Below are 112,537 nucleotides of genomic sequence, written 5' to 3'. Positions count from 1 at the left end.
ATTGTTCGGCACCCGCCTCGCCCAGCCGAAGGCTGAGCTTTCCGATCGCCTCTACCGGGCCAGCGCGCCCTTCCCGCTCCGCCTGCACCAGCAGTTCGGCGAGGGTGGCGCGGGCAAGCACGCCTTCTTCGCGCGCCTCCATCGGGCGAAAGCCGGGCACCAGTCCCGCCTCGGTCGGGAAGGCGGCAAGCAGGCTCTGGCAGAAACCGTGGATCGTCTGGATACGCAGTCCACCGCCCGGCGCATCGAGCACCTTGGCGAACAACGTGCGGGCGCGGTCGCGCTGAGCCGGATCGGCTGCCTCGCCAAGCGCCTGGAGATCGGCGAACAGGTCACGGTCCTTCATCCGGACCCAAGCGGCCAATCGCTGGCTGACGCGCGCTGCCATCTCGGCCGCGCCGGCCTTGGTAAAGGTCAGGCACAGGATGGCGGCAGGATCAACGCCCCGGAGCAGCAGCCGGAAGACGCGGGCGGACAACACCTGCGTCTTGCCCGTGCCGGCGGAGGCCGACAGCCACACGTGCGCATCGGGTGCGCTCGCCCGGCGCTGCTCACCGCGCAACGGCGGGAGCGGACGGATGCCCGAGGCGCTACTGGTCACGGCCGTACCATTCGTCGCGACGCATCAGCTGATCATATTCCGTATAGGGCGCATATTCGGGGTGGAGCTTTGCCTTGAACGGCTCGTCGCCCAACAGCCAGAGTTTCGCCGCCTCGGTGAATTCGTCCCGTGCCCGGCCGACGAATTCCGATGTGACGACACGATCGCCCTTTCCGACGGGATCGACCGGGCTCGTCACGCTGCCGAAGCTGTCGCGGTAGCGGGCCAGCGACCAATATTCGAAGGCGCCCGCCGTGCCGCTGATCCCCGGGAAGCCGCCGTCCTCGGCGATCGCGCCGAGTAATCCGAGTTGCATCGAAAATCCCGCGCGAACCGCGGAGGCCGACGGCGCCTTGCCTGTCTTGTAGTCGACGATCGCGAGCGTGCCGTCACCGAGACGGTCAATGCGATCGAAGCGGCCGGAAAGCTCGATCCCGGCGATGGTGGTCCCGCCCTTCCCCTCCGCGGCCAGCACCGTTCGACCACTCGCCTGCTCGGCCGCCATGCGCTGCGCGATCCATTCGACCGCAGCGAGGAGGCGCGGCTGCCACAAGGCGCGTAGCAACGGGTGCGTCGTCGGATCGGCCAGCATCTCGATCGCGCGCGGCGCCAGAAGGTCGACGTGGCAGGCGTCGTCACGCGCCCACGCCTCCAGAATGGCGTGAACCGCAGTCCCGCGCCAGGCGGCGGTGGGATCGGCATCGACCGGGTCCAGCATACGCAGGCGGAGGATCTGCTGCGCGTAGAAGGCGAAAGGATCGGCCTTCAGACGGTCCACTTGCGTGACGGACATGGCGGTGGGCCGGAGCCGCCGCGGCGGGCAAGGCGCAGGCCGCTCCGCCGGCTGCGGCGTGCCGCCGTCATCGATCGCCCGTGTCCATTGTTCCAGCGCGACATCGCGCGCTCGATCAAATTCGTCGCCCGCCATTGCGGCGAGGCGAAGCCACAAGCGCGAGGGGATCGCAGGAGAACGCGCGTCACGACGAGCGCGGGTGATCAGCACCTCGCGGGCGCCCAGCGCCTGGCCGAAATCGTGCGCCGCGACGCCGATCGCCCGTTCCAGACCGGGAAGCCCAAGCATCGCGCGAATGCGGGGCGCCAGCCAGGGATCGGGTGCCGCTGCCCCTGGCCAAACGCCCTCGTTAAGGCCGCCGAGGATCATGAGGTCGGCCGATTGCAGTCGCGCCTCGATGAGGCCGTAGATCGCAACGCGGGCATGCCCCCCCTGCGGACGCACAGCGACCTGGTCCATGAGGAGGCGCAGCAAGGGGCCGAGACCGGTTGCCGCCACGTTGGATGGGCCGCGATCCGCTTCCGCCTCAAGTTCCGCCAGAAGATCGGCGGCGGCGCGCCCGGCGGGGCCACGCCACGCTTCGTCACCAGCGAGTGCCGTTGCCGCATCGCGCAGCGCCGCGATCAGCGTGCCAAGCGAAAGCCGGCTGTTATCGAACGCCTCGGCGAGCGGCCCGAGCAGGCCGCGTAGCTCGTGCCACCACGCATCGGCAGTCTCGCCGAGATGCCCCTCCATGCCGGCGAGCCCCGGTGCTGGCCGTGGTCCGCGCAAGCGGCGGTCGAGCCGGCGCACGCTCTCCAGCCAACGGCCACGCTGCTCACCCGCACGGACCAGCGGGTGCTTCAGCAGGGTCAGCAGGGCGAGTGGCGCGAACCCTTCGGCGGCGGCCTCCACGATGGCGATCAGCAAGGTGCCGGGCGGGAGGATCGACAGGGGGCGACCGGCGCTGTCGTCGACCGCGATATTCCAGCGGGCGCAGTGTGCCGACACCCGGCGCGCGAGGGCGCGGTCGGGGGTGACGAGTGCGGCGGTACGTTCCGGAACCTCAAGCGCCTGACGCAGGGCGAGCGCGATCGCCTGCGCCTCCTCTGCCGGCGTGGCGAGTTCGGCGATGCGGACGCCGGCGAGCTGGCGTTGCTGGGGCCTGAGCTCCGTCCAGCGGGCGGTATATTCGGCCGGCGCGAGGGCGGTCGCGATCGTCCGGCCGCGTGCCGCCGAGGCGTCGTGATCGCTGCCATCGGCCCACAGGGCAACATCGTCGCGCGCCATGCCCATGCGGGCGAGCAGCTGCTTCAGATGGAATTGGGGGTGCACCTCTATGGCGCGTTCGGACCGTTTCGTGATCGGATCGGCCTCATGCGGGCCCAAGGCGGCCCATTCGTCGTCGGGCATGGCCCGATCCAGTCCAGCGAGCACGACGAGGCCGCGATCCATCACCGCGACGCGCCCCATCATCGCCGCAACGGAGGGGGCCGCATCGGTAATGCCGGCGGCGCAGACGAACCCGTCGGGCGGTGTGGTGCGCCAGCGATCGGCCAGGCGCCGCAACAGGATCACGCGGCGCGCACTCGCGTCGATGCGGCCGAGACGTTCCAACTCGCGCGGCCAGCGTTCGATCACGACGCGGAAGAGGTCGAGTGCCGCGCGCCAATGGTCGGTGAGCTCGCCGAGATCGAGCGTGGCGAGCCGGGCCGGATCGACTTCCTCGACGATCAACTGGTCGAGCGTTCGGGCAAGTTCTCCGGCGAGGCGGACCGCTTCGGAGGCCTCCAGCGACGGGCGCTCCTCTTGCACCAGCCGCGCCAGGATCATCTGGCGCGCCAGCGGAGTGATCGCCGGGGGCGGCGGATCGGCATCGGCGGGATCGAGCGCAGCGCCGATCGATTCGCCAATGTCGTCCGCCCCGATCGCGACCAGCCGCGGCAGGATCAACGCGCCCCCGCGGGCGCGCACGAAGGCATTGTTGACCGCGAGCTTCGCGCGGTTGTTGGGCAGGAGGATCAGGCCGCGGGCAAGGCCAAGCGGATCATCGCCAAAGCGCCGGACCAGCCCGGCGACCAGCGCATCGGCGAAGGCCCGGTGCGCGGGGATGGTGTAGAGCCGCGGCCGGCGCCGCTCAGCCATTCTCGAGCAATTCCTCCGCCCGGGCGACGGCCCTTGGCGTCCCCACGTCGACCCACAACCCCTGGTGCACCACGCCATAGGCGCGGCCCGCCGCCATCGCGCGTTCCCAGAACACCATGGTGGAGAACGGCGCCTCAGGCGCGACGACGAGGATCGCCGGGTTCAGGATCTGGACGCCGATGAAGACATAAGGCGCGACCCGCCCGGGCTTGCGCCGCGAGATGATCTTGCCCGCGGCATCGATATGGAAATCGCCCTGCCCGCCATGGCAATGCGCACGGGCGAGTGGCACCAGCAGCAGGAGGACATCCATGATCGCCGGGTCCCAGCGATCGGCCATCAGCGACAAGGCGTCGATCGGGCCATCGAGCCAGAAATTGTCGCTGTTGACGACGAAGATCGGATCGTCGCCAAGCAGCGGGCGTGCCTTCATCAGCCCGCCGCCAGTTTCGAGCAGCTGGCCACGCTCATCCGACACTTCGATGTCCAGCCCCTCGATCGTCTCGAGATGCGCCTCCAGCGTGTCGGCCAGATAATGGACGTTGACGACAGCGCGCTTGACCCCGGCGGCGCGTAGATGGTCGAGCGCATGGTCGAGCAGCGGCTTGCCCGCGACGTGGATCAGCGGCTTGGGCCGGGTGGCCGTGAGCGGGCGCATCCGCTTGCCGAGGCCGGCCGCCATGACCATCGCGGTGGTCGGCACCTTGCCGGGAAGACGGGGACGGATGGCGCGCGGCTTGGTCATCGTGCGCTCAGCTGCAGCGGATCGCCGCGGAGCGACGCGGGGATGTTGGCATCGAACCAGGCAGCGACCGGAGCAAGCGCAGGCTGCGCCAGATCACGCTCCAGATAGGTCCAGACGCGCGGGCAGAGCCCCGGATAGCGGGGCTTCCCATCGCGCTTCCACAGGCGGGTGAAGATGCCGATGATCTTCGCATTCCGCTGCGCGCCGAGCACGTGATAGGCGCGCATGAACGCCTCCCCCTCACCGGTCACGTTGCAATAGCGCTCGATCATCGCGTTTTCGAGTTCGGGCGCCACGTCGCGGCGGGCATCCTGCAACAGCGATACAAGATCATAGGCAGGGTGACCGGCCAGCGCGTCCTGGAAGTCGAGCAGGCCGAGCCGGTGCGGATCGCCCACCAGCATCAGGTTTTCGACATGATAGTCGCGCAGCACCGTGACCGGCCGGTCGAAGATCGCATGATCGAACACCGCGTCCCAGGCGGCGGTATAGCCCGCCAGATCGACGTCGAGGCCGAGCGCCGGGCAATACCATTCGACCAGCAGCGCGGCCTCACGATGCAGTTCCGCACGGTCATAAGGACGCCAGTCACCCGCCGGACAACCACGCAGCGCGATGAGCACGTCAACGGCATTCTGGTAGAGGCCCTCGGTCGCGGCGGGATCGCGATCAATCGCCTCGCGCATGCGATTGTCACCGAAATCCTCGAGCAGGACGAGGCCGCGATCATCATCGGAGGCATAGATGGCAGGCGCGCCAAAGCCGTGATCGGTCAACCAGTTAGCCACCGCCAGGAACGGACGCGGATCCTCCTGCGGCGGCGGCGCGTCCATCAGCACGGCGCGGCGCGTGCCGTCCACCACGCGGAAATAGCGGCGAAAGGATGCATCGCCGGCAAGCGGGAGAATTTCCGCGTCTCCCCATCCATTGGCCGCCAGAAACGGGCGGGCATGCGGGGGCGGAATCATATCGAGGGCCATCGCCGCTCCCATGCCGCCGGCGCTTCCCAAGTCAAGCGCCGCGCGCCATCCGGTTCGATGGAAAGCGCGAGGCGAAGCGCGTCGGGCCATGCCGACGGGCCAGCGCGATCGGGCCATTCGACGACCAGCGCACTGTCGTACAGGGCGTCGTCCAGTCCCAATTCTGGCAGTTCCGACGCATCGTCGAGCCGATAGAGGTCGACATGGAGCACCGGCAGCCGCACCTCGGGCACGTCATAGGGCTGAACGATCGCGAAGCTGGGACTGGGGGCCTCACCAGCGAGGCCGAGCGCCGCAAGCAGCCCGCGCGCGATGCTGGTCTTGCCCGCACCGAGCGGCCCGTCGAGCAGCACCACGTCGCCGGGGCGAAGCGCGCTGGCGATCTCTGCGCCGACCGCCTCGCTGTCGGCGGCAGTCGCCAGCCGGCGTTCGCCCTTTGTCATCGTGGAAGCGCCACCGTTACCAGCGAGCCCATGCCCGGTTCGCTCACCAGGGTGATCGTTCCGCCATGCGCCTCGACGAACTGCTTGGCCAAGGGAAGGCCGAGGTCGGGGGTGCGGCCGTTTTCCGTGTTGGCGGCCTGCGCGAAACGGTCAAAGGCGCGGCTGACCGCATCGGCATCGAGCCCGGCGCCATCGTCTGACACGATGATCCGGGCGGTATTCGGGTCGCCCTCCGCATGCAGCAGCACGCGCCCGCCGCTGGTGGTGGCGTTCAGCGCGTGGCGCAGGAGGTGATCCATCGCCTCGCGCAGGCGGCCGGGATCGCCGGTCACCTGTCCGACGCTGGCATCGAGCGCGGTGACGAGTTCGATGGCGCGCAGATCCGCATCGCTGCGCCGCGCCTCCGCCGCGCCGGCCAGCAACGCTGGAAGGTCAACCGCCTCGCGCACCAGCGGTGCCTCTCCCTCCGCCTGCGTCAGGTTCAGCACATCATCGATCAGCAGGCCGAGCCGCTCGACCGACTCCAGGATTGCGCCGACATATTGGGTGCCCTGTTCCGACAGGTCGCCCGCATAGCCCGCATGCAGCATCTCGGCGAAGCCGCTGATCGAGGTAAGCGGGGTGCGCAGCTCGTAACTCATGTTCGCGACAAAGGCTGTTTTAACCTTGTCGGCCGCCTCCAGCGCGGCGGCGCGGTCGCGCAGCGCCTGCTCCGCACGGCGACTGTCGGTGATGTCGAGCATGGTGAACAGTGCATTGCCATCCGGCAGCGGCACCGCCGCAAATTCGTAATGGCGGCCATCCGCAAGGGCAACGCGGCCACCACGCTGCTGGCGATCGGTGGTCGCGGACCGCACCAGATCGGTGACGAGCTTGGCGCGGTTGGGCGTGCGCAGCTTTGGCGCGATCTTTTCCGCCACCGCGTCCACGCGGGGATGGCCGTTGAGGAATTCCTCCTCCAGCTCCCAGAGGGCGCGGAAGCGATTGTTCCACAATTGTAGCCGGCCGTCCGCGGCAAAAACGCCCAGCGCCTCGAAGAGATTGTCGAACGTGGCGGTGCGGACGCGCAGCAAAGTGTCACGCGCGGAGGCGAGCTGCACCTCCTCGGTCCGGTCCTCGAAGATCAGCAACAGCCCGCCGTCGGGCAGCAGCTGCGCGACGACGCGGATGTAGACGCCGTTCGGCAGGTGCCACGTTTCCTCCACGGCGGCGTCGGTGCGGGTGAACCATTCGCGACGCTCAGCCTTCCAGCCCGGAAAGTCACGGACCTCGGGCAGCCTGTTCGCCTCGCGCATCCGCTCGATCACGCGATCGAACTCCGGCCGGTCGGACAGCCATTCGCTGCGCATTGCGAACATGCGGCGGAACGGCTGGTTGCAGAAGACAAGCGAACGATCGCGGCCGAACTGCGCCACGCCGGCGGACAGGCGATCGAGCATCGCGCGCTGCGCATCGGCGAAGCGGCGCTCGCGTGCGCGGGCCTGCTCAAGATCCTCGATGTCGATCGCAAAGCCTGCGACGCCGCCATTGGGCAAGGGCACGTCGTGGAGAAGCATCGACCGGCGCGCGCCGCCGATCGTGGCGGGCAGGACCCGCACCTCCGGCCGCCCGGTCTCGCGCGCGGCGATCGCGCCGGCGAGCGGGCCGCCATGCCCAGAACCCTCGATCAATTCCACGCCGCGCGCGACCACGTCGGCGGCCGCGTTGCCCTCCACACCCTGGACATAAGCGGTGTTGACCATCGCCAGCCGCAGGTCGGGCCCACGATACCACATGGGCATGGGCGCGGCCTCGATCAGGCCGGTCAGCGCCTCGAACGCCTCACGCACCTGCGCCTGCTCATTGGCGAGCCGCTCTACCTCCGCCTGCGCCTCGCTTGCGTCATGGACCCAGAGGACCATGTCCGTGCCCTGGCCATGGGTGGGCGAACGTTCGCCATGCAGGGTGAGCGTGCGGGCGGCGCCGCGGGGGCGAACCTGACGCACGAAGGGGCGCCCCGAGCGTTGCAGGGCGAGCAGATCGGCCATGATCCGTTCGACATCCAGCGGATCAAGGCCACCGCCAGCGGAGCTCAGCCCGTCAAGGTCGGTCGCCGGCTGGACGAGGCCGAACAGGTCGGCGACGCGGGGCGGCATGTCGAGGCGCAGGTCCGACCGCACCAGGATCGGCTGCATCGGCGCATGGGCCAGCAGCGCTCGGGCGGCCAGCCACTGTTCACGCTCCCGCGAGGCGGCACCGCTCAGCCGAAGCCCATGGTAGAGCGCTGCGGAAGCGCCGGCGACCAGCAGCAGCAGGATCAGGCCCGCAACGATCAGCATGGGAGTGGTCAAGGAAATCGGCGTGTCCGTTCGGTCGTTCCTCTTTCTACGCGCGGAACGACTAATGTGAACAGCTTACATCTCACCCCGTGCGCGGCGGATGGCATACCATTTGGCGACATTGGCATTGTGCTGCTGCAGCGTGTCGGCGAACACATGCCCGCCGGTGCCGTCCGCCACGAAATAAAGCGCTGAGCTCGTCTCCGGATCGAGCACCGCATCGATCGATTCGCGGCCGGGGTTGGCGATCGGCCCGACCGGCAGGCCGGCGCTGGCGTAGGTGTTGTAGCCGTTCTTCGCCTGAAGCTCCGACCGCAGGATGCGGCGGCCGAGCGGCTTGCCCTTGGTGATCGGGTAGATGACTGTGGGGTCGGCCTGCAGCGGCATGCCGCGCTTCAGCCGGTTCGTATAGACCGCGGCGACCATCCGCCGCTCGGACGGCTTGCCAGTTTCCTTTTCCACGATCGAGGCGAGGATCACCGCCTCCTCCGGGGTGGAAACAGCGATGCCGGGCTTGCGCTTCTTCCAGGCGGCGGCGAGGTAATCGGCCATCGCCTTCTGCATGCGGGCGACGACCGCGGCACGGGTGTCGTTCAGCTGATAGGCGTAGCTGTCGGGCAGAATCGACCCTTCGGCGGGGACCGGCACCTCTCCCTCCAGCCCTTCGGCACGCATCAGCGCCTCATGAACGAGGATCGAGGGATAGCCTTCGGGTACTGGCACAAGGCGCTGGCGGACCTTGCCTTCCTCAAGCAGGGTCAGGATGTCGGCTGCGCTGGCGCCCTTCGAAATCGCATATTCGCCGGCCTTGATCGGACGGCCCGTGCCGAACACACGCGCATAGCCGCGGAAGCGCCAGGCGGAACGGAGTGCGCCCTCCTTCTCCAGCTGCGCGGCGGCCCGGGCGAGGCTGGCGCCTTCGGGTACGACGACCGCCAGCGGCTTGGTCGCGGGGCCAGGACCGGACCAGTCGCGCGCGATCCAGAACAGGCCGGCGATCAACGCCAGCCCGATCAGCAGTCCGAAACACCCCGTCTTGCGCATGCCTATACCCTGGTGAGGACGCGCGGCGGAGGCGGGCGGCGTTCTGCCGTCCGCTCACCCCGCCTGCGCGCGGTCGGTCAGATCGCCTTCATCACCAGCGATGCGTTGGTGCCGCCAAAGCCGAAGCTGTTGTTGAGCACGGCACGAACCTGACGCTTCTTCGCGACATGCGGCACGAGGTCCACGCCCGCGCAATTGTCGCTGGGGTTGTCGAGGTTGAGCGTCGGCGGCACGATCTGGTCGCGCATGGCGAGGATGCAGAAGATGCTCTCCACCGCGCCGGCACCGCCGAGCAGGTGGCCGATCGCCGACTTGGTCGAGGACATGGACAGCGAGCCAATATGGTCGCCGAACAGCCGGCGAACCGCGCCAAGCTCCAGCTCGTCGCCCAGCGGGGTCGAGGTGCCGTGAGCGTTGATATAGTCGATGTCCTCAAGCCGGAGCCCCGACTTGCGCATCGCCATCTCCATCGAGCGGAACGCGCCCGACCCTTCCGGATGCGGCGCCGTGACGTGATAGGCGTCACCCGAAAGGCCATAGCCGATCACTTCGGCATAGATCTTCGCGCCGCGTGCCTTGGCGCGCTCATATTCCTCGAGCACGACGACGCCGGCACCCTCGCCCATCACGAAGCCGTCGCGGTCCTTGTCGTAGGGGCGGCTGGCCTTTTCAGGATTGTCGTTGAAGTTGGTGCTGAGCGCGCGCGCCTGGGCGAAGCCGGCGATGCCGAGCGGGCAGATCGCGCCCTCCGAACCACCGGCGAGCATCACGTCCGCATCGTCCATCGCGATCATCCGCGCGGCGTCGCCGATCGAATGCGCGCCGGTCGAACAGGCGGTCACGACCGCATGGTTCGGGCCCATCAGGCCGTATTTGATGCTGACCTGACCCGAGATCAGGTTGATCAGACGACCGTGGACGAAGTGCGGGCTGACGCGGCTGGGGCCCTTTTCATGGCGAACGATCGATTCGCTTTCGATCCCCGGCAGCCCGCCGATCCCGGCACCGATCGAACAGCCGGCGCGATAGCGCTCCTGCTCCGACATCTCGGTGAGGCCGGCGTCCTCGAGCGCCTGGCCAGCCGCATCGATGCCGTAGACGATGAACGGATCGACCTGGCGCTGGATCTTGTGATCGACCCGCTTGCCGGCGTCGAAGCCGTAGGGGTGATCGGCCGGCTTCACCTCGCAGGCGATGCGGCACTTCTGGTCCGAGGCATCAAATCGCGTGATCGGGCCTGCGCCCGACTTGCCAGCGATGATATTGGCCCATGCTGTTTCCACGTCTGCCCCAAGCGGGGTGACGAGACCAAGACCTGTGACAACGACGCGGCGCATTGCGCAACTCCATGAACATTACAACGAAACGGCCCCCCGCCCTCTAGCCGGGGACGGGGGGCCGCTCAAATCCGGTGCGAAGCAGGAGCGAACGTCATGCCGCCCCACCCCGCGGGCGATCAGCCCTTGTGCTCGTCGATATAGGTAATCGCATCGCGCACGGTGGTGATCTTCTCGGCAGCGTCATCGGGAATTTCCACCCCGAACTCTTCCTCGAACGCCATCACCAGCTCGACAATGTCGAGGCTGTCCGCGCCGAGATCGTCGATGAAGCTCGCGTCCTCGGTCACCTTGTCGGCCTCGACGCCGAGATGCTCGACGACGATCTTCTTCACGCGGTCGGCGGTCTCGCTCATAATAATTCCCTTTGTTTCGTCGGGGGGTTGTAGAATCCTGAACGCAGGTAGAACGGGCCTCGCTGCGATACAAGTCTGCTTTAAATCATCGCCATGCCGCCGTTGACGTGCAACGTCTGCCCGGTGACATAACCTGCCTCGCGCGATGCAAGGTAGACGACGGCGGCGCCAATATCCTCGCCAGTACCAAGATCACCAGCCGGAATCTTCGTCAGCAGCGCAGTCTTTTGCGCGTCCGGCAGCACATCGGTCATGGCAGAGCGGATGAAGCCTGGCGCGACACAATTGACCGTGACGCCGCGGCTGGCGAGTTCCTGCGCCACCGCCTTCGACATGCCGACAAGCCCGGCCTTCGACGCGGCATAGTTCGCCTGGCCGGGGTTGCCGGTCTGGCCGACCACCGAGGTGATCGACACGATGCGGCCGAAACGCTGCTTCATCATCGGCTTGGCCGCCGCGCGGATGAGGCGGAACGCGGCCTCGAGGTTGACGCGGATCACCTGATCCCATTCGTCATCCTTCATCCGCATGGTGAGGTTGTCGCGCGTGACGCCGGCATTGTTGACGAGGATGTCGAGCCGGCCGCCAAGTGCCTCGACCGCGGCCGGCACAAGCGCGTCGACGGCGGCCGCATCGGAGAGATTGGCCGGCACCGCGACGTGATCCGCGCCGAGGCTGGCGCGGAACGCTTCCAGCTTCTCGACATTGGATCCCGATACCGCCAGTCGTGCGCCCTGCGCGGCGAGCGCCTGTGCGACGGCCGATCCGATCCCGCCCGACGCGCCGGTGACCAGCGCCGTCATGCCCGTGAGGTCGAACATCAGATTTCCTCCTTCACAGCGCCTTCAGCAGCGCTTCGATATCATCCATGGACACGATGCTGATCGCATTCGCATCCGGCGAAATGCGCTTCACCATCGGGCCGAGCACCTTGCCGCCGAACTCGACGAAGTCGGTCACCCCTGCCTCGGTCATCGCCAGCACCGATTCGCGCCAGCGGACCATGCCGGTGACCTGTTCCACGAGCAGCCGGCGGATCGTGTCGGGATCGCTGACCGGTGCAGCAAGGACGTTGGCGTACACCGGGACGAGCGGCGCGGCGATTGCAGCGTCCGCGAGCGCGGCGGCCATCGCGTCGGCCGCGGGCTGCATCAGCGAGCAATGAAACGGTGCGGAAACCGGGAGCGCAATGCCGCGCTTCGCACCATGATCCTTGGCAATCGCGATGGCGCGATCGATCGCGGCCTTCGTTCCCGAGATCACGACCTGCGAGGGGTCATTGTCGTTGGCGACGGTGCACACATCGCCTTCCGCCGCGGCGGCAGCGATCGCCTGTGCCTTGGCCAGATCCGCGCCGAGAAGCGCAGCCATGCCGCCCTCACCCACCGGCACCGCTGCCTGCATCGCCTGGCCGCGCAGCTTCAACAGGCGCGCGGTTGTCGCAAGATCGAAAGCGCCGGCAGCGCACAGCGCGGTATATTCGCCCAGGCTGTGGCCAGCGACGAAATCGGCCTTGTCGGCCAAGCGCACGCCGCCTTCCTTCTCCAGCACACGCAGCGTCGCGATGGCATTGGCCATGATCGCGGGCTGCGCATTCTCGGTCAGCGTCAATTCGTCAGCAGGCCCTTCGGCCATGAGGCGCGAGAGATTCTGGCCCAGCGCATCGTCAACCTCGCCAAAAACCTCGCGCGCGGCGGGGCTGGCGGCTGCCAGTGCCTGGCCCATGCCGACGGCCTGGCTGCCCTGGCCCGGAAAGATGAACGCTCGCATCGGTCGCTCCTGAATTGGAAGAGGGGCGCGGTAGGCGTGGCAGGGCGCAGCGGTCAACCGCCGGTGGTACGGACCAGTACCATTTCGGTGCCCGGTGCGAACATCCTGCGGGCGATCGACGCGGGTACCAGCGGCTCCAACCCAAGGGTGCGGAGCAATGATCCGAGCCGTGTCGGCGGCGGCGGATAGCGGTCGATCACCTGACCGGACGGTGCCTGATCGACCGGCGCTACCACGAGGTGCGGCAGGGCCTTGTCAGAAAGATCGAGCGGCAGCGCGCGCACGTTGCTCTGCCCGATGAAGGCCATCGATATGTCGGCGCGGCGCACGATGTCGGCATCAGCGGCGATCACCTCTCGGGGATGTGCCTGCGCGGCACGTACCAGCGCCTCCATCGGCCAGCGGGGATGCGCGTTGCCGACGCTCATCAGCAACAGGTTCGTCGACACGAGCAGCGCGATGATCAGCGCGCCGAGGCGGCGATCGAGTCGATCGAGCCAGATCGCCAGTACGATGACCGCGACGATCGCGGCGAGCATGAAGTAGCGCGGGTTCAGGACCAGTTTGGTGTACAAGGCCGCGACGAGAAGGAAGCTCACCCCCGCCATCGCCGCGAGCAGCGTCAGCGGAGCGCGGCGCTGAGGCGGGGTGAGCGACCATGCGCCGCGCCATAATGCGGCGCCGGCGAGCCAGAAGAGCAAGCCGAAGTCATCGTTGATTAGAAGGACAAGCACGGGGTCGATCGGCGGCCAGAGAAGGAAATTGCCCTCCCGGTTTGCGGCGCGGTTGATGTGCTCGTCGTGGTGAAAGGCGATGGTGTAGCGGCGCAGCGGATCGCCCGTCAGGGACCATTGAAACAGCGCCTCGCCCGCCAGCACCGCTGCTGCACCGAGGCCGCAGGCGATCAGGAGCCGGCGCGACACGGGTCGGCCGAGAAGAAGCGCAGGGCCGAGGGCGGCGAGCGCGAGCACGCTCGTTTCGCGGCACAGCACTGCCGTGCCGAACAGCGCGCCGCCGAGCGCCGCACGGGTCAAGCCCCGGCGATCGTCGTTGGCGCTGCCGACCAGCCACGCGCCACCGATCAGCGCCGCCACCTCGATAAGATCGACACTGACTGTGGTGGCGTCCGTGACCACTACCGCGAGCGTGGCGGTGAGCAGGGCCGCGATCCAGCCGCTCCGCTCGCCTGCAAGCTGCGCCGTGAAGCGACCGACGACTGCCACCAGCAGAAGGTAAAACAGGACCGCGGTGACCCCGAACGCCGCATAGTTGCGGCCGACCGCTGCGAGCACCGCGGCAAAGCTCACCGTCAGCGGAAAGCGGGTGGACCAGTGATCGCTGCCGGCAAAGGGCGGGTCGGTGAGCCAGCGAACGGCGCCGGCATAATAGAGCGAATCGTCGGACGCCATGAAGCCCACCCAGCCGACGAACAATGCCGCAGTGATGCCGGCCAGCAGGAGCAGCGCCCAGCGCAGCCGCGCGCGGACATCGACCAACGGCATTGCCGACGCCGGTGCACGGGCCGCCCTGCCCCTTCCTTCACGCGCAAGAAGAATCGCCATCGCGGCGCTTCTAGGCCGATCCGGTATAGAAATGCTTGTATTCTGAACGTCGATTCAGCTTCGCAACGATCCTGCGACAAATCGCGACCATTTCGCCCGCTCACTGTGACAGGTCGGATACATCCCTGCCCCAGATAGGTCTCCGACGCCGCGGTATCGGCGCCTGCAAGAGAGTGAAGAGGAGCAGTCAGATGTTCAAGAAGCTGATCAAGGCGACGGTTGCAGCCTCGCTGGTCGCCACGCCGGTGATCGCCAGCACCGCATCGGCGCAGCATCGCGAGACGACCACCCGCACGGTTCAGCATCGCGGCAACGGCACGGTCGTGAAGCACACCACCGTCACCCGTCAGCCGACCTATCGCGACTGGCGCAAAGGCGAGCGGTTCGACCGTCGATATGCCCGCAACTATCGCGTGGTCGACTATCGCCAGTTCCGCGGCAAGCGCCTTTATGCGCCGCAGCGTGGACAGCAGTGGGTCCGGTCGGGTCATGACGCCCTGCTCCTGGGCCGCAACGGCCAGATCGTGACGATCGTTAGGGGCGCCTTCCGCTAAGGCTTGCAATTTGACCCGCTCCCGGTACAGGAGCGCAGAGCATGGGCGGGGAGCGTCGACTCCTCGCCTTTTGCTGTTGTGGACGACAGCCGGAGGGGCATGGCATGGGGCCATGTCAGCGATCGGCCAACGAAGGAAAGCACATGGCTCTTTACGAGCACGTGTTCCTTGCGCGCCAAGATTTGGCACAGGCGCAGGTGGACGCGATGGCGGAAGCCGTCACCAAGATTGTCGAAGATCATCAGGGCAAGGTCGTCAAGACCGAGACCTGGGGCCTGCGTTCGATGGCATATCGCATGTCGAAGAACCGCAAGGCTCACTATGTCATGCTCGAGATCGACGCGCCCGGTGACACCGTCGCCGAGATCGAGCGCCAGCATTCCATCAACGAGGACGTGATCCGCTACATGACCGTCAAGGTTGACGCGCATGAGCAGGGCCCGTCGGTGATGATGCGTAAGCAGGAACGCGACCGCGAGCGCGGCCGTCGTCGTGAAGAGGAGAACGCATAATGGCACGCCCCTTCTTCCGTCGTCGCAAGAGCTGCCCCTTCTCCGCGAAGGACGCTCCCCGGATCGACTATAAGGACGTGCGTCTGCTGCAGGGCTTCGTGTCCGAGCGTGGCAAGATCGTTCCGTCGCGCATCACGTCGGTGAGCGCCAAGAAGCAGCGCGAGCTCGCCCAGGCGATCAAGCGCGCCCGTCACCTGGGCCTGCTGCCCTACGTCGTTAAGTAAGGAGAAGAGCAGATGGACGTCATTCTGCTTGAGCGCGTCGAGAAGCTCGGCGCCATCGGCGACGTGGTGAAGGTGAAGGATGGCTTCGCCCGCAACTACCTCCTGCCGAACAAGAAGGCGCTGCGCGCCAACGAAGCGAACCGCAAGGTCTTCGAAGCCAACCGTGCTCGCATCGAGTCGGAAAACGCCAACCGTCGTGGCGAGGCCGAGAAGGAAGCGAAGAGCTTCAAGGACGCACAGGTCACCATCATCCGCCAGGCGTCGAACGTCGGCCAGCTGTACGGCTCGGTCGCGGTTCGCGATCTGGTCGAGGCGCTGAACGAGGCTGGCCACAAGGTCGCCAAGTCGGCCGTCGTGCTCGACCGTCCGATCAAGTCGATCGGCGTGTACGACGTGAAGGTCGCGCTGCACCCGGAAGTGTCCGTGACGGTCAAGGTCAACGTCGCACGCTCGCCTGAAGAGGCAGAGATGCAGGCGGCTGGCGTGGACGTCATGGCACAGGTCTTCGAAGAAGGCCGTGACCAGGGTGGCTTCCTGGAGAAGTTCGACCCTAACGCAGAGCCTGGCGCCACCGCCGAGGCCCGCGACGAGGCCGAGGAGCCGGCGCAGGGCTGATCGGCCCTTGGCTGTGCGATGCTTGAAAACCCGTCCGGCATCACGCCGGGCGGGTTTTTTCTTGTCTGACGCCCCCCGATTGGCGGCTAATCTCAGGTGCGGAGGAACCGGACCATGTTGATGCTGCTCGTCCTGCTGCTGTTCGTCGCGACAAGCAGTTGCGTCGCCCTCCGCGCGAACAAGCGCTTCCACAGTGCGGACCGCCTTCCGATGCAATGGAGCCTGACGGACGAGGTAAACTGGTCCGCGCCGCGACCGGTAGCGCTGGCCTTCATGCCCGTGCTCACCGTTCTCCTGCTCGGCTTCGCGACCGGGTTGTCGCTGTCGGTCGCACCGCGCCCAGGACAGGAGCATTTCGCACTGCCCGTGCTGGTACTGATGGGCGCGGCGCTACTCGCCGGTCAGCAACTGCATCTCTGGCTGGCTTGGAGGGCGCTGAACCGCGGTAAGGAGCAGCGGCTCTGAAATCAAAACCTGCCCTGGCGGCTGCCGACACCAATCATTCCCGCACGTCAGCTTTGCCCAGCCAAGCCTTGCCATCCGCAGCGACGGGAGCGCACAGCCCCTGCCCTTAGGGCCGTTCGGTTACCCCATGCCAGGCGCTGCGCATCATGCGCTGGACTCGGGCGCGGCTGCGTTCGGACAGGGCGCGCAGCCGCTCGCCAGCCGCCGAGATGCCCGACGATCGATCCAGCCCCTCGACCTGCATCACCCACAAGGCGCGGAAGGCGCCATCCGGGCGGCGCAGCAATTGCTGCGGTGGGCCATCCTCGATCACCCGTCCCTCCGATACGACCACCACGCGGTCGAAGTTGACGATCGTAGAGAGGCGGTGCGCGACGGCGATCACGGTGCGGTTCTGGATCAGAGCCTCCAGCCCATTCTGCACCTCAAGCTCGGATTCGGAATCGAGCGCCGAGGTCGCCTCATCGAGAAGGACGATCCGGGCATTCTTCAGGAAGGCACGCGCGATGCCGATTCGTTGCCGCTGACCACCGGACAGATTGGTGCCGCGTTCACCCACGATGCTGTCATAGCCATGCGGCAAGCGGCGGATGAAATCATCGCATCCCGCCGCCTCCGCCGCGCGGAACACCTCCTCATCATCCGCGTCGGGGCGGGCGAAGCGGATGTTCTCCATCACCGAGCGGTGGAACAGCAATACCTCCTGCGGGACCACGGCGACCGCATCGCGCAAGCTTTCCTGCGTGACGCTGTCGACGCGTTGCCCATCGATCAGCACGTGCCCGGCCTGTGGATCGTGGAAGCGCTGAACCAGCTGCAACATCGATGACTTGCCGGCCCCGGACGGACCGACGATCCCGACCTTTTGGCCGGCGGGGATCTCCAGCGACAGATCGTGCAGGATCGGGTGGCGCGGATCATAGCCGAAGGTGACGTGGTTGAATTCCACCCTGCCCTCACCCACGCGAAGCCGCGTCGCGCCCGGTGCATCGCTCAGCGTCTGCGGCACGCCAATGATATCGAGCGTCTCACGCAGATAGCTGAACTGCTGGCTCACATCGATCAGCGCCATGGCAAGATCGCGCGAGCCGTGGAGGATACGGAAGGTAAGCGTGCTGATGACGACGACGTCGCCGGTCGTGATGTTGCCATCAGACCAGCGCCCGATTGCCCAGATCAATGTCCCGCCGACGAAGATCGCCAGCGACAGATCGTGCAGCCCGCGCATCCGCTCGACAAAGAACCAGCCGCGGCGTTGGGCGATCGCCTCGTCATCGAGGAAGCCGCGCAAACGGGACATCTCACGCTCGCCGGCAGCAAAGGCCTTCACCACCCAGATGTTGCCGATGAAGTCGACGAGCTCACCGCCCACCGTGCCGGCGTGTTCGGCAAACGCCTTGTGATGGACATGGCCGCGCAGCCCGAGCAGCACGAGGCCGAGTGTCACCACCACGAAGATCCCGCCGAGGACGATCGCCATGCCCACGTCGATCGTGATGAAGATCAGCATCGCCCCGGCGAACACGATCAGCGGCGGCGTTACCTCCTGCAGCAGGCGGTGGATGATGGCGCCGAAGATGCCTGCCAGCCCGGAGATCCGATGCCCCAACGAACCGGCACGTTGGTTCTGGAAAAACGGCATCTGATGACCGGTGAGGTAGTTCACCATGTCGAGCCGGATCGCGACGCCGGACACGACGGTCGCCTGGCCGAGCGTCAGCGCGGCGAGCCGTTGCAGCAGGCTTTCGATAATGACGAGGCCGAGGAACGCTGCCAGCGCGGCATAGACCGCAGACCGGATGCGATCGTCGCCGGTCATGGTGTCGATCAACACCTTCATCGCATATTGGACGCCGATCGAACTGACCGACGCGCCAGCGACCAGAAGGCCCAGCAGCAGGAATATCCAGGGTCGGGCCGCCACATAATGCAGCAGGAATCGCGTGGGATTAACCAGAAAGGGCATTGCTGGATCGTAACTGTTCATCAACGGTAAAGCCCGAGCGAGACGACCGATGCCAAGACGCGAAAGAAATGTTGCGCTTGATCATCAAGGCAACACAACTTCGCTTTATTTCATTGGTTTCGCGCATGCAGGGCAGCATCGCGCCGCCCGCTGCCCCAGGTCGCGCGAAAAGACCAACAATTTGTGCTGAATTGCCGCCACGCCGTGCGTCCGTTGCGACGAGTCAGCGGCGCGGTTGGGGAAGCGGGTAAAACGGACGCGCTTGATCGGACGGTGATAAGGGACGGCTCTGCCGACGGGCAGAGCCGTCCTTTTGTCAGCGCGTCGATACGTTGAGCGCCACGTCAACATTGCCCCGCACCGCGTTGGAATAGGGGCAAACTGCGTGCGCGGCCTGAACAATCTCTTGGGCCTGCGCTTGGTCCACACCAGCGATGGTGACGTCAAGCGCCACGGTAAGCGCGAAGCCCCCGCCGGCCGCGGGCTGAAGCCCCACATCAGCGATCACCTCGATATCGTCGTCGCGGACCTTCACGGCCTTTCCGCGGGTCACATGGATCACGGCGTTTTCGAAATATGCGGCGTAGCCGGCAGCGAACAATTGCTCCGGATTGGTCGCTCCACCCTTTCCACCGAGTTCCTTTGGCATCGCGAGCGAAAGATCGAGGATGCCGTCCTCGCTTCGCACGGTGCCACTGCGGCCCCCGACAGCCGTTACCTTCGTCGTGTACAATGCGCTCATCTCGTTCCTCCAAAGCTTCCGAGAGGCTATATTCGGTTGCGCGCAATGTAATTGCAAGGGTGACCATAAGAACAACGCCCGCCCTTGAGGATCAAGGACGGGCGTCGCTCCATGTCGATGTAATGGCGGATCAAGGAACCGTGACGCACGCTCCCACCACGGCAGCAAGCGGGATCAGGGCGAGCACGATCGGAACGATCTGTTTCATCGAAGCAACCTTGAGTAACGTTTCCGCTACAATGCGGCACTGCCGCAAAGGTTGCGCCAAGCTTAACGACACCATGCCGGCCGCGGGTGGTGCCGACGCCCCGAAGGGCGCCGGCGGGAGCCGTCAGGCGGCTTTTGCGGCCTCCTCCTGGCGCTTCATCAGAACGCCTGCGCGCCAGTAGTGGAAGATGCCCCACGGCGTCAGCATCGCCACCGAGAACATCGCCCAGCGGAGCGATTCACCACCATAGGTGGGCCGCAGGAGATCGCTGATCTGACCGACCGCGAACGGCCCGAGGCCGAGGCCAAGCAGGCTGGTCGCCAGCAGCGTCAACGCCGCCCAGGTGGCACGCAGCCGCAGCGGCGCGAGGTGCTGGATCATGGCGTAGGTCGGGCCGATGTACGCGCCGGCGAAGATCGCCGCGACGAAGTACGAGCTGAGCGCGAGCCACAGGTGATCGACGAAGTAGAAGCCCAGCGCGAACGGAAAGGCGATGATCTTCAGGACAACGACGACATAGCTTTGGGCATAGATGCCCTTGCTCTTTGCCACGCGGTCACACAGCCAGCCGCCCAGCATGGCCGAGAAGCCCGCAATCAGCGCCGCGGGCAGTGCGACATATTTGGACACGTCGAGGATCGACATGCCGAGCGAGCGCTGCATGTAGCTGGGTCCCCAACCGGTCACGGCATAGCCGACCAGCGAGGTGATGGTGATCGCCGCGACGAGGTGGAACGCCGCCCGATTACGCCACATCGAAGCGATGCCCTGCCACATGCCGATGACTGGCGCGTCGGCGGGCGCCGCGGGTACCTTTCCGTCGGCGAGGCCACGGCGCGGCTCGACCACGAACAGCTTCATGATGATGGCCAGCACGATCCCGGGAAGGCCAACGACCATCAGCGCGACGCGCCAGCCGTAGGAGTGCGCCACAAACCCGCCGATCACCATGCCGAGCCCACCGCCAAGCAGCACGCCGAGCGAGTAGATCGCCATAGCGCTTGCGCGCTTCTCGGGGGGATAGAGATCGGCGATGATCGACTGGCTGGGCGGGCCAAACCCGGCCTCCCCGATGCCGACGCCAATACGGGCGAACATCAGATGCACGAAATTCTGCGCGAAGCCGCACAGCGCCGTCATGGCGCTCCAGAAGGCAATGCTGATTGCGATGATGTTGCTGCGGCTTGATCGATCCGCGAGGCGCGCGATCGGCAGGCCGAGGGTGGCGTAGAAAATGGCGAACACGAGGCCGGACAATAGCCCAAGCTGGGTGTCCGAGAGGTGCAGGTCCGCCTTGATCGCCTCCAGCAGGATCGCGAGGATCTGCCGGTCCATGAAGCTGAAGAAATAGGCCGTGGTCAGCAGTGCCAGCGTCCATCCGCGACGGCTGAGTGCCTTCCTGTCACGGTCATCATGCACCCATGTGGTGCTGGCATCCATATCGCTCTCCTACGCTTGTATACGCCCTTCGATCTTTAACGAGGCGAAAGGAATACACCAGTGGCATTGGTACGGGCAGCAATGTTTCGCAACAATGCTGCCCGCCGAAGGTCAAAAGGCCTGTGAAACCGCCGCTTTCAGGGTGAACCCGAGCGGCGACGCAGTGAAGCTGTCGTAATTGGGGTCAAGGCGCGCAAACGGCGGGTCGCGGTTGAAGATGTTGACCGCCGCAAGCGTGAAGTTCGTGCCGGTGTCAAGCGCCAGACGGTACGTCGCATCGAACGTCCGCCAAGATCCGATTTCCTTGCCGCGGGTTACCGACGCTCCAGCCAGTGCACCCGCGTTGGGCCCGAAAATGGCGGGACCGCGCTGATCGGTATAGCCGTCGACATAGTTGAACTGGAGCCGCAGCGAATGTGGCCCGGTGTCCCCCTGCACGTACCAGTTCCCGCGCCATTGCGGGATCGGGTATGCGGTGGTCTGGAAATTCAGCTTTCCGACCGCATCGAAGGCCGGCTGCACCAGAATGCCTTCGACGAACAGATCCTTGATATCATAATCGATGACATAGGTCGCAGCGCCGCCCACGGTGAGTTCGACGGGGCCGAGTTCACCGCGATAGCTGGCGGTGAAATCAAGGCCGGACGTCTTCACGTCTGCGCTGTTGAACACCTGCGTACGCAGGCGGCTGACATTGTTGATGCCGCAACCCGCTGCGTTGAAGGTGAAGCGTGACTGGAGTGCGGCAAAAGCCGGATTGCCGCAATTGGCGGTGCCACTCGCGCCGAACAAAGCATTGGCCAGCCCGGACACCGGCTCCGATTCGATCGGCCCCTTCAGGTCGTAGCGCCAATAGTCGAGGCTGGCGTTGAACGGCCCGCGATCGATCAGGATGCCGCCATTATAGGTGGTTGCGCTTTCCGGGCGCAGGTTTGGATTGCCGAAGATCTCCACCGCGCGGAAACCGGTGCCGATCACCTGCAGCGACACGCCGGAGCCCGACAGGTTCTGAGGCGGCGGCCCACGGAAACTGGTGCCGACGCCGCCGCGGATGCCGAGCCAGTCGGTCAGCTCGATCTTCAGGCGCGCCTGCGGATCAAAGGTGGAGCCCACGTTGCCGCGGTAATCCTCATACCGCGCCGACAATTGCAGGTTGATCGCGTCGATGATCGGGATCTGCAGCTCGGCGAACAAGGCGTACACATCGGCATCCGCCGTGCGTTCGGGATTGGTGCCGAGGAAGCCGAGCGCCCCGGTTTGCGGGTTACAGGTCGCATTCGGGTTGAGCGGCGTTCCCGGGCACGGCGTCACAGCGATATTGGCGTCGTTGTTGAGCAGCGTCTGGAACGTGTTCTTGCGATACTGCCCGCCCACCGCAAACCCGATATCCCTGTCGGCCCACAGCCGGATGCCGGTACGCCCCGAAAGCGCGACGTCGCCGACATATTGCTGGGTACGAACCTGCGTGTTGGGCGTGCGGAAGAACAGGTCGATCGTCGCCAGGTCGTTGATGAGGCCAGCGCCGGGCGAGAGATTGAAGCCGGCAGGATTGCGCGTGCCCGCAAAGTTAGGGTTGAGGATGCCGGTGACCGCGTTAGCCGGTATCGCGGTGGAGAACGGGTTGAAGAACGTACAGCCGTTGGTGCCCGCGAGGCCCGCCAGCTGCGCCGGGGTCAGGCCAGCGCGCGAGGCGGTCGACGCATAGGCGCAATTGGGGCCGCCGAAGCCCGCCATCGCATTCTGCAGCAGATCGCCGAAGGTGTCGGTGCCGTCATAGTCGCGATGATATTCGCTGAAGGTGAAGCCCGTCGTGAAATCGATGTTGCTGCTGACTTCTATATGAAGGTCGGCGGTGAAGCGCATCGCCTCCGTCTCGCGCTTCGAGACGGCGGAGCCGCGATCGTTGCTGCGGCTCTCGAACAAGGGATTGCCGCCCAGCAGGAAGGGCCGGAACAGCACCGGCAACGCGACCGCGCTGTCGAGTGCGCCGGACGCAGAGCGCGAGCACCCCGCCTGCGCGCCGTACAATGCGCAATAGTCACGCAGCGCCGGTGCATAGCCGGGGATGACGAACAGCGAGCCATTGCCGAACGCCGCGTTTGTCGATGGCGGAAGCGTCGGCAGGTAGCTGGGCGAGCTCGTCACCCGGGTGTTGGTGAACGAATACAGTCCCGTCAGGCGAAGCGACGCATTGTCAGCCACGTCGAACTCAGTGTCGAGGAAGGCCTGGAAGCGCTCCTCCGGCTCGATCAGATTATCGAACTGGCCGAATTGCGTGAAGCAACGGTCGGTGTTGGAGCCGGGCGCGCTGCGGAAGCCGCCGAGCCCTTCGCAGCCGAGATCAGTCGTGAGATTGATGCCGCCGACCGTACCGTTGAAATCGAAGTTGCCGGGGCTGCCGCCCCCGGTCCACGCACCTTGTGGGTTGGTGGGATAGGGCTGCACCGCGAAATCACGATCGGTGAAGCGAAGCTCGGAGCGCCGCTGATAGCCGATCGAGGCAAAGACACGGAAATTGTCCTGTTTGTGCCCGTACGACGCCGCCGCACCGTAATCGCCGTTCGACCCCTTGATCCAGCGATAGTCACCGGAAACGAGGAAGCCTTGCTGATCGGTGCGCGTGATGAAGTTCACCACGCCCGCGATGGCGTCCGACCCATAGGTCGCCGCGGCGCCATCTTTCAGGATTTCGACCCGGCCGATCGCGGAGGTCGGGAACATGTTGACGTCGACGATCGGGATGCCGAGCCCGGATGGCACCATGCGCTTGCCGTTGAGGAGCACCAGGGTACGCTGCGGCCCCAGACCACGCAAGTTGACCGAGGCAACACCTTCGGAGCCTTGCGCGCGCGTGTCGAACTGATTGGCGTCACCCACCGTGCCGTTCGCCACGGTCAGGTTCTTGAGCAGATCGACCGCCGTCGGTGCGCCCTGCTTCGCCAGTTCCTCGCTGGAGATGACATCCACCGGCACGGCCAAGTTCTCCGGCGTGCCGCGGATCAGCGTGCCGGTGACGACGATGTCGGGTGCCGACGTATCGTTGGTGGCCGGTGCCGACTGGATGGCCGTGGGGTCGCCGCCGATCTGTGCGTGCGCCGTTCCGGCGGTGAGAAGGGCCCACGCGAGCGCCGAACATGCGGTGCCGCGGACGAAAAGCGCTTTCGCCATCATCTCTCTCCCGATGCGGTCAGCCTCTATTCGGGCCGTACCGTATCATCGAATAGACGACGCGCTTTCCGTAAGGTCAAGCGGCAATGCGGCTCATGACCTTTCGGCAGAATAAAAATGGCGGGTGTTGCAGAGAACACCCGCCGCCATACCGAAATTACTGTAACGTGTTTTAATATCCGTTGAGCCGCGCAAAACGGTCACGATGGTAGCTGGCATTGCCCCACATCGTCTCCAGCACGGCGGAGCGCTTCAGATACAGGCCGGCATCATATTCGTCGGTCATGCCGACGCCGCCGTGCAGCTGCACCATCTCACGGCTGACGAGACGCAGCGTGTCATTCGCCACTGCCTTTGCCAGGCTGACAGCCTGATCGACGTCCGAACGGTTTGCGTCGATTGCTTCCAACGCGCCCTCAACGGCGGACCGCATCAGCTCGATCTCGGTCTTCATCTTTGCCATGCGGTGCTGCAGCGCCTGGAAGGTCGACAGGACCTGGCCGAACTGCACGCGCTGCTTGAGGTAGTCGAGCGTCTGGCTGAACGCGTTCTCCGCCATGCCGAGCATTTCCGCTGTGGTGACGGCAGTGGCGCGATCGACAATGGCGCGGCTGAGCTCCGGCCCGCCGAGCTTCTCAGCCGGCGCATTGGTGAAGGTGACGTCGGCATGGCTGCGGCTGTCGGCCATGCGCCGCGTGTGGACGGTGACCCCCTCACCCTTCGCCACGGCATAGAGGCCATCAGCAGCGGCGACGACGAACACGTCAGCGCCGTCACCCTCGGCGACGAACTTCTTGGTGCCGCTCAGCAAACCGCCCGACACGGTGGTTTCGAGATTATCGACACCGGTGTGCAGCGGGCATTCATCGATCGCGAGCGTGGCAACCGCCTCGCCGCTGGCGAGCTTGCCCAGCCAGTCGGACTTTGCCGCGTCGGACGTACCCGTCGCGATCGCGCTTGCCGCGACTGCGGTCGAAGACAGCGGGCTCACAGCCAGATTGCGGCCGAGCTGCTCGACCACCAGTCCGAGCGATAGATAACCGAAGGCAGAGCCACCGAATTCCTCGGGGATGAGAATGCCCGCCCACCCCATCTGGCCAATCGTATTCCATGCCTCGGGATCAAACCCCTTGGCCGGTGCTGCGTCGCGCAGCTTGCGGAACGCGGTGGTCGGCGACTCATTGTCGGCCCACTCGCGCGCCATGTCGCGCAACATCACCTGTTCGTCGTTCAGCAACGCCATTTCTCAAACCCTTTAACGAAGGACCTGCCGGGGAGGGCGGACGTCTGTGCGCCCGCTCCTCGACCCGGCCCTCTCCGACGCGTTCGCCCGCGCCTAACCGAATAACAAACCAGCGATTACTGGTGGTCGAGCATCCCCAGGATGCGCTTCGCGATGACGTTGTTCTGGATCTCGGTCGAACCGCCGTAGATCGACACCGCCTTCCCCCACAGCCAAGTGCGGGTTGCCGCCAGTTCCTCGTTGCTGAAGCCCTCGCCTTCCCAGCCAAGGCCCTGCATGCCCATGATCTCGATCGCCAGCTCGGCGCGATCCTGAGTGATGCGGGCGCCGACGTTCTTCATCACGCTGGTGGCGGCGGACGGACCGGCATTGCCCTTGGCCTCGAGTGCCGCACGGCGCAGCGTGAGCGCGAAGGCGCGCTGGTCCATCTCATGCTTGATGATGCGGGTGCGCAGGTCGCTGTCAGCGAGCTTCCCTTCGGCATCGACCCCGCGATACTTCTTCGCGATCGACGGGATCTGCTCGCCCTGGTTCATGCGGCCCTGCGAGCCGCCGCCGCCGGAAAGCGAATTACGCTCGTGCTGCAGCAGGCGGGTGCCGATGGTCCAGCCCTGCCCTTCCTGGCCGACCAAATTCTCCTTGGGCACCTTCACGTTGGTGAAGAAGGTCTCGCAGAAGGGCGAGGCGCCAGAGATCAGCTTGATCGGGCGGGTTTCGACGCCCTCGGCATTCATGTCGATCAGCAGGAAGCTGATGCCGGCATGCTTCTGCGTCTTGTCGGTGCGCACCAGCGCGAAGCACTTGTCCGCCCACTGGCCGCCGCTCGTCCAGGTCTTCTGGCCGTTGACGATGTAATGATCGCCCTTGTCCTCGGCGAAGGTCTGCAAGGACGCGAGGTCCGAACCTGCGCCCGGCTCCGAATAGCCCTGGCACCAGCGCACTTCACCGCGGACGATGCCGGGGATGTGCTTCTGCTTCTGCTCCTCGCTGCCATATTCCAGCAGCGTCGGCCCGAACATCATCACGCCCATGCCGCCGATCGGGTTCCAGGCGCCGATGCGCGCCATCTCCTCACCCAGCACGCGCGCCTGTTCGCGGGTCAGCCCGCCGCCGCCATATTCCTTCGGCCAAGTGGGCGTGCCCCAACCCTTGGCGCCCATCGCCTCGCGCCACGCCTTCTGCTCGGCGGTTTCCTCCGTCGGACCGTCGACGGCCGACATGGCGTTATCCTTGCCACGCAGGCTTTGCGGGAAGTTCGCTTCGAGCCAGGCGCGCGCCTCAGCGCGGAAAGCATCAATCGTGTCTGCGGAACGGTCCAGTTCGGCGGCGCTTGCCATCAATCATTTCTCCGAAGCCGATTCTGAATATCGGGTATGGCGCACTCATGCCACGTTTCCGATGGCAAGCAAAGCGACAACTGTTACCTGTTCGTCTATGCGGTTTCGCCAGAAGGTGAGCTGATGCGATTCGATCATCCAGCCGTGCCCGTCGCGATCGCAGCGATGCTGATCGATTCCATCGGTTTCGGGATCGTGCTTCCCGTTCTGCCGGCGCTGATCGTAGAGCTCGGACGCGTCGATCTTGCCGAGGCGACGCGGATCGGCGGCTATCTGCTGGCGGTCTACGCCGTCACCCATTTCTTTGCTGGTCCGGTAATCGGCAGCCTTTCAGACAGATACGGCCGACGGCGCGTATTGCTGATCAGCGTGTGCTGCTTCGGGATCGACTACGCCTTCATGGCCTTTGCGCCGTCGCTCGGCTGGCTGTTTGCAGGCCGCGCCATCGCCGGAATCGCGGGCGCGACCTATGGCCCGGCCAATGCCGTCATCGCGGACGTCACGCCGCCCGAGCAACGCGGGCGGATGTTCGGCCTGCTGGGGGCGGCGTTCGGTGGCGGGTTCATCCTGGGGCCGGCGATCGGCGGCTTGTTGGGTGACCTGGGACCGCGCGCGCCCTTTGTCGCCGCGGCGGCGCTGGCCTTCGCCAATGCGGGGCTGATCCTGGCGGTGATGCCGGAGACGCTGGTGCCGGAGAACCGCCGCCCCTTCGACTGGCGCCGTGCCAATCCGGTCGGCGCGTTTGTCCCGCTCTTTCACGCCGGCGGTGCTGCGGCGCTGCTGATCGGCGCGTTGCTGTGGCAGATCGCGCATATGGTCTATCCCTCGACCTGGACCTTTTACGTCAGCATCGCGCTGGAGTGGGACAGCAAGGCGATCGGATGGTCGCTGGCCGCGTCAGGCCTGTCGATGATGCTGGCGCAGGTGTTTCTGATCGGGCCGACGATCAAGCGGTTCGGGGAGGATCGTACGGTGCTGATCGGGCTGACGGCGGGGGTGATAGTCTTTGCGCTCTACGCCTTTGCGCAGCAGGGGTGGCAGCTCTACGCGCTGATCGCGGCCGGGGCGGTGACCGGGCTGGTCGGACCGTCAATCAATGCGATCCTGTCGACCCGCGTCGACGCCGCGAACCAGGGTGCGTTGCAAGGCGGGCTGGCAAGCCTCTCCAGCGTCGCGGCCATCGTGGGCCCGCTGGCGATGACCCAAGCACTGGCCTTTGGTGCCGAGCGCGGCCATGCGGGCGGTGCGTTCCTGCTCGCCTCCTTGCTATGTGCCGTCACCTTTGCCGTGTTCCTGTTGGGCGTGGTGCGGCGTCGCGCGGTGCTTGCCTGATCGGCCCCAGCCCCCATCTGGCCCACGAACCACAAGGGAGAATTGCATGATCGATCTTCATTATTGGCCGACACCAAATGGGCACAAGATCACGCTTTTCCTGGAGGAAACCGGCCTTCCCTACCGGATCATTCCAGTGAACATCGGCACTGGCGAGCAGTTCAAGCCCGACTTCCTGAAGATCGCGCCCAATAACCGGATGCCGGCGATCGTCGATCATGAGCCTGCCGATGGCGGTGCGCCGATCTCCGTCTTCGAATCGGGCGCTATCCTGTTGTATCTGGCCGAAAAGACCGGGCGCTTCGGAGGGGACACCATGCGTGCGCGGGCCGAGGTGAACCAGTGGCTGATGTGGCAGATGGGCGGTCTGGGACCGATGCTGGGGCAGAACCACCATTTCCGCAATTACGCGCCCGAGAAGGTGCCCTACGCAATCAACCGATATCTGAATGAAACCAATCGCTTGTACGGCGTTCTTGATCGTCGCCTGGCAGATCGACCGTTCGTGGCGGGCGACGATTACACGATCGCCGATATGGCGAGCTATCCCTGGATCCTGCCCGAGGCGCAGGGGCAGGACCTGAGCGAATTTCAAAACATCGCGCGTTGGCACGCGGCGATCAAGGCGCGGCCGGCGACCGAGCGGGCCTATGCCAAGGGGAAGGAGATCCAGCCCGCGCCGGCGCCGATGTCCGACGAGGCGAAGAAGGTGTTGTTCGGCCAGACCGCGAATACGGGGCGCTGAGCCGGCCCGCCATCATACCCCGCTGGCCTGCTGGCGGGGTATCATGGCCTGTTACCGGAGATTATTGGCCGCGAACCGAGACATCGCGGCCAGCACCTTCAATTCTCCCGGCCGGGACGGCGGCTGCCGCCGGTATCGAGGTGGAAGCCGGCATCGACCCGCCAGGTTTCGCCGGTAATCGCGCGGCCGGCGGGGTCGAGCAGCATCTCGATCGGGCCGGCGATATCCTCCGCCTGCGGAGCCATCGCCATCGGGGTACGGCGCGCGACATTGGCGTCGAGCTTTGCTTTGCCCTCCACGCCGAGCGACTTTTCGAACCAGCCGGTGCCGACATAGCCGGGCGCGACGGCGTTGACGCGGATCGCCGGCGCCAGGACGCGGGCGAGGCTTTGCGTCATGGTGATCAGCGCGCCCTTGGAAGCGGCATAGGCGATCGAGGAGCCGACGCCGTGGATGCCGGCGATCGAGGCGATATTGACTACGGCGCTCATCGGCCCTTCGCGCATCGCGGGCGCAGCGGCGCGGACCATCTGGAAGGCGGCAACGGTGTTCAGCCGGTAAATGTCGATGAAATCGTCGGCGTCGAGGCCGTCGAGATCCTCATGCATGACATGTTTGGTACGGCCGGCATTGTTGACGAGGAAATCGAGCCGGCCGAAGGTGTCAGTGGCGGCGGCAACGAGCTTCCGACATTCGGCGTCGTCGGCGATGTCGGCCTGTACCGCGATCGAGCCGTTGCCGACCTCTGCCGCCACCGCCTCCGCCTCGGCACGGCTGTGCGCATAGTTGATGACGCTGCGCACGCCGCGTGCCGCGAGCCGGCGAACCACCGCTGCCCCGATCCCGGTACCCCCGCCGGTGACGATTGCCACTCCGCCGTCCATTTGACTCTCCTTTAAATTCGAATGTCGCGTATGGCATTCGGCAGCGGCGCCCGCTAGCGCAGGAATCATGGAGAGAGTTGAAGACCTGCTCGCACGGGATTTCGGCACCTTGCCGGACCTGATCCGCCGCTACGCCGCCAACCAGCCCGACAAGCTGGCGATCGCCGATGGCGACGCGCACATCACCTATGCCAAACTGGACCGGGCAATGGACCGCGCCGCGGCAGCGCTTCAGCGCGACGGCACGGCGCAGGGACAGGCGGTGGCGATCGTCAGCTATCCGAGCGTCGCGCAGTCGATCGTGTTCCTGGCCGCGGTGCGCGCCGGTTCGATCGCAGCGCCGATCCAGCCATCCGCCACGCCCGAGCAGATCGCCGGCATGGTGGAGGACAGCGGCGCCAACCTCGTCTTCCTCGATCGCGCCAATGCCGATGCGCTGGCCGGCCAGACGATGTCGGCCCGGATCGTCATGCTGGAGGAACTGGACCAGTGGCTGGCGCCGGAGGAGAGCATGCCGACGCCGGTCGAGATCGCGCCGCTCGACGGGTTCAACATCATCTATTCGTCGGGCACGACCGGCATCCCCAAGGGGATTGTGCAGAGCCACACGATGCGCTGGCAGCATCTGTCGCGCAACAGCACGGCCGGGTTCGACACCGCCGTCACGCTGCTGGCGACGCCGCTATATTCGAACACCACGCTGGTCAGTTTCCTGCCGACGCTCGCCTGGGGCGGCACGGTGGTGCTGATGAAGAAGTTCGATGCGCGCCGTTATCTGGAGCTGGCGCAGCAATATCGCGCGACGCACACGATGCTGGTGCCGGTGCAATATCAGCGCATCATGGCCCTGCCCGATTTCGACAATTTCGACCTCAGCGCCTTCCGCTTCAAGACCTGCACCTCAGCGCCGTTCAAGGCCGAGCTGAAGCGCGACATCCTGAACCGCTGGCCGGGCAAGCTGGTGGAATATTACGGCATGACCGAGGGCGGCGCGTCATTCATCCTGGTGGCGGACGAGAACCCCGACAAGCTGCACACCGTCGGCAAGCTGTCGCCCGGGCATGAGGCGTTGCTGCTGGACGAGGACGGCAACGAAGTGGCGCCCGGGGAGATGGGCGAGATCGTCGGGCGCTCGCCGGCGATGATGAACGGTTATCACAAGCGCGAGGGCGCCACGCGCGACGCGGAATATCATGACGCGGAGGGCAGGCGCTGGATCCGCCACGGCGACGTCGGGCGGATCGACGAGGACGGCTTCCTGATCCTGATGGACCGCAAGAAGGACATGATCATTTCGGGCGGGTTCAACATCTACCCGTCCGATCTGGAAGCGGTGCTGGCGCAGCATCCGGCGGTGGCCGATTGCACCGTCGTTGGCGTGCCTAGCGAGGAATGGGGCGAGACGCCGGTCGGCTTCTACGTCCCCCGCCCCGGCGCTGCGGCGAGCGCGGAGGAGGTTCGCGCAGCGGTCAACGAGAAGCTGGGCAAAACCCAGCGACTGTCGAAGCTGTACGTCACCGACGAGCTGCCGCGCAGCGCGATCGGCAAGGTATTGAAGCGCGAGCTGCGCGATCGGCTCGCCCAGGGTGAATTCGAAGGGGTGAATGCATGACGAGCCTGAAGCAGATCCTGGACGGTCTGACCCCGCTGGGCGATGGCCCCGGCTGGCGCGGCGAGATCCCGGACGGGTGGCTGCAGGGGCGGACCGGCTATGGCGGGCTGTCGGCGGCGATCGCGCTGCACTGCGCGATGCAGTCCGACACCGACCTGCCCCCGCTGCGGTCGGCGCAGGTAAGCTTCATCGGCCCGCTGGCCGGGCCGATCTTGGTAACGGCGCACCGGCTGCGGCGTGGCAAGAATGCGGCGTTCATCCAGGCCGATATTGAAAGCGAGGCGGGGCTTGGCCTGCGTTGCACCTTCGTCTTCATGCGCGCGATCGAGAGCGAGCTGGATTATGCGGTGACGACGGTGCCGGACTTCGCGAAGCCGGGGCCGGAGGAAACGACCTTCAAGGGGCATCCGGCGGTCGCCTTCACGCAGAATTTCGAGTTCCTCGACCGCCGCGATGGGCCGAACCTGCTGCCCGCCGAATGGCTGCGCTGGACGCGGCTCAACGAGCGCGAGGGGCTGGACCCGATGGTGGAATTGCTCGCGGTGGGTGACTGCCTGCCGCCGGCGACGCTGCGGCTGATCGGGCGCAACGTGCCGATGAGCTCACTGACGTGGATCCTGAACGTGCTGGGGCCGACGCCCACGACCGAGGACGGCTGGTGGCTGCTCCGCTCCAACGCCGATTATGCGCGGGCGGGCAGTTCGTCGCAGCAGATGGGCATCTGGAACAGCCGGGGCGAAATGGTCGCCGAGCAGATGCAGTCGGTGGCCGTGTTCGCCTGATTGCACATTGCCGGGCGCCGCGCGATGGCGCAGGCGCCCGGCAGGCACCCTAGCCCTGGCCGGTCATCATGCCCCAGAGCATCCAGCCGTTGAGCAGCACGATCACGGCGGCGATTCCCCAGGCGAGCGCGATCAGCCAGCGCGGCGCGGCCATGGAGCCCATCAGGCGCCGGCTGCCGGTGAAGGCAACCAGCGGCAGGACAGCGAAGGGCAATTGCAGGCTGAGCACGACCTGACTGAGCACCAGCAATTGAGTCGCGCCGGAATCGCCGGCGATCATCACGCCCACCACCGCCGGGATGATGGCGAGGCCGCGGGTGATCAGCCGCCGCAGCCACATCGGCAGGCGGAGTTCGAGGAACCCCTCCATCACGATCTGCCCGGCGAGCGTGCCGGTGACGGTGGAATTCTGCCCGCTGGCGAGCAAGGCGATGGCGAACACCGCGCTCGCCGCGCCGACGCCGAGCATCGGGGCGAGCAATTGATGCGCCTCCTCGATCTCGGCCACTTCGGTACGGCCGGCGACGTGGAAGGTGGCGGCGGCGAGCACCAGGATCGCGGCGTTGATGAAGAAGGCGAGGCCGAGGCTGACGGTGGAATCGATCGTCGCCATCTTCAGCGCGTCGCGCTTTTCAGCGACCCCCTTCCCCACCGCGCGGGTCTGCACGATCGCGGAATGGAGGTAGAGGTTGTGCGGCATCACCGTGGCGCCGAGGATGCCGATCGCGATGTAGAGCATCAGCGGGTTGCTGATGATCTCGGTCGTCGGAATGAGCCCGGCGGCAGCGGCCGCCCAGTCCGGCCCGGCCCAGGCCAGCTCGAAGGCGAAGCAACCGGCGATGACGATCAGCAAGGCGGCGACGAACGCCTCCAGCCGGCGGAAGCCGTAGCGTTGCAGCGCGAGGATCAGGAACACGTCGACCGCGGTGACGCAGACGCCGGCCACCAGGGGTAGCCCGAACAACAGCTTCAGCGCGATGGCGGTGCCGAGCACCTCCGCCAGATCGCAGGCGATGATGGCTATTTCGCACAGCACCCACAGGACGAAGCTGACGGGCCGCGAATATTGCCGGCGACATGCCTGGGCGAGATCCATCCCCGCCCCGATGCCGAGCCGGGCCGACAATGCCTGAAGCACGATCGCCATGAGGTTCGACAGCAGGATGACGCTGAGCAAGGTGTAGCCGAAGGCCGAGCCGCCGGCGATGTCGGTCGCCCAATTGCCCGGATCCATATAGCCGACGGCGACCAGCCAGCCGGGGCCGACGAACGCGAACAGGCGGCGCCAGAAGCCGGCGCCTTCGGGAACACGGATGGAGGCATAAACCTCCGGAAGCGATCGCAACGGTTCAGTGGCGGCTGGCTTCATCGAAGCTGCCATGCGGGACGTGGAGGAGCGATTCAACCGTTTAGTCGGGCGAGTATGGCGGAATTCTGTGCGGCGAGTGCGGGATCGCAGCGGTCCGGCGCGGTGAGGATCGCGCCGTTCAGCGCCGTGTCGATTGGCGACGGGGTACGCTCCGCCGGGAGCGCGGCGGCGAGCGCGCGGATCATCGAGCGGGCGATGACGCCGTTGGCCGCCATCTGCGCGACGATCTCGCTCACCTCCACTGGCTGCTCATTCTCGCGCCAGCAATCGTAATCGGTGACCATGCCGACCAGCGCGTAGGGCAGCTCCGCCTCGCGTGCGAGCCGCGCCTCGGGCATGGCGGTCATGCCGATGACGTCGCAGCCCCATTGGCGATACATCTCGCTTTCGGCGCGGGTGGAGAATTGCGGGCCCTCCATCGCGAGATAGGTCGCGCCCTCGGTCACCTTGCCGCCCGCTGCCTGGACCGCGGCGCCGGCGAAGGCGGACAGCCGCTCGCACACCGGATCGGCGAGCGAGACGTGCGCCACCATGCCGGTGCCGAAGAAGCTCGCGGGACGGCCGACGGTGCGGTCGATGAACTGGTCGACGACGACGAAGCGGCCGGGCGCCAGCTCCTCACGCAAGGAGCCGACCGACGAGACGCCGATCAGGTCAGTGCAGCCGGCGCGCTTCAGCGCATCGATGTTGGCGCGGACCGGAATGTCGCCGGGCGCAATGCGATGGCCGCCGCCGTGGCGGGGCAGGAAGCGCAGGCCGACGGAACCGATGCGGCCGAACAATATGTCGTCCGAGGTCGCGCCCCAGGGGGAGGAGACGGGGCGCCACTCAGCGTCCTCAAGCCCCTCGATCGCGTAGAGGCCGGAGCCGCCGATGATGCCGATCGTCCATTGCGTGTTCATCGCCGTCCCCTGATAAGGCGATCATGAGGATCGCCCGTCTCGCCGCGCCTGGCGCGCTCTCGCTCGCTGCGCTCACCCTTGCCGGGCCGGCGCAGGCCGCACAACCGATTGCGGGCAAATGGCTGACCCAGGATGGCAGCGCGATCGTCCAGATCGGCCAGTGCGGCGGATCAACATGTGGGCGAATCGCCAAGGTGATCAAGGCGAAGGCCGGCGCGCCTGCCACCGATGTGAACAATCCCGATGCCGCGCTGCGCAGTCGCCCGATCGTCGGGATGCCGATCCTGAGCGAATTCAGCGATGCCGGCGACGAGTGGCGCGGCCGGATCTATGACCCGCGCAACGGCAAGAGCTACAAGTCGATCGTCACCCGCGCCAAGGACGGGTCGCTGAAGGTGAAGGGCTGCATTTCCTTCATCTGCCAGACGCAGACTTGGAAGCCGGCAACCTGATCCGGAACTGAGCGATCGGTCAGACGGGTGCGGCGTCGGCATCGGCGCCGGCACCATAATGATGCCAGGCGAAGATCGCCGCCGCGCCGCGATACGGGCGCCATGCCTCCGCCAGTTCGCGGGTCAATTTCTCGCTGGGCCGCGTCTCATGTCCCAGAATGCGACCGACCTCTATCTGTACCGCGAGATCGCCGGCGGGCCAGATGTCGGGGCGGCCCTCGGCGAACAGCAGGTAGATTTCGGCGGACCAGCGGCCGATCCCCTTCACGCGGGTAAGCTGCGCGATCGCTTCCTCGTCATCGAGCGGCAGGCGGTCGAAATCGAGCCGCCCGCTGGTCACTTCCTCCGCGAGGCTGCGCAGATAGCCCGATTTCTGCCGCGACATGCCGGCGGCGCGCAATTCCTCATCGGTGGCAGCCACGAGGCGGGAGAGATCGACGGGATCGCCGATCACCGCCGTCAGCTTGCGCCACATCGCGTCGGCGGCCTTCACGCTGACCTGCTGGCCGACGATCGTGCGCATCAGCGTGACATGGCCGCGATCGCGGATGCGGGTGGGCGGATAACCGACGCGGGCGAGCGCGGTGGCGAAGCGCGGCTCGATCGCGGCGAGCGCATCGACGCCGTCGCGCAGCGCGCGCTCGCTCAGCCCCATTGCGGGCGGCCCGCAAGATCGGCAAGGGAGCGATAAACTTTCGGGGAGAGCAGCATGCCCAAGCTTATCGTCACTCTGCGTGACGGGGAAGAACGTGAGATCGACGGTTCCGCCGGCCTGTCGGTGATGGAAGTCATTCGTGACGGCGGCATTGACGAGATCCTGGCGCTGTGCGGCGGGTGCTGCAGCTGCGCGACCTGCCACATCCATGTCGACCCGGAATTTGCCGCGAAACTGCCGCCGATCAGCGAGGACGAGAACGACCTGCTCGATTCGTCCAGCACGCGCGACGAATATTCGCGGCTGTCGTGCCAGCTGCCGTTCGGCCCCGATCTCGACGGGCTGAAGGTTCGCATCGCCGAGGAAGACTGACCGCCTGCCCCATAAGGGGCGCGGTGATCCGGTGAACAGCAAAAGGGGGCGGGCGCCATCGGCACCCGCCCCCTTTTGTCGTTCGGTTCAGCGCGCGGCGGCGGCGTAGAGCGCGATCGCGGCGGCGTTGGAGACGTTGAGGCTTTCGACCTTCGGGCTGATCGGCAGCTTTGCCAGCTGGTCGCAATGCGCCTCGGTATTCTGGCGCATCCCCTCCCCTTCGGCGCCGAGCACGATGGCGACCTTCGCCTCGCCCATCACCTGGGCCAGCGTCTGATCGGCGTGGCCGGTGAGGCCGATGCGCCAGAAGCCGGCCTCGGCAATCTCGTCCAACGCGCGGGCGAGATTGACCACGCGCACCCAGGGCACCGTTTCCAGCGCGCCCGATGCCGCGCGGGCCAGCGCACCCGATTCGGGCGGTGCGTGGCGATCCTGCGTGACGATGCCCAGCGCGTCGAACGCCGCGGCGGAGCGGAGCACCGCGCCGACATTGTGCGGATCGGTGACCTGATCGAGCACCACCAGCGGGCGGCGATCGTCGCGCCCCTCCATCAGCAGGTCACCGAGCCAGATTTCCTCCAGCGGATCGACCTCCGCCACCAGCCCCTGGTGCGGCGCGTCGGAGGGGACCATGCGGCCGAGATCGGCGACATCGGCATAGACGACCGGCAACACCGGCGGCAGATCGAGCGAGGCGAGCGCCTCTCGCGTGCCCCACAATTTTCGCACGGTACGATTGGGATTGGCCAGCGCAGCCGTCACGGCGTGGCGGCCCCAGAAACGGGGCCGGCCGGCCGGTGCCTGGCTGGGACGATGTCCGCGGCGTGCCATCAATTATGCTCCTCGGGGTCAGGATAAGCGAAGGGATCGGTAACCGCCGGGCGCGTCGGCATCGGCGGGCGCGGCAACGCCTTGTCGGCATTGGCGGCATTGAGCAGGAAGGCGGCAAGGATCGTCGAACCCTGGCGCAGATCCTCCTCCTTCAGGTGATCGAAGGTGTCGGCGGAGGAATGGTGCGCGCGGCTGTTATAGTCGAGCGGATCCTGGATGAACTGGAAGCCGGGCGCGCCGACGGATTGCATGAAGACATGGTCGGTGCCGCCGGTGCGACCGATCGCGACGGTGGTCATGCCCAGCCCGTTGAACGGCGTCATCCAGCCGCGGAAGATTTCGGCCGCGGCGGGATTGTTCTCGGCATAGATGCCGCGGAACCGGCCCGAGCCATTGTCGACGTTGAAATAGGCCGCAAGGTCATTGAAGCCGGGGCGCGGGTTGATCGGCCAGCGCTTGCTCCATTCATAATAGCGCCGCTCCCCGACCAGCGGCGGATCATTGGGGCCGCCGCGCGTCGCGAGGTTCTTTTCCACCCAGGCGAGGCTGCCGAGCAATGCCTGTTCCTCGCCGTTCCACAGCGCAAAGCGGATCGTGCGCTTCGGCCGCACGCCAATCCGCGAAAGGATCCGCGCGGCCTCCATGACCACCGCAGTGCCAGCCGCATTGTCGCTCGCGCCATCGCCCGCGACCCAGCTGTCGAAATGCGCGCCGGCCATCACATAGCCGGCCTTGGGATCAGTGCCGGGGATTTCGGCGAAGATGTTGTACGCCTGCGGATCGCTGTCGTCATAGCGCACGTCGCTAATGATCTCGAGCGTCGGTGCCGCGCCGGTCTTTGCGAGGCGTGCGAGGCGGCGGTAATCCTCCGCCGCAATCTCGACGCCGGGCAGCGAGGGAGACTTGCCCGCCTCGAACATATAGCCTTCGCCGTGGACGAGCTTTCCGTCCCGATAGGAGATGGTGGCATAGGCGAGCGCGCCCTCCCCCTTCAGGAAGGCGTCGCGCTGCTTCTCGAAATCAGCCTCGCGCAATACCTTTGCGTCGGCGGCAGGATCGTAGCGGGGAAATCTAAATTCGGCGACCTTGCCCAATTCCTCGTCGGTGTAGCGGTGGAACGGGGCGCGCGTGCTTTCCGAGCCGGTGCCGGGCGACGACACGAGCACGATCTTGCCCGCCAGCTGGCCGCGATAGGCGGCGAAATCACGCGCGCTTTTCATCGGCGCGACGATGATCGGTGCGCTGAGCGTGCCCTGCGTCGGCGGGGTCCAGGCGATCGGGATGGCGGTAAGCTGGATCGGGCGCGGCGTGACCATGCGCACGCTGGACCCGTTGATCCACCATCCACGGCCGAAATCGAACCCTTCCTTGCGGACGTTCTTCAGCCCCCATTCGGCGAACTTCGCCTGGGTCCATGCCTCCGCCTGGCGCATCTGCGGCGAATTGGTGAGACGCGGACCAATGACGTCGGTCAGGTGCTGCGCCGTCGTCATGACCTGCGAATGGGCCAGCCCCTCATCCATGATTCGCGCAGTGTCGTTGCGGTCCTGCGCGTGGACGGGTGCTGCAACCGCGATCGCGGCCAGAAGCAGATGGCGCATAGGTGGTAAATCTCCTGCCCGGATGGCGTGCCGTAGCTATGCGTCGAAAAGAAAGCGCGCAACCATGATGACAGTGCGTTGACAGGACGGCCGGGCTTCGGCATTGGGCGCCCTCGCTTCGACGAAGCAGCCCTGTGGAAGGGTGGCCGAGTGGTTAAAGGCAGCAGACTGTAAATCTGCCCACGCAAGTGTACACTGGTTCGAATCCAGTCCCTTCCACCATTTCTCCCCGGCGGTTTCGCCGTGGGGAAGATGGCTGGACCCGGCGGCCTTTACCAGGTTCCAACATTCCATTCCGACCTGAACGACGGGCGCGGTGCGGCGACGATCCGCTACTGATGTAAGCGCGTCGGCGGACGATGGCGTCGGCCGCGGCCTTGCCGCAACACCTTTCAACTTTTCGGATTTTTCCGCCCCCACTTTACACCGCGGTGCGGAACGAATGGTTTGCCAAGCGTTCTGTCACAATGCCTCATGATCGCATCATCGCCGTCGGCCTGCTGACCGAACGTGACCTGCGCATATTGGGCGAGGGCTTTAATCGGGTGTTTGCGGTCGAGGACGTGAAGGACTTCGACAATCTGCTCGCGCGGCTCGACCATATCGAGGCGACGCCGCCCACGCGTTCGCGACACGACGCGCGCAAATCCTGATCGAGCGATGCTGCCTGCTGTCGGACGCACGCCGGTGGTTGGCGCATCGGCGATCTGGTGCCTTAGCCTCGCCGTGCCGCGATCAGGCAGGGTCCAGGCACAGATAGCCGTCGTCGAAATCGGCTTCCTTGCGCAGTCTCGTCCAGTCGGGCACCGACACCCAGCCGTTGCCGTAATCGATCAGCCCGCTGCTCTTCATCCCCCGAAGCGTGCGATTCACATGGACCGAGGTGAGCCCGAGCACGTCGGCGAGCTGCTCCTGCGTGAGCGGCAGGCGAAAGGTGGTGCGATTGCCCAGGTCGCTCTCCGCGCTGCGCGTGCCAAGCTCACACAACAGATGCGCGGTGCGCGTGCGCGCGTCGCGCCGGCCGAGGTTGATCACCCATTCACGGAAGATCGATGCGTCGGCGATGCTTTCGAGCAGCAGCGCCTCCGCGATCGCCGGCCGCTCCCGCGACAAAGCGATCATCGATGCGGCGGCGACCTCGGCGACCTTGACCGGGGTCAGCGCCTGAAGGCTCTCCGTGGTGCGGCGCATCGCGGTGTGCGGCAAGATGAGGAGATCGCCCGCGAGGTGGACGGCGACGATCTGCCGCGAGCCATTGGCCAGCACCCGGTGGCGGTGAACATAGCCCGACAGCAGCACCATGAACGACAGATTCTGCTCCCCCGCCCGGACCACGTAGCGTCCCGCGTCGTGGCGCTGGACGGACGTGGTCAGTGCCAGCAGAGCTTCACGATCGTCGGCGTCGAGCGGGCATCGCCGCTCCAGCTTGGCGATGAACGGAGCGAGCGGCGATGGTGGGTTGGCCTGACCCATGGAAATCGTCCTTCTGCTACGCTGCTGACGCACGGCGCCCGCCGATACGCCCGGCGCCGTGCGGGGCAATATCCAAACGTGGTGCGCAGAAGCACCAACCTACCTTAGGGATCGCGCCATGGCGATATATTCCCTGCTTTACGTCAGCAAAAGCTGCCTCAGGCTCCCCCAGGAAGAGGGCCGTGTGGCGGACATCGTCGCGGTATCGCGTCGACGCAATGTGGCGCTGGAGGTGACCGGCGCGCTGATGTTCGTCGAGACGCATTTCGCGCAGGTGCTGGAGGGGCCCGGAGCGGCGGTGATGACGTTGATGGAGAGCATCAGGGCCGATCCACGGCACACCGACCTGACGGTGATCGATACGGAGACGCTGGTGCGGCGGCGCTTTGCCCGCTGGACGATGGCGTATGCCGGGCCGCGCATGCTGGTCGAGGCGCAGATCGTCCCCGTGCTGGCGCTCGCCGCGGGGCATGGGTCCCCCTTCGCCCCGGGGGACCTGATCGCCCTGATGCTGCAATTCGCCTCGTTCGAGGATTGATCGCGCGACCCGTTGGAAGGCGGCTAACCTGTGTAAGGCACAAAGGGCGGCTCTTCGGCGCGCGGCCCGCGTTGACCCGGGCATGTCCAAACCCTCGCCTTCTCGACGTGCCAGGCTGGCCGTCATCGTTGCCGGGCTGGTCGCGGCGATCTGGATCGTGATCTTCCTTGGCATGAACCTGAGCAGCAAGAAGACCAAGGATCGCACGCTCGATCCGGCCGCGCCGGCGACGCGCAGTGGCTAATCCGGGCGACGCACGGCGGGCGTTTCAGATCGGTTGACCGGGTGAAGACCGCGCGGTAACGCAGCGGCACGGCGGACGTCCTGCACGGACTGGTCGCTGCCACGTCAGGATCACTGACCGGGCGGGTATAGCACAATGGTAGTGCAGCAGCCTTCCAAGCTGAATACACGGGTTCGATTCCCGTTACCCGCTCCACCCCTTTCCTCATTATCGCGGCAAACGGCGACAGCCAGCTATTCGTGCGCCGTCATGGGATTGTGCCCGAACGCGTAGAGACGCTGCGCAAGCAGGCGGCCGACGATGTGATCGTCGACCGCCATTCACGTGCCTTTCGGTTCGACCTTTCAGCCGAGCGGAGGATCAGGCCGCTTGTGGCGTCTTGCGCGCCGAGGCGGTCCAGATTTGGTCGATCGCCTCGCCCAGTGCCTTGTCGAATTCCGCGTCGGTCATGCCGTGGCGCAGATCCTCCAGCAGCGCGCGGCTGAAGCTGGCGATGACGCCTTCGTTCTTGGCAAGTTCGACACAGGCCTCTGGCCGCTTGAACCCGCCCGACAGCGCGACGACGCGCAGGACGCGCGGGTGCTTCACCAGCGGCAGGAAGAGGTTCGGCTTGGTCGGCAGCGACAGCTTCAGCATGACCTTGGCGTCGCCCGGCATCGCGTCGAGCGCCTTGGTCAGTTCCTCGAGCAGGATCTGATCCGCCTCGGCACGTTCCGGGCTCTTGATGTTCACTTCCGGCTCGATGATCGGCATCAGACCGTGGCTGAGCACCTGCTGCGCTACCTCGAACTGCTGCGCGACCACCGCGGCGATCCCCTCGCGATTGGCGAGGTTGATGACCGAACGCTCCTTGGTGCCGAAGATGCCAAGCTTCGCCGCGCGGTCGAGCAGCGCATCGAGGCCCGGCATCGGCTTCATCAGCTGAACGCCGTTCGCCTCATCCTCCAGGCCCTTGTCGATCTTCAGGAACGGCACGACGCCGCGGTCCTGCAGCGCCTGCGGCACCGGCTGGCCGCCGGCCTCGCCATCCATGGTGCGCTCGAACAGGATCGCGCCGATCACCTTGTCACCGGTGAAAGCGGGCGAGGTGATGATGCGGCTGCGCATCTGGTGGATCAGGCCGAACATTTCCTCATCGTTCGACCAGGCGCCCTCTTCGATGCCATAGCCCTTCAGCGCCTTGGGCGTGGAGCCGCCGGATTGGTCGAGAGCGGCGATGAAGCCCTCCCCGTCAGCGATCTTGGCGGTCATCTCGGCAGGCGTCATGGACAGTCCCCTCACAGGTTTTCGTTGCGCCGGCTCAATATGGACGATCCGCTGTTTTGACCAGCCGCGATCGGGGGGGCGTCGGCGAGCAGCGCGCGCAGCCGATCGGCGATGACGCCGGGTCCGAACGGTTTTTGCACGATATTCTCCTCCGGCACATGCGCGAGTGCCGCTAGATCGGCATAACCGGTGACGAACACGATCGGCAGGTCCGGCCGGCGTTCGAGGACGCGCGCGGCGAAATCAGCGCCGTTCATGCCCGGCATCGCGAAATCCGCAACGACCGCGTCGATCGCGCCGGCATCCCCGATCATGCCCAGTGCGATCGCGCCCGATGCCGCTTCCAGCACGGAGCATCCGGCCTCGCGCAGCTCCTCCGCCGTGACGCTTCGCACCGCATCATCATCGTCGAGCACCAGCACCATGCGCCCGACGATGTCGGCCACCTCCCCCACCTTCTCGGCGGCGACCGCGACCGGTTCGACCAGCGCGGCGGCACGCGGCAGAAAGACGCTGACGGTGGTCCCCACGCCGGGCGTGCTGTCGATCCGGACGCCGCCGCCCGACTGTTTGGCAAAGCCGAACACCTGCGGCAGGCCGAGCCCCGATCCCTTGCCGACCTCCTTGGTGGTGAAGAATGGCTCGAACACCTTGGACAGCACCTCGGGCGTCATCCCGCTGCCGGTGTCCGACACCGAGACAGCGACGTAATCGCCGGCCGCCGGCTCCTCGCTGCGCGACGGTGAGCCGAGCGTGACGTTGCGGGTTGCGACGGTCAGCGTGCCGCCCACCGCCATCGCATCGCGCGCGTTGATCGCGAGATTGAGGATGATGAGTTCGATCTGCGTCGGATCGACCAGCCCGGGCCACAGGCCCGGCATCAGATCGGTCTCGATCGCGACGCCGCCGCCGAGCGTGCTTTCAAGCAGGCCCTGCATCCCGCTCACCACCTCGTTCAGTGAGACGACGCGCGATTCCAGCCGCTGACGGCGCGAGAAGGCGAGCAACTGCCCGGTCAGCTTCGCGCCCCGCTCCGCCGCAGTGCGCACGTGGGCGAGCCGCTGACGCGTCTTGTCGTCCACGCCGATCTTGTCGAAGGTTCGTTCGATCATCGCCACGTTGCCGAGCACGACGGTCAGCAGGTTGTTGAAATCATGCGCGATGCCGGAGGTGAGCTGTCCGATCGCCTCCAGTCGCTGCATCTGTGCGAGCCGCGCCTCGACCTGCTCGCGCTCCGCGATCTGCTCGGTGAGCGCGGCGGTCCGCTCCTCCACCCGATGTTCGAGCGCCTCGCCGGCGAGATGCGCCTCGGTCACGTCGATGCCGCAGCCGACATAACCCTCGAACGTGTCGCCCAGCTTGCGCGGGCGCGCCTCGATATGGAACCAGCGATCGGTGCCGTCGGCGGTGCGCAGACGCACGTCGCGGGAGAAACGCGCCGGCTGGAGAAGATGGCGGCGGCCAGTCTTGACGAAGGCGGCCATGTCATCGGGATGGACGATGCAGCCCCAGCCCTTTTCCTGCAGGTCATCGGCAGTGACGCCCAGCATGGTGCCAAACGCCTGGCTGGCGAAGACCACCTGCCCCTCCGCGTCGTTGATCCACACCAGCGCGGGCAAACTGTCCGCCAGGGCGCGGAACCGCACCTCGCTTTCGCGCAGGGCGTCGGCGCGGCGTTCGCGCTCGGTAACGTCGATACCCTCGACGAACACCCCGGCGACCCGGCCCTTGGCGTCGGCGATCGGCTGAAACACGAAATCGAGGATGCGGTTTTCCGCCGGCCCGTCCGGCGTACGTTGCAGCCGTACGTGAAGGTTCTCGCCGCGGAACGGCTCGCCCGTCGCGACGACATTGTCGAGGATGTCGATGAACCCCTGCCGCGCCACATCGGGCAGCGCCTCATGCAAGGGGCGGCCGATCACTTCGCGCTCTCCGACCAACTGGAGGTAGGACGCATTGGCCAGTTCGGTGATGTGCCCGGGCTCCCGCAGCACCGACATGAAACTGGGTGCGTGATCGAACATCTGCGCCAGCCGTTCGCGATCGGCCATCAGGGCGCGCGCCGCGCGCACCTGCTGCGTCGTTTCCGACACGATGCACAGCACGCCGCCGATCGAACCATCGGACAGGCGAACGGCGGAATAGGAGACGTTGAAATACACCTCCTCGCCGTAGCCGGCGCGCTCGATATAAAAGGGCCGATCGCGCGCGGTGTAGGTTTCGCCCGTATCGTGCACGTGGCGCAGCAGCGGTTCCAGGTCGGCCCACAGCTCGGTCCACGCCTCACGCGCCGGACGGCCGAGCGCGCGTGGATGCTTGTCGCCGATCGTCGGGGCATAGGCATCGTTGTAAATCGCGCAATAATCCGGGCCCCAGAACAGCACGATCTCGGCACCTGCGGCGAAGATCGTGCTGGCCACTGTCACCAGGGTTTCCGGCCATTGTTCCGGCGGCCCCAGCGGCGACTGGCTCCAGTCATGGGCGTTGACAAGCTGGCCCATCTGCCCGCCAGCTGCGAACAAAGCGGCAAGACGACCGTTGTTGGACGGTGGATCATCCATGATAGCTGCGTAACCCAGCGCGGCGCCGGGGCAAAGTAGATCAATCGCGGATAGCGTCAGGAAAGATACGGGTATCAGATGCAGGCACGGTTCACTTCGATACACCACCACCGGATGCTCCGCGTGGCGGCGGCCACGCCGATCGCCAGCGTCGGCGATGCGGCGGCGAATGCGGTAGCGACGATCGCGCTCGCCCGCCGCGCGCATGACCAGGCGGTCGACCTGGTCGTTTTTCCGGAACTGAGCATCACCTCCTACGCGATCGACGATCTTCACCTGCAGACGGCGCAGCAGCTGGCGACCGTGGAGGCGTTGCAAGCGGTGACGAAGGCGACCGAGGATCTGGCGCCGACCCTGCTCGTCGGCGCAGCGCTGCCGCGCAATGGCCGCCTGTACAATTGCGCCGTCGCGATCGGGCGCGGGCGGATCCTGGGCGTCGTGCCCAAGACGTTCCTGCCCAATTACCGCGAATATTACGAGAAACGCTGGTTCGCGAGCGGCGCGGGGATCACTGGCGAGACGATCATGGTCGGCGAACAGGACGTGCCGTTCGGCACCGACCTGATCTTCGCCGCGGCCGATCTGCCGCACTTCATTTTCCATGCCGAAATCTGCGAGGATTATTGGTCGCCGACCCCGCCCTCGACCGCGGGCGCGCTGGCCGGGGCGCTGATCTGCTGCAACCTTTCGGCGTCCAACGTCGTGATCGGCAAGTCGCGTGAGCGGGCGATGCTGTCCGCTTCGCAATCGGCGCGGGCGATCTGCGCCTATGTCTATTCCGCCGCGGGGCCGGGCGAAAGCACGACCGACCTCGCCTGGGACGGCCAGGGTACGATCCACGAACTGGGGGAACCGCTGGCTGAATCGACGCGCTTTGCGCTCGAGCCCGAACTCGTCATCGCAGACATCGACGCGGAGCGGCTGATTCAGGAGCGGATGCGCAACGGCACCTTTGGCGACGCCGCGACCTTCTCCGGCCATCCGGAGAAGCGCTTCCGCCGCATCCTGTTCGATCGCCGCCCAGACTTTGCCGATGTCGGGCTGCAGCGCGCGATCCGCCGCTTCCCCTTCGTGCCGGATACACCGGCACGGCTGGACGAGGATTGCTACGAGGCCTTCAACATCCAGGTCGAGGGGCTGCTGAAGCGGGTCGCCGCGACCGGGGTCGAGAAGCTGGTGATCGGCGTTTCCGGCGGCCTTGATTCGACCCATGCGCTGATCGTCGCGGCGAAGGCGATGGACCGGCTGGGGCGACCGCGCACGGACATCCTGGGGTTCACCATGCCCGGCTTCGCGACCAGCGAGGGGACCAAGGGCAATGCCTGGCGGCTGATGCGCGCGCTGGGGATCACCGCGGAGGAGATCGACATCCGGCCGGCGGCGCGCACCATGCTGGAAGGGATGGGTCATCCGTTCGGCCGCGGCGAGCCGGTCTATGACGTCACGTTCGAGAATGTGCAGGCGGGGCTTCGCACCGATTACCTGTTCCGCCTTGCGAACCAGCGCAACGGGCTGGTGGTCGGCACCGGTGACTTGAGCGAGCTGGCGCTTGGCTGGTGCACCTATGGCGTCGGCGACCATATGAGCCATTACGGCGTCAACGCCGGCGTGCCCAAGACGCTGATCCAGTTCCTGATCCGCTGGTGCATCGCGACCGATCAATATGATGCGGAAACCGATGCCGTGCTGGAGGCGATCCTGGCGCAGGAGATCTCGCCCGAGCTGGTACCCGCCGACGAAAGCGGCGCGATGCAGAGCACGGAGGACAAGATCGGCCCCTATGCGTTGAACGATTTCTTCGCGCATTACGTGCTGCGCCACGGGCTTGCGCCGTCGAAGATCGCGTTCCTGGCATGGCATGCGTGGCGCGATATGGACGCAGGCCGCTGGCCGATCGGCTATCCCGAGGAAGCGCGCACCCGCTATGACCTCGCCACCGTCAAGCTGTGGCTGGAGCGGTTCCTGGTGCGTTTCTTCACCACCAGCCAGTTCAAGCGATCGGCGCTGCCCAATTCGCCCAAGGTATCTGCCGGCGGCTCTGTGTCGCCGCGGGGCGATTGGCGCGCGCCGTCGGACGGAACCGCCAACGCCTGGCTTGCCGAACTGGCCGCCAACGGCCCGTGATCGCCCCCTTGCGGCAACGCGCCGTTTACCCACTGCTGATACCTGCTGCACATGGAGGATGATCGGACGTCGCGCTGGGCGCAGGCTTTGCGCCTGGGCTGCGGCTACTTCATTCTGGCGGCGGGCACGCTTGCGCTCACGCGATTCGATGGCGGCGTTGCATTCCTGTGGATTGCGACGGCGCTGTTGACTGCGCGTCTGACGGTGCTTCCCGCGCGAGAATGGGGCCCGCCGATCGCGGCGTGCTTCGCTGCCTCCGTCGCAACCTCGGCGATCTGGGGTTTCGGCGGCGCGACCGTCGTTCCGCTGGCGACGATCAACATGCTGGAAAGCGCGATCGGCGCGACCTTTCTGCGGCGGCTGGTTCATCGTGAGGAAGTGCTCAATTCACACCGCTGGCTGATCGTTTTCATCGCGGCGAACGGGATCGCCGCGCCCTTGCTGACCGCGGTGCTGGCGGGAGTGACGGTCTCCGCCACCCTGGGCGAACCGTTCCTTGGCAACGCCCTTCACTGGTATAACGGCCACGCGCTGGGCACGCTGGCGTTCATGCCGATCTTCATGCTGTGCATGGACGGCCAGGCCGCCCGGATGGTCCAGCGGATGAAGGGGCGCAAGCTGCTCGAAATGGGGGCGCTGCTGGCGCTGGTCGCCGTGGTGAGCGCGATCACATTCGTGCAAAGCACGGCGCCGTTGCTGTTCCTGCCGATGCTCCCCGTCGTGCTGGCAACGTTTCGTGGCGGCGCGCTGTCCTCGGCGGCGTCGATCGTGATCCTGACGCTGATCGGCGGCTTTGCCACGCTGAACGGCCATGGTCCGGTGGCGCTGAGCGATGCGCCGCTGGGCGCGCGCATGCAGTTCCTGCAGCTCTATATCGCCTGCACGATGCTGACGATCCTGCCGGCGACGGCGGAGCTTCAACAGCGCGCACGGCTGTTCCGGCGGCTGAGCGAGAGCGAGGCGCGCTATCGCATCCTCACCGAGAATTCGACCGACATCGTCATCAACATCGATCGCCATGGCCGGCTGCAATTCGTCTCCGCCTCGATCCGGCAGGTCAACGGGCGCGATCCGGAAACACTGATCGGCAAGCCGGTCAGCGCGCTACTGAAAGCCGACGATCTTGCGCGGGCGCAAACGCTGTTCCGCCAGATCATGGACGATCCCGAGATGATCGGCGTCCAGGAGTTCCGTGGTAAGACGCGCGAGGGCGAGGACCGCTGGTATGAAACGCACAGCCGCGCCGTCATCGATCCCGCGGGGACGGTGACAGGCATCGTCTGCTCCGTGCGCGACGTGACCCACCGCAAGGCGGCGGAGGAGCGGCTCGCCCGCGCCGCGCTGACCGACCCGCTGACCGGGCTGATCAACCGGCGGGGACTGGACGAGGAACTGGAGAAGCGGCTGGCGTCAGGCGCGGGCGGCTGCGTCGCGCTGCTCGACCTCGACCATTTCAAGCAGGTCAACGATACCTACGGCCATGCCGCAGGTGACGAGGTGCTGCGCCGCTTCGCCACGCTGGCGCGGTCGAGCATTCGCGACCAGGACATTATTGCGCGGCTGGGGGGTGAGGAGTTCGCGATCATCCTGCCCGACGCGACGATCAACCAGGCGCATCTGGTGTGCGATCGTGTGCGGCGCGCGATCGGCGATGCGCGGGTGCGCGTGGATGACAATGTCATCGGCATTACCGTCAGCGGCGGCGTGGCGACGTATCGCGGGCATCAGACGGCAAGCGACGTGCTGCGCAACGCCGATCGCGCCCTCTACCGCGCGAAGAACAGCGGGCGAGATCGCCTGGCGACCGCCGCCTGATCCGCCGTCTGCCCGTGCCACTCGGGGTTGGTGGCTGAGGTGCGCGCTTGCGTCCGGGCGCATCGCCCGACACGGTGGACGAAGACACAAGAACGAGCAGGAGAGCGAGGCGCATGGCTGACCAGGATCCATCGATCCATGAATTGAGCCGCACATTGGGGCTGGTGCGGGTGGTCGAGATGAACCCCGAAGGCCGCGCGACGCTGGAATATCAGGCGGGCACGCACATGTGCCATTCGGGCGGTGTCGTGCAGGGCGGGTTCGTCACCGGATGGATCGATGCGGCGATGGCGCACGCCGCGATCGCTATGGGCGGACCGGATGTGTCGCCGATGACGCTGGAACTGAAAGTCAGTTTCTTCGCCCCTGCACGTCCCGGCCTGGTCGTGGCCGAAGGCTGGGTCGAGCGGCGCGGGCGCAGCACCTGCTTCTTCGAAGGGCGGCTGACGGATGCCAGCGGCAAGGTGCTCGCCAAGGCCAGTTCGACCCTGATGCTTGCCTCGCGCGAGCGGGTGGAGCAGGCGGCGAAGAAGGCGGTCGGCTGACCCGCCCTCCCCGCCGCCGCCCCGTCGGCGCGGCGCTCAGGCGTTGCGCGCCATCAGGCCGCCATCGACTGGAATGATCGCCCCGGTGACGAAGCTGGCCGCGGGCGCGCACAGGCTGGCGGTCATGAACGCCACTTCCTCGGGCAGGCCATAGCGGCGCAGCGCGGTGCGGCGGGCGGCATAGACCTGCTTCGCCTCGTCGGGGATGCCCTGCGTCATGCCCGTCTCGATCGGGCCGGGGCAGATGCAATTGACCGTGATGCCGGACTTGCCCAGCTCCACCGCCAGGCTACGCGTCAAGCCGATGACGCCGGCCTTGGCGGCGGAATAGGCGCTGAACCCCGCCGTCGCGCCCAGCCCCTCGGTCGAGGCGATGTTGACGATGCGCGGGTTTGCCGCCTTGCGCAGGTGCGGCAGCGCCGCGCGGATCATCCGCTGCTGCGCGGTCAGCAGAATGGCGAGGTGCCGGTCCCATTGCGCCTCATAATCGGGGTCGTCGATCGACAGGTTGGCGGAGATGCCCGCATTGTTGACGATGATGGAGAGGTCGCCAAAGGCGGCTGCGCTTTCCTCCACCACGCGGGAGATCGCGGCTGGATCCGCCACGTCGCATGACCAGGGCTGCGCCGACAGCCCCTCCGCCACAATCTCGTCAGCGACCGCCTTGGCATTGTCGAGCGTCACGTCGGTGACCGCCACCTTTGCGCCCGCACGCGCGAGCAGGACGGCGGTGGCGCGCCCCATGCCGCTGCCGGCGCCGGTCACGATTGCCCCTGCCCCGTCGAGCCGCGCGGTTACCGCTGGTATAGCCCGCATCATCCTTCTCCCCTGCCGTTATTGGAATGGTCGTTGCCGAATCGCTTTTGCGACAGCGTTACGGGAAATGGCGGAGCGGTTGAACGTCGCTGCGGCTACTTCAGCCATCCGCCGGTGAACCCGGCGCGCTGGAGCCCGCGCCGAAGCACGGGCGACTTGCGCATAACCTTCCAGACGAATTCGTCGCGGTAATTGCCGGCCTGGATGATGACCGGCGCCTGCCCCAGCGCCAGATAGTCGCGCGCCATCCAGCCGTTTTCGGCGCTGACGTTGCCGGTCGTGACCTTTTGGTCGGTGTAGCGGAAGCTGCGATTGTACCCGCCGAGCAGGCCATATTCGCGGTAAAGCCCCGGCACCGCCGTCAGCGCGCGTGCGGCGGGGATCACGATTTCCGACGCGAATGGCAGGCTGCCGAGCGCCGCGGTCGCCGCGATCGTCCCGTCGTCGCGCTCGCCGGGCTGATCGAGCGGACCGCGCGGGCCATAGCCGTAGAAGGTGCGCTTCTCGCCCTTGAACGGCAGGCTGAACGCGCCCGGCCCCTCGCTTTCGGCAATGCCCCACAGGTCGGCGGAATAGCCGTCCCATTTCATCGGGTTGCTGATGCAATACGCGCGGTTGGCGTAGGTCGCGCGGCGGCTGTTCTCATGATAATCGAACCCGGCACCGCGCATCACCGTGTCGCGGATGCCGCGGAAGTCGATCCACATATGGCTGTGCTGATGGCCGGTCATCGGACCATAGGCGAGATGGCGGGTTTCGCCCTCGCCGCGCCAGTAGCGCACGTACGGCGCGCACCATGCCTCCCACGCGCCATCCTCCGCCGGGTGCCGGCCTGAACCCAGCGACAGCAGCACCGCCGCCATGCCATTGCCATAGCCCTCGACGCCTTCCTTGCCGAAGCCGCTTTCGGGCCGCCACGCGCGTGCAATCGCGGTGCCGCCATTCTGCATCCACAGCCATTCGGCCCGATCCGCGATGTCGACGCCGAGCCGCCGGATTTCCTGCTCCTCCGGCGTGTCGCCGGTCCACCAGCCGGCGGCGAACAGCATCCCCATGTTGAGCAGGGCATGGTCGACGCTGGAAATCTCCGCCTTGCCGCGCCGCGTGCCGGTCTTCATGTCGAGCATGCGATAGAAGAAGCCGCGGTTGCCGCTCATCCCCTCGGCATCGTCACCTTGAGGCGCGCTGTCGAAAAAGCGCAGCGTCGCCAGCGTCAGGTCCCGCGCCAGGTCTCGCTTGATCCAGCCGCGCGCGACCGCGATCGGCCAGATCGTCAGCGCGCAGCCGACCGCCGCGATGCTCCCCGCGCTGGGCGATGGCCAGCGTTCGGGCACCAGCCCGTTCAGCGGGTTCACCGTGTCGCGGAAATAGCGAAAGGTGCGATATTCGATCTCGGCATAGAAATCCGGCAGCGGCAGCGCGGGCGCCGCGGCGCCGATGCTGAGCGGTACCGCCGGATCCTTGCACCCCGCCACCATCCCCGCGAGCCCGAGAGACGCGTTCGCGAGAAACAGGCGACGATCAAGCATTCACGACTCCGTTACCGTGGTGGCCCGCACGACCAGCTCGGGGGTGATCCATTCATCGGCTGCGCCCGTGTCGCAACCCTCCAGCGCATCGATCAGCCGCGCCGCCGCGCGCGCACCGACTGCGGTCATGTGCACGCGAATGGTGGTGAGCGACAGATAGCCTGCAAGCGGCACGTCGTCGAAGCCGCACACGGCGACATCCTGCGGCACCGCGCGGCCGGTCTGGTGCAGCGCGCGAAGCACACCCACGGCCATCAGGTCATTGCCCGCAAAAACGGCGTCAAAGGCGACCCCGTCATCGTGCAGACGCGCGATCGCGGCCTCGCCCGACGGTTCGGTGAAATCGCCGGGAACGACAACAAGATCGATGTCCTTTGGCAAAGCGGCACGGAAACCGTCCAACCGCTCCTGCGCGTCGGTGTTCCCATCAGGCCCGGTGATATGCACGATCCGTTTGCGGCCGAGCGCCGCGAGATGCCGCGCCATCGCCTCTGCGCCGGCCCGATTGTCGATCCGCAGGCTTACCCCATCGTGTGCGCGCGGCGTGTTGATCATCACCGTCGGCAGCGTGGGCGGCAGAAGATCCTCGATCGCGACCGAGCCGGCATAGGGCGCCATCACGACGAGACCATCGACCCGCCCGTGCATCGTGCGCAGCGCCTTGGTCGCATGATCGTGATCGGCATGGATGTTGGACAGCAGCAGATGGTAGCCGCGCGCGCTCGCCTCGCGATCAAGCCCGCGGACCAGTTCGGAGAAAAACTCGCCATGAAGATCGGGCAGGACGACGCCGATCGCATGGGTGCGCGCCAGGCTCAGGCTGCGGGCGCCGGCATGCGGGACATAGCCAAGCTCCTTCGCCGCGGCGAGGACACGGGCGCGCGTGTCCGGGTGGACATTGGCGAGGTTGTTCAGCGCGCGCGACACCGACGCCACCGATACTTCGGCCCGCCGCGCGACGTCGCGGATCGTGGCTCCGGCCATTGCTCGCCCCCTCAAACTTGCAACCTGATGGCCGTGCCGTCTACGTAACCGGTTACAAAGGCGTCAACGGCAATCCACGTCCGAGCGCAATCGTGAACGTTCTCATTTTGACCACGTGCTGCTTTGCGCCGTGAAGGGGAGGAAAATGGTCGATCATCGGGTGTCGCGGCGCGCCGCATTGGGCGGAGCGGGTGCAATCATGGCATGGGCGGCAAGCCCGGCGCGCGCATTGCTGCAATCCCCCAACCTGACGATTCCGGCAGCGGTCGACGCATTGCTGCCGCGCATGACGATCGAGGAAAAGGCCGGACAGCTCGACCTGATGGTCGCTGCCTGGGCGGGCGGGATCGCCACCGCGCTGAACCCGCCGTCGACCGGTACCACCACGTTCGAAACGCAGCGGGCGGATGCCGTTGCGGGAAAGATCACCGGCGTCTTCAACGGCAATGGCGCGCGGATGGCGCAGCGCATGCAGCGCGCGGTGATGCGCGAATCGCGGCTGAAGATCCCGCTGATCTTCGCCGCCGACATCATCCACGGCTATCGCACCATCTTCCCCGTGCCGCTGGCCGAGGCGGCGAGCTTCGATCCCGCACTTGCCGAACAGACCGCCCGGATCGCCGCGGTGGAGGCGACCGCGGCAGGGCTCGACTGGACCTTCTGCCCGATGGTCGACATTTCGCGCGACCAGCGATGGGGCCGCACGATGGAAGGGTCGGGCGAGGACGTCCGGCTCGGCATGCTGTTCGCCGCGGCGCGGGTGAAGGGCTTCCAGGGACGGGATCTCACTGCGCAGGACGCGATGATGGCGTGCGTCAAGCATTTCGCCGCTTATGGCGCGGCGGAAGGCGGGCTCGACTATAATACCGTCGACGTGTCCGAACGCACGCTGCGCGAGGTGTACCTGCCGCCGTACAAGGCCGGGTTCGATGCCGGCGCGCTGAGCGCCATGGCCTCCTTCAACGAGATTTCGGGCGTGCCGGCGCATGGCAATCCGTGGCTGCTCGACACGCTGCTGCGCCAGGAATGGGGCTTCGAAGGGATCGTCGTCGGGGATTACACCGGCGACGAGGAGATGATCGCGCACGGCTTTGCCAAGGATTCGCGCGATGCGGCGCGGATCGCGTTCATGGCCGGCGTCGACATGTCGATGCAGAGCAACAATTACGCCCGCTTCCTCCCCGGTCTGGTGCGGGACGGCTTGGTGCCGATGGAGCGGCTGGACCAGGCGGTGCGCCGGGTGCTGGCGGTGAAGCATCGGCTGGGCCTGTTCGACGATCCGTTCCGCCGCATCGACGCGAAGCGCGAACAGGCACGCACGCGCACCAGAAGCCACCTCGCCCTCGCGCGTGACGCGGCGCGCAAGTCGATCGTGCTGCTGAAGAACGAGGGCAGTCTGCTGCCCCTCCCCCGCACCGGCCAGAAGGTCGCGATCATCGGCCCGTTTGCGGACGGCAAGCATGACCTGAACGGCCCCTGGGTGATCTATGGCGACAATGCCCAGTCGATCGACCTGGCACAGGGTGTGCGCGAGGTGATTGGCGCGTCCAACGTCACCGTGACAGCCGGGTCGAAGGTGGACGAGCCGCTGCCCGGCGGGATCGAGGCCGCGGTCGCCGCCGCCAATGCCGCCGACGTCGTGCTGCTCGCGATCGGCGAGGCGGAGAATATGTCGGGCGAGGCACAGTCGCGGACCGACATCGTCGTCCCCGCGGCGCAGCAGGCACTGGCCGAGGCGGTGGCGAAAACCGGCAAGCCCGTCGTCGTCCTGCTGAAGAACGGCCGCGCGCTGGCGCTGCAGGGTGCGGTGAAGGATGCGCCGGCGATCCTCGTCACCTGGTTCCTAGGCTCCGAAAGCGGCCGGGCGATCGCCGACGTGCTGTTCGGCGCCTATAGCCCGTCGGGCCGCCTGCCGGTCAGCTTCCCGCATGAATCCGGGCAGCAGCCTTATTATTACGATCACAAGCCGACCGGTCGACCGGGCGGTGACGCCGTTGCGCCCTATCGCGCGACCTACCGCACCGCGCCAAACACCGCGCTTTATCCGTTCGGCCACGGGCTGACCTATGGCGACATCACCTATTCGGGGCTGAACCTGCCCGCGACGATGGCGGGCAACGGTGCGCTGACTGTCTCCGCCACGATCACCAACAAGGGCCAGCGTAGCGCCGAAGAAGTGGTGCAGCTCTATATCCGCGATCGCATCGGCAGCACGACGCGCCCGGTTCGCCAGCTGAAGGCATTCCGCAAAATCGCGCTCGCCCCCGGCGCCAGCGAGGTCGTGACCTTCACGCTGCGGCGGCCGGATCTGGAGTTCATCGGCGTCGACCTGAAGCCGACGGTCGAGCCCGGCACCTTTGACCTGTGGATCGCGCCGTCCGCGCAGGCAGAGGGCGTGCACGGGCAGTTCGAGCTGCTCGCCTAACCCCATCCGCCAGCCACCACCCGCCAGCCGCCGCCTGCGGGTGATGGCTGGCGCGAGGGGCGATCAGCCGGCGGTCGGCCTGATCCCCATGCGCCGCAGCCGGGGGGCGACCATTGGCGTCGTCAGCATCGTGCTCAGCACCGCCATCAGCAGCAGCGCGGTGAACGTCTCCGCGCTGATGATCGCGCGGTCGAGCAGTATGTTGGCGAAGATGATCATGATCAGCGCCTTGGTCTGCAGCAGCCACCCGATCAGTCCCGCCTCCCCGCGCGGCCATTTCAGGATCCGCCCGGCAAGCTGAACCCCGGCCAGCTTCCCGGCAACGGACGCCGCCAGCAGCACCAGCGCGCCGCCCAGCACCGCAACCCCGCCCATCGACCAGTCCGTCCGCAGCCCGGTGGAGAGGAAGAAGACCGGCATCACCGCCAGCAGCAGCGTCGCACGAAACTGGTCCATCCGCGCCTGATCGAACCAGCGCGCGTCGATGATCGCCCCGGCCAGAAACGCACCGACCATATAATGCAGCCCGGCCCAATCGGCGGCGAGCCCGCAGGCGGCCAGCCAGATCAGGCTGGCGTACCAGCGATCGGGCTCCGCCAGCCGCCGCATCACCATCCTGACCAGCGTCGCGGCGACCGGAAACAGCAGCAGGAAACCCGCCTGCCGCCCGACCCGCTCCCAATCGAGCAGGATCAGCGCCAGCACGCCCCAGATCGCGATATCATCGAGGCTGGCATAGCGCAGGATGCGCTGGCCGAGCGGGTGGCGAAGCACCGCCATCTTCTCCAGCAGCAGCACCAGGATCGGCAGCGCAGTGACGGCGCAGGCCATGCCGATGCCCAGCACCACCTGCCATCGTGCGCCCTCCGCGCCGGCCCAGCCGTCACGCCAGCCAAGCAGCAGCAGCGCCGCGCCGCAACCGATCGCCAGCGGCACGAACAGCGCGCAGGACGCGGTAACCAGCGTCTCGCGGCGATGCTGCCAGGCCGCGCCAAGGTCCAGCTCGACACCGGCGACGAAGACGAACAGCATCACCGCCCACCAGGCGATGCCGTTCAGCGCGGTGATGACCTCAGGGTTGAACACGCTGGCATGCCAGGCGGGGAAAAGCGCGCCGAGGATCCCGGGCCCGAGCAGGACGCCGCCGATGATCTGCACCACCACCAGCGGCGCGTAATAATCGGTGCGGGCAACCCGCCACAGCAGATAGGGCGCGCTGAAGACGATCAGCATCGCCACCAGGAACAGTTCGGTCGTCGTCATCACCCGCCCCCCAGGGAAGGCCGCGCTATCGAACCGGCCGTGTTATTCCGCAAGGGCGCACAGTGGCTTGGCCGATCAGGCAGTGATCCAGTCGCGCCGGCGGATGCCCTGCGCCCAGAGCAACGCGGTCAGATCATTATGGTCGATCCGCGCCGCCGCCGCCGCCGCGACGATCGGCTTGGCGCGATAGGCGACGCCCAGCCCGGCGATCCCGATCATGGCGAGGTCATTGGCCCCATCGCCGACCGCCAGGGTCGCCGCCTCGGGAAGGTCCATCGCGGCGCGCGCCTCGCGCAGCGTGCGTTCCTTGGTACCGGAATCGACGATCGGCGTCGCCACCTTCCCGGTCAGCGCGCCCTCCGCGACGAGCAGCTTGTTGGCGATCACGCGGTCGGATCCGATCTCGGCGCCGACCGGCTCGGCAAAGGCGGTGAACCCACCCGACACCAGGATCGTCGTCGCGCCGCGTGCGCGCATCGTGCGCACCAGCGCGACCGCGCCGGGCATCAGCCGCACGCGTTCCGCGCGGCAGCGGTCGATCGCGCTCGCATCCAGCCCGCGCAGCAGCGCCACGCGCGCGTCCAGCGCCGCGGCGAAATCCAGCTCGCCGCGCATTGCCGCCTCTGTAATCTCGGCAATCTGCGGCTTCAGCCCGGCGTAATCCGCGAGCTCGTCGATGCATTCGACGGTGATCATGGTCGAGTCCATGTCCGCGACCAGCAGCCGCTTCTCGCGACCCGCCGCTGGCTGAACGACGACATCGACGCCGTCAGCTGCACCCTCCAGCGCGGTGCGTGCGGCAGCCGGGTCGGCGGTGATCGCAATGTCCGCCGCGTCACCCTCGTCCAGCCATTCGGGCGTCCCGGGCGCACATCCGGCGTCCGTCAGGCGCGCGACGGCGTCCGTGAGGGTCTGGGGCGACAGGCGCCCTGCTGCTATCAGCGTTGCGGTGAACAAACGGCACTCCCTTCCGACGCTGGCGCTCATTGCAGGGCCGACGGCCAGCGGCAAGTCATCGCTGGCGCTCGCGCTCGCCGAACGCACCGGCGGCGTCATCATCAACGCCGATGCGAGCCAGGTGTATCGCGACCTGTCGATCATCACCGCGCGCCCCTCACCGGAGGACGAGCGCCGCGCCGAGCATCGCCTCTACGGCTATCTTGACGGCGCGGAGGGGTGGTCGGCGGTCCGCTGGGCGCAGGATGCGCGCGCGGTGATCGCGGAGGCGCATGGCAGCGGCCGCCTGCCGATCCTGACAGGCGGCACGGGGCTCTACATTCGCACGCTGCTCGACGGCATCGCGCCCGTGCCGGAGATTGATCCTGCGATCCGGGAGGAGATCCGCGCGATGCCCGTGGCGATCGCCTATGGCGAGCTGCAATCACGCGATCCCGCCGCGGCCGACCGGCTCGCGCCCGGCGACACGGCGCGCATCGCCCGCGCGCTGGAGGTGGTGCGCTCGACCGGTCGACCGCTGGCCGGGTGGCAGGCCGCGCGCAGCGGCGGGATCGGCGACGCCGTCACGCTCGCCCCGCTGATCGTGCTGCCCGATCGCGACCTGCTCAACCAGCGGATCGACGCCCGGCTGGGCGCGATGTTCGATGGCGGCGCGGTCGAGGAGGTCGCGGCGCTGCTCGCCCGCAGCGACGTCGATCCCGGCGCGCCTGTCCGCCGGGCGATCGGGGTGGAGGACATTGCAGCGATGCTCGCCGGCGACCTGTCGCGCGATGAAGCGGAGGCGCGGACCGCGCTCGCCACCCGCCGCTATGCCAAGCGGCAATATACCTGGTTTAGGCACCAGCCGCCGGCGGACTGGCCACGCATAAACAACAGCGATACGATCAATCTGGAATATTATTTCAAGACGGAGCCTTGACGCGCAACTTTTGCGACCGTAGCGCCGCCCGGCCCATCCAGCCGGATGCGTATAGTAGAGAAAGGAATTTCAACGTGACTGAGAAAAGCGGAGCAGACATCCTGGTCGAGGCGCTGTGCGATCTCGGCGTGGAGGTCATCTTCGGCTATCCTGGCGGCGCGGTCCTACCGATTTACGACGCCCTTTTCCGGTCCAAGCGAATTCGTCACATTCTTGTACGCCATGAACAGGCGGCGACCCATGCGGCGGAGGGCTATGCCCGTTCCACCGGCAAGCCGGGCGTGGTGCTCGTCACCTCGGGCCCGGGCGCGACCAATGCCGTCACCGGTATCACCGACGCGCTGCTGGATTCGATCCCGATGGTGGTCATCACCGGCCAGGTGCCGACCGCATTGATCGGATCGGACGCCTTCCAGGAGGCGGATACCGTCGGCATCACGCGCCACTGCACCAAGCACAATTATCTGGTGAAGGACCCCGCGCGCCTGGGCGAGGTAATCCACGAGGCGTTCCATATCGCCACGTCCGGCCGCCCCGGCCCGGTGGTGGTCGACATCCCCAAGGACGTGCAGGTCGCGACCGCCAGCTATACGAAGCCCGGCCCGATCCAGCACAAGACCTATCGTCCCGCGCTGAAGGCGGAGCGCAGCGGGATCGAGCAGGTCGTCGACATGCTCGCCGCGGCGGAGCGCCCGATCCTCTACACCGGCGGCGGGGTGATCAACTCCGGCGCGGCGGCGTCGCAGCTGCTGCGCGAGCTGGCGCGGATCACCGGCGCGCCGGTCACCTCGACGCTGATGGGGCTTGGCGCCTTTCCCGCCACCTCGCCGCAGTTCCTCGGCATGCTGGGCATGCACGGCACCTATGAGGCGAACATGGCGATGAACCAGGCGGACCTGATCGTCGCGATCGGCGCCCGGTTCGACGACCGTGTTACGGGGCGGCTCGACGCCTTTTCGCCCAACAGCCGCAAGGTCCACATCGATATCGACCGGTCCAGCATCAACAAGACGGTGCGCATCGACCTCGGCATCGTTGCCGATGCGGGCCATGCGATGGAGGACATGATCCGCGTGTGGAAGGGGCGCCAGCATCCCAAGCCTGACACTGCCGAATGGTGGCGGCGCATCTCGGGCTGGCGTGCGGTGCAATGCCTGAACTTCCCCAAGGATGATGCGGTCATCATGCCGCAGCGCGCGATCCGTTCGCTGTGGGAGGCGACCCATCAACGCGATCCGATCATCACCACCGAGGTCGGCCAGCACCAGATGTGGGCCGCGCAGCATTTCGGCTTTGAAAAGCCGAACAAGTGGCTGACGTCCGGCGGGCTCGGCACGATGGGCTATGGGCTTCCCGCGGCGATCGGTGCGCAGCTCGGCAACCCCAATGCGCTGGTCATCGATATCGCGGGCGAAGCCTCGATCCAGATGAACATCCAGGAACTGGCGACGGCAACGCAATATCGCCTGCCGGTGAAGGTCTTCATCCTCAACAATGAATATATGGGGATGGTCCGCCAGTGGCAGGAGCTCACCTATGAGAGCCGCTATGCCGAAAGCTATTCGGATTCGCTGCCCGATTTCGTGAAGCTGGCCGAGGCTTATGGCTGGAAGGGCATCCGTATCGAGCATCCCGACCAGCTGGATCAGGGGATCGCCGACATGCTCGCGCATGATGGCCCGGTGATGGTGGATTGCATGGTGACGAAGCTTGCCAATTGCTTCCCCATGATCCCCAGCGGCGCCGCCCATACGGACATGATCCTGCAGGCGAACGAAGTATCGGGGACGATGGACGACGAGGCCAAGGCGCTCGTCTGAGCGCCGGCCCGTCCGGCCAATCGAAGCCGTCCGACACTTTTCCTCCCCTAACCTCTCCTGCCCGCGGGAGAGGCGCGAGACCTACGATGCATATCAAATCCGAAACTGCGGAGCGCCATACGCTCGCCGTCATCGTCGACAACGAACCGGGCATCCTGGCGCGGATCGCCGGCCTCTTCACCGCGCGCGGCTATAATATCGAAAGCCTGACGGTGAGCGAGATCACCGCCGACAAGGCGGTCAGCCGGATCACCATCGTCACGTCGGCCAGCAAGCCGATGCTGGAGCAGATCGTGGCGCAGCTCGACCGGCTGGTGCCGGTCCACAAGGTGCGCGACCTGACCGCCGAGGGCGCGCATGTCGAACGCGAGCTGGCGCTGGTGAAGGTGCGCGGCGTGGGCGACCACCGGATCGAGGCGCTTCGCCTCGCCGACGTCTATCGCGCGCGCGTGGTCGATGCGACCACCTCCAGCTTCGTGTTCGAAGTGACCGGCGGGATCGAGAAGATCGACAAGTTCGTCGAGCTGATGAGCGAGGTCGGCCTGATCGAGGTCGCCCGCACCGGCATCGTCGCGATCGGCCGCGGCAACGAGGCCGCCTGACTTTTCACCAACCAACCGTTTCGCCCGGCCGCCCGCCGGGCCCCGGACCTGACGCCGGGACGCACGAGCAAAGGAGTATCTATAAATGCGTGTCTATTACGATCGCGACGCTGACCTGAACCTGATCTCTTCCAAGAAGATCGCCATCGTCGGCTATGGCTCGCAGGGCCATGCCCATGCGCAGAACCTGCGCGACAGCGGGGTCAAGGACGTGGCGATCGCGCTCCGTGAAGGCTCCGCGACCGCGAAGAAGGTCGAGGCCGCCGGTTTCAAGGTGCTGTCGAACAAGGAAGCCGCCGGCTGGGCCGACATCCTCATGATCCTGGCGCCGGACGAGCATCAGGCGGCGATCTGGGAGAATGACCTGAAGGGCAATATGAAGCCCGGCAGCGCGCTCGCCTTCGCGCACGGCCTCAACATCCACTTCGGCCTGATCGAGGCACCCGCCGACATCGACGTCATCATGATCGCGCCAAAGGGCCCGGGCCACACGGTGCGCAGCGAATATGTGAAGGGCGGCGGCGTCCCCTGCCTCATCGCGATCCATCAGGACGCGAGCGGCAACGCGCATGACATCGCGCTCGCTTATGCCAGCGGCGTCGGCGGCGGCCGTTCGGGCATCATCGAGACGAACTTCAAGGAAGAGTGCGAGACCGACCTGTTCGGTGAGCAGGCCGTGCTGTGCGGCGGCATCACTCACCTGATCCAGGCCGGGTTCGAGACGCTGGTCGAGGCGGGCTACGCCCCCGAGATGGCCTATTTCGAGTGCCTCCACGAAACCAAGCTGATCGTCGACCTGCTGTATGAGGGCGGCATCGCGAACATGCGCTATTCGATCAGCAACACGGCCGAATATGGCGACATCACCACCGGCCCGCGGATCATCACCGACGAAACGAAGAAGGAAATGAAGCGAGTCCTCGCCGACATCCAGTCGGGCCGCTTCGTAAAGAACTTCGTCCTCGACAACCGCGCCGGCCAGCCCGAGCTGAAGGCCGCGCGCAAGGCGGCCGAAGCGCATCCGATCGAGAAGACCGGTGCCGAGCTGCGCGCGATGATGCCATGGATCGGCGCCAACAAGCTGGTCGACAAGGAAAAGAACTAAGCCTCACTGGCGGCCGGCGCTGATCGGCCGCCACATCTGCATTGTTCCCGCCGCCGCAACCGATTAGGCGGCGGGCGATGCGGGGAGCGTCCACCACTCATGCGACGTACCGCGCCCGGCCGACCTGGCGTGCGCGGCTCGTATCGTCAGGCCTCGCGCTGCTGCTGGTGGCGCTGCTGGTGCTGGTGCTGATCCGCATGGGCGCCTGGCCCGGCCGCCCGCCGGGCGAGGGCAGCATCCTGTCCACCTTCGACGTCAGCTCGCCCGGCCCCGCGCCGCAGGCGGCACAGCCGCGCACGCAACAGCAACCAAAGGCGACGCCACAACGAACGCCCACCCCGCCGGTCACCCCGCCCCCGCCGCCCGTTCCGGTACCGCCGATCGAGCTTCCGGGCGTGATCAAGCTGTCGCGCGCCGATTACGCCTCCGCCGACATCGGCCGGATCGAGAGCGCACCGGCGCCAAGCAGCGGCGGCGCGGGCGAAGGCGCGGCATCGGGCGGCAGATCCGAAGGCGTCGCCGGCGGCGGCCCGAACGGCGAGACGCTCTACGCCGCCGAATGGGTGCGCGAGCCGACCAAGGCGGAGCTTTCACCCTTCATGCCGGCGCGGCAGGAAAGCGGCTGGGGCATCATCGCCTGCCGCACCGTGGGGCGCAATCGCGTGGAGGATTGCCGCGAGATGGGCGAAACGCCGGGCTCCGGCATCGCGCGCGGGCTGCGACGGGCATCATGGCAGTTCCTGGTGCGCCCGCCACGGGTCAATGGAAAGCCGATGGTCGGCGCCTGGGTGCGGATCAAGTTCGATATCGTGGTCGGCGTTGAAAATAAGTGATGCGCGAAAATAAGTGAAACGGGTCGTTTCGGACGCGGACCTTTTCCGCGCCCGAGCGTTCTGGCTTTCAGGGCTTGGGTCATTTCCGGGAGGTTTTCACATGCGCATCGCACATGCATTCATTTTCTCTGCTCTTTTGACGGGCTCGGTGTACGCCGCGCAGCAGCAGTCGCCGGCGCCGACCATCCCGGGCCAGAAGAACATTTCGGCCGTCACCGGCGGCACCTACACCGCAGATGCGGGCCATACCCTGGTGCAGTGGACGGTCGATCACCTCGGCTTCTCGCCCTATTTCGGCCTGTTCGGCAACATCACCGGCACGCTGACGCTTGATCCGAAGAACCCGGCGGCGTCGAAGGTCGATGTCACCATCCCGATCGCCGAAGTGACCACCGCCAGCGCTGGCCTTACCAAGCACATGCTGAAGCCGGGTGAGGCGGGCAAGCCGGCCGACTTCTTCGGCGCGGCACCCGCCCCCGCGCGCTTCGTTTCCACCCGCGTCACGCCGAATGGCGAGAAGGCACGGATCGAGGGCAATCTGACGCTGAACGGCGTGACCCGCCCGGTGGTACTCGACGCCAGCTTCTACGGTGCGGGCAAGGCGCCGGCGCAGATGGGCGGCAAGGAGAATGTCGGCTTCACCGCGACCGGCGCGCTGCGCCGCAGCGAGTTCAACATCGGCTATGGTATTCCGATGGTCGGTGACGAGGTGAAGCTGAAGATCACCGCCGCCTTCCAGAAGTAAGCAGGCGTTTCGGGCGGCGTCGCCGCGGGGGCTCGCCCCGCCGACGCCGCCTTTTCATCGCCCGTCAGGCGGCCCGCCGCGCAGCAATCAGCCCCTCGAACGTACCGCGTACGGTCGGTGAGGCGGCGGCCAGATGGTGCCGCATCCGCGTATCAAAGGCATCAGCAGTATCGTTCCGCCCGCGCCGCGCCATGTCCCAGCTGCCGAATTCACGCACCGCGATCGCGCGGTCGTGCAGCACCACGATGCCGCGGTGGCGCGGGTCGCGGCCGATCCGGTCGAACACCGCCTGAACTGCGCCACTCTCACCCTCCAAAACCTGCAGGAACCGGCGTTCGTCGGTCCACAACAGCCCTGTCACACCGTCGCGCCGATTGTTGCGCATGGAGGCGGAGAGGATGATGCCCACATCAACGGCCGCGTCGGGAGTGGCCGAACTGATATAAAGAAGCTGTCTCACACTGATCCCTTGTCTTTCCCGACAGCCCTCCTTCTATCCATCAAGGCATTACGAAAGCGTCAAAGTTCGCCGCCGCTCTGTCCTGCCAGCGGCCCGGCGCAGCCCGCACATGTCGATGACGAATTGATCAGCGGGTGGACAAGCCGGCCAAGATGCGGCAACCGGACGGCGATGATCCGTGATCTCGGCCTCCTTCTGCGACTTACGCGCCCTTAGGCGCGATCCACGCCGTGCGCCCTCGGGCCGCACGCGAAGCGCCTAAGGGCACCAGAAGAGCCGAAACTGCCCCTTCAAGCGAAGAGAGCCGATCCATGTTGCGCGATCCATCGACCAAATACCGCCCCTTCCCGACCATCGACATCCCCGACCGCACCTGGCCGTCGAATGTCATCACCCGCGCCCCGCGCTGGCTGTCGACCGACCTTCGCGACGGCAACCAGGCGCTGATCGATCCGATGGATGCGGAAAAGAAGACCCGCTTCTTCGACCTGCTGGTGAAGGTCGGCCTGAAGGAGATCGAGGTCGGCTTCCCCTCCGCCGGCGCGACAGAGTTCGATTTCATCTCCGGCCTGATCAGGCAGGATTGCATCCCCGAGGACGTGAAGATCCAGGTGCTGACCCAGTCGCGCCGCGACCTGATCGAGACGAGCTTCCAGAGCCTTGAGGGCGCGCATTCCGCGATCGTCCACCTCTACAACGCCGTCAGCCCCGCGTGGCGCCGCATCGTGTTCGGCATGAGCCGCGAGGAAGTGAAGGCGATCGCGATCGAGGGCGCGAAGGTGCTGCGCGACGAAGCGGCCAAGCAGCCCAACGTCGACTGGCATTTCGAATATAGCCCGGAAACCTTCTCCACCGCCGAGGTCGATTTCAGCATCGAGGTGTGCGCCGCGGTGATGGACGTGCTTCAGCCGACCGCTGAGCGCCCGATCATCCTCAACCTGCCGGCGACGGTCGAATGTGCAACGCCCAACGTCTATGCCGACCAGATCGAATATTTCGGTCGCCACATCCCGAACCGCGAGGCGGTGGTGATCAGCCTCCACACGCATAACGATCGCGGCACCGGCGTCGCCGCGGCGGAGCTTGGGCTGATGGCCGGCGCGGACCGCGTCGAGGGCTGCCTGCTGGGCAATGGCGAGCGTACCGGCAATTGCGATCTCGTGACGGTCGCGCTCAACATGTACACCCAGGGCGTCGATCCGAAGCTGGATCTCAGCGACATCGACGGGATCGTGAAGACGGTGGAATATGCCACCAACATTCCGGTCCACCCGCGCACGCCCTATGCCGGCGACCTCGTCTTCACTGCCTTCTCCGGCAGCCACCAGGACGCGATCAAGAAGGGCTTCTCCGCGCAGCAGGCGCGCAACGACGATTTCTGGGAAGTGCCCTATCTGCCGATCGACCCGGCAGATCTCGGCCGCAACTACGAAGCCGTGATCCGCGTCAATTCGCAATCGGGCAAGGGCGGCGTCGCCTGGGTGATCGAACAGGACAAGGGGCTAAAGCTGCCCAAGCGGCTGCAGGCCGATTTCAGCCGCCACGTCCAGGCGTTGGCCGACGAGACGAGCCGCGAACTGAACGCCGCCGACATCTGGGGCGCGTTCGAGCGCACGTACCTGCCGGGCGACAAGGACCGCTTCGTGCTGCGTGATTATGATGAGACAGGCAGCGTCGGCGATCGCCGCTTCGTTGGCCGCGTTGCGATCGACGGCGAGGAACGCTCGCTCTCCGGTCGCGGCAACGGCCTCATCTCGGGCGTGATCGCCGCGCTGGCGGACACGACCGGGCCGGCGCTCGACGTGGTCGATTATACCGAGCACGCGATCGGCCATGGCGCGGGCGCGCAGGCAGCGGCCTATCTTGAATGCCGCACCGCAGACGGCCGCATCGTCTGGGGCGTGGGCATCGATACCGATGTCGCGACCGCCAGTGTTCGCGCCGTGCTGAGCGCCGCAAACCGCGCCTGATCAACAACTTTCCTCGATCCGCAATGATGACGGCGTGACTTGACCAGTCACGCAAAAGGATCATGCTGCGGATCGAAGGAGAGACGCCATGTTCACCTTGCTGCTGATGGTTCAGGCCGCGACCGCCGATATCGTGATCAAGGGGAAACGACTGGTTGAGGCGCAGGCGGAATGTGCCAAGGGCAATTGTACGCCCCTGCGTGACGCGACCGCGACCATTGCACTTGCCGAATCGCAGTTTCGCGACGGCGAATATCTGAAGGCGAAGCGGCTGCTTGCTGCGGCGGTTGCCCGCAACAAGGACAAGGCGGGGTCCGATCCCCGCCCGGTCGCCGCCTTGTACGAGGCTTATGCCACCGTCGCGATCCATGAGGGTGATCGCGACACCTATCGCTCGGCGGTGGCCGATCAGGTGCGGGTGCTGCGGGATCATCTTCCCGCCGACGACAATGCCGTCGTCTTATCCTCGATCACGCTGGGCGACATGTGGATGAAGCTGCGCGATTATCGCCGCGCGCAGAACGCCTATCGCGCCGCCGAGGCGGAGGCGCGCCGCCGCGGTGAGGATCGCGCTGCCGTGCTGGCGGGCTTGCGGCTCGCGGCGCTCGACATGGGCGTGGGCAAGAAGGCGGTCGCGCTACGACGGATCAGCGCGCTTGAGGCGCTGCCGGTGGCGGCTGATCCCGAAGTGCGGAAACTGTTGACCGTGATGCGGGTGCGCGCCGAGGCGGTATACACCGATCGCGCCAAGACGGGCGACATAGCCGATCAGGTCGGCGGTGCGCCCGGCGACCGGCAGTTGCTGGTCTGGGAACCACCGTACAATTTGGTCGCCAGTTCGGATGCGAATTCCCTCTCACGCGCGCAGGGGTTCATCGATCCCATTCCGCGCACCGCCAGCGAACAGGACGCCGTGCAATGGGCCGACATCGGTTTCTGGGTGAAGGCCGACGGCCGCACCGCCGAGGCCGAAGTTCTCCAGGCCTCGCCCGGCAGCCGTTGGGCTGCGGCCATTGTGTCTCAGGTGGAAGGCCGCCGTTACTCCCCCATTCCCGCGACGAGCGTGCCGGAAGAAGGCACCTACCGGATCGAGCGGTTCACCCGCCGATCGGACTATACCACCCCGATCGGCAGCCTGGTGCGCCGACGCATGGCGACCAACGGCTTCGAGATCGTCGACCTCACCAACCCCGACGCAAAGCCGCGACCCGCCAGTTGAATCGGACTCCGGCTAGCGGCCGACGCGGTCCCGCACCACCTCGCACCCGACGCGCGCATCCGGGTAGACGTCGAGCTTCATCGACCGCACCCGCACCCGCTGTACGCGCGCGTCGGCGAGGCACATGGCGGCGATCGCCTCCACCAGCGTTTCCTGCAACGCAAAGCCTGGTCCAGCTGCAAGCTCCTGAATTCCCGTGCGAACGAAGTCATAATCCATCACTTCGTCGATCGCGTCGGCGGACGGCGGATGCGGATAACGCACCGTCATCTCGACCGACAGACGCACCCGCTGCGGCTCAATTTCATGCGGGTGGATGCCGAGGCGCATGGCGACATCCAGCCGGTCGAGGATGATCGAATAATCAGCCACGCAGCGCCTCCTCGCGGGTCGCAAACATTACGTCCCGGTCACGCTTCAGGAAGCGCTGGCCGCTGTCGACATAGACGGTCTGTCCGGTGATGTTCGGCGCATCGAGCAACCACGCGACCGCTGCCGCCACCTGCTCCGCGCCCACCGGTCGCCGCAGCAGATTTTCGCGCGAAACCTGGTCGAACTCCGCCGCCGTCTGGTCGCCACTCGGCAGCGTCAGTCCCGGCGCCACCGCATTGACCCGGATGCGCGGCGCCAGCGCCATCGCCATCATCTCGGTCGCACCCGCGAGCGCATATTTGGTCAACGAGTAAGAGAAGAAATCCGGGTTGGGATTGGCGAGCTTCTGATCCAGCAAATTGACCACCGCACCTTCTGCCAAGCCCGGCTGCGCCGCCAGCGCCGCTGACAGCATCGCAGGCGCCGTGCAATTGATCGCGTACAGCTCTGCCGCGAGGCGCGGATCGATCGCCCGTGCGCGATCCTCCTCGAACCGTGACGCACTGTTCACCAGGGCATAGATCGGGCCGCCTGCGGCGGCTAACGCGCGGTCGAAGAGCGCATGTATCTTATCCGTGCGTGCCAGATCACCACTCACCACGACGCCATCGATCTCCGCCGCGAGCTTCACGGCGTCCTGCTCGGACGAGCCATAGTGGATGACGACGCGCCACCCCGCATCGGCACAGGCGCGGCAGATCGCGGCCCCCAGCCGCCGTGCTCCGCCCGTGACGAGAACAGTGCGGCTCACGTGCGCCCCTGCATGCCCATCAGCGCCAGCACCTCCTTGCGACTGCGTTCATCGTCGCGGAACACGCCCATCATCCGGCTGGTCACCATCGACACGCCCGGCGTTCGCACGCCGCGCGCGGTCATGCACGCGTGGCTCGCCTCGATGACGACCGCGACGCCTTGAGGCTTCAGGCCGTTCCAGATGCAGTCGGCAACTTCAGCAGTGAGACGCTCCTGCACCTGCAGGCGCCGGGCATAAGCGTGAAGGACCCGCGCAAGCTTCGAGATACCAACGACATGGTTGCGCGGCAGGTAGGCGATGTGCGCGCGGCCGAGGATGGGCGCCATGTGATGCTCGCAATGCGACTGGAACGGGATATCCTTCAGAAGGACGATCTCATCATAGCCACCCACTTCCTCGAAAATTCGAGAGAGGTGATGCGCCGGATCCTCGGCATAGCCGGCGCAATATTCCCGCCAGGCGCGTGCGACGCGCTTCGGCGTGTCGACCAGCCCCTCTCGGGAGGGATCGTCCCCCGCCCATTCGATCAGCGTGCGTATTGCACTTGCGACATGCTCCGGCACGGCGATCTTGCCGTCTTCGCCAATAATATCACCATCTTCCGGTGAACCTTTAACGCTCATCAAAGACAAACCCTTGTGCAATGCAATGTGAGCCATGCTGCAACGAAGCAAAAGTTCACATCAGCTACTGCTTCATTTCAGACACAAACGCCATCAGACAAGCATATAAGGGCCGCAAATCCGTTTGACGTAAGAATTGTTATGGCGCTACCTTCCTTCCTGCAAATTGCACACCGCAGATCGGCAAAAAAGCCGGCGGCGGATCCAGGAGAGGATGTCAATGCGCAAGATCGATCTGCTTTCTGCCTCAGCCGTCGCGTTGCTTGCGATGCTTCCTTCTACCGCCTTCGGGCAGACAACGTCCGCCGACCCTGCACCGGCCCAGCCCGCGCCTGCCCAGCAGGCACCCGGCTCGACGGGCTTCTCCCCCGCGGCCCAGGAAGCCGGCTGGGGGTCGGATATCGTCGTCACGGCGCAACGCCAAGCACAGACGTTGCAGGACGTGCCGATCGCGGTGTCCGCCTTCTCGGCCGAGACGCTGCAGGCGCAGCAGATCGACAACGCTTCCGATCTCCAGTTGACCCTGCCCAACGTGACCTTCTCCAAGGGCAATTTCACCGGCTCCAGCTTCACGATCCGCGGCATCGGCGACCTGTGCGTCGGCATTTCGTGCGATGCGGCGACGGCCGTCCATATCAACGGCACGCCGCTGTTTGCGACCCGCATCTTCGAAACGGAATATTTCGATCTCGAGCGGGTCGAGGTGCTTCGCGGTCCCCAGGGCACGCTATTCGGCCGCAGCGCGACGTCGGGCGTGGTCAACTTCATCACGGCCAAGCCGCGGACCGACAAATTCTCGGCCAGCGGCGACGCCGAATATGGCAATTACGATTCGATCCGCCTGAAGGGCATGATCAACGTGCCGCTGGGTGACACGGCGGCCGTTCGCCTCGCCGGCTTCTACCTGAAGCGCGACGGCTATACCGAGAATCTCTACAACGACACGCGCATCGACGGGCGTGACATGTACGCGATCCGTGGTTCGTTCCGCTGGGAGCCTTCGGTCGACACCACGCTGGACCTGATGGGTTATTACTTCCGCGAAAAGGATGATCGCCTGCGCATTCAGAAGCAGCAGTGCCAGCGCGATCCGACCGGTACGCTGGGCTGCCTCAACGGGCGCCTCGACTTTCAGCGCAGCAACACCAACGCCAGCTTCACCGGAACGCTGGGCTCGCGTGAGTTCCTGGGGATCACGTTCGGCGCGTTCCGTGCCGCCGGCATCGACGCCTCGCTGCTCGGCCTGAACAGCCTGTACGGCCCGGATGCCTATGCCGGCTACCTCGACTCACCCGACGTCCGGAAGGTCGCCTCGGCGGTCAACCCGACCTACTTCACCGACGAATTGCAAATCCAGGGTCGCCTCGAGCATAATTTCGGGCCGATCCGCGCGCAATTGACCGGTTTCTACCATGAGACCAGCGTCGACTCGAGCCAGGACTATACGCTGGGCGTCGGCAACTCGCAGGGCATTATCCCGGGCCTCACTGCGCTGTCTGCTTTTGCTGCCAGCCCAACGCTCGCGCCTTATTTCCGCCCGATCGCCAATGCGCTGATCCCCAATGGCGTCGGCTCCTCCCTCTGCACCTCCGAAGCGGTGGCGAACGGGCTGGGCTCCTATGGCGGGTTCAAGCGCTGCGCCGATACGCCGCTTGCGTTCGACCGGTCGACGCAGAAGACGAAGGCATGGTCGGCGGAAGCGATCATCTCCAGCGACTTCGACGGGATGTTCAACTTCCTGCTGGGCGGTATCTACGTCCAGAACAAGCTTACCAATGGCGATTATTACGTTAATGCCTTCCCCATTGATTATGTCGCCGGCGTTCTCGGATCGCTACAGAGTCTCGCGCAAGCCGGCGCTGGCGTGCCGCCGTCCTTTTCGGCGACGCCATTCTTCCTGAACGCGACGCCCGAGTTCAAGCTGAAGTCCTACGGCATCTTTGGTGAAACCTATTTCGACTTCACCGACCAGCTGAAGCTGACGCTTGGCCTGCGCTACAACAACGACAACAAGTCGCTCCGGGCGCGCAGCACGCTCGCGAGCTTCCTGACGCCGTACACGCAGACGGGCAGCGCGTTCGACTCGCCCTATTACGGCACCTATGACGCGGATCCGGTTACCCCCGGGATCCAGCCGTTCCAGCGGCGCAATCGCACGTTCGACGAGTTCACCGGCCGCGCCGTGCTGGATTACCAGTTCACGCCCAACAACCTGGTCTATGCCTCCTATTCGCGAGGCTATAAGTCCGGCGGCTTCAATCCGGCGGTTCAGGTCCCTGGCCTGACCATCCCCGACGCGTTCGAACCGGAAATCGTGAACGCCTTCGAAATCGGCTCGAAGAATACCTTCGGCAATGGCCAGCTGACGCTGAACGTCACCGGCTTCTACTATCAGTACAAGAACCTGCAGCTGAGCCGCATCGTTGCCCGCTCGTCGATCAACGACAATATCGACGCCAACATCTGGGGCGTCGAGGCGGAAGCGATCATCCGGCCGGCGCGTGACTGGGCGATCAACCTGGGCGCGAGCTACCTGAAGACCAGCGTCCAGGAGGAAGGGCTGTTCATCAACCAGCGCGATCCGTCGGGCGGCGATCGCAACTCGGTGATCATCAAGGACATCGGCGGCGCGTTCAACTGCGTCGTGCGCGGTCCCACCGCTGCCGCTGCCGAAGCCTTTGTCTCCGCCGCTAACAATGTGATCAACACGACCGCCGGTCTCACCGCCGCCAACGGCCTGCGGGGTCCGTCGCCCTACCCGGTCGATGCCAATGTTGGCGCGCCCAGCGGTGCGTTCAGCCTCTGCAACACGCTGCAGACGCTGGCAGGCCCGACCAGCCCGCTCAACCCGGGCAATCTGATCCAGGTGGTCGACGGCGTCGGCGTCAGCATCAAGGGCAATTCGCTGCCGCAGGCGCCGATCGCGAAGTTCTCCGCCGGCATCCAGAAAACGTTCGAATTCTCGAACGGCATGAACCTCGTCCCGCGCTTCGACCTGACCTACACCGGGGAGAGCTACGGCAACATCTTCAACGGCCGGGTCAACCGGATCCAGGGCTATGAACAGGCAAATGCCCAGATCCAGCTGAACGGCATGGATGACCGCTGGTATGTTCGCGGCTTCATCCAGAACATCTTCGACAACAATGCCACGACCGGCCTGTACCTGACCGATCAGTCGTCGGGCCTGTTCACCAACATCTTCACCCTGGAACCGCGCCGCTACGGCATCGGTGCGGGTTTCCGCTTCTGATCGAAAGAGGGGCCGGCTTCTGCGCGGCCCCTCATCATCCACATGAAGATCACCAGACGGCGGGTCGGCGACGGCCCGCCGTCTTCCTTGTGACCAAACCCCGTCAGCGCAGCCGCTCTGCCGCCCAGGCGATATGGTCGGCCATGAAGGTAGCGATGAAGTAGTAACTGTGATCGTAGCCCCGCTGCATCCTCAGCGTCAGCGGGATGCCCGCGGCCTCGCACGCCTGCTGGAGCAACTCGGGCTTCAACTGCTCGCGAAGAAAGGCGTCAGCATCGCCCTGATCAACCAGCAGCGCGTCGAGGCGAGCGCCGTCGGCAATCAGGGCGCAGGCATCATACGGCATCCATGCCGCGCGATCGGAGCCCAGATAGCCGCCGAGCGCCTTCTCTCCCCACGGGCAGTTCAGCGGCGAGACGATCGGCGCAAAGGCGGAGACGCTGCGGAAGCGGCCGGGATTTCGCAGCGCGATGGTGAGCGCGCCGTGCCCGCCCATCGAGTGGCCCGTGATCCCCTGCCGCGACATGTCCGCGACCGCGAATTCACGCGCGATCAACGCCGGCAGTTCATCCTCGACATAACTGCGCATCCGGAAGTTCGCCGACCACGGATCCCGCGTCGCATCGACATAGAAACCGGCCCCCTGACCGAAGTCCCAAGCATCGTCATCGGGCACGTTGTCGCCCCGCGGGCTGGTGTCCGGCGCGACGAAGATGATGCCGTGTTCGGCGCAGGCCCGGCGATACTCGCCCTTGTCGGTGACATTGGCATGCGTGCACGTCAGCCCCGACAGATACCAGAGCACCGGTAACCGCGCGCCTTCCTCATGAGGCGGGACATAGACGGAGAATGTCATGTCCGTACCGGTCGTCGCGGAGCGGTGGCGATACACGCCCTGGACGCCGCCATAGGCCTTGTTCTGGCTGATCGTTTCCATCTTGCCTCTCGTCATTGTTCGCCGCGAACTAGCCGCTCCGCCGCGATACGGCCACTGCTGGGCTATCCCATTGAGCTAACACTAGGGCGCCATGTTCACACAGCCTTCACACAAGGGCGTGACAAGCGCGCGCGGGCAGCGCAAGAAGGCTGTCACGCCTGCGCAACGGCGTGATTCCGCTAGATGCCGGCTGACCGGCGCAACAGGAAGGAATTCAATGGCTACGAAGACCAAGACTGAGGAGGGCAAGCCCAAGACCGGCGGCATTCATGCGCCTGTCCAGCCCTCGCCCGAACTCGGCGCAATCGTCGGCACCGACAAGCTGCCGCGCAGCGAGGTGATCAGCAAGGTGTGGGAATATATCAAGTCCAACAACCTGCAGAATCCCGAGAACAAGCGCGAGATCCTGGCCGACGAGAAGCTCCAGAAGGTCTTCGGCAAGGACAAGGTCACGATGTTCGAGATGAACAAGTACATCTCGGCCCACGTAAAGGCCTGATCGAACGGATGAGCGGGCGTCGCATAGGGGCGGCGTCCGCTCTCCCCCACACTCGGTTCCTCACGTGAGGATATAGCCGGCGCGGCATTGGTGCCCCCGGCGAGATTCGAACTCACGACCTGCGGTTTAGGAAACCGTCGCTCTATCCTGCTGAGCTACGGGGGCGATGGCGGATTCCCTAGGTTTCTGGCTTTTCCTGGTCAATCCCGAACACCCGAAACACGCGACAAGCCACGGTTTAGGGTGGCACAACGGGGGCATATTCTGTTCCCGCTATGATGGCGCCGTCTCTTTACGCGCGGCGTGTCCTGCACCTTCGGTATCATCAAGCACCCGAGGTCGAGTTCCAGGCAAGTGGCACAAAAAGGGCACAGCGTTTGATGCGTGCTGGTCGAAGCTCGGGCGCTCGATTTCGGCCGATTGATCGACCCAGCGTCGCTGAGGCGTTCTACGCCTCAGCAGGGCGGAAGCGACGATACTATTCACGGCTTGGCCCAATATTCTTAGGTGTACGCGGGAGAGAGGTAACATCGGTACCCCCACGGTTTTCCGCCATTTTTGAGGTAACGTCTGGGGTAATATAGCGGTTACCTGATTACCTCCTTTTTCAAGTAACTCTAAAAATAGCAAACCCTCGCGAAAACAATGGGATAACCGTCCGCGCCCGGACGGGTAACCGCAATGTTACCTCTTCCGGGTAATTATTAAATCCCGATTTTTCAAAACCTAAGAAGAAGTTTTCAGCCCACATTACCGAGGTAGCCGCTTTCCCGCCCGTGTCCCATATTCTACGCTTGGCTGCCGGCGATTGAGGCCGCCTGAACAAGGGGGCGTGTTGTTCCAAGAACGAACGGTCGTTGTGGTCGGGGCCGGCGCGAGTTGTGAGCTCAATTTACCGGCCGGCGACCAGCTAATGACGAAAATAATGCAAGCTCTAGCGCCGAACCGGAACGCCCATGGGTTCGGCAACGAACCCATCCTCCAAGCGCTGGTCGCACAAATGACGCGCGATCATGGGCACGGTTGGGCTGCACCGATGGCGCGATATCGCGAAGCCGCGAAGAAGATCGTCACTGCACTACCGTACGCCCGATCTATCGACACCTATCTTAATTCGCAGCAGGACGATGATCACACCGTGCTGCTCGGCAAGCTCGCCATCACACAGGCGATCCTAGAAGCCGAGCGCCACAGCTATCTTCGCAGGAGCAACGTTGACCAGGCCGGCGCGATCGACAGTAAGGGACTGACCGCGAGTTGGTACATTCCCCTTGCCAGAATCCTGACATCCGGGCACCGCGCCGACGATATCGATAAGCTGTTCGACAACGTCTCTTTCATCGTCTTCAACTACGATCGATGCCTTGAACTATTCCTTTACCGGATGGTCGTGGAGTATTTCGCGGTAGATCAAGCCTCGGCACAGCAGGCGATAGGCCGAGCTACGATAGTTCACGCATACGGATCGGTGGGCGACTTATTCAAGCGAAATGGCGAAAATTCAACGGTACCGTTCGGAGGAGGCGACGGGGTAGATCTTGAGCAGGTAGCGCTAGGAATAAAAACCTACACAGAGTCTGCCGATGAAGGCACGACCGCCGCGATCCGGACCTTGGTCAGGGAAGCCGAGACGCTTGTCTTTCTGGGTTTCGGGTTCTTAGCGCAAAACATGGACCTGTTGGATCCTGGGGAGGGATCTGGTGCACGTCGGGTCTTTGCAACTGCCTACAATATCTCGAACCAAGACGCCGCTGCGATCGAGCATAAGATGGTTCAAAAGTTCGGCGAGGTTGAGAGGGTGTTGAGACTGCAGGATCTGCACCAAGGCAAGCGGCGAAAGCACTTCGATCTCACATTCGAGAGCGGAACCTGCCGCAACCTGATGGACAACAACATCTTCTCGCTAGCCGATCAGTAGCGCGCCGCCTCAGAGCCTTCGCGGGCGCATCAATCCGTAGGCGCGCCGGACGGCGCAAACCGCGCCTGTCGCCCCTTCTGGCGCATGAGGAGTGCCGATTGCACCAAAGGCCACCCAAAAAGCCTGCGGCGAGGCGGGGGGAATAGCGCGGCTCTTGGGTCTACAGGGGTGCGACCGCCACCCCGGTAGGTGGGAGCTCGACGACTGCAACGCGCCCAATAACGGTCATTTGCTCCGGTCCCTGCCGATCTCTAAACCGGCCGTTCTTTAAGGTAGCGCAACCACGGCTGCTAATGAATGGTAACCGGTCCGGCGTCCCGAAAGTACCGACGTCCAGCGAAGTGATTTTCGCTCCGATCATGCAGCCGCCGTCCCCGGAAGACGAAGGGCTAAGCGTGCATAGGAGCTGCATTAGCTCTCTCGAGCTTACCTCGAAACGCTACTGGTTGAGCCTGTTGTCGGAACGCGGGAGGCGCTTGGGTCTACCGAGGGCATAGGAGTGTTTCGCAGCATCCTTTGCGCTTCCGCCCGTATGGCGGACTGAACAATTGGGTTGGTCAAGTCGATCGGCCCGGCATTCGGATTGTTCGGGATCGAGCGGCTGGTCGCAACCAGGGATGCGCTTGGTGCGGCAGACCCGTCGGGCATCTTGTAGCGACCGGGCGCGGCGCCGGGGCAGGCCTGTCCTGTCGCAGCGAAGAAGGCGTCCGCGCTCTTCACGTCCTGGCACATACGAGCGATCGCGACATTGTCGAAGCCCATGGCATGCCAGGCCGCCGCATCGGACCGACGCTGACAGCCTTCGTCACTTCTGCCGATGTTCAGATTGAACGCAATTGGCCCACCTGCGGCGCCACCGCCAGTTCCAATGAGGCAGGGATTCGCGCCACCGAAGTAGCTGCCTTGCGCACTCGGCGTTGTCCACGTGTGCCCGTCATAGACAACCTCTTGGCGGACCGGCACCTGCGGGGGCAATGACCGCCCTGCTACGGCCGCCGTGGAGGCGGGTCAACTAGGCGCTATTGCCGATCCCTTCACTTACCCTCGGGCCCTGATTGAACGCGAGCGACGCGGCTCAGTTCGCCTTTTCGGGTGGCACGACCGGCAGCGGCAACGGGGCGATCGGCACCCCTTCGTCGACCAGCGCCTTTGCTTCGGCCAGCGTGGTCTGGCCGTAGATCGCCTCGTCGGGCTGGTCGCCGGCATGCATCGCACGTGCTTCCGTGGCGAAGCGGTCGCCGACCCAGCGCGATCCCTCGAGCGCCTGGCGCTGCGCCTCGGCCAGTGCCTTGAGCGCGGCCTTCACCTTGTCCGGCACGTTCGCCGGGGCTGCCGCCACGGAGCGGCTGTTTCCCTTGGGCGCGACATTGGGCGCCATTACCGCCTTGTCCACTCCAGTGTCGCCGCACATCGGACAGGCGATCAGCTTGCGCTCACGCTGCTCGGCATAGGCATCCGATGAATTGAACCACGCTTCGAACACATGCCCTGTGCCGCATCGCAAATCGAAAACGATCATGGCACCACCCGGACCGGCGGAATGTCGCGGCGATGCATGGTGACCGGGATACGTCCGCGCACCTCGGAAACCTTCTCCGCATCGATATCGACCAGCGCCAGGCCAGGCTGCTCGCCCATATCGCACAGCACCTCCCCCCACGGGCCGATCGCCAGCGAATGGCCATAGGTTTCGCGTCCGTCCTCATGCCGCCCGGTCTGGGCGGCGGCGATGACGAAGGCAGCGTTCTCGATAGCGCGGGCCTGCAGCAGCACCTGCCAATGCGCCGCGCCCGTGGGGCGGGTGAAGGCGGCGGGCACCGCGATCAGCGTCGCGCCCGCATCGCTCAGCCGTTGATAGAGGCTAGGGAAGCGTACGTCGTAACAGATCGAAAGACCGAGGTTACCGAGCGGCGTCGCCACCACCACGGCGGCGTCGCCGCCGACATAGGCCGCCGATTCGCGCCAGCTTTCGCCGGTGGGCAGATCCACGTCGAACAGGTGCAGCTTGTCATAGCGCGCCCGGACCGTCCCATTGCCGTCGATCACGAAGGCGCGGTTCACCAGCCGCCCGTCCTCGCGGCGCACCGCCAGACTGCCAAGATGCACCCAAAGCCCCGTGCGGACCGCTGCGTCGCGAACGCTCCCCAATACCCGATCATCGTCTTCCGCCGTAATCACACCGGCGGCACGGTCCCGGTTGCGATCGATCAGCCCCGACATCTCGGGTGTGAAGAGCATTGCCGCCCCGCCTCGGGTTGCCTCATCGATCGCGTCGGTCAGCGTACGGGCATTAGCGGCGGGATCGATCCCGCTCGTCATCTGCAGGATGGCGGCGCGCATCGTCAGGGTGCGAGAAGCGGGTCGAGCTTCCCTGCCCGATCAAGCGCGGCAAGATCGTCGGAGCCGCCGATGTGGCGCCCATCGATGAAGATCTGCGGCACGGTCGTCCGGCCTCCGGCGCGATCGATCATCTCGACGCGCTGCTCGCCGCCGAGAGTTATGTCATATTCGGTCGGCTCGACGCCCTTGCTGGCAAGAAGCTGCTTCGCGCGGACACAATAAGGGCACCACGCCTTGGTGTAGATTTCAACACGGGCCATGAGAGTGACGTGTGGATGCGCTGCGCAATTGTCAATCATCGCGATCGCTGAGCACGCGGGCCCAGCATAGCACCGCGACGTGCGCCGCACCGGCGGATCGAAGCGCTGCGATACAGGCGTCGGTCGTTGCGCCGCTGGTATAGACGTCATCGATCAGCACGATCCGCTTGCCCGCCAGCCTTGCCCGCGCGCCGGGCGGTACCGCGAACGCCCCCCGCACGACGCGCCGCCGCTCGGCACCACTGGCGCCACGCAATGCCTGAGTCGCGCGATGGCGGACCAACGCCTGCGCATCGACCCGGACGCCGCTCAGCCGCGCCAGGGCAGTCGCGATCAGGCCGGCCTGATTGTATCCGCGCGACCAAAGCCGCCAGCGGTGAAGAGGAACAGGCACCAGCAAGTCGACGTCCGCAGCCAAGTGGCGCGACATCAATCGCGCCGCCGTCTCGGCGAAAGCAGCCCGCCGGCCATACTTGAGGCGCAGCGCCACGCCGCGCGCGACCTCCCCATACGCGACCGCGGCGTCTATCCCGCCATGCCGCGGCGGGGTCTGGAGGCAGGGAGCACACCATGTGCCGGGCGCCGGTTCATAGCTCAGCGGCGCGTGACAGGCCGCGCACCATGGCGGGCCGAGGAAGCGCAGCGATCCCCAGCATGTTGCGCAGAAGCGATGATCGTCATCGGCAATCGCGCCGCATCCCGCGCATCGTGGGGGCAGCGCCAGCGAAATCACTGGCTGAAGCAACTTGGCGAGCATCGTCCCCGCTTGTCGCGCGCCGCCGCCGGGCGCACAAGCCGCGCCATGACGGCTCCTGAGATATTCGACCGCAAGGCCCGCCGCACGCGGCGCGACCGCATCGCCCCGGGTTTTGCCGCACACGATTTCGTCCGCGCCGCCATGCTCGACGGCATCCACGAGCGGCTCGCCAGCGTGAAGCGGTCCTTTCACGACGTCCTCGATCTCGGCAGTTTCGATGGAAGCTTCCAGCCACCCGCTGGCGCCCGGATCGCCCGGCTGGACGCCGGCCATGGCTTTGCCCGTCAGGCGGGCGGCGTGCAGGCCGATGAGGATCGCTTGCCGTTTGCCGATCATTCGTTCGATCTGGTCGTCTCGGCCGGCGTGCTCGATCAGGTCAACGACGTGCCGGGCGCGCTGTCGCTGATCCGGCGAATCCTGCGCCCGGATGGCCTGTTCCTTGGTGCGTTTCTCGGTGCTGGCTCGCTGGCGACGCTTCGTTCGGCGATGCGATCCGCAGAAGCCGAGCGACCAGTCGCCCGCTTTCATCCGCAGATCGACGTGCGGTCCGCGGGCGACCTGCTGATGCGCGCCGGCTTCGCCCTGCCGGTGGCGGATGCCGAGCCGCTGCGCGTGCGCTACGGCAATGTCGGACGGCTGTTCGACGATCTACGCGGCATGGCGGGCACTAACCTGCTGATCGATCGTCAGCCGCTGGGGGCCGCGACGGTGGCGCGCAGCGCGGCCGCCTTTGCCGATCTGGCCGATGCCGACGGACGCACGGCGGAGCGGTTCGAGATCATCTTCCTGACCGGCTGGGCCCCCTCCCCCGATCAGCCGCAGCCGGCACGGCGGGGGAGCGCAACGGCATCACTGGCAGCGACGCTTCGCCCGCCCGGCTGAGCGCCGCCCTGGCGCTCAGGCGTCGGCGCGGCGGTTCAAGTCGTGCCCCAGAGCGAGCAGCGCGACACCGACGATGGTCCAGAATGCCTCACCGGTATGGACCAGCCCGGCGTCATGCGGCAGCGACAACGCGCCGGCCATGATGCCAAGGCCAAGCGAGCCAACGCCGATCGGCCATAGGTTCCCATGCTGCAACGCGCCGCGGCCCAGACCGATGGCACCCAGCACGATCGCCAGCATCAATCCGACCTCGTGAAAAATCGGGTCCACCATCATCCCGCCGACGGCAGACAGCATCGCGATCAACACCGCGCTGGCGATGCAGTGAACGACGCATAGCCCCGACACGATGATCGCCAGGCGATCCAGTCGGGCGGTGCTGGCGGGATGAGACATTGTTGCCATCGCGGACACATGTAGCGCCGCGCCGGACAGGTTACAACATCACATCGTCAATAAACACGCCAGGTCGCGTACTTGGTACCTCCGCCAAGCGACGTGGGATGGGCGCGATGCGGGTGCGCGCCATTGCGGCAACGACGCCGCGCTTCTAGATGGCTGCATGCTCAAGCCCAGCCCTGGCTTTCGCGTTTCACCGCGGCCACTCGCCTTGGCGCGATGGCTTTATGTCGTCGCCGCCCTCATCGTTGTCATGGTTGCCGTCGGAGGCATCACGCGTCTGACCGAATCGGGGCTGTCGATCACGCAGTGGAAGCCGATCAGCGGGACCATTCCCCCGCTGAACGAGGCCCAGTGGATGGCGGAATTCCGCCATTACCAGCGCATCCCGGAATATCAGGAGATCAACCGCGGCATGACGCTGGACGGGTTCAAGCAGATCTTCTTCTGGGAATATGTCCACCGGCTGCTCGGCCGCGTTATTGGGCTCGCCTTTGCGCTTCCCCTGCTGTGGTTCGCGATCAAGCGGCAGATCCCGCGCGGCTATGGCCCGCGCCTCCTCGCGCTGCTCGCGCTGGGCGGCCTGCAGGGGGCAATCGGCTGGTGGATGGTCGCATCGGGCCTGTCGGTGCGAACCGATGTCAGCCACGTCCGCCTCGCAGTTCACCTGACGGCCGCGCTCGTCATCCTGGGCGGCGTGGTATGGACCGCACTGGACCTGCGCGATCTCGCGCGCGATCCGCTGGCGAAGCCCGCAGGACTGAAGCCGCTTGCCGCGGTCGCGATGCTGCTCCTGGGCATCCAGATCTTCATTGGCGCCTTCACCGCGGGGCTCAACGCCGGCTATGCGTTCAGCACCTGGCCGCTGATGGGCGACAGCTTCTTCCCGGCCGGTACGCCGATGCTGGAGCCGGCGTGGCGCAACCTCGTCGACAATCCCATCGTGGTCCAGTTCGTCCATCGCTGGTTCGCCTTCGCCGCGGCCGCCGCCGTGATCTGGCTCGCCTTTGCGGCACGGCGGCGCGGCGCGGTGAATGCCTGGGGCGCGGTCATCCTGCTGACCAGCCTTCAGATCCTGCTGGGAATCGCCACGCTGCTCACCGGTGTCGACCTCACCATCGCGGTCGCGCATCAGGTGAATGCTGCGATCCTGCTGATCGCCGTGGTCGCCGCCGGGCACACGCTGGGGCGGCGTCGCGCCTGAGCGCGGCGCAGCTCAGCTATAGCGCTCCTCCGCCCAGGGATCACCGCGTCGGTGATAACCGTTCACTTCCCAGAAGCCCGGGCGATCGGCACCCAATAGTTCGATCCCGCTGATCCACTTGGCGCTTTTCCAGAAATAGAGATGGGGGATCACCAGCCGCGCTGGTCCCCCATGCTCGCGCGTCAGCGGCCTTCCCCGCCATTCGCGCGCGATCAGCGCGTCCTCTGCGGCGAAATCGGCCAGCGGGACGTTGGTCGTATAGCCGTCATAACCGTGCAGCACGACAAAGGCGGCTTCGTCGCGCGGCTCGACCAGGTCGAGCAGCGTGCGGGTCGCGACGCCCGCCCAATCATTGTCGTAGCGCGACCAGGTTGTGACGCAGTGGATGTCACTCCGCCGCTCGGTCTGAGGCAAGGCCACGAACGCGGACCAGTCGAGCGATACCGGACGGGCCACCAGCCCCTTGATCGTCAGCCGCCATCGATCGGTCGACACATCGGGCTGGCGTCCCAGGTCCAACACCGGCCAGTCGCGCACCAGATGCTGGCCGGGCGGCAGGCGCTCATCCGCGCCGCGCGCTGCGCCGGTGATGAACTTGCCCTCGCTGGCCCAGCGCTGCTTGGTTCGGGTCAGCTTGGTGTCGTCAGGCAATGCGTCGTCCGCCACGGCTTCGATCCTCCTGCGCCCCGCCTGCATATGCCCGTTCCCTGCATATAGTGGCCACGCGAGTGATCCAAACGGCGCCCCTCGCGTTGTCAGCCATGAACGGCTGTCGCGCGAAAGGATCCTGGGTGGCTGACGAAAAGGATACGGTTCACTATTCGGGCGCCGCCGGCGGATGGGGCTCGGTACGCGGCATGACCGAAGTGCTCGCGCGTGAACGGCCCACGCCCGCCGCCCTCGACACCCTGCGGCGGCAGAACAAGCCCGGCGGCTTCATGTGCGTGTCCTGCGCTTGGGGGAAGCCGAAGCACCCCCATCCGTTCGAATTCTGCGAGAATGGCGCGAAGGCGACCTTGTGGGAAATGACGTCCCGCCGCTGCACGCCCGAGTTCTTCGCGCAACATACCGTGACGGAGCTGCGCGACTGGAAGGACTATGATCTGGAGCATCAGGGCCGCCTCACCCATCCGATGCGCTACGATCGCGCGACCGACAAATATGTCCCCTGTTCCTGGGACGAGGCGTTTACCGCGATCGGCACGGAGCTGAAGCGGCTCGACCCGAAAAGCACCGTCTTCTACGCCTCGGGCCGCGCCAGCCTTGAGACAAGCTACCTCTACGCCCTGTTCGCGCGCATGTACGGGCACAACAACCTGCCCGACAGTTCGAACATGTGCCACGAGACCACGTCGGTGGCGCTCAAGAAGGCGATCGGATCACCCGTGGGCACCTGCGTCCTCGAGGATCTCGAGAAATGCGACGCGATCTTCTTCTTCGGCCATAACACGGGATCAAATGCGCCCCGGCTACTCCATCCCCTGCAGGAGGCGGTGAAGCGCGGGGTGCAGATCGTCACCTTCAACCCGATCCGCGAGACGGGGCTGGAACGGTTCAAGAACCCGCAAAGCCCGGTCGAAATGCTCACCGGCAAGGAGACGGAAATCTCCTCGCTCTACCTGCAGGTAAAGGCGGGCGGCGACATTGCGGCGATCATGGGCATGATCAAACACGTCCTCTCCACCGAGGAACGGCGCTGGCGCGAGGACAAGCGCCATGTCCTGGACGTCGATTTCCTCGCACAGCACACGACCGGGTTCGAGACGGTGAAGGCCCATGCCGAGCAATTGTCGTGGGAGGAGATCGAACGCGAAAGCGGTTTGGCCCGGGCCGATCTCGAAAAGGCCGCCGACGTCTATATTGCGGCCGAACGCACCATCTTCATGTACGGCATGGGGCTGACGCAGCACGTGCACGGCTCCGACAATCTGACCACGCTCGTCGATCTTGCCTTGCTGAAAGGCAGCATCGGACGCGAAGGCGCCGGCATCTCGCCGATCCGCGGTCACAGCAACGTGCAGGGACAGCGCACAGTCGGCATCTCCGAAAAGCCCGAACTCGTCCCGCTCGACCGCATGGCCGAGCAATTCGTGTTCGACCCGCCCCGCGACACGGGCCTCAACACCGTCGATGCCTGCGAGAAGATCATTTCCGGCGAGGTGAAGGCCTTTATCGGCCTCGGCGGCAATTTCGTACGCGCCATCCCGGAACAGGTGAAGATGGAGCAGGCGTGGCAATCGATGCGCCTCACGGTCCAGATCGCCACCAAGCTCAACCGAAGCCACCTGATCAACGGCGAGGTCGCTTATCTCCTGCCGTGCCTCGGCCGGTCGGAACGCGACATGCAAGTGACCGGCGCGCAGGCAGTGACGATGGAGGATTCGTTGTCGTGCATCCATGGATCGCAGGGCAATGGTCACCCGGCCAGCGACCATCTGAAATCCGAAGTCGCGATCGTCTGCGGCATGGCCAAGGCGACGCTGCCGCCCAATCCGAAGGCGCGGTGGGACGACTGGACCGCCGATTACGGCCTGATCCGCGACCTGATCGAGGAAAGCTATCCGGAGATGTTCGCCGATTTCAACGCGCGCGTCTTCACGCCGGGCGGTTTCTACAAGGGCAATGCGGCGCGCGAACGGATCTGGAAGACGGAAAGCGGCAAGGCGGAATTCACCGTTCCCACCTCGCTCTCCGCGCTCGGCCTTGGCGACAAGGAAGGGCGCTGGCGGTTGATGACGCTGCGCTCGAACGATCAGTTCAACACCACCATCTACGGCTATTCCGACCGCCTTCGCGGGATCGAGGGCACGCGCGATGTCGTGCTGATGCATCCGGACGATATCGCGGCTGCCGGCCTAGCAGAGGGCCAGGTGGTCAGCCTCGCCAGCGATGCCGATGATGGGGAGCATCGTCAGGTCGATGGCCTGACCGTCACGCCCTATCTGCTGCCGCGCGGGTGCATCGGCGCTTATTACCCCGAAACCAATCCGCTGGTGCCGCTGTGGTACCATGACGAGGCATCCAAGACCCCGGCCTCGAAGGGCGTGCCCGTTCGCATCGTGACCTGAGCGGGGCGCGCCCTCTATCCGCTGTCGCGTCGGCGCGTTATGCGCTGCGCGTCCAGCACCGGTTTGTCCCGCAAGCCAACCCGCGTCCAATCGCACGGGTACAATTTGCGACGATTTCCCGGTGCCGCCGCGACATTTCCCCCACAACCCCGCCGTAGGACGTGATCATCCCACGTCGGTTCCGGAGCCTGTCCTTGTCGATCCTGCTGCTGCCCGCTTCTCTCGCCGCAATGACCGTCCCTGCCACTGCCACGCCGGTCCAGGTGGGCGAATTGCCACTGGCCGAAACCCAGTCGGCCGAATCCGAGACGGCCATCCCCCTGCAGGGCGAGCCGCAGTCGGTGGAGGAAGCGGAGGCTGAACTCGAGCTTGAGGATGACATCATCGTCACCGGCAGCCGGCAGCCGCGCGGATCGGTGATCGGTGACATCAAGCCCGAAGTGGTGCTGAGCGGCCGCGACATTCGCGCTTATGGTGCCAGCAACATCGGCGAATTGCTGGAGGAGCTTGCCCCGCTCACCGGCAGCATCCAGGGCCGCGGCGCCGGCGCCCCCGTGGTCCTGCTGGGCGGACGGCGGATCAGCGGCTTCCGCGAGATCCGCGGCCTGCCGCCAGAGGCGATCCAGCGCGTCGACATCCTGCCGGAGGAAGTCGCGCTGAAATACGGCTATCGCCCCGATCAGAAGGTGGTGAACATCGTCCTGCGGCGCCGCTTCAATGCGGTGACGGCGGAGGCGGATACCGGCTTTGCCACCGATGGCGGGCGTCAGGTGCATGAGGCGACGCTCAACTACCTTCGCCTGGGCAACGGCAACCGCTTCAGCGTCGATGGCGAATATACCCACAGCAACCCGCTGTTCGAAACGCAGCGCAACCTGGCGGAGGCCGATCCGAACCGCACGTTGCTATCGGCCAGCGACGCAGCGAAGCTGAACGCGACGTACAACCAGACCATTTTCGGCAATGTATCGGCCACGATCAGCGGTGAGCTGGAAGGCGCCGATACCCGCGCCGGCCTTGGTACGTCGTCAGACGGCCAGCGGCTGCTGCGCGAGGGGCGCACCCGCACCGGCGTGCTCAATTACGCCCTGAACGGCGACCTTGATCAATGGCGCTGGTCGCTAAACGGCGGCTATACGCGCGACTGGTCGACAACCCTCACCGATCGCGACGGCGGCCCGGGCAGCGGCACCCGCCGCGACCGGGCGGAGTCGGTAGCGCAAACGATCGAGACCGAAGGGACGCTCAGCGGCAGCCTGTTCGATCTTCCCGCCGGCGCGGTGACGACCACGCTGAAGGCTGGCTTCACCCTGCGCGACATCAGCGGCGAATCGCGCCGGGCCGGCCTCGTGACCGCGACCGACCTGTCGCGCGACCAGGGATCGGGCCAAGCGAACATCGACATTCCGCTATTCCGCAACGGCCCCATCGGCGCCCTGTCGGCGACGATCAACGGCGGGGTCGATCAGCTGTCGGATTTCGGCACGCTAGGATCGGTCGGCTATGGCTTCAACTGGCGGCCGGTCGAGGCCGTGCGCCTGATCGGCTCGGTCGCGCATGAGCAGGGTGCGCCGACGATCCAGCAGCTCGGCAATCCGTTGATCGTCACGCCCAACGTCCGCGTATTCGACCTGGTGACCGGCCAGACGGTGGATGCGACCACCATCACCGGCGGCAATCCGAACCTTGCGGCCGACCAGCGCCGCGTGCTGAAGCTGGGCCTGACGGTGAAGCCGATCAGCGACACCAACCTGACGCTGCTTGCCAATTACACAGACAGCCGCATCGACAATCCGATCGCAAGCTTTCCGACCGCGACGCCGGAAATCGAGGCGGCCTTCCCCGGCCGGTTCGATCGTGACGCGGCCGGCACGCTGATCAGCATCGACACGCGGCCCGTGAACTTCGATCGCAGCCGCAGCCGGCAGATCCGTTGGGGCTTCAACTGGACCGAGACGCTGGAGGCGCCGCCGCCGACCGGCCCTGACGGCCAGCCGCTGACCGCCGAACAGATTGCGGAACGCCGCGCCGCCTTTCGCGAGCGGGGGCGTTCCGGGGCGGGCGCCAGTCCGGCTGGCGGCGAGGCGAGCCAGACGGGCGTGCGCTCCGCGGGCGATCGCGGACCGGGCGGCTTTGCCGGACGTGGCGGTGGTGGCTTTGGCCGCGGCGGGTTCGGCGGCGCACGCCAGGGCCGCGTGCAGCTCAGCGTGTTCCATACCTGGCGCCTCGAGGACACGATCCTGATCCGGCCCGGTCTGCCCGAACTCGACCTGTTGAGCGGTTCGGCCATCGGTGCGCGGGGCGGCCAGCCGCGGCACCAGGTGGAGTTCAACGCCGGATACAACCGCCACGGCATCGGCGTCCGGCTGAACGGCACGTGGCAGGAGGGCACGACCCTTCTCGCCAACCCCAACGGCGCCCCCTCGCCCGAGGATCTCAGCTTCGGCGCGCTCTTCACCGCCAACCTGCGTGTTTTCGCGGATCTCAGCCAGCAGCGCGCGCTGGTGCAGAAGGCGCCGTTCTTCCAAGGCTCGCGCGTCACCCTGTCAGTCAACAATCTCTTCAACCAGCGGCTCGACGTACGTGATGCTGCCGGCGCCGTTCCGATCGGTTACCAGCCGGCGCTGCTCGACCCGCTGGGCCGTTCGGTGAGGCTGAGTTTCCGCAAGCTGTTCTTCTAGGATCAGGCGACAGGTATCGTTTTACCCGTCAGGAAAGCCGCTGAATCGTTGACTTTCAGCAGGCCTTTGTCCAATGCGCTCACTGTCACGCCGCCCCTTGACGGGGTGGCGTATCTGTTTCTTGCAAAGGTCCAAGCCCATGAAGGCGCTGATGAAGACCACCAAGGCGGCCAAGCCCGCAGAGGTGGAAAAGAAGTGGCACATCGTCGATGCCACCGACCTGGTGGTCGGTCGTGCAGCGGTCGTGATCGCCAACGTCCTGCGCGGCAAGCACAAGCCGTCGTTCACCCCGCACGTAGATTGCGGTGACAATGTCATCGTGATCAACGCCGACAAGGTGCGCTTCACCGGCAACAAGCTGGCCGACAAGGTCTATTACAAGCACACCGGTTATGCCGGCGGCATCAAGGGCGTCACCGCCGCAAAGGTGCTGGAAGGCCGCTTCCCCGAGCGCGTGCTCGAAAAGGCTGTTGAGCGCATGATCCCGCGCGGCCCGCTGGGCCGTCAGCAGATGCGCAACCTGCGCATCTTCAAGGGCGCTGAGCACCCGCACGAAGCGCAGAACCCCGAGGTCCTCGACATCGCCGGCATGAGCCGCAAGAACAAGGTGGGCGCATAATGTCCGACAATCGCCAGTCCCTCGCCGATCTCGGCGCCGCGCTCAGCGAGCAGCGCGAAACCGCCGTCGCTGCTGCAGAAGAGAAGGCCGAGGCCTATCTCGAAGGCAAGATCGACGAGCCGTCGCAGCGCGCCCCGCTGCGTGCGCAGGAACTCGACAAGTACGGTCGCGCCTATGCCACCGGCCGTCGTAAGGACGCGGTTGCCCGCGTGTGGCTGAAGCCGGGTTCGGGCAAGATCACGATCAACGGTCGTGATCAGGAAGTGTATTTCGCACGTCCGACGCTGCGCCTCGTCATCAACCAGGTGTTCGGCATCACCGAGCGCGAAGGTCAGTACGACGTGATCTGCACCGTCAAGGGCGGCGGTCTGTCGGGTCAGGCCGGCGCGGTGAAGCACGGCATCAGCCAGGCGATCACCAAGTACGAGCCGGCGTTGCGCGCCCCGGTGAAGGCAGCGGGCTTCCTGACCCGCGACAGCCGTACCGTCGAGCGTAAGAAGTACGGCCGCGCCAAGGCACGCCGCAGCTTCCAGTTCTCGAAGCGCTAAGGCTTATTGCAGCGGCGCCGGTCTTGCCGGTCCGCTGCTGGCCACTGGCTGCACAAAGGGGCAGTTCCGCAAGGAGCTGCCCTTTTTTGTTGTGTTTCGGGCTGGGCCATCACGCCGAGGAAAATCGCGCGAGACCTGCATCGCATGCGGGCGCGGTGATCCTATATGGGTGCGATGGACGCACTTGCCGATCTGGCTCCCCATTATCCGCTGATCCTTGGCCTTTTCGCTCTCGTCGTGATCGCAGGCTTCCTGCGACGCCTGCCGGTGATCGGCCGCCTCGTCAGTCTTGCCATGTGGGTGGCGCTGATCGGCGCGCTGGTATTCGTCCTGGGCGAGCGCGAACGCTTCGATCCCTATCTCGGCCGTGTCGCCGAGGTGCTGGACCTGTCGGGGCAGCAGGTGGAGGGCGCCGAGACGCGCATCCGGATGAGCCCGGACGGGCATTTCTGGGCCAATGTCAGCTTCGGCCGGGTGAAGCGGCGTATGCTGGTGGACAGCGGAGCGACGGTGACCGCGCTCTCGCTGGATACGGCAAATGCCGCGGGCCTCGATGTGCGTGACGCGATGTTCCCGATGCTGCTGCGAACCGCCAATGGCACGATCCGCGCGCAGACCGCGACGATCGGCGAGCTGTCCCTTGGCAACATCGTCGCGCGTGACGTGCCCGTCGTCGTGTCGCCCGCCTTCGGGGAGACGGACGTGCTGGGCATGAACTTCCTGTCGCGGCTGAAATCCTGGCGGGTCGAGGGTCGCACGCTCGTGCTGGTCCCCAACAATCCGCAGCCGGTCACATCCGGATGATGTGGTGACCGAGGCGCTCTGCCTCCTCCGGGTCGTGCGTTACGATCAGCATCGGCAGGCGCAGCTCGTCGCGCAGCCGCTCGATCTCCTGCATCGCCTCCTCGCGCCGCGCACGATCGAGCGAGGCGAGCGGTTCGTCGAGCAGCAGGAAATCGGGGGCACTGAGCAGCGCACGCCCAATCGCCACGCGCCGCGCCTCTCCGCCTGACAGGCTGCGCGGCCAGCGCTCCAGCAGCGGCTCGATCTCCAGCGTCGCGGCGATCCGGGGCAGCGCTAACGCGTCGCTCGCCCCGTAGAGGAGGTTCCGGCGCACGGAGAGATGCGGAAACAGCCGCGGCTCCTGAAAAACCACGCCGGCGCGGCGGCGATGCGGCGGCACGTCGATCCGCGCGGCCGCATCGTACAAAGTGCGGCCACCGACCCTGACATGGCCGACGCTCGGCACGAGCAGCCCGGCGATCATCATCAGTACGCTGGTCTTTCCCGCGCCCGACGGACCGACGAGGACGGTGCTTCGTGCGTCGGAGCGGAACGCGGTGCCGATCACCCGCTCACCGCGCCGGACGGTCAGGTCGATGTCAAAGGACATGGAGCCGCCGTCCCTGCCGCCGCGCCACCGCCTCCGACACCACCAGCGCCGCCAGGCTGAGGCCGACCGAAATCGCCGCAAGTCGCCACACGATCGCCTCGCCGCCCGGCTGCTGAAGCGCGGCATAGATCGCCAGCGGCAGCGTCTGCGTTTCGCCCGGCACGTTGGAGACGAAGGTGATCGTCGCGCCGAACTCCCCAAGCGACCGCGCAAAGCCGAGCACCACGCCCGCGAGGATCCCGGGCAGCGCGAGCGGCAGCGTGATGGTGGCAAAGGCGCGCCACCGCCCTGCCCCCAGCGTCCGCGCCGCTTGCTCGAGCCGCTGGTCCACTGCCTCTATCGACAGCCGCATCGCGCGCACCATCAGCGGCAGCGCCATAATACCCGCAGCGATCGCCGCCCCGGTCCAGCGGAACATCACGCTGACCCCGAACCATCGCTCCAGCGGCCCGCCGATCGGCCCGCCCGGAGCAAAAACCAGCAGCAGAACCCAGCCAGTGACCACCGGCGGCACCACGAGCGGCAGATGAATGATCCCATCGAGGAGCACCTTGCCCGGAAAGTCGGTGCGGGCGAGAAGCCAGGCGAGCGCAAAGGCGATCGGCAGCATGCCAAGCGTCGCCACCCCGCCAACCAGCAGCGACAGGCGCACGACGGTGGCGATCTCCTCCGTCATGGGCGGGTCAAGCCGTGCTGCACCAGGATCGACTGACCGGCGGGTGACAGCAGGAACCGGCGGAAGCCCTCGGCGTCCGGGTGCCTCGCGCTGACAAGCCGCGCGACCGGGTAATGGACCGGCGGATGACTGCCGGGGGGAAAGCGGCCGACGATGCGCAGCCGCGGCGCGATCCGGGCGTCGGTGGCATAGACGATGCCATAGGGCGCAGCGCCACGCTCCACCAGCGACAGTGCGGCGCGCACGCTTTCCCCGCGAACGACGCGGCGCGCGACCATCGGCCACGCGCCCAGCCGCTCGAGGGCCGTCTTGCCGTAGCGGCCGGCAGGCACTGCGGCTGGATCGCCCATGGCGAATGGGCCCGCCGCCAGCAAGGTGCCGAGAGCGCGCCCCCGCATGCCGCCAAGTTCCTGCCCGCGTCCGGGCGCGGCAACGACGACCAGCCGGTTGCCGGCAAGGACCGCGCGGGTGCCGGGCACCAGCCGCCCCTTTTCGGCGAGCCACTCCATCCAGCGGTCATCCGCGGATACGAACAGATCGGCTGGGGCGCCGGCGCCGATCTGCCGTGCGAGCGCAGAGGATGCAGCGAAGGACAGCACCGGGCGCGGGTGGCCACTGGCAGCCCATCGGTCCGCCGCCTCGCCCAGCGCCTCCTGCATGCTGGCCGCCGCGAGGACCAGCGGCCCACGCGCCTGCGCCGCCGCGGGTCGCCCCAGCAACGCGAACAGCATGAAAAACAATGACCACAGGCGCATCGCATTCCCCCCGGCCGCGCGCTCTTACCACGGAGTTTCCCGCCGACCAGCAGGACTGTCAGGTGGACAAGCGCTGGCCCCTTGTCCTAGCGACATGAGGATAACGGAGAGGAGCGGCCATGCACATGCAGGACCGGCACAGGCGACACGCATGAGCGAGATCGGAACGATGCTCGCCGACACCGCCGAGCGGCTGTTTACCACCCATGCCGAGGCGATCGAGCAAGCGGGGACGCGCGGCGAGTGGCCCGCCGCCGCGTGGGACGCGATCGAGGAAAGCGGCATGCCGCTCGCCCTCGTGGCCGAGGACCATGGCGGCTTCGGCGTCCCCATTGCGGAAGCACTTGCGCTCGTGCGACTGACCGGCACGCACGCCCTTGCGCTGCCGCTGGCCGAAACGATGATCGCCAATGCCGCGCTCGCCGCGGCGGGCTTGCCGCTCGGCGACGGCCCGATCGGCCTCGCGGACGACGCGAAAGGCCCCGTTCCGTGGGGCCGTTTCGTCCAGACCGTGGTGGCGACCGAAGCGGGCCAGCTTCACCGCGCCTCCTCGCCACGCGTGACACGAGAGGGCAAGAATATGGCCGGCGCACCGCGGGACCTGCTCGATCTGGCAGAGGGACCGTCAGCGCCCTTCCCCGCCGGGACGTTGCTTGACTGGGCAGCGCTCGCACGCGCGCTGCAGATGGCGGGGGCGCTTGATCGCGTCCTCCAGCTGACCGTCGATCACGTGACCACGCGCGTCCAGTTCGGCCGCCCCCTCGCCAAGTTCCAGGCGATCCAGCAGGAACTGGCGAAACTGGCGGGCGAGGTCGCCGCGGCATCTGCCGCCGCCGATCAGGCCGTCGATGCGTATGTGGCTGGCGGCGACATCACCTTCGCGGTCGCGGTAGCCCGCACGCGCATCGGCGAGGCAGCGAGCAAGGCCAGCGCGATCGCGCATCAGCTGCACGGGGCGATCGGCTTCACCCGCGAACACGTGCTGCACCGCTACACCACCGCGCTTTGGGCGTGGCGGGATGAATATGGGACGCAGCGACAATGGACGCTGGTGCTGGGCAAGCGCGCGCTCGCCGCGGGACCTGACGGATATTGGCCGATGGTGGTGGCAGCATGACGACCCTGCACTTTCCCTCACCCGCCCGCCACGAGGCAGCCGAGGCGCTTCGAGAAGAGGTACGCGCGTTCCTCGCTGACGAGCTCGCCACGCGCCCGCCGCTCGCCCGTGCGGACAGCTGGAACGGCTTCGATCGCGATTTCAGCCGCAAGCTGGGCCAGCGCGGCTGGCTCGGCATGACCTGGCCAAAGCAATATGGCGGTCACGAGCGCAGCGCCTTTGAACGCTATGTCGTCGTCGAGGAGACGCTGGCTGCCGGGGCGCCGGTTGCCGCACACTGGATCGCCGACCGCCAGAGCGGCCCCAGCCTCCTCAAATACGGGACGGAGGAGCAGAAGCAGGCCATCCTCCCGGGCATCGCGGCGGGCGAGACGGTGTTCTGCATCGGCATGAGCGAGCCCGATTCCGGGTCAGACCTGGCCGCGACCCGTACGCGCGCCGTGCCAGCCGATGGTGGGTGGCGCGTCACCGGCACGAAGCTGTGGACGACGGGCGCGCACGACGCCGATTACATGATCCTGTTCTGCCGGACGAGCGGCACCCCGGCCGATCGTCAGGCTGGCACCAGCCAGCTCCTTGTCGATCTGCGCACCACCGAAGGGATCACGATCCGTCCGATCATCGACCTTGCCGGGCAGCATCATTTCAACGAGGTGCATTTCGAGGATGCCTTCCTTCCCGCCACCGCGCTGATCGGTACCGAAGGCGCCGGCTGGGAACAGGTGATGAGCGAGCTCGCGTTCGAACGCAGCGGGCCCGAGCGGTTCCTGTCCTCGATGCAATTGCTGATCGAACTGGTGGGCGTGCTTCAGGATGCGCCCGGCGAGGCTGCGCAGCTCGCCCTCGGGCGCCTCACCGCGCATCTCATCACCCTGCGCCGCCTGTCGCGCGGCGTCGCCGTGATGCTGGAGGCAGGCGAGAACCCGGGCACCCATGCAGCGATCGTCAAGGATCTGGGGGCGACGTTCGAACAGGAGCTGCCGGATATCGCGCGCAGCCTCGTCGATGCCGAACCGGACGCTGCGTCGACATCAGACTTCGTCGCCGTTCTGGCACATATCACGATGAATTCACCCAGCTTTTCCCTGCGCGGCGGAACACGCGAGATCCTGCGCGGCATCATTGCACGCGGGCTCGGGCTGCGCTGAGACCAATTCGGAGAACACCATGACCGTCGTTACCACCGAGATCCGCGGCCCGATCGCGATCCTCCGCCTCAACCGGCCAGACGCGATGAACGCGCTTGGCGCCGACGGCGATGGCGAGGCGGTTCGCGCCGCCTGCGACGCGCTGAACGCTGACCTCTCGATCCGCTGCGTGATCCTGACCGGCGAGGGCCGCGCCTTCTCGGCTGGCGGCGATATCAAGAAAATGGCCGATCCGGAGGGCCCCTTCTCCGGCGGTGGGCTGCCGATCCGCAGCCATTATCAGCGTAACATCCATCGCATCGCCCGCGCGCTCTTCTCCCTCGACATGCCGGTGATCGCCGCGGTGAATGGCGCCGCGATCGGGCTTGGCTGCGACGTGGCGTGCATGGCGGACATCCGCATCGCGTCGGACAAGGCGAAGTTCGGCGTCACCTTCCTGAAACTCGGGCTGGTGCCGGGCGACGGCGGATCATGGCTGCTGCCGCGCGCGATCGGGATGAGCCGGGCGGCCGAGCTGTTCTTCACCGGCGACGTTATCGATGCGTCCACGGCAGCCGACTGGGGCCTCGTCAGCCGGGTCGTGCCCCATGACAGCCTGATGGATGAGGCGCTGGCGCTGGCGGGCCGTATCGCTGCGCTCCCGCCTCATTCGCTGCGCCTGACGAAGTCGCTGCTGCGGCAGGGGCAGACGAGCAGCTACGATCAGGCACTCGATTCGGCATCGACCGCGCAGGCCGTCAGCCATGCGACCGACGACCATCGGGAGGGCGTGGCCGCGCTGCTGGAGAAACGTGACCCGGTGTTCTCGGGCCGCTGACGCCCGGCGGCCGCGCCTTCAGCCCTTTGGTGGTCCGGTGCCGTCGTCGGGCGCCATCAGATACTCGCGCTCCTCGGCCGTGCTGTCACGGCCGAGCGCAGCATTGCGCGTCGGAAAGCGGCCAAAATGCTCCACCACGTCGCGGTGGCCGATCGCGAATGGCACGTTCGGTCCGCCCAGCGCGGTGAATTTCTCCACTGACAGGCGCTGCAGCAGCAGATCCTCGGCATGCATCAGCGGCATGTAGAGAAAGGCGCGCTCTTCCTCGACATAGCGGGCTTCCCAGCCGTTGGAGATGGCCAGCAGCGTCAGCTCCACCGCCAGATCATCAGCCTCATAGGCCCGCGGCGAATCGCGGTAAATGTTGCGGGAGAACTGGTCGAGCAGGATGACCGCGGCGAGCAACTCATCCGGCCCGTCGCGCCACCCGGCGGCGCCGCTGGCATAGACCTGGTCACGCAGCGCGCCGAACCGCGTTCTGATCTCCTCATCGAGTTCCGGGTCGCGCTTGAACTGGCGTTCCATCGGCAGCGCGAACCAGAAGTCGAGCACCGCGCGCGCCTCATCGTGGACTAACCGCGAATGTATCCCTAGATCGCCAGCCATGCTCGCCTCCCGTTCGCCCGACGTGATTACCCTGGGCTGTCGATTGAACCTTGCCGAGAGCGAAACGATCCGCGCGCTCGCCGGCTCGCGAGATATGGTGGTGATTAATGGCTGCGGCGTGACAAACGAGGCCGTTCGCCAGACCCGCGTCGCGGTGCGCCGCGCGCGTCGCGATCGCCCGGCGGCGGAGATTGTGGTGACGGGCTGTGCATCCGACATGGATACGGCCGCCTTCGCCGCGATGCCGGAGGTGGACCGCGTCGTACCGAACGCGGCCAAGCTCCTCCCCGCGACGTGGGGCGGCTTTCCCAACCACCGACCCACCCGCCGCCATGCCCGCGCCTTTGTCGGGGTGCAGAACGGCTGTGATCATTCCTGCACCTTCTGCGCCATCCCGCTCGGTCGCGGCCCGAGCCGGTCGGAGCCCGTGGGCCAGGTGGTCGCGCGCGTCGCCGCCCTGGTCGAGGATGGCGCGCGCGAGGTGGTGCTGACCGGGGTCGACCTTACCAGCTACGCCGACGGCCTCGGCACGCTGGTGGAGGCGATCCTGACGGGTGTGCCGCGGTTGCCCCGCCTTCGCCTTTCCTCGCTCGACACGATCGAGATCGACGATCACCTCTTCGATCTGGTGACCAGCGAGGAGCGCGTGATGCCGCACCTCCATCTTTCGCTCCAGGCCGGTGACGATCTGACTTTGAAGCGGATGAAGCGCCGTCATTCACGAGCGCAAGCCGTCGCGATGGTGGCCCGGCTGAAGGCGAAGCGCGCGATCGCAATCGGCGCGGACCTGATCGCCGGTTTCCCGACCGAGAGCGAGGAAGCCGCGGCCAATACGCTGCGCCTGCTGGCCGATTGCGACATCGTTCACGCGCATATCTTCCCTTTCTCACCCCGCGATCGCACCCCGGCAGCCCGCATGCCCCAGGTGGCGCCGGGCGTCGCCCGCGAGCGTGCCGCACGCCTGCGTGAGGCTGCCGCGACCCGCCGCGCCGGGTGGCTCGCCACGCTGGTCGGCAGTGACCAGCAGATTGTTATCGAGAAACCCGGCGATCGCGGCCACACGCCCGCCTTCGCCGAGGTACGCTTGCCCCACCCGATGGCGACCATCGGTGATATCGCGACCGTGCGGATCACTGCTGCCGCCGACGATCATCTCATCGGAATTCCTGCATGACCGACAACCGATCCTGGCACGACAAGCTCCTGGGCGGATTTCGCCGTACGTCAGACCGGCTGGTCGGCAACCTTGCCGGACTGGGAACGGCCCGGCTGGACGATGCGACGCTGGACGAGATCGAAGAGGCGCTGATCGCGTCGGATCTCGGCCCGGAAACCGCCGCCCGCATCCGCGCCCGGCTTGCCGAGGGCAGCTATGAGCGGAACATGGAGGAACTGGGCATCCGCCTCGTCGTCGCCGAGGAGGTCGAAAAGGTTCTAGAAAAGGTCGCCAAGCCACTGGAGATCGACGCTTTTCCGCGGCCGCAGGTGGTACTGGTGATCGGCGTGAACGGATCGGGAAAGACCACCACCATCGCAAAGCTTGCGCACCTGTTCATGGAGCAGGATTATGGCGTGATGCTCGCGGCAGGCGACACGTTCCGCGCCGCGGCGATCGGCCAGCTCGCGACCTGGGCGGAGCGGATCGGCGTGCCGATCGTGACCGGTCCGGAGGGCGGCGACGCGGCCGGCGTGGTGTGGGACGCAGTGAAGAAAGCCACCGAGACGGGCATCGACGTGCTGATCGTCGACACCGCGGGACGGCTGCAGAACAAGCGCGAGCTGATGGACGAACTGGCCAAAATCCGCCGCGTGCTTGGCCGCATCAACCCGGCCTCTCCGCACGACGTGGTGCTGGTGCTCGACGCCACCACCGGCCAGAATGCGCTGAGCCAGATCGAGGTGTTCAAGGAAGTCGCGGGCGTCACCGGGCTGGTGATGACCAAGCTGGACGGCACCGCGCGCGGCGGCGTTCTGGTGGCAGCAGCAGAACGTTATGGCTTGCCGATCCACGCGATTGGCGTCGGCGAGTCGATGAACGACCTGCGCCCGTTCGACGCGCATGAAGTCAGCCGGATCATCGCGGGCGTGGATCAAGCACGCTGATCGACCGTTCGCGTCAGACCAATTGTTGAGCCGCGGCCGCTCGTTCCCGGGCGGCCCGACCAGCGGAGTAACTGGTGAGTACCGAAACCAAAAACACCTCGGGCCTGCGGCTCGCGCTCGATTACGGGCCGTTGATCGTCTTCTTCGCGGTCAACTTCCTTGCGCCCGGGCCCGCGATTGCCCGCATTCTCGCGGCGACCGCCGCGTTCATGATCGCCATGGCGGTGGCGCTCGGCATTTCGTGGTGGAAGACGCGCCACATTCCGCCGATGCTGCTGATCTCCGGCGCGCTGGTGATCGTGTTCGGCGGCCTGACGATCTGGTTCCAGGACGAACGCTTCATCAAGATGAAGCCGACGTTCGTCTATGCGATCTTCGCCGCCGTGCTCGGCTTCGGGCTCGCCACCGGCCGCCCGCTGCTGCAGCTCCTGCTGGAAAGCGCCTACCCCGGGCTGACGGCGGACGGATGGCGCAAGCTGACGCGCAACTGGGTCATCTTCTTCCTGTTCATGGCCGTGCTGAACGAGGCGGTCTGGCGGTCGACCAGCACCGATTTCTGGGTCGGCTTCAAGCTGTGGGGCGCGATCCCGCTGACCATGATCTTTGCCATCGCCAACGTGCCGATGCTGATGCGTCACGGGCTGCAGGCGGGCAACATTCCCGACACGATCCCGCCGCAGGAATGAGGGACGCGGGTGGTGACCAGGCCAGGGCTTGTTGCGGCAGGGTAGGAAGTCGCTGCAGCGCGCCTATCTTGCGCTGATGCCCGCATCTTACCGGCCGGTTGACGGCCCTCCCCCGCACAGCCTGAACGCCGCCGCAGTGTCTTTGCGCGGGACGGCCCGCCAGTGACCGACTCGCTGTTTCAGACGACGGTCCGCAAGCCCCTGGCAGAGGAGCTTCGTCCTGCGCGGCTGTCCGACGTCATCGGCCAGGATCATCTGCTGGCGCCGACCGCGCCGCTCGGGCGCATGGTGCAGGCGAAGCGGTTGTCCTCTTTCGTCCTGTGGGGGCCGCCCGGTGTCGGCAAGACCACCATCGCCCGCCTGATCGCGCGTGAGACGGGCTATGAGTTCATCCAGCTGTCTGCGGTGTCGACAGGGATCGTTGACCTCCGAAAGGCGATCGCGGCCGCCGCTGATCTGCGTGCGATCAGCGGACGGTCGACGGTGGTTTTCATCGATGAGCTTCACCGCTTTTCGCGCCCGGTGCAGGACGCGATGCTGCCGGCGATCGAGGACGGCACCTTCGTCCTGATCGGCGCGACGACCGAGAACCCGAGCTTCAGCCTCGTCTCCGCGCTTCTTTCCCGTGCCAAGGTGCTGACGCTCAATCGCCTCGACACGCCAGCGCTGTCGCAGGTGCTGGCGCGTGCGGAGCGGCTGATCGGACGCGCCCTGCCGCTCGATGCTGCGGCGCGCGACGTGCTGGTCGACATGGCCGACGGAGATGCGCGCTACATGCTGGGCATTTGCGAGGATCTTCTCACATTGGATGAGAAGGAGCAGCTGGATCCGGCCGCCCTCGCCGCCTTCGCGCTTCGCCGCGCACCGCTCTACGACAAGGGGCAGGAAGAACATTACAATCTGCTCAGCTGCTTCCACAAAAGCCTGCGCGGCAGCGACGCGGATGCTGCACTCTACTGGGCGGCGCGGATGACCAACGGCGGCGAGGATCCGGCGGTGCTGTTCCGCCGCCTTGCCTGCGCCGCCTCCGAGGATGTCGGCATGGCGGATCCCCAGGCGCTGGTGCAGGTGCTGACGGCGTGGCAGGCGTTTGAAAGGATTGGCTGGCCCGAGGGGCGGCTGTTCCTGGCGCAAGCCATCAATTACGTCGCGACCGCGCCGAAATCGAACGCTTCCTACCTCGCCTTTGGCCGCGCCACCGATCTTGCGCGCCGTACTGGTTCGCTCCCCCCGCCCAAGCACATCCTGAACGCGCCGACCGCGCTGATGAAGGAGCACGGCTATGGCGCGGGCTACCGCTACGATCACGATCAGCCCGATGCCTTTTCGGGCCAGGAGTTCTTCCCGGACGAGATTGCCGCCGGGCCGCGCGAGCCGCTTTATCGCCCCAATGAACGCGGGTTTGAGCGCGACGTACGCAAGCGGCTGGCGTTCTGGCAGGCGCGTCGCTCCCGGGGCGAGACAGACGATCGTTGATGCGCCTAAGGGCGATGCTGGAACAGGTGGAGGAAGTCGCACGTGGGCATCAGGGGTGACGTCGGGAACAGGTTCAGGTCGACTGCACGAGCATGGCGGCTCACCGCCGGCGCAGCCTGCGGCAAGCGGGGGCGCACCCACGGCATGGCCGCCGCGCTGATCGGGGCGGCGACGATCGCATCCGCTGCGCCAACTACCGCGGGCGCTCAGGTCATCGGTGCGCAAACCTCCACCGCCTATCAGGAGGCGATTGCGGCGGGCTACAAGGCGCTTGCGCTGTGCGAAGGGGTGATCGCCGCCGGCCGGACCGAGGCGCAGGTCGAGGCGCTCGAACTCCGCGGGATCTACCCGGAATATCAGCCGCTGCTCCCGCGCCTGCGCGCCACGATCGACCGTCCCAACCGCAGTGTTCAGGTTGCCTTCGCCACCGATCTGCCCCCACGGCGCGCGGATTGGTCGCCGCGCACCGGCTGCGTCCTCCAGCCGATCGGCCGCGTCGTTGCGCCGTGGCCGGCAACACCGCCCGCCGCCTCGCTGCCACTGCCGGGGGACTCACGGCCGTGGCCGCTCGGCGACTCGGGCATCGCGCCGCGCCCACGCCCCGCGCTGGCACAGACCGTCGCGCGTGCCTTCGACCGCAGCACCTACAAGGGCGAGACGGTCGGGGTCGTCGTGCTGCACGATGGGCGAATCGTGGCGGAGCGTTACGCGGACGGCTTCGGCCCGTTCACTTCCAACCGCACCTGGTCGGTGGCGAAGAGTATTGCGGGCACATTGGCCGGCATGGCGGTGCGGGACCTGAAGATCGACCCGCGCAAGCCCGCGCCTATTCCCGAATGGAGCCACCCCGCCGATCCGCGCCGCGCGATCACGCTGGACCAGCTCCTTCGCATGTCGTCGGGTCTCCATTCCGATCATTACGGCAATCGCACCGATGCGATCTATTTCGGCGGCACCACCGTCACCGAACAGGCGACCGGCTGGCCGCTGGAGGTGAAGCCGGGCACGCGCTTCCGCTATGCCAACAACGACATCATGCTGGCGGCGCGCGCTATCCGCGCCGCGATGAACAATGATACGCGCTACGCCGCCTGGCCGTCGCAGCTGTTCACCCCGCTCGGCATGAAACACACGACGGCCGGGACCGATTGGCAAGGCAATCTGATCCTCTCCAGCCAGGTCTATACCACCGCTCGCGACCTCGCGCGGTTGGGGCAGTTCTGGCTGCAGGACGGCGTCTGGCAGGGCAAGCGCCTGCTGCCGGACGGCTGGATGCGCTACATGACGACAGCCAGCGGCCCGCAGCCCGCCGATGGCCCCGGCTATGGCGCCACCATGTGGCTGTTCGGACCGGCGCAGGGCCTACCCGCAGGCAGCTATTCGGCGCAGGGCAATCGCGGGCAGTACGTGATGGTGGTCCCGTCGGAGAAGCTGGTGATCGTCCGCCGCGGTGAGGACCCCACCAACGCCCGTTTCGACATCGCCCGCTTTACCGCTGACGTGATCCGGAACCTGAAATGATGGGCGTCTGTACCGTTCGGGGGCGGCGGCGCTGACCCATTTTCGTCAGTTCGCGGCGATCGACTGGTCTGGGGCGAAGGGGTCTCGCCACAAGGGGATCGCCGTTGCGCTCTGCCACGCCGGCGAGGAGGCGCCGCGTCTCGTCTCCCCGCCTGGCCGCTGGTGGTCGCGAACGGAGGTCTGCGCCTGGCTGCGCGATCATGCGCACGAACCACTGCTGGTCGGGATCGATTGCAGCTTCTCCGCACCCTTCCTCGCCCGAGGCGCGCATCTGCCGGGCGAAACCCGGACCGAAACGGCCCGCGCGCTGTGGGCCTATGTCGACGAACAAAGCAGCGACGAGGATTTGGGGGCGGCCTCCTTCCTGGAAGCACGGCGGGGCCGACACTTTTATCTCGGCGCGGCTGACGGGCCGAAGGCACAGTTCCTCCACTGGCGCACGTGCGAGATGGTCGGCGATCGATCGACCAAGCCGACCACGGTCTATGATGCGATCGGTGCGGCGCAGGTCGCCAAGGCGAGCTTCGCGGGAATGAGGATGCTCCACCATCTGGACGGAGCGCTGGCGATCTGGCCGTTCGACTCGAAACCTGATGAGGGGGCGGTACTGGTGGAGATCTACACCGCCATGGCGGCGCGCACGGCCGGCCTGCCACGCGGCCGAAGCAAGCTACGCGATGCAGTCTCATTGGACGATGCACTCGGGCACCTTGGCAGCCGCCCGCATGAACCGCTGACGCAGTATGACGATCACTCGACCGACGCGATCCTGGCCGCCGCCTGGCTGCGCGCCAATGCAGACCGAGCCGACTTGTGGGTCCCGCCCGGGCTCGACGCTCAGGTTCGGCAAACCGAAGGCTGGACCTTCGGCGTCACCTGACGCATGGAGCGCCGACACGCCGGTTTAGCTCAGCTGGTAGAGCAGCGGTTTTGTAAACCGAAGGTCGCGGGTTCGATCCCTGCAACCGGCACCATTTCCCGACGCAACCTCGCTGGTGGAGGGGCGTTCCACGAACGCAATGATCCGCATCGCAAGCTATAACATGCGCAAGGCGATCGGCACCGACCGGCGCCGCAACCCGGAACGCGTGCTGGAGGTCCTGCACGAACTGGATGCGGACGTCATTGCCCTGCAAGAGGCGGACCGGCGGTTTGGCGCGCGGGCAGCGGTGATCACCCCGCATCTTCTGGACGAGCATAGCGACTGGAAGGCGGTCGATTTCGGAGTTCGGGCCGGATCGATGGGCTGGCACGGCAACGCCTTCCTCGTTCGCAAGTCATCGCAGGTGGTCGATTGCGAGGTCATCCACCTCCCCGCACTCGAACCGCGCGGCGCGATCGTGACCGAGGTGCGGCTGGCCAAGGGCGGGGTGTGGCGCTGCGTCGGCATGCACCTCGACCTGTCGGGGCTCTGGCGGCGCAAGCAGGCCGCGGCAATCCTCAGCCATGTGGCAGCCAGCAGCGAGCAATTGCCCACCGTGATGATGGGTGACCTGAACGAATGGACCCGCGCCGGCGGGTGCCTCCGCGATTTCGGGCGCGATTTCGTATTTGCCGAAACCGGCCCCAGCTACCATGCCACGCGTCCGATCGGGCGGCTGGACAGGATCATGGTATCAAGCGACGTGAAGGTGATGGATTGCGGGGTGCACAGCAGCGCCGCCGCCCGCAAGGCGAGCGATCATCTGCCGATCTGGGCTGACGTCGAAGCCGCATGATTCGTGATTCGGAATTACGGCTGGCGCTCGTCTGCTACGGCGGGATCAGCCTTGCCGTGTACATGCACGGCATCACCAAGGAGATATGGCACGTCGCGCGCGCGAGCCGGGCGAGCCAGTCGGGGGGATCGCTGGATCGTTCCGCCGGCGTCTACCAGGGGCTGCTGGCGGAGATCGCCCGCTCCACCGGCATCCGTCTGCGGATCTTGCCGGATATCATCGCAGGCGCCAGCGCCGGCGGGATCAACGGCATCTTCCTCGCGCAGGCGCTGAGCGCCGGGCAATCGCTCGACCCGCTGACGGACCTGTGGCTCGACAATGCCGATGTGGAGGCACTGATCGCGCCGGCCGCGGCGCCCGTGTCACGCTTCTCCAAGGCTTGGGCGCTGCCGATCGCCTGGATGGCGGCCGGGCGCGGTGTCGACGGACTGGACGATCTCGACGAACAAACGCGCGAGGAGGTGCGGGCAAAGCTGTCGCACTTCGTCCGCTCGCGCTGGTTCGAGCCGCCGTTTGATGGTCCCGGCTTCACGGGCATGCTGCTGGACGCCTTTGCGGCGATGGAAACGGGTCCGCGCGGCCCCCGCCTGCTGCCGGAGGGCCAGCCGCTCGACCTGTTCGTGACGGTAACCGACTTCAACGGCCATCCCGAACGGCTGCAGCTCCACTCCCCGCCGGAGGTAGTGGAGACCGAGCATCGCGTCGTGCTGTCGTTCAGCGATCACGGCCATGCGATCGAGACCTTGGCCGCCGCGCCCGAGCTTGCCTTCGCCGCGCGGGCCACCTCAAGCTTTCCCGGCGCTTTTCCCGCCTTCACCGTGGCCGAGCTTGATCAGGTGCTCGCCAATCGCAAGGATCGCTGGCCCGGGCGCCGGGCGTTTCTCACGCGGGTGCTGCCGCGTCAGGCCGCCGCCCACGCGCTGGATACCGCGGTGCTGATCGACGGCTCGGTCCTCGCGAATGCCCCGTTCCGTCCGGCGATCGACGCACTCGATGCCCGCCCCGCGCGGCGCGAGGTGGACCGCCGGTTCGTGTATATTGATCCGTCGCCCGGCATGAAGTTCAGGCTCACCGGCCCGGCGGAAGGCCCACCCGGCTTCTTCCAGACGATCCTCGGCGCGATCAGCGAGCTGCCCCGAAAGCAGCCGATCCGCGACAATCTGGAGGCGCTCGCCGCCCGCTCGCGGCGCATCGCCCGCATGCGCACCATCACTGATGCCGTGCGGCCGGAAATCGAAGCAGCGGTCGAGGCCTTGTTCGGGCGCACGTTCTTCCTGGACCGGCCAACCGCAGCGCGTCTCGTCGTATGGCGCCGGCGTGCGCAGATCGCAGCGGCGGAGCGGGCCGGCTTCAGCTATGCCGGCTATGCGCACCTCAAGATCGCCGGCGTGATCGAGACGATGACGGCCTTGCTCTACGCCGCGGGTGACGAGCCTGGGCCACACCGCTGGCAGCGGATCCGCAGCCGGATCGAGGCCGCGCTGCATGCGCGCGGCTATGATGAGGCGGCCCCTTCCGATGCCTCCAGCGCTGCGTCGATCGATTTCCTGCGCACCTTCGACATCGGCTTTCGCATCCGCCGTCTGCGCTTGCTGGCGCGGCGGTTGGTCGAGCTGGAGGCGGAGCATGATGAGGCAGTCCTGGCGCCCGTGCGCACCGCCATTTACGATTCGCTCGGCGCCTATCTCCACCGCAAGGCGCCCGAGGCGCATGGTGCCCTGCGGGGCGCGGTGCGCAGCCTGCGCGGGGACGCATCCCCGCTGCTCGACGATCTCGCCGCCTCTCTCGACCTGACCCGGCTCGATCATGAAACGGACGAACGGGTCGCCGAGGCGCTGGCGCAGCTTCCCCGTCAGCTGCGCCGCACCCTGCTTCTCCACTATCTCGGCTTTCCTTATGTCGACCTCGCCACCCTCCCGCTGCTTCAGGGTGAGGGGCTGGACGAGTTCGATCCGGTCAAGGTCGATCGCATCTCACCCGATGATTGCACCGCGATTCGCCAGGGCGGTGCGGAGGCCACGCTGAAGGGGATTCAGTTCAGCAATTTCGGCGCCTTCTTCAGCCGCAGCTACCGCGAGAATGATTACCTCTGGGGCCGGCTGCACGGCGCGGAGCGGATGATCGACATCATCGTGTCCGCGCTGCCCGCCACCGCCCGCCTCCGCCCGGGCACGGTCGCCGCCGCAAAGCGATCGGCCTTTCTGGCGATCCTTGATGAAGAGGAACCGCGCCTCCTCACGGCCGGCGGCCTCATCGCCGATCTGCGCCGCGAAATAGGCTGAGGCTGGCCAAAACGGCGCCGGCGTAATAGCGTCGCGCCATGCCGGAGCCTTGTACATGCAGTTCCTGAAAATCCTGTTCTGGGCCTTGGTCGCCTTCGCCGCTGCGGTATTCACCTTCGGCAATTGGAAATGGGTGTCGGTGTCGCTGTTCGGTAACCTGATGGCGGAGGTGAACCTTCCCATCCTGTTGCTGGTCACGTTCCTCGCCGGGTTCCTGCCGACCTTCCTGTACCAGCGAGCGCTGCGCTGGCGCCTGCGTCAGCGGCTGTCCGCCGCGGAGCGGACCATTGCCGACCTTCGGGCGCTGCCGCTTGCCGATCCCCGGCCTGCCGCGGCCGCGCCTGCGCCGGCCATGGCTGCGCCCGCCCCATCCTCTTCCACAGATTTCCCGCCGGAGGCCATCTGAACCATGTCCAACCCCATCTTCGTGGCACTGGACACGCCCGATCTTGACCGCGCCAAGGCGCTTGCCGCCAGCGTTCGCCACCATGTCGGCGGGATCAAGCTCGGGCTGGAATTCTTCGCGGGCAACGGCCGACACGGCGTGAAGGAGATGGCGGAACTCGGGCTGCCGATCTTCCTTGATCTCAAGTTTCACGACATCCCCAACACCGTCGCCAAGGCGATCCAGGCGCTGCGCGCCCTCGAACCGGCGATCATCACGGTGCACGCGGCTGGCGGGCAGGCGATGCTGGAGGATGCCAAGGCGGCCGCGCCCGCGGGTACGAAGGTCGTTGCCGTTACCATGCTCACCAGTCTCGACCAGCGCGATCTCGCCGCTACCGGGATCCACGGTTCGGCGCACGATCAGGTCCTGCGCCTGACGGAGCTTGCCCAGCGGTCCGGCGTCGATGGCATCGTATGCTCCGGCGAGGAGGTGAAAGCCGCGCATCAGTCATGGCCGGACGGCTTCTTCGTCGTGCCCGGCGTGCGCCCCGCCGATGCGGTCGTCGGCGATCAGAAGCGCGTAGTGACGCCGCGACAGGCGCTCGACAACGGCGCATCGATTTTGGTGATCGGGCGCCCGATCACCCAGGCTGAGGATCCGGATTCCGCCGCGCGTGCGATCGGCGCGACGCTGTAGGAGGCAATGTCATGGCTTTCGAAGGCAGCTGTCACTGCGGGGCGGTGACGTTCCACGTTGATGCCGATCGGCCGGTCGGTGCGATGAGCTGCAACTGCTCGCATTGCCGGCGAAAGGGCTTCCTTCTCGCGTTCCTGCCCGCTGAGACCTTCACGGTCACGGCCGGCGCTGATCGCCTGAACTCATACTTCTTCAACAAACATGTGATTCGGCACCAATTCTGCGCGGTTTGTGGCTGCGAAACGCATGCCGAGGGGACGGGGCCGGGCGGCGTTCGCACGACGGCGGTCAACCTGCGATGCGTACCGTCAATCGACCTCGATAGCCTCGCCATCGAAAAGATCGACGGCGCACGCTTCTGATCCCTAAGCTTTTCCGTGGCTTGCGGGATGTCATTCCCGCGCCATCTTCCCTTCATCGCGTTCCTGCCGGAGATGCAATGACCACCGCCAAGATATGCGGGCTATCCACGATCCAGGCGCTCGATGCGTCCGTCGCAGGGGGCGCAAGCCACCTCGGCTTCGTATTCTATCCCCCGTCGCCGCGTCATCTCGCCTTTGAGCACGCCGGGGCGCTCGCCGCCCGCGTGCCGTCTCACGTGGCGCGTGTCGGCGTGTTCGTCGATCCCGACGATGATCTCGTCGCGGGCGCGGTGACGGCGGCGCGACTAACGATCATCCAGCTTCACAAGACCTCGCCGCAACGCATTGCGCAGCTTCGCACGGCAACCGGGCGGGAGACATGGGCCGCCCTCCCAGTGAAGACCCGGGGCGATCTCGAATCGGCGCGATCGCTGGCGGGTGCTGCCGACCGGATCCTCTACGACGCCAAGACGCCCGAGGGCGCACTGCCCGGCGGCATGGGTGTCCGGTTCGACTGGGCGTTGCTCGACGGCTTTCGTCATCCGACCGCATGGGCGCTTTCGGGCGGGCTCGATGCCAGCAACGTCGCGGAGGCGGCACGCCGCACCGGCGCGGCGCTGGTCGACGCTTCCTCCGGCCTCGAAACCGCCCCGGGCGTGAAGAACGTGGACAAGATAGCCGCGTTCCTGCAAGCGGTCGCCGCATCATGAATGCACCAAACACCTTCCGTGCTCAGCCCGACGATCGCGGTCACTTCGGCGACTATGGCGGCCGTTATGTTGCCGAGACGCTGATGCCGCTGATCCTTGAGCTGGAGCGGGAATATCGCGCCGCAAAGGGAGATCCGGCGTTCCAGGCGCAGTTTGACGACCTGCTGGAGCATTATGTCGGGCGCCCCTCACCGCTTTATTATGCGGAACGCCTGACGGACGCGCTGCGCGAGAATGCGGAGCCCGGCATGGGCGCTCAGATCTGGTTCAAGCGCGATGAGCTGAACCATACGGGCGCGCACAAGATCAACAATTGCATCGGCCAGATCCTGCTCGCCATCCGCATGGGCAAGACGCGCATCATCGCGGAGACCGGTGCCGGCCAGCACGGCGTCGCGACCGCCACGGTCTGCGCCCGCTTCGGCCTGCCCTGCGTCATCTACATGGGCGCCAAGGACGTCGAGCGGCAGCAGCCGAACGTGTTCCGGATGAAGCTGCTGGGGGCTGAGGTCCGCGCCGTCACGTCGGGCGCGAACACGCTCAAGGATGCGATGAACGAAGCGATGCGCGACTGGGTCGCGAACATCCACGACACCTTCTACATCATCGGCACCGCGGCCGGCCCGCATCCCTATCCCGAGCTCGTCCGCGACTTCCAGAGCGTCATTGGGCGTGAGGCGCGGGCGCAGATGCTGGCACGCACCAGCCGCCTGCCCGACCTGCTGGTCGCCGCGATCGGCGGTGGGTCCAATGCCATTGGCCTGTTCCACCCGTTCCTCGATGATGCCGAGGTCGGCATGCTCGGGGTCGAGGCAGCTGGCGAGGGGCTGGAAAAGAAGCACGCCGCCAGCCTTGCGGGTGGTTTTCCGGGCATCCTCCACGGCAACAAGACCTATTTGCTCCAGGACGAGGACGGCCAGATCGCCGAGGCCCATTCGATCTCGGCCGGGCTCGACTATCCCGGCATCGGGCCCGAGCACGCCTGGCTGAAGGACATCGGCCGCGTCGATTATACCGCCGTCACCGATGAGGAGGCGCTCGACGCCTTCCAGCTTCTATGCCGAACGGAGGGAATCATCCCCGCGCTGGAGCCATCCCATGCGATTGCAGCAGTAGCGCGCAAGGCACGGGAAATGCGCGAGGATCAGATCATCCTCGCCAATCTTTGCGGGCGCGGCGACAAGGACATCTTCACCGTTGCCCATGCATTGGGGGTGGCGATATGAGCGCGCGTCTGACGGCGGCTTTCCCGAAGGACCGTGCCGCGCTGGTCACCTTCATCACCGCCGGCGACGGCGACACGCCGGCCGTGCTCGACGCGCTGGTGGCGGGCGGTGCCGACGTCATCGAACTTGGCATGCCCTTCACCGATCCGATGGCGGACGGCCCTGCGATCCAGGCGGCCAACATCCGCAGCCTTGAGAGCGGCACAACAACCGCCTCCATCCTGCAGATTGCAAAGAATTTTCGTGACCGTCACCCGGACGTACCGCTGGTGCTGATGGGTTACGCCAACCCGATGCTCCGCCGCGGCGCTGACTGGTTCGCCGCCGCAGCGCGCGACGCCGGGGTCGACGGCGTGATCTGCGTCGACGTTCCGCCGGAAGAGGACGACGCACTCGGACCGGCGCTGCGCAGCGCCGGGATCGACCTCGTGCGGCTGGCGACGCCCACCACCGACGATGCGCGGCTCCCCACCGTTCTGGAAGGCGCCTCCGGCTTCGTCTATTATGTGTCGGTGGCAGGGATCACCGGATTGCAGCAGGCCGCCCAGGCGTCGATCGAGGAATCCGTTGCGCGGCTGAAACGCGCGACTGATCTGCCGATCGCGGTCGGCTTCGGCGTGCGCACGCCGGATCAGGCGAAGGCTATTGCCCGCGTTGCTGATGGCGTCGTCGTCGGCTCCGCGATCGTGGAACTGGTCGAACGCTTCGACGCTGATGCACCGGCGGCGATCCGCACCTATGTTGAGACTTTGGCGGTGGCGATCCGCGCCGCACGGAAGGAATTTGCATGAGCTGGTTGTCCAGCGTTCGTAACGCTTTGTCCTTCGTTGTTCCGGCAACGAAAGAGACCCCCGACAATCTCTGGCACAAGTGCAAGGGATGCGGGACGATGGTGTTCACCAAGGAGTTCGAGGAGAACCTGTCGGTCTGCCCCAGCTGCGACCACCATGGCCGCATCGGCCCGTCGGCACGGTTCAAGCAGCTGCTGGACGAGGGCAGCGCAGACGTGCTCGCCCCGCCCCCGGCGCCGGAGGATCCGCTGAAGTTCCGCGATTCCAAGCGATACGTCGATCGTCTCAAGACGGCGCGGGCCGACACGGGCGAGCAGGACGCCTTCCTCAACGCGCGCGGTACCATCCACGGTCGCCGCGTCGTGATCGGCGTGCAGGATTTCGCCTTCATGGGCGGCTCGATGGGCCAGGCCGTGGGTGAGGCGTTCATCCAGGGCGTCGAGACGGCGATCGCCGACAAGGCGCCCTATGTCGTCTTCACTGCCAGCGGCGGCGCGCGCATGCAGGAAGGCATTCTCAGCCTCATGCAGATGCCGCGCAGCACGGTGGCGATCCAGATGCTCCACGATGCGGGGCTGCCCTATATCGTCGTGCTCACCGATCCGACGTCGGGCGGCGTGATGGCCGCCTATGCGATGCTGGGCGACGTGCACATCGCCGAGCCGCGCGCGACGCTCGCCTTTACCGGCCGCCGCGTGATCGAGAATACCATTCGTGAAAAGCTGCCGGACGATTTCCAGACCAGCGAATATTACCTCGAACACGGGCTGATCGACATGGTCGTGCATCGCAAGGAACTGCGCGATCGCCTCGCCACGATCATCGGCTACCTCTGCGCGGAGCGGCAGGCCGCCTGATCGTTCCGCCATTGCCGCTCGCGCCACCGGCGCGGCGGCCATGCCGGCCCGGCGTCATTGGCTGCTCGGCCCGTGTCGCGCGGTTCATTCAGCGACGCCGAAGGCGGAACGACGATGCCCGATCACGCACATTCCCGCGACCCGGCCGTACAATTGCAGCTCGACCGGCTGTGGTCGCTGTCGCCCGGGGCGGATGTGCTCGGCCTGTCGCGAATCACCGAGCTTTTGGCGCGGCTCGGCAACCCGCACCTCCACCTGCCGCCCACCTTCCATGTCGCTGGCACCAACGGCAAGGGGTCGACCTGCGCCTTTCTTCGCGCCGCGCTGGAGGCCGCGGGAAAGTGCGTCCACGTCTATTCCAGCCCCCATCTGGTCCGCTTCAACGAACGGATTCGGGTCGCCGGGCGGCTGATCGACGACGCGACATTGGCGCCGCTGCTGGCCGAAGTGCTCGATCGTGCCGGCGATGTCGGCGCCAGCTTCTTCGAGGTGACGACCGCGGCGGCCTTCCTGCAATTCTCCCGTTCTCCGGCCGACGCCTGCATCATCGAGGTGGGCCTCGGTGGCCGGCTCGACGCAACCAACGTCATCCACCCCCTTGTCTGCGGCATCGCCGGTCTCGGGATTGATCACGAGGCGTTCCTGCTCGCCGAAGAGGCGGGCACACCGATCGAGCCGATGGCCCGCATCGCGTTCGAGAAGGCCGGCATCGCCAAACCCGGCGTGCCTTTGGTGACGCAGCATTACCCACCAATCGCCGCTGAGGCGATCGCAAGTGTCACTGCGGGCTGCGGCGCACCGTTGGCGGCGCGAGACGACAAATGGCACGCAACCCACGACGGCTTCGCCATCCTCTATCGGGACGCACAAGGCGTGCTGCAGCTGCCACTGCCGACGCTCGCCGGCCAGCATCAGTGCGACAATGCCGCGCTCGCCGTGGCCATGCTGCGCCACCAATCATTGATCGACATTCCGCAAGCCGCGCTCGCCGCCGGGATCCGCGCAGCGCGCTGGCCGGCGCGGATGCAGCGACTGGAACATGGCCCGTTGCTCGACCTTCTTCCTCGTCAGCCCACCGATGGCGTGTGGCTGGACGGCGCGCACAACGAATCGGCCGCCGCTGCCATCGCTACGGACTGGCCCCATAAGGCGGCGACCACCATCATCCTGGGTGTTCTGGCAAACAAGGATGCTGGCGCGATCCTTCGGCACATGATCGGCATGGCGCGGTCGGTCAGCATCATTGCGCTGCCGGTCCCGGGGCACGCCTGCCACGACCCCGCCGCCCTGGCTAGGCAGACAACGGCACTAGGGGCCACAAGCGCCCTTGTGGCTAACGATATCCGGCATGCCTTTCGCGTCGCTGCAGACCTGCCCGTCGCGGACCGCATGCTGATTGCCGGCTCGCTTTATCTCGCTGGCACCGTCCTGGAGGCGAACGACGAAGCGCCGCAATGACGCCTTGAGTTGCGATTGACTTGCAATAGCGGATTAGAGACAAGTGCGACAGAGGAGTCGCCAGCATGTCCATGTCCGTCCCGCCGTCATCAGTCGCAGAGCGCCTGTCGGTCCTGCCGCACACGCTGCCCGCATGTGAGAACGCCCGGTTGGTGCTGTTCGCGATCCGCCGCATGGGGGCGAATGGCCTCGCGGATGCCCGCGCCGCGCACGCCATGTTCACCGCCTTCGGCGAACGCTTTCGCCGTCCGCTGATGCTGGTGCGCGCGCTGATGGCGGATCTTGCCACCTCCGCCGCCGGGCCGATCTCCATTACGCATTGCTGCTGCTCGCGCATGACCCATGCCGAACGCGCGCTGATGCACGTCCTCGCGCGTGTCGAGCTTTACCCGGACAATGCCCGTGTCCTGCTGGCTGACCTGCTCGGCATCCGGCGCGTCGACGGCATCCTCGCCAGCGCAGCGGTCGTGGCCGCTGCCTTCGCCGACGAAGGGCGACCGATCACCTGTTGATGAGCAATGGTCAGCCCGGCTGCGATGCCCCGGCCGCGGCGACCTCCGGCTCTTCGGAAACCTCCTGCCGCGCCGTATCCACCACGAAGCCGCGCTTCCACAGGACCCACAACAGCACCAGTCCCGGCAGCGCGACGATCATCGTCACGATCCAGAACCCGACCCAGCCAAACGCCTCCGCGACATAGCCCGATGGCGTCGACAGCCACGTACGCCCGACCACCGCGAAGGAGGTCAGCAGCGCGAACTGGGTGGCGGTGTAGGCGACGTTGGCCAGGCCCGACAGATAGGTCGCGAAAACCGTCAGGCCGATGCCGCTCGTCACCTGTTCCGTCGCCACCGCGATGAACAGCCACGTCGGCGAATGTCCCTTGGCGGCAAGGATCGCAAAGGTCGCGTTGGACAGCATCATCAGCACGCCCGATACGAACAGCGCCCGCCCCATGCCCAGCCACGCCAGGAACGGCGCGCCGATCGCCGTGCCGATCAGCAGTCCCCACAGCCCGACGACCTTGTTGATCGCCAGGAACTCCTTGTCCGAAAAGCCGAGCTCGACGATCATCGGGTTGAGCATGCCCTGCCCCATCGCATCGCCCAGCTTGTAGACCAGCACGAACATCAGGATCAGCAGCGCACCGCGCCGGCGAAAGAATTCGCGGAAGGGGCTGACCACCGTGTCGTTGAACCAGCCCCGCCCGCCGCGCTGTACCACCTGGTCATGCAACCCGCGGCCGATCCACAGCGCGGCCAGCGCGCCGGGCAGCACACACAGCGACGTCAGTCCGTAGCCGAGCGCCCAGCCAAGTCCCAGGCCCTCGCTGGAGGCGACGGCGATCGTGCCCACGCCAGCGATGAAATTGCCGGTGCGGTAACCGAACTGGTTCGCCGCCGTGCCGTGCGCCAGTTCGTCGTCCGGCAGGATCTCGATGCGATAGGCGTCGATGACGATATCCTGCGTCGCCGACAGGAACGCGGTGACGATGGCCCAGAAGGCGAAAGTGCCGATGTGCAGTTCGGGCTGGCTCGCGCCCAGCATCCAGACCGACGCGAAGAGCAATGCCTGAACCACGAACAGCCATGCCCGGCGCTGGCCGAACCATCCGGTCAGGATCGGCAGGCGGACGCGATCGATCAGCGGGGCCCAGAGGAATTTCAGCGTATAGGGGGTGGTCAGCCCGACGGCGAAACCAATCGTCTTCTTGTCGATCCCGACCTTCGCCAGCCAGAACGTCATCGTGCCCAGCAGCAGCGTCAGCGGAAAGCCGCTGGATATGCCCAGCAGGAAGGCAGCGGCCGGACGTGGTCGCAAATAGGGCTTCATTGCCGCGACAAAGCCGCGTCGCGCCACCGTCTCGGTCATCTACGCCTTACCTCCCGCCCCGCATTGCCAGGCGGACTAGCCGATCAGCGCGCGCTCGTCATCCTGCCGGATCGCCGCGCGCGCCAGACGGTGCGTCAGGCGCGAAACGACGTGTCTGGCGGCTCGCGAGAGCTCCATGATCGGTGCTTCAGGAAGATCGAAAACAAAAACGCCACCCCGAAACGGGGTGGCGCGAGTGACGGGGCTCGAACCCGCGACCTCCGGCGTGACAGGCCGGCGCTCTAACCAACTGAGCTACACCCGCTCTTATCTGCCCCGATCATCGCCCGATGAGCGATCCTGAGGCACTTACCCCATGGTGCCGAAAAACCGGCACACGAACGACAACGTCGTCGGAGTTCCCACTGATCTGCACCAACTCCGCAAGGGAGTGGCGCGAGTGACGGGGCTCGAACCCGCGACCTCCGGCGTGACAGGCCGGCGCTCTAACCAACTGAGCTACACCCG

104 protein-coding genes and 5 tRNA genes (1 of these 109 cut by a window edge) are annotated in these 112,537 nt (G+C 66.3%); 59 read left to right on the top strand and 50 right to left on the bottom strand.

The features are described 5' to 3' along the window. From addA to ACH0BU_RS03460, 12 genes are all read right to left on the bottom strand, one after another. On the bottom strand, positions 1-601 hold the beginning of the coding sequence (gene addA, locus ACH0BU_RS03515) for a double-strand break repair helicase AddA (protein ID WP_500263771.1). The gene continues 2,867 nt to the left of window position 1, outside the view; the window shows 601 of its 3,468 coding nt (coding positions 1-601); it begins with the start codon at positions 599-601; its stop codon lies off the left edge, out of view. After that, complete coding sequence (addB, locus tag ACH0BU_RS03510; RefSeq protein ID WP_500263770.1) at positions 591-3,518, bottom strand: double-strand break repair protein AddB; 2,928 nt, start codon at positions 3,516-3,518, stop codon at positions 591-593. The genes addA and addB overlap by 11 nt, the downstream gene beginning before the upstream one ends. Further along, a complete protein-coding gene (locus ACH0BU_RS03505) occupies positions 3,511-4,263 on the bottom strand; it encodes a nucleotidyltransferase family protein (RefSeq protein ID WP_125944923.1) in 753 nt (250 codons plus the stop codon). The genes addB and ACH0BU_RS03505 overlap by 8 nt, the downstream gene beginning before the upstream one ends. After that, the gene (locus ACH0BU_RS03500) at positions 4,260-5,231 is read right to left on the bottom strand and encodes an aminoglycoside phosphotransferase family protein (protein WP_211095203.1); all 972 of its coding nucleotides are present in this window, start codon (positions 5,229-5,231) and stop codon (positions 4,260-4,262) included. Before ACH0BU_RS03500 ends, ACH0BU_RS03505 begins: the two co-directional genes overlap by 4 nt. Continuing rightward, the gene (tsaE, locus tag ACH0BU_RS03495) at positions 5,228-5,686 is read right to left on the bottom strand and encodes a tRNA (adenosine(37)-N6)-threonylcarbamoyltransferase complex ATPase subunit type 1 TsaE (protein WP_136451171.1); all 459 of its coding nucleotides are present in this window, start codon (positions 5,684-5,686) and stop codon (positions 5,228-5,230) included. Before tsaE ends, ACH0BU_RS03500 begins: the two co-directional genes overlap by 4 nt. Further along, positions 5,683-8,004 carry a sensor histidine kinase gene (locus tag ACH0BU_RS03490; RefSeq protein WP_136451170.1) on the bottom strand — a complete coding sequence of 774 codons (2,322 nt, stop codon included), beginning with the start codon at positions 8,002-8,004 and terminating at the stop codon, positions 5,683-5,685. The genes tsaE and ACH0BU_RS03490 overlap by 4 nt, the downstream gene beginning before the upstream one ends. Positions 8,005-8,079: 75 nt before the next feature. After that, positions 8,080-9,048, bottom strand: a complete 969-nt coding sequence (mltG, locus tag ACH0BU_RS03485; protein ID WP_500263769.1) for an endolytic transglycosylase MltG — start codon at positions 9,046-9,048, stop codon at positions 8,080-8,082. 77 nt (positions 9,049-9,125) lie between these two features. Further along, a complete protein-coding gene (fabF, locus tag ACH0BU_RS03480) occupies positions 9,126-10,385 on the bottom strand; it encodes a beta-ketoacyl-ACP synthase II (protein ID WP_125944918.1) in 1,260 nt (419 codons plus the stop codon). A 119-nt stretch (positions 10,386-10,504) separates the two neighbouring features. Further along, positions 10,505-10,741 carry an acyl carrier protein gene (locus ACH0BU_RS03475; protein ID WP_046410516.1) on the bottom strand — a complete coding sequence of 79 codons (237 nt, stop codon included), beginning with the start codon at positions 10,739-10,741 and terminating at the stop codon, positions 10,505-10,507. Positions 10,742-10,821: 80 nt separating this feature from the next. Further along, entirely contained in the window at positions 10,822-11,562 is a 741-nt protein-coding gene (gene fabG, locus ACH0BU_RS03470) for a 3-oxoacyl-[acyl-carrier-protein] reductase (protein ID WP_145119080.1), read from the bottom strand. A 13-nt stretch (positions 11,563-11,575) separates the two neighbouring features. Beyond that, positions 11,576-12,511, bottom strand: coding sequence for an ACP S-malonyltransferase (fabD, locus tag ACH0BU_RS03465; protein WP_125944916.1), 936 nt, complete (start codon positions 12,509-12,511; stop codon positions 11,576-11,578). A 53-nt stretch (positions 12,512-12,564) separates the two neighbouring features. Continuing rightward, positions 12,565-14,073: a glycosyltransferase family 39 protein gene (locus ACH0BU_RS03460; protein ID WP_500263768.1), complete on the bottom strand. Its 1,509-nt coding sequence runs from the start codon at positions 14,071-14,073 to the stop codon at positions 12,565-12,567. Between the two features lie 191 nt (positions 14,074-14,264). On the opposite strand from ACH0BU_RS03460, the gene ACH0BU_RS03455 reads away from it, so the two are divergent. The 5 genes from ACH0BU_RS03455 (at position 14,265) to ACH0BU_RS03435 (ending at position 16,443) form a co-directional block, all read left to right on the top strand. Beyond that, on the top strand, positions 14,265-14,627 hold the full coding sequence (locus tag ACH0BU_RS03455) for an RcnB family protein (protein ID WP_145119073.1): 363 nt from the start codon (positions 14,265-14,267) through the stop codon (positions 14,625-14,627). A 143-nt stretch (positions 14,628-14,770) separates the two neighbouring features. Continuing rightward, a complete protein-coding gene (rpsF, locus tag ACH0BU_RS03450; protein ID WP_046410507.1) occupies positions 14,771-15,139 on the top strand; it encodes a 30S ribosomal protein S6 in 369 nt (122 codons plus the stop codon). Continuing rightward, positions 15,139-15,363, top strand: a complete 225-nt coding sequence (rpsR, locus tag ACH0BU_RS03445) for a 30S ribosomal protein S18 (RefSeq protein ID WP_007403456.1) — start codon at positions 15,139-15,141, stop codon at positions 15,361-15,363. The genes rpsF and rpsR overlap by 1 nt, the downstream gene beginning before the upstream one ends. Positions 15,364-15,375: 12 nt before the next feature. Then, the gene (rplI, locus tag ACH0BU_RS03440) at positions 15,376-15,978 is read left to right on the top strand and encodes a 50S ribosomal protein L9 (RefSeq protein WP_136451167.1); all 603 of its coding nucleotides are present in this window, start codon (positions 15,376-15,378) and stop codon (positions 15,976-15,978) included. 114 nt (positions 15,979-16,092) lie between these two features. Then, the gene (locus ACH0BU_RS03435) at positions 16,093-16,443 is read left to right on the top strand and encodes a hypothetical protein (RefSeq protein ID WP_500263767.1); all 351 of its coding nucleotides are present in this window, start codon (positions 16,093-16,095) and stop codon (positions 16,441-16,443) included. 106 nt (positions 16,444-16,549) lie between these two features. On the opposite strand, the gene ACH0BU_RS03430 is transcribed toward ACH0BU_RS03435, so the two are convergent. The 6 genes from ACH0BU_RS03430 to ACH0BU_RS03405 form a co-directional block, all read right to left on the bottom strand. Further along, positions 16,550-18,409: an ABC transporter ATP-binding protein gene (locus ACH0BU_RS03430; protein ID WP_500263766.1), complete on the bottom strand. Its 1,860-nt coding sequence runs from the start codon at positions 18,407-18,409 to the stop codon at positions 16,550-16,552. Between the two features lie 316 nt (positions 18,410-18,725). Next, a complete protein-coding gene (locus ACH0BU_RS03425) occupies positions 18,726-19,151 on the bottom strand; it encodes an organic hydroperoxide resistance protein (protein ID WP_500263765.1) in 426 nt (141 codons plus the stop codon). A gap of 331 nt (positions 19,152-19,482) precedes the next feature. Further along, positions 19,483-20,799 (bottom strand): spinster family MFS transporter, encoded by a 1,317-nt coding sequence (locus tag ACH0BU_RS03420; protein WP_500263764.1) that lies wholly within the window; start codon positions 20,797-20,799, stop codon positions 19,483-19,485. Positions 20,800-20,910: 111 nt separating this feature from the next. Beyond that, positions 20,911-23,967 carry a TonB-dependent receptor domain-containing protein gene (locus ACH0BU_RS03415; RefSeq protein WP_500263763.1) on the bottom strand — a complete coding sequence of 1,019 codons (3,057 nt, stop codon included), beginning with the start codon at positions 23,965-23,967 and terminating at the stop codon, positions 20,911-20,913. Positions 23,968-24,139: 172 nt separating this feature from the next. Beyond that, positions 24,140-25,210: an acyl-CoA dehydrogenase family protein gene (locus ACH0BU_RS03410; protein ID WP_296222468.1), complete on the bottom strand. Its 1,071-nt coding sequence runs from the start codon at positions 25,208-25,210 to the stop codon at positions 24,140-24,142. Positions 25,211-25,326: 116 nt separating this feature from the next. Further along, a complete protein-coding gene (locus tag ACH0BU_RS03405) occupies positions 25,327-26,547 on the bottom strand; it encodes an acyl-CoA dehydrogenase family protein (RefSeq protein WP_500263762.1) in 1,221 nt (406 codons plus the stop codon). Positions 26,548-26,670: 123 nt separating this feature from the next. Between ACH0BU_RS03405 and ACH0BU_RS03400 the strand changes: the two genes are divergently transcribed. Together ACH0BU_RS03400 and ACH0BU_RS03395 are read left to right on the top strand one after the other, a co-directional pair. Further along, a complete protein-coding gene (locus ACH0BU_RS03400) occupies positions 26,671-27,879 on the top strand; it encodes an MFS transporter (RefSeq protein WP_500263761.1) in 1,209 nt (402 codons plus the stop codon). Positions 27,880-27,925: 46 nt separating this feature from the next. Then, a complete protein-coding gene (locus ACH0BU_RS03395; RefSeq protein ID WP_500263760.1) occupies positions 27,926-28,624 on the top strand; it encodes a glutathione S-transferase N-terminal domain-containing protein in 699 nt (232 codons plus the stop codon). A gap of 98 nt (positions 28,625-28,722) precedes the next feature. On the opposite strand, the gene ACH0BU_RS03390 is transcribed toward ACH0BU_RS03395, so the two are convergent. Beyond that, positions 28,723-29,508, bottom strand: coding sequence for an SDR family NAD(P)-dependent oxidoreductase (locus ACH0BU_RS03390; protein ID WP_500263759.1), 786 nt, complete (start codon positions 29,506-29,508; stop codon positions 28,723-28,725). 67 nt (positions 29,509-29,575) lie between these two features. On the opposite strand from ACH0BU_RS03390, the gene ACH0BU_RS03385 reads away from it, so the two are divergent. Next, complete coding sequence (locus tag ACH0BU_RS03385) at positions 29,576-31,120, top strand: class I adenylate-forming enzyme family protein (protein WP_500263758.1); 1,545 nt, start codon at positions 29,576-29,578, stop codon at positions 31,118-31,120. Further along, the gene (locus ACH0BU_RS03380; protein WP_500263757.1) at positions 31,117-31,902 is read left to right on the top strand and encodes a thioesterase family protein; all 786 of its coding nucleotides are present in this window, start codon (positions 31,117-31,119) and stop codon (positions 31,900-31,902) included. The genes ACH0BU_RS03385 and ACH0BU_RS03380 overlap by 4 nt, the downstream gene beginning before the upstream one ends. Before the next feature lie 49 nt (positions 31,903-31,951). Here ACH0BU_RS03380 and ACH0BU_RS03375 read toward each other — a convergent pair whose 3' ends face one another. After that, entirely contained in the window at positions 31,952-33,271 is a 1,320-nt protein-coding gene (locus ACH0BU_RS03375) for an Nramp family divalent metal transporter (RefSeq protein WP_301090174.1), read from the bottom strand. A gap of 32 nt (positions 33,272-33,303) precedes the next feature. Further along, entirely contained in the window at positions 33,304-34,173 is an 870-nt protein-coding gene (gene mtnP, locus ACH0BU_RS03370; protein WP_500263756.1) for an S-methyl-5'-thioadenosine phosphorylase, read from the bottom strand. Positions 34,174-34,196: 23 nt separating this feature from the next. Between mtnP and ACH0BU_RS03365 the strand changes: the two genes are divergently transcribed. Next, positions 34,197-34,625, top strand: a complete 429-nt coding sequence (locus tag ACH0BU_RS03365; RefSeq protein WP_500263755.1) for a DUF2147 domain-containing protein — start codon at positions 34,197-34,199, stop codon at positions 34,623-34,625. 19 nt (positions 34,626-34,644) lie between these two features. On the opposite strand, the gene ACH0BU_RS03360 is transcribed toward ACH0BU_RS03365, so the two are convergent. After that, positions 34,645-35,280, bottom strand: coding sequence for a DNA-3-methyladenine glycosylase family protein (locus ACH0BU_RS03360; protein WP_500263754.1), 636 nt, complete (start codon positions 35,278-35,280; stop codon positions 34,645-34,647). A gap of 54 nt (positions 35,281-35,334) precedes the next feature. Here ACH0BU_RS03360 and ACH0BU_RS03355 point away from each other — a divergent pair, with 54 nt between their 5' ends. Then, positions 35,335-35,652, top strand: a complete 318-nt coding sequence (locus tag ACH0BU_RS03355; protein ID WP_046410477.1) for a 2Fe-2S iron-sulfur cluster-binding family protein — start codon at positions 35,335-35,337, stop codon at positions 35,650-35,652. An 87-nt stretch (positions 35,653-35,739) separates the two neighbouring features. Here the strand turns inward: ACH0BU_RS03355 and rlmB are convergent, their stop codons facing one another. Both rlmB and ACH0BU_RS03345 read right to left on the bottom strand, forming a co-directional pair. Beyond that, on the bottom strand, positions 35,740-36,483 hold the full coding sequence (gene rlmB, locus ACH0BU_RS03350; RefSeq protein WP_125944901.1) for a 23S rRNA (guanosine(2251)-2'-O)-methyltransferase RlmB: 744 nt from the start codon (positions 36,481-36,483) through the stop codon (positions 35,740-35,742). After that, a complete protein-coding gene (locus ACH0BU_RS03345) occupies positions 36,483-38,084 on the bottom strand; it encodes a M20/M25/M40 family metallo-hydrolase (RefSeq protein WP_500263753.1) in 1,602 nt (533 codons plus the stop codon). The genes rlmB and ACH0BU_RS03345 overlap by 1 nt, the downstream gene beginning before the upstream one ends. Positions 38,085-38,220: 136 nt before the next feature. Here ACH0BU_RS03345 and ACH0BU_RS03340 point away from each other — a divergent pair. Then, positions 38,221-38,306 (top strand) — tRNA-Tyr (locus ACH0BU_RS03340). 137 nt (positions 38,307-38,443) lie between these two features. Continuing rightward, positions 38,444-38,737 (top strand): hypothetical protein, encoded by a 294-nt coding sequence (locus ACH0BU_RS03335; RefSeq protein WP_500263752.1) that lies wholly within the window; start codon positions 38,444-38,446, stop codon positions 38,735-38,737. Between the two features lie 82 nt (positions 38,738-38,819). On the opposite strand, the gene ACH0BU_RS03330 is transcribed toward ACH0BU_RS03335, so the two are convergent. Beyond that, positions 38,820-39,557, bottom strand: a complete 738-nt coding sequence (locus tag ACH0BU_RS03330; RefSeq protein WP_046410413.1) for a Crp/Fnr family transcriptional regulator — start codon at positions 39,555-39,557, stop codon at positions 38,820-38,822. Positions 39,558-39,675: 118 nt separating this feature from the next. Here ACH0BU_RS03330 and ACH0BU_RS03325 point away from each other — a divergent pair, with 118 nt between their 5' ends. The 3 genes from ACH0BU_RS03325 to ACH0BU_RS03315 all read left to right on the top strand — a co-directional run bounded on the left by ACH0BU_RS03325 (position 39,676) and on the right by ACH0BU_RS03315 (position 40,534). Further along, positions 39,676-40,095: a BLUF domain-containing protein gene (locus ACH0BU_RS03325; RefSeq protein WP_500263751.1), complete on the top strand. Its 420-nt coding sequence runs from the start codon at positions 39,676-39,678 to the stop codon at positions 40,093-40,095. Positions 40,096-40,177: 82 nt separating this feature from the next. Then, positions 40,178-40,339: a hypothetical protein gene (locus tag ACH0BU_RS03320; protein ID WP_500263750.1), complete on the top strand. Its 162-nt coding sequence runs from the start codon at positions 40,178-40,180 to the stop codon at positions 40,337-40,339. A 121-nt stretch (positions 40,340-40,460) separates the two neighbouring features. Continuing rightward, positions 40,461-40,534 (top strand) — tRNA-Gly (locus tag ACH0BU_RS03315). A gap of 165 nt (positions 40,535-40,699) precedes the next feature. Here ACH0BU_RS03315 and ACH0BU_RS03310 read toward each other — a convergent pair. Both ACH0BU_RS03310 and ACH0BU_RS03305 read right to left on the bottom strand, forming a co-directional pair. Then, positions 40,700-41,605 carry a fructose bisphosphate aldolase gene (locus ACH0BU_RS03310; protein ID WP_500263749.1) on the bottom strand — a complete coding sequence of 302 codons (906 nt, stop codon included), beginning with the start codon at positions 41,603-41,605 and terminating at the stop codon, positions 40,700-40,702. 11 nt (positions 41,606-41,616) lie between these two features. Then, positions 41,617-44,166: a PAS domain-containing protein gene (locus ACH0BU_RS03305; RefSeq protein WP_500263748.1), complete on the bottom strand. Its 2,550-nt coding sequence runs from the start codon at positions 44,164-44,166 to the stop codon at positions 41,617-41,619. A 78-nt stretch (positions 44,167-44,244) separates the two neighbouring features. Here ACH0BU_RS03305 and ACH0BU_RS03300 point away from each other — a divergent pair, with 78 nt between their 5' ends. From ACH0BU_RS03300 to ACH0BU_RS03290, 3 genes are all read left to right on the top strand, one after another. Next, a complete protein-coding gene (locus tag ACH0BU_RS03300; protein ID WP_500263747.1) occupies positions 44,245-46,290 on the top strand; it encodes an NAD(+) synthase in 2,046 nt (681 codons plus the stop codon). Positions 46,291-46,341: 51 nt separating this feature from the next. Continuing rightward, entirely contained in the window at positions 46,342-48,105 is a 1,764-nt protein-coding gene (locus tag ACH0BU_RS03295) for a sensor domain-containing diguanylate cyclase (RefSeq protein WP_500263746.1), read from the top strand. Positions 48,106-48,218: 113 nt separating this feature from the next. Next, positions 48,219-48,650 carry a PaaI family thioesterase gene (locus ACH0BU_RS03290; RefSeq protein WP_046410405.1) on the top strand — a complete coding sequence of 144 codons (432 nt, stop codon included), beginning with the start codon at positions 48,219-48,221 and terminating at the stop codon, positions 48,648-48,650. A 36-nt stretch (positions 48,651-48,686) separates the two neighbouring features. On the opposite strand, the gene ACH0BU_RS03285 is transcribed toward ACH0BU_RS03290, so the two are convergent. From ACH0BU_RS03285 to ACH0BU_RS03275, 3 genes are all read right to left on the bottom strand, one after another. Continuing rightward, the gene (locus tag ACH0BU_RS03285; RefSeq protein WP_046411700.1) at positions 48,687-49,466 is read right to left on the bottom strand and encodes an SDR family NAD(P)-dependent oxidoreductase; all 780 of its coding nucleotides are present in this window, start codon (positions 49,464-49,466) and stop codon (positions 48,687-48,689) included. A 95-nt stretch (positions 49,467-49,561) separates the two neighbouring features. Further along, on the bottom strand, positions 49,562-50,995 hold the full coding sequence (locus ACH0BU_RS03280) for a glucoamylase family protein (protein ID WP_145118967.1): 1,434 nt from the start codon (positions 50,993-50,995) through the stop codon (positions 49,562-49,564). Next, positions 50,996-51,979: a LacI family DNA-binding transcriptional regulator gene (locus tag ACH0BU_RS03275; RefSeq protein ID WP_046410402.1), complete on the bottom strand. Its 984-nt coding sequence runs from the start codon at positions 51,977-51,979 to the stop codon at positions 50,996-50,998. A gap of 145 nt (positions 51,980-52,124) precedes the next feature. Between ACH0BU_RS03275 and ACH0BU_RS03270 the strand changes: the two genes are divergently transcribed. Then, a complete protein-coding gene (locus ACH0BU_RS03270; protein ID WP_500263745.1) occupies positions 52,125-54,404 on the top strand; it encodes a glycoside hydrolase family 3 N-terminal domain-containing protein in 2,280 nt (759 codons plus the stop codon). Positions 54,405-54,467: 63 nt separating this feature from the next. On the opposite strand, the gene ACH0BU_RS03265 is transcribed toward ACH0BU_RS03270, so the two are convergent. Together ACH0BU_RS03265 and serB are read right to left on the bottom strand one after the other, a co-directional pair. Beyond that, positions 54,468-55,667 carry a cation:proton antiporter gene (locus tag ACH0BU_RS03265; RefSeq protein WP_046410398.1) on the bottom strand — a complete coding sequence of 400 codons (1,200 nt, stop codon included), beginning with the start codon at positions 55,665-55,667 and terminating at the stop codon, positions 54,468-54,470. A gap of 75 nt (positions 55,668-55,742) precedes the next feature. Then, the gene (gene serB, locus ACH0BU_RS03260; protein WP_500263744.1) at positions 55,743-56,624 is read right to left on the bottom strand and encodes a phosphoserine phosphatase SerB; all 882 of its coding nucleotides are present in this window, start codon (positions 56,622-56,624) and stop codon (positions 55,743-55,745) included. Here serB and miaA point away from each other — a divergent pair. The 6 genes from miaA to ACH0BU_RS03230 all read left to right on the top strand — a co-directional run bounded on the left by miaA (position 56,617) and on the right by ACH0BU_RS03230 (position 62,648). Next, positions 56,617-57,543, top strand: coding sequence for a tRNA (adenosine(37)-N6)-dimethylallyltransferase MiaA (gene miaA, locus ACH0BU_RS03255; RefSeq protein WP_500263743.1), 927 nt, complete (start codon positions 56,617-56,619; stop codon positions 57,541-57,543). The two genes, serB and miaA, sit on opposite strands and share 8 nt — an antisense overlap. 74 nt (positions 57,544-57,617) lie before the next feature. Further along, a complete protein-coding gene (locus ACH0BU_RS03250) occupies positions 57,618-59,363 on the top strand; it encodes an acetolactate synthase 3 large subunit (RefSeq protein ID WP_500263742.1) in 1,746 nt (581 codons plus the stop codon). Between the two features lie 86 nt (positions 59,364-59,449). Then, positions 59,450-59,965: an acetolactate synthase small subunit gene (gene ilvN / locus ACH0BU_RS03245; RefSeq protein WP_046410393.1), complete on the top strand. Its 516-nt coding sequence runs from the start codon at positions 59,450-59,452 to the stop codon at positions 59,963-59,965. A gap of 85 nt (positions 59,966-60,050) precedes the next feature. Next, positions 60,051-61,070: a ketol-acid reductoisomerase gene (gene ilvC / locus ACH0BU_RS03240; RefSeq protein WP_046410391.1), complete on the top strand. Its 1,020-nt coding sequence runs from the start codon at positions 60,051-60,053 to the stop codon at positions 61,068-61,070. Between the two features lie 77 nt (positions 61,071-61,147). After that, the gene (locus ACH0BU_RS03235) at positions 61,148-61,903 is read left to right on the top strand and encodes a hypothetical protein (protein ID WP_500263741.1); all 756 of its coding nucleotides are present in this window, start codon (positions 61,148-61,150) and stop codon (positions 61,901-61,903) included. Positions 61,904-62,003: 100 nt separating this feature from the next. Beyond that, positions 62,004-62,648 (top strand): YceI family protein, encoded by a 645-nt coding sequence (locus tag ACH0BU_RS03230; RefSeq protein WP_046410388.1) that lies wholly within the window; start codon positions 62,004-62,006, stop codon positions 62,646-62,648. Between the two features lie 64 nt (positions 62,649-62,712). Here the strand turns inward: ACH0BU_RS03230 and ACH0BU_RS03225 are convergent, their stop codons facing one another. Then, a complete protein-coding gene (locus ACH0BU_RS03225; RefSeq protein ID WP_136451604.1) occupies positions 62,713-63,108 on the bottom strand; it encodes a BLUF domain-containing protein in 396 nt (131 codons plus the stop codon). A 311-nt stretch (positions 63,109-63,419) separates the two neighbouring features. On the opposite strand from ACH0BU_RS03225, the gene leuA reads away from it, so the two are divergent. Together leuA and ACH0BU_RS03215 are read left to right on the top strand one after the other, a co-directional pair. Beyond that, the gene (gene leuA / locus ACH0BU_RS03220; RefSeq protein ID WP_500263740.1) at positions 63,420-65,078 is read left to right on the top strand and encodes a 2-isopropylmalate synthase; all 1,659 of its coding nucleotides are present in this window, start codon (positions 63,420-63,422) and stop codon (positions 65,076-65,078) included. Between the two features lie 88 nt (positions 65,079-65,166). Next, positions 65,167-66,297 (top strand): hypothetical protein, encoded by a 1,131-nt coding sequence (locus ACH0BU_RS03215; protein ID WP_500263739.1) that lies wholly within the window; start codon positions 65,167-65,169, stop codon positions 66,295-66,297. Positions 66,298-66,309: 12 nt separating this feature from the next. Here ACH0BU_RS03215 and ACH0BU_RS03210 read toward each other — a convergent pair whose 3' ends face one another. The 3 genes from ACH0BU_RS03210 to folE are packed head-to-tail and all read right to left on the bottom strand — an operon-like array spanning position 66,310 to position 68,046. Further along, positions 66,310-66,669: a dihydroneopterin aldolase gene (locus ACH0BU_RS03210; protein WP_145118955.1), complete on the bottom strand. Its 360-nt coding sequence runs from the start codon at positions 66,667-66,669 to the stop codon at positions 66,310-66,312. Continuing rightward, positions 66,662-67,420 (bottom strand): SDR family oxidoreductase, encoded by a 759-nt coding sequence (locus tag ACH0BU_RS03205; RefSeq protein ID WP_500263738.1) that lies wholly within the window; start codon positions 67,418-67,420, stop codon positions 66,662-66,664. The genes ACH0BU_RS03210 and ACH0BU_RS03205 overlap by 8 nt, the downstream gene beginning before the upstream one ends. Continuing rightward, complete coding sequence (gene folE / locus ACH0BU_RS03200) at positions 67,417-68,046, bottom strand: GTP cyclohydrolase I FolE (protein ID WP_125946652.1); 630 nt, start codon at positions 68,044-68,046, stop codon at positions 67,417-67,419. The genes ACH0BU_RS03205 and folE overlap by 4 nt, the downstream gene beginning before the upstream one ends. Before the next feature lie 220 nt (positions 68,047-68,266). On the opposite strand from folE, the gene ACH0BU_RS03195 reads away from it, so the two are divergent. Beyond that, the gene (locus tag ACH0BU_RS03195; RefSeq protein ID WP_334654437.1) at positions 68,267-71,299 is read left to right on the top strand and encodes a TonB-dependent receptor; all 3,033 of its coding nucleotides are present in this window, start codon (positions 68,267-68,269) and stop codon (positions 71,297-71,299) included. 103 nt (positions 71,300-71,402) lie between these two features. Here the strand turns inward: ACH0BU_RS03195 and fghA are convergent, their stop codons facing one another. Further along, positions 71,403-72,236: an S-formylglutathione hydrolase gene (gene fghA, locus ACH0BU_RS03190; RefSeq protein WP_334654439.1), complete on the bottom strand. Its 834-nt coding sequence runs from the start codon at positions 72,234-72,236 to the stop codon at positions 71,403-71,405. Positions 72,237-72,453: 217 nt separating this feature from the next. Here fghA and ACH0BU_RS03185 point away from each other — a divergent pair, with 217 nt between their 5' ends. Then, on the top strand, positions 72,454-72,735 hold the full coding sequence (locus ACH0BU_RS03185) for an SWIB/MDM2 domain-containing protein (RefSeq protein ID WP_046410374.1): 282 nt from the start codon (positions 72,454-72,456) through the stop codon (positions 72,733-72,735). An 88-nt stretch (positions 72,736-72,823) separates the two neighbouring features. Here the strand turns inward: ACH0BU_RS03185 and ACH0BU_RS03180 are convergent. After that, a tRNA-Arg gene (locus ACH0BU_RS03180) sits at positions 72,824-72,900 on the bottom strand. A 670-nt stretch (positions 72,901-73,570) separates the two neighbouring features. On the opposite strand from ACH0BU_RS03180, the gene ACH0BU_RS03175 reads away from it, so the two are divergent. Further along, the gene (locus tag ACH0BU_RS03175) at positions 73,571-74,653 is read left to right on the top strand and encodes a hypothetical protein (RefSeq protein WP_500263737.1); all 1,083 of its coding nucleotides are present in this window, start codon (positions 73,571-73,573) and stop codon (positions 74,651-74,653) included. 1,075 nt (positions 74,654-75,728) lie between these two features. On the opposite strand, the gene ACH0BU_RS03170 is transcribed toward ACH0BU_RS03175, so the two are convergent. From ACH0BU_RS03170 to ACH0BU_RS03155, 4 genes are read right to left on the bottom strand one after another with little or no spacing between them, the layout of a single operon-like run. Next, positions 75,729-76,172: a DUF1178 family protein gene (locus ACH0BU_RS03170; protein ID WP_125944573.1), complete on the bottom strand. Its 444-nt coding sequence runs from the start codon at positions 76,170-76,172 to the stop codon at positions 75,729-75,731. Further along, positions 76,169-76,993, bottom strand: coding sequence for a carbon-nitrogen hydrolase family protein (locus ACH0BU_RS03165; protein ID WP_125944572.1), 825 nt, complete (start codon positions 76,991-76,993; stop codon positions 76,169-76,171). The genes ACH0BU_RS03170 and ACH0BU_RS03165 overlap by 4 nt, the downstream gene beginning before the upstream one ends. Before the next feature lie 2 nt (positions 76,994-76,995). Next, a complete protein-coding gene (gene grxC / locus ACH0BU_RS03160) occupies positions 76,996-77,253 on the bottom strand; it encodes a glutaredoxin 3 (RefSeq protein ID WP_046410369.1) in 258 nt (85 codons plus the stop codon). Positions 77,254-77,284: 31 nt separating this feature from the next. Continuing rightward, the gene (locus tag ACH0BU_RS03155) at positions 77,285-78,010 is read right to left on the bottom strand and encodes a ComF family protein (protein ID WP_500263736.1); all 726 of its coding nucleotides are present in this window, start codon (positions 78,008-78,010) and stop codon (positions 77,285-77,287) included. A 45-nt stretch (positions 78,011-78,055) separates the two neighbouring features. Between ACH0BU_RS03155 and ACH0BU_RS03150 the strand changes: the two genes are divergently transcribed. Further along, positions 78,056-78,892 (top strand): class I SAM-dependent methyltransferase, encoded by an 837-nt coding sequence (locus ACH0BU_RS03150; RefSeq protein ID WP_125944569.1) that lies wholly within the window; start codon positions 78,056-78,058, stop codon positions 78,890-78,892. A gap of 15 nt (positions 78,893-78,907) precedes the next feature. On the opposite strand, the gene ACH0BU_RS03145 is transcribed toward ACH0BU_RS03150, so the two are convergent. Further along, on the bottom strand, positions 78,908-79,297 hold the full coding sequence (locus tag ACH0BU_RS03145; RefSeq protein WP_046411695.1) for a MerC domain-containing protein: 390 nt from the start codon (positions 79,295-79,297) through the stop codon (positions 78,908-78,910). Between the two features lie 157 nt (positions 79,298-79,454). Between ACH0BU_RS03145 and ACH0BU_RS03140 the strand changes: the two genes are divergently transcribed. Then, positions 79,455-80,495, top strand: coding sequence for a COX15/CtaA family protein (locus ACH0BU_RS03140; RefSeq protein WP_046410366.1), 1,041 nt, complete (start codon positions 79,455-79,457; stop codon positions 80,493-80,495). A gap of 12 nt (positions 80,496-80,507) precedes the next feature. Here ACH0BU_RS03140 and ACH0BU_RS03135 read toward each other — a convergent pair whose 3' ends face one another. Next, positions 80,508-81,191 carry a sulfite oxidase-like oxidoreductase gene (locus ACH0BU_RS03135; protein WP_500263735.1) on the bottom strand — a complete coding sequence of 228 codons (684 nt, stop codon included), beginning with the start codon at positions 81,189-81,191 and terminating at the stop codon, positions 80,508-80,510. A gap of 95 nt (positions 81,192-81,286) precedes the next feature. Here ACH0BU_RS03135 and ACH0BU_RS03130 point away from each other — a divergent pair, with 95 nt between their 5' ends. The 5 genes from ACH0BU_RS03130 to ACH0BU_RS03110 all read left to right on the top strand — a co-directional run bounded on the left by ACH0BU_RS03130 (position 81,287) and on the right by ACH0BU_RS03110 (position 88,215). Continuing rightward, complete coding sequence (locus tag ACH0BU_RS03130; RefSeq protein ID WP_500263734.1) at positions 81,287-83,563, top strand: FdhF/YdeP family oxidoreductase; 2,277 nt, start codon at positions 81,287-81,289, stop codon at positions 83,561-83,563. Between the two features lie 194 nt (positions 83,564-83,757). After that, the gene (locus tag ACH0BU_RS03125) at positions 83,758-86,244 is read left to right on the top strand and encodes a TonB-dependent receptor plug domain-containing protein (RefSeq protein ID WP_500263733.1); all 2,487 of its coding nucleotides are present in this window, start codon (positions 83,758-83,760) and stop codon (positions 86,242-86,244) included. Between the two features lie 139 nt (positions 86,245-86,383). Continuing rightward, positions 86,384-86,863, top strand: coding sequence for a 50S ribosomal protein L13 (gene rplM / locus ACH0BU_RS03120; protein WP_046410361.1), 480 nt, complete (start codon positions 86,384-86,386; stop codon positions 86,861-86,863). After that, positions 86,863-87,411 carry a 30S ribosomal protein S9 gene (gene rpsI, locus ACH0BU_RS03115; RefSeq protein ID WP_082103079.1) on the top strand — a complete coding sequence of 183 codons (549 nt, stop codon included), beginning with the start codon at positions 86,863-86,865 and terminating at the stop codon, positions 87,409-87,411. The genes rplM and rpsI overlap by 1 nt, the downstream gene beginning before the upstream one ends. 174 nt (positions 87,412-87,585) lie before the next feature. Then, positions 87,586-88,215: a retropepsin-like aspartic protease family protein gene (locus ACH0BU_RS03110; RefSeq protein ID WP_046411690.1), complete on the top strand. Its 630-nt coding sequence runs from the start codon at positions 87,586-87,588 to the stop codon at positions 88,213-88,215. On the opposite strand, the gene ACH0BU_RS03105 is transcribed toward ACH0BU_RS03110, so the two are convergent. The 3 genes from ACH0BU_RS03105 to modA are packed head-to-tail and all read right to left on the bottom strand — an operon-like array spanning position 88,202 to position 90,235. Next, positions 88,202-88,804: an ATP-binding cassette domain-containing protein gene (locus ACH0BU_RS03105; protein ID WP_500263732.1), complete on the bottom strand. Its 603-nt coding sequence runs from the start codon at positions 88,802-88,804 to the stop codon at positions 88,202-88,204. The two genes, ACH0BU_RS03110 and ACH0BU_RS03105, sit on opposite strands and share 14 nt — an antisense overlap. Beyond that, a complete protein-coding gene (gene modB / locus ACH0BU_RS03100; RefSeq protein WP_046410358.1) occupies positions 88,794-89,480 on the bottom strand; it encodes a molybdate ABC transporter permease subunit in 687 nt (228 codons plus the stop codon). Before modB ends, ACH0BU_RS03105 begins: the two co-directional genes overlap by 11 nt. Beyond that, positions 89,477-90,235, bottom strand: a complete 759-nt coding sequence (gene modA, locus ACH0BU_RS03095) for a molybdate ABC transporter substrate-binding protein (protein WP_500263731.1) — start codon at positions 90,233-90,235, stop codon at positions 89,477-89,479. The genes modB and modA overlap by 4 nt, the downstream gene beginning before the upstream one ends. A gap of 151 nt (positions 90,236-90,386) precedes the next feature. Between modA and ACH0BU_RS03090 the strand changes: the two genes are divergently transcribed. From ACH0BU_RS03090 to ACH0BU_RS03080, 3 genes are read left to right on the top strand one after another with little or no spacing between them, the layout of a single operon-like run. Continuing rightward, on the top strand, positions 90,387-91,352 hold the full coding sequence (locus ACH0BU_RS03090) for an acyl-CoA dehydrogenase family protein (RefSeq protein ID WP_500263730.1): 966 nt from the start codon (positions 90,387-90,389) through the stop codon (positions 91,350-91,352). Beyond that, complete coding sequence (locus ACH0BU_RS03085; RefSeq protein ID WP_136451631.1) at positions 91,349-92,500, top strand: acyl-CoA dehydrogenase family protein; 1,152 nt, start codon at positions 91,349-91,351, stop codon at positions 92,498-92,500. The genes ACH0BU_RS03090 and ACH0BU_RS03085 overlap by 4 nt, the downstream gene beginning before the upstream one ends. Positions 92,501-92,519: 19 nt before the next feature. After that, positions 92,520-93,317, top strand: a complete 798-nt coding sequence (locus tag ACH0BU_RS03080; protein ID WP_136451632.1) for a crotonase/enoyl-CoA hydratase family protein — start codon at positions 92,520-92,522, stop codon at positions 93,315-93,317. 18 nt (positions 93,318-93,335) lie between these two features. On the opposite strand, the gene ACH0BU_RS03075 is transcribed toward ACH0BU_RS03080, so the two are convergent. Beyond that, on the bottom strand, positions 93,336-93,923 hold the full coding sequence (locus tag ACH0BU_RS03075) for a DUF924 family protein (protein WP_500263729.1): 588 nt from the start codon (positions 93,921-93,923) through the stop codon (positions 93,336-93,338). On the opposite strand from ACH0BU_RS03075, the gene ACH0BU_RS03070 reads away from it, so the two are divergent. The 18 genes from ACH0BU_RS03070 to ACH0BU_RS02985 all read left to right on the top strand — a co-directional run bounded on the left by ACH0BU_RS03070 (position 93,922) and on the right by ACH0BU_RS02985 (position 110,709). Further along, positions 93,922-95,097: a MiaB/RimO family radical SAM methylthiotransferase gene (locus tag ACH0BU_RS03070; RefSeq protein WP_145118913.1), complete on the top strand. Its 1,176-nt coding sequence runs from the start codon at positions 93,922-93,924 to the stop codon at positions 95,095-95,097. The two genes, ACH0BU_RS03075 and ACH0BU_RS03070, sit on opposite strands and share 2 nt — an antisense overlap. Then, a complete protein-coding gene (gene ftsY, locus ACH0BU_RS03065) occupies positions 95,094-96,026 on the top strand; it encodes a signal recognition particle-docking protein FtsY (RefSeq protein ID WP_046410349.1) in 933 nt (310 codons plus the stop codon). The genes ACH0BU_RS03070 and ftsY overlap by 4 nt, the downstream gene beginning before the upstream one ends. 74 nt (positions 96,027-96,100) lie before the next feature. Further along, entirely contained in the window at positions 96,101-96,712 is a 612-nt protein-coding gene (locus tag ACH0BU_RS03060; protein WP_125944557.1) for a septation protein A, read from the top strand. Positions 96,713-96,874: 162 nt separating this feature from the next. Then, complete coding sequence (locus tag ACH0BU_RS03055) at positions 96,875-98,188, top strand: replication-associated recombination protein A (protein ID WP_500263728.1); 1,314 nt, start codon at positions 96,875-96,877, stop codon at positions 98,186-98,188. Positions 98,189-98,230: 42 nt separating this feature from the next. After that, positions 98,231-99,709, top strand: a complete 1,479-nt coding sequence (locus tag ACH0BU_RS03050; RefSeq protein WP_500263727.1) for a serine hydrolase domain-containing protein — start codon at positions 98,231-98,233, stop codon at positions 99,707-99,709. A gap of 31 nt (positions 99,710-99,740) precedes the next feature. Further along, complete coding sequence (locus tag ACH0BU_RS03045) at positions 99,741-100,589, top strand: hypothetical protein (RefSeq protein ID WP_500263812.1); 849 nt, start codon at positions 99,741-99,743, stop codon at positions 100,587-100,589. A gap of 18 nt (positions 100,590-100,607) precedes the next feature. Beyond that, positions 100,608-100,683: transfer RNA gene (locus ACH0BU_RS03040), tRNA-Thr, on the top strand. A 45-nt stretch (positions 100,684-100,728) separates the two neighbouring features. Continuing rightward, positions 100,729-101,427 carry an endonuclease/exonuclease/phosphatase family protein gene (locus ACH0BU_RS03035; protein ID WP_046411687.1) on the top strand — a complete coding sequence of 233 codons (699 nt, stop codon included), beginning with the start codon at positions 100,729-100,731 and terminating at the stop codon, positions 101,425-101,427. Continuing rightward, positions 101,424-103,709, top strand: coding sequence for a patatin-like protein (locus tag ACH0BU_RS03030; protein WP_046410342.1), 2,286 nt, complete (start codon positions 101,424-101,426; stop codon positions 103,707-103,709). The genes ACH0BU_RS03035 and ACH0BU_RS03030 overlap by 4 nt, the downstream gene beginning before the upstream one ends. Positions 103,710-103,764: 55 nt before the next feature. Further along, entirely contained in the window at positions 103,765-104,115 is a 351-nt protein-coding gene (locus ACH0BU_RS03025) for a lipopolysaccharide assembly protein LapA domain-containing protein (RefSeq protein WP_046410340.1), read from the top strand. A 3-nt stretch (positions 104,116-104,118) separates the two neighbouring features. Further along, positions 104,119-104,793, top strand: a complete 675-nt coding sequence (pyrF, locus tag ACH0BU_RS03020; RefSeq protein ID WP_046410339.1) for an orotidine-5'-phosphate decarboxylase — start codon at positions 104,119-104,121, stop codon at positions 104,791-104,793. A gap of 11 nt (positions 104,794-104,804) precedes the next feature. After that, positions 104,805-105,155 carry a GFA family protein gene (locus ACH0BU_RS03015; RefSeq protein WP_500263726.1) on the top strand — a complete coding sequence of 117 codons (351 nt, stop codon included), beginning with the start codon at positions 104,805-104,807 and terminating at the stop codon, positions 105,153-105,155. Positions 105,156-105,232: 77 nt separating this feature from the next. Continuing rightward, positions 105,233-105,865, top strand: a complete 633-nt coding sequence (locus ACH0BU_RS03010; protein WP_500263725.1) for a phosphoribosylanthranilate isomerase — start codon at positions 105,233-105,235, stop codon at positions 105,863-105,865. Next, entirely contained in the window at positions 105,862-107,091 is a 1,230-nt protein-coding gene (gene trpB, locus ACH0BU_RS03005) for a tryptophan synthase subunit beta (RefSeq protein ID WP_500263724.1), read from the top strand. The genes ACH0BU_RS03010 and trpB overlap by 4 nt, the downstream gene beginning before the upstream one ends. Next, positions 107,088-107,882 (top strand): tryptophan synthase subunit alpha, encoded by a 795-nt coding sequence (gene trpA / locus ACH0BU_RS03000; RefSeq protein WP_046410333.1) that lies wholly within the window; start codon positions 107,088-107,090, stop codon positions 107,880-107,882. The genes trpB and trpA overlap by 4 nt, the downstream gene beginning before the upstream one ends. Then, the gene (gene accD, locus ACH0BU_RS02995) at positions 107,879-108,739 is read left to right on the top strand and encodes an acetyl-CoA carboxylase, carboxyltransferase subunit beta (protein ID WP_046410332.1); all 861 of its coding nucleotides are present in this window, start codon (positions 107,879-107,881) and stop codon (positions 108,737-108,739) included. Before trpA ends, accD begins: the two co-directional genes overlap by 4 nt. 114 nt (positions 108,740-108,853) lie before the next feature. Beyond that, the gene (locus tag ACH0BU_RS02990) at positions 108,854-110,197 is read left to right on the top strand and encodes a bifunctional folylpolyglutamate synthase/dihydrofolate synthase (protein ID WP_500263723.1); all 1,344 of its coding nucleotides are present in this window, start codon (positions 108,854-108,856) and stop codon (positions 110,195-110,197) included. 65 nt (positions 110,198-110,262) lie between these two features. Further along, the gene (locus tag ACH0BU_RS02985) at positions 110,263-110,709 is read left to right on the top strand and encodes a DUF6628 family protein (RefSeq protein ID WP_186313927.1); all 447 of its coding nucleotides are present in this window, start codon (positions 110,263-110,265) and stop codon (positions 110,707-110,709) included. Between the two features lie 10 nt (positions 110,710-110,719). Here the strand turns inward: ACH0BU_RS02985 and ACH0BU_RS02980 are convergent, their stop codons facing one another. Next, positions 110,720-112,069, bottom strand: a complete 1,350-nt coding sequence (locus ACH0BU_RS02980) for an AmpG family muropeptide MFS transporter (protein WP_125944548.1) — start codon at positions 112,067-112,069, stop codon at positions 110,720-110,722. A gap of 188 nt (positions 112,070-112,257) precedes the next feature. Then, positions 112,258-112,334 (bottom strand) — tRNA-Asp (locus ACH0BU_RS02975). Between the last annotated feature and the right edge of the window lie 203 nt (positions 112,335-112,537).

Origin of the sequence: Sphingomonas olei, from assembly GCF_045369765.1 — a bacterium.
GTDB classification, from domain to species: domain Bacteria; phylum Pseudomonadota; class Alphaproteobacteria; order Sphingomonadales; family Sphingomonadaceae; genus Sphingomonas; species Sphingomonas panaciterrae.
Note: the sequence above shows the minus strand (reverse complement) of the source record. Positions and strands in the feature narration are given on the sequence as shown.

What these genes read in the sequence shown, in the direction of transcription:
- addB (WP_500263770.1), bottom strand. Translation starts at nt 3,518, where the DNA reads ATGGCTGAGCGGCGCCGGCCGCGGCTCTACACCATCCCCGCGCACCGG.
- ACH0BU_RS03505 (WP_125944923.1), bottom strand. Translation starts at nt 4,263, where the DNA reads ATGACCAAGCCGCGCGCCATCCGTCCCCGTCTTCCCGGCAAGGTGCCG.
- ACH0BU_RS03500 (WP_211095203.1), bottom strand. Translation starts at nt 5,231, where the DNA reads ATGATTCCGCCCCCGCATGCCCGCCCGTTTCTGGCGGCCAATGGATGG.
- tsaE (WP_136451171.1), bottom strand. Translation starts at nt 5,686, where the DNA reads ATGACAAAGGGCGAACGCCGGCTGGCGACTGCCGCCGACAGCGAGGCG.
- ACH0BU_RS03490 (WP_136451170.1), bottom strand. Translation starts at nt 8,004, where the DNA reads ATGCTGATCGTTGCGGGCCTGATCCTGCTGCTGCTGGTCGCCGGCGCT.
- mltG (WP_500263769.1), bottom strand. Translation starts at nt 9,048, where the DNA reads ATGCGCAAGACGGGGTGTTTCGGACTGCTGATCGGGCTGGCGTTGATC.
- fabF (WP_125944918.1), bottom strand. Translation starts at nt 10,385, where the DNA reads ATGCGCCGCGTCGTTGTCACAGGTCTTGGTCTCGTCACCCCGCTTGGG.
- ACH0BU_RS03475 (WP_046410516.1), bottom strand. Translation starts at nt 10,741, where the DNA reads ATGAGCGAGACCGCCGACCGCGTGAAGAAGATCGTCGTCGAGCATCTC.
- fabG (WP_145119080.1), bottom strand. Translation starts at nt 11,562, where the DNA reads ATGTTCGACCTCACGGGCATGACGGCGCTGGTCACCGGCGCGTCGGGC.
- fabD (WP_125944916.1), bottom strand. Translation starts at nt 12,511, where the DNA reads ATGCGAGCGTTCATCTTTCCGGGCCAGGGCAGCCAGGCCGTCGGCATG.
- ACH0BU_RS03460 (WP_500263768.1), bottom strand. Translation starts at nt 14,073, where the DNA reads ATGGCGATTCTTCTTGCGCGTGAAGGAAGGGGCAGGGCGGCCCGTGCA.
- ACH0BU_RS03455 (WP_145119073.1), top strand. Translation starts at nt 14,265, where the DNA reads ATGTTCAAGAAGCTGATCAAGGCGACGGTTGCAGCCTCGCTGGTCGCC.
- rpsF (WP_046410507.1), top strand. Translation starts at nt 14,771, where the DNA reads ATGGCTCTTTACGAGCACGTGTTCCTTGCGCGCCAAGATTTGGCACAG.
- rpsR (WP_007403456.1), top strand. Translation starts at nt 15,139, where the DNA reads ATGGCACGCCCCTTCTTCCGTCGTCGCAAGAGCTGCCCCTTCTCCGCG.
- rplI (WP_136451167.1), top strand. Translation starts at nt 15,376, where the DNA reads ATGGACGTCATTCTGCTTGAGCGCGTCGAGAAGCTCGGCGCCATCGGC.
- ACH0BU_RS03435 (WP_500263767.1), top strand. Translation starts at nt 16,093, where the DNA reads ATGTTGATGCTGCTCGTCCTGCTGCTGTTCGTCGCGACAAGCAGTTGC.
- ACH0BU_RS03430 (WP_500263766.1), bottom strand. Translation starts at nt 18,409, where the DNA reads ATGCCCTTTCTGGTTAATCCCACGCGATTCCTGCTGCATTATGTGGCG.
- ACH0BU_RS03425 (WP_500263765.1), bottom strand. Translation starts at nt 19,151, where the DNA reads ATGAGCGCATTGTACACGACGAAGGTAACGGCTGTCGGGGGCCGCAGT.
- ACH0BU_RS03420 (WP_500263764.1), bottom strand. Translation starts at nt 20,799, where the DNA reads ATGGATGCCAGCACCACATGGGTGCATGATGACCGTGACAGGAAGGCA.
- ACH0BU_RS03415 (WP_500263763.1), bottom strand. Translation starts at nt 23,967, where the DNA reads ATGGCGAAAGCGCTTTTCGTCCGCGGCACCGCATGTTCGGCGCTCGCG.
- ACH0BU_RS03410 (WP_296222468.1), bottom strand. Translation starts at nt 25,210, where the DNA reads ATGGCGTTGCTGAACGACGAACAGGTGATGTTGCGCGACATGGCGCGC.
- ACH0BU_RS03405 (WP_500263762.1), bottom strand. Translation starts at nt 26,547, where the DNA reads ATGGCAAGCGCCGCCGAACTGGACCGTTCCGCAGACACGATTGATGCT.
- ACH0BU_RS03400 (WP_500263761.1), top strand. Translation starts at nt 26,671, where the DNA reads ATGCGATTCGATCATCCAGCCGTGCCCGTCGCGATCGCAGCGATGCTG.
- ACH0BU_RS03395 (WP_500263760.1), top strand. Translation starts at nt 27,926, where the DNA reads ATGATCGATCTTCATTATTGGCCGACACCAAATGGGCACAAGATCACG.
- ACH0BU_RS03390 (WP_500263759.1), bottom strand. Translation starts at nt 29,508, where the DNA reads ATGGACGGCGGAGTGGCAATCGTCACCGGCGGGGGTACCGGGATCGGG.
- ACH0BU_RS03385 (WP_500263758.1), top strand. Translation starts at nt 29,576, where the DNA reads ATGGAGAGAGTTGAAGACCTGCTCGCACGGGATTTCGGCACCTTGCCG.
- ACH0BU_RS03380 (WP_500263757.1), top strand. Translation starts at nt 31,117, where the DNA reads ATGACGAGCCTGAAGCAGATCCTGGACGGTCTGACCCCGCTGGGCGAT.
- ACH0BU_RS03375 (WP_301090174.1), bottom strand. Translation starts at nt 33,271, where the DNA reads ATGAAGCCAGCCGCCACTGAACCGTTGCGATCGCTTCCGGAGGTTTAT.
- mtnP (WP_500263756.1), bottom strand. Translation starts at nt 34,173, where the DNA reads ATGAACACGCAATGGACGATCGGCATCATCGGCGGCTCCGGCCTCTAC.
- ACH0BU_RS03365 (WP_500263755.1), top strand. Translation starts at nt 34,197, where the DNA reads ATGAGGATCGCCCGTCTCGCCGCGCCTGGCGCGCTCTCGCTCGCTGCG.
- ACH0BU_RS03360 (WP_500263754.1), bottom strand. Translation starts at nt 35,280, where the DNA reads ATGGGGCTGAGCGAGCGCGCGCTGCGCGACGGCGTCGATGCGCTCGCC.
- ACH0BU_RS03355 (WP_046410477.1), top strand. Translation starts at nt 35,335, where the DNA reads ATGCCCAAGCTTATCGTCACTCTGCGTGACGGGGAAGAACGTGAGATC.
- rlmB (WP_125944901.1), bottom strand. Translation starts at nt 36,483, where the DNA reads ATGGCACGCCGCGGACATCGTCCCAGCCAGGCACCGGCCGGCCGGCCC.
- ACH0BU_RS03345 (WP_500263753.1), bottom strand. Translation starts at nt 38,084, where the DNA reads ATGCGCCATCTGCTTCTGGCCGCGATCGCGGTTGCAGCACCCGTCCAC.
- ACH0BU_RS03335 (WP_500263752.1), top strand. Translation starts at nt 38,444, where the DNA reads ATGGCGTCGGCCGCGGCCTTGCCGCAACACCTTTCAACTTTTCGGATT.
- ACH0BU_RS03330 (WP_046410413.1), bottom strand. Translation starts at nt 39,557, where the DNA reads ATGGGTCAGGCCAACCCACCATCGCCGCTCGCTCCGTTCATCGCCAAG.
- ACH0BU_RS03325 (WP_500263751.1), top strand. Translation starts at nt 39,676, where the DNA reads ATGGCGATATATTCCCTGCTTTACGTCAGCAAAAGCTGCCTCAGGCTC.
- ACH0BU_RS03320 (WP_500263750.1), top strand. Translation starts at nt 40,178, where the DNA reads ATGTCCAAACCCTCGCCTTCTCGACGTGCCAGGCTGGCCGTCATCGTT.
- ACH0BU_RS03310 (WP_500263749.1), bottom strand. Translation starts at nt 41,605, where the DNA reads ATGACGCCTGCCGAGATGACCGCCAAGATCGCTGACGGGGAGGGCTTC.
- ACH0BU_RS03305 (WP_500263748.1), bottom strand. Translation starts at nt 44,166, where the DNA reads ATGGATGATCCACCGTCCAACAACGGTCGTCTTGCCGCTTTGTTCGCA.
- ACH0BU_RS03300 (WP_500263747.1), top strand. Translation starts at nt 44,245, where the DNA reads ATGCAGGCACGGTTCACTTCGATACACCACCACCGGATGCTCCGCGTG.
- ACH0BU_RS03295 (WP_500263746.1), top strand. Translation starts at nt 46,342, where the DNA reads ATGGAGGATGATCGGACGTCGCGCTGGGCGCAGGCTTTGCGCCTGGGC.
- ACH0BU_RS03290 (WP_046410405.1), top strand. Translation starts at nt 48,219, where the DNA reads ATGGCTGACCAGGATCCATCGATCCATGAATTGAGCCGCACATTGGGG.
- ACH0BU_RS03285 (WP_046411700.1), bottom strand. Translation starts at nt 49,466, where the DNA reads ATGCGGGCTATACCAGCGGTAACCGCGCGGCTCGACGGGGCAGGGGCA.
- ACH0BU_RS03280 (WP_145118967.1), bottom strand. Translation starts at nt 50,995, where the DNA reads ATGCTTGATCGTCGCCTGTTTCTCGCGAACGCGTCTCTCGGGCTCGCG.
- ACH0BU_RS03275 (WP_046410402.1), bottom strand. Translation starts at nt 51,979, where the DNA reads ATGGCCGGAGCCACGATCCGCGACGTCGCGCGGCGGGCCGAAGTATCG.
- ACH0BU_RS03270 (WP_500263745.1), top strand. Translation starts at nt 52,125, where the DNA reads ATGGTCGATCATCGGGTGTCGCGGCGCGCCGCATTGGGCGGAGCGGGT.
- ACH0BU_RS03265 (WP_046410398.1), bottom strand. Translation starts at nt 55,667, where the DNA reads ATGACGACGACCGAACTGTTCCTGGTGGCGATGCTGATCGTCTTCAGC.
- ilvN (WP_046410393.1), top strand. Translation starts at nt 59,450, where the DNA reads ATGCATATCAAATCCGAAACTGCGGAGCGCCATACGCTCGCCGTCATC.
- ilvC (WP_046410391.1), top strand. Translation starts at nt 60,051, where the DNA reads ATGCGTGTCTATTACGATCGCGACGCTGACCTGAACCTGATCTCTTCC.
- ACH0BU_RS03235 (WP_500263741.1), top strand. Translation starts at nt 61,148, where the DNA reads ATGCGGGGAGCGTCCACCACTCATGCGACGTACCGCGCCCGGCCGACC.
- ACH0BU_RS03230 (WP_046410388.1), top strand. Translation starts at nt 62,004, where the DNA reads ATGCGCATCGCACATGCATTCATTTTCTCTGCTCTTTTGACGGGCTCG.
- leuA (WP_500263740.1), top strand. Translation starts at nt 63,420, where the DNA reads ATGTTGCGCGATCCATCGACCAAATACCGCCCCTTCCCGACCATCGAC.
- ACH0BU_RS03215 (WP_500263739.1), top strand. Translation starts at nt 65,167, where the DNA reads ATGTTCACCTTGCTGCTGATGGTTCAGGCCGCGACCGCCGATATCGTG.
- folE (WP_125946652.1), bottom strand. Translation starts at nt 68,046, where the DNA reads ATGAGCGTTAAAGGTTCACCGGAAGATGGTGATATTATTGGCGAAGAC.
- ACH0BU_RS03195 (WP_334654437.1), top strand. Translation starts at nt 68,267, where the DNA reads ATGCGCAAGATCGATCTGCTTTCTGCCTCAGCCGTCGCGTTGCTTGCG.
- fghA (WP_334654439.1), bottom strand. Translation starts at nt 72,236, where the DNA reads ATGGAAACGATCAGCCAGAACAAGGCCTATGGCGGCGTCCAGGGCGTG.
- ACH0BU_RS03185 (WP_046410374.1), top strand. Translation starts at nt 72,454, where the DNA reads ATGGCTACGAAGACCAAGACTGAGGAGGGCAAGCCCAAGACCGGCGGC.
- ACH0BU_RS03170 (WP_125944573.1), bottom strand. Translation starts at nt 76,172, where the DNA reads ATGATCGTTTTCGATTTGCGATGCGGCACAGGGCATGTGTTCGAAGCG.
- ACH0BU_RS03165 (WP_125944572.1), bottom strand. Translation starts at nt 76,993, where the DNA reads ATGCGCGCCGCCATCCTGCAGATGACGAGCGGGATCGATCCCGCCGCT.
- grxC (WP_046410369.1), bottom strand. Translation starts at nt 77,253, where the DNA reads ATGGCCCGTGTTGAAATCTACACCAAGGCGTGGTGCCCTTATTGTGTC.
- ACH0BU_RS03155 (WP_500263736.1), bottom strand. Translation starts at nt 78,010, where the DNA reads ATGCTCGCCAAGTTGCTTCAGCCAGTGATTTCGCTGGCGCTGCCCCCA.
- ACH0BU_RS03150 (WP_125944569.1), top strand. Translation starts at nt 78,056, where the DNA reads ATGACGGCTCCTGAGATATTCGACCGCAAGGCCCGCCGCACGCGGCGC.
- ACH0BU_RS03145 (WP_046411695.1), bottom strand. Translation starts at nt 79,297, where the DNA reads ATGGCAACAATGTCTCATCCCGCCAGCACCGCCCGACTGGATCGCCTG.
- ACH0BU_RS03140 (WP_046410366.1), top strand. Translation starts at nt 79,455, where the DNA reads ATGCTCAAGCCCAGCCCTGGCTTTCGCGTTTCACCGCGGCCACTCGCC.
- ACH0BU_RS03135 (WP_500263735.1), bottom strand. Translation starts at nt 81,191, where the DNA reads ATGCAGGCGGGGCGCAGGAGGATCGAAGCCGTGGCGGACGACGCATTG.
- rplM (WP_046410361.1), top strand. Translation starts at nt 86,384, where the DNA reads ATGAAGGCGCTGATGAAGACCACCAAGGCGGCCAAGCCCGCAGAGGTG.
- rpsI (WP_082103079.1), top strand. Translation starts at nt 86,863, where the DNA reads ATGTCCGACAATCGCCAGTCCCTCGCCGATCTCGGCGCCGCGCTCAGC.
- ACH0BU_RS03110 (WP_046411690.1), top strand. Translation starts at nt 87,586, where the DNA reads ATGGACGCACTTGCCGATCTGGCTCCCCATTATCCGCTGATCCTTGGC.
- ACH0BU_RS03105 (WP_500263732.1), bottom strand. Translation starts at nt 88,804, where the DNA reads ATGTCCTTTGACATCGACCTGACCGTCCGGCGCGGTGAGCGGGTGATC.
- modB (WP_046410358.1), bottom strand. Translation starts at nt 89,480, where the DNA reads ATGACGGAGGAGATCGCCACCGTCGTGCGCCTGTCGCTGCTGGTTGGC.
- modA (WP_500263731.1), bottom strand. Translation starts at nt 90,235, where the DNA reads ATGCGCCTGTGGTCATTGTTTTTCATGCTGTTCGCGTTGCTGGGGCGA.
- ACH0BU_RS03090 (WP_500263730.1), top strand. Translation starts at nt 90,387, where the DNA reads ATGAGCGAGATCGGAACGATGCTCGCCGACACCGCCGAGCGGCTGTTT.
- ACH0BU_RS03085 (WP_136451631.1), top strand. Translation starts at nt 91,349, where the DNA reads ATGACGACCCTGCACTTTCCCTCACCCGCCCGCCACGAGGCAGCCGAG.
- ACH0BU_RS03080 (WP_136451632.1), top strand. Translation starts at nt 92,520, where the DNA reads ATGACCGTCGTTACCACCGAGATCCGCGGCCCGATCGCGATCCTCCGC.
- ACH0BU_RS03070 (WP_145118913.1), top strand. Translation starts at nt 93,922, where the DNA reads ATGCTCGCCTCCCGTTCGCCCGACGTGATTACCCTGGGCTGTCGATTG.
- ACH0BU_RS03075 (WP_500263729.1), bottom strand. Translation starts at nt 93,923, where the DNA reads ATGGCTGGCGATCTAGGGATACATTCGCGGTTAGTCCACGATGAGGCG.
- ftsY (WP_046410349.1), top strand. Translation starts at nt 95,094, where the DNA reads ATGACCGACAACCGATCCTGGCACGACAAGCTCCTGGGCGGATTTCGC.
- ACH0BU_RS03035 (WP_046411687.1), top strand. Translation starts at nt 100,729, where the DNA reads ATGATCCGCATCGCAAGCTATAACATGCGCAAGGCGATCGGCACCGAC.
- ACH0BU_RS03030 (WP_046410342.1), top strand. Translation starts at nt 101,424, where the DNA reads ATGATTCGTGATTCGGAATTACGGCTGGCGCTCGTCTGCTACGGCGGG.
- ACH0BU_RS03025 (WP_046410340.1), top strand. Translation starts at nt 103,765, where the DNA reads ATGCAGTTCCTGAAAATCCTGTTCTGGGCCTTGGTCGCCTTCGCCGCT.
- pyrF (WP_046410339.1), top strand. Translation starts at nt 104,119, where the DNA reads ATGTCCAACCCCATCTTCGTGGCACTGGACACGCCCGATCTTGACCGC.
- ACH0BU_RS03015 (WP_500263726.1), top strand. Translation starts at nt 104,805, where the DNA reads ATGGCTTTCGAAGGCAGCTGTCACTGCGGGGCGGTGACGTTCCACGTT.
- ACH0BU_RS03010 (WP_500263725.1), top strand. Translation starts at nt 105,233, where the DNA reads ATGACCACCGCCAAGATATGCGGGCTATCCACGATCCAGGCGCTCGAT.
- trpB (WP_500263724.1), top strand. Translation starts at nt 105,862, where the DNA reads ATGAATGCACCAAACACCTTCCGTGCTCAGCCCGACGATCGCGGTCAC.
- trpA (WP_046410333.1), top strand. Translation starts at nt 107,088, where the DNA reads ATGAGCGCGCGTCTGACGGCGGCTTTCCCGAAGGACCGTGCCGCGCTG.
- accD (WP_046410332.1), top strand. Translation starts at nt 107,879, where the DNA reads ATGAGCTGGTTGTCCAGCGTTCGTAACGCTTTGTCCTTCGTTGTTCCG.
- ACH0BU_RS02990 (WP_500263723.1), top strand. Translation starts at nt 108,854, where the DNA reads ATGCCCGATCACGCACATTCCCGCGACCCGGCCGTACAATTGCAGCTC.
- ACH0BU_RS02985 (WP_186313927.1), top strand. Translation starts at nt 110,263, where the DNA reads ATGTCCATGTCCGTCCCGCCGTCATCAGTCGCAGAGCGCCTGTCGGTC.
- ACH0BU_RS02980 (WP_125944548.1), bottom strand. Translation starts at nt 112,069, where the DNA reads ATGACCGAGACGGTGGCGCGACGCGGCTTTGTCGCGGCAATGAAGCCC.